The 102,873-nt window shown below is 58.4% G+C and carries 91 protein-coding genes (1 of these 91 running past the window's edge); 36 read left to right on the top strand and 55 right to left on the bottom strand.

Annotated elements, in window-relative coordinates; all coding sequences use genetic code 11:
- Nucleotides 1-111: 111 nt before the first annotated feature.
- From OE750_RS12110 to OE750_RS12055, 12 genes are all read right to left on the bottom strand, one after another.
- The gene (locus OE750_RS12110; protein WP_263764484.1) at nt 112-1,752 is read right to left on the bottom strand and encodes a DUF4139 domain-containing protein; all 1,641 of its coding nucleotides are present in this window, start codon (nt 1,750-1,752) and stop codon (nt 112-114) included.
- A 284-nt stretch (nt 1,753-2,036) separates the two neighbouring features.
- Nucleotides 2,037-3,059, bottom strand: a complete 1,023-nt coding sequence (locus OE750_RS12105; RefSeq protein ID WP_263764483.1) for an aspartate-semialdehyde dehydrogenase — start codon at nt 3,057-3,059, stop codon at nt 2,037-2,039.
- Nucleotides 3,060-3,121: 62 nt separating this feature from the next.
- Nucleotides 3,122-4,300: an MFS transporter gene (locus OE750_RS12100; protein WP_263764482.1), complete on the bottom strand. Its 1,179-nt coding sequence runs from the start codon at nt 4,298-4,300 to the stop codon at nt 3,122-3,124.
- Nucleotides 4,301-4,450: 150 nt separating this feature from the next.
- On the bottom strand, nt 4,451-5,230 hold the full coding sequence (locus OE750_RS12095) for a hypothetical protein (protein ID WP_263764481.1): 780 nt from the start codon (nt 5,228-5,230) through the stop codon (nt 4,451-4,453).
- 80 nt (nt 5,231-5,310) lie between these two features.
- Nucleotides 5,311-6,903 (bottom strand): ABC transporter ATP-binding protein, encoded by a 1,593-nt coding sequence (locus OE750_RS12090; RefSeq protein ID WP_263764480.1) that lies wholly within the window; start codon nt 6,901-6,903, stop codon nt 5,311-5,313.
- Nucleotides 6,900-7,715: an ABC transporter permease gene (locus tag OE750_RS12085; protein ID WP_263764479.1), complete on the bottom strand. Its 816-nt coding sequence runs from the start codon at nt 7,713-7,715 to the stop codon at nt 6,900-6,902. The genes OE750_RS12090 and OE750_RS12085 overlap by 4 nt, the downstream gene beginning before the upstream one ends.
- Complete coding sequence (locus tag OE750_RS12080; RefSeq protein WP_263764478.1) at nt 7,712-8,659, bottom strand: ABC transporter permease; 948 nt, start codon at nt 8,657-8,659, stop codon at nt 7,712-7,714. Before OE750_RS12080 ends, OE750_RS12085 begins: the two co-directional genes overlap by 4 nt.
- A 114-nt stretch (nt 8,660-8,773) precedes the next feature.
- Nucleotides 8,774-10,249 carry an ABC transporter substrate-binding protein gene (locus OE750_RS12075; RefSeq protein ID WP_263764477.1) on the bottom strand — a complete coding sequence of 492 codons (1,476 nt, stop codon included), beginning with the start codon at nt 10,247-10,249 and terminating at the stop codon, nt 8,774-8,776.
- Between the two features lie 271 nt (nt 10,250-10,520).
- The gene (locus OE750_RS12070; RefSeq protein ID WP_263764476.1) at nt 10,521-11,810 is read right to left on the bottom strand and encodes an acetylornithine deacetylase/succinyl-diaminopimelate desuccinylase family protein; all 1,290 of its coding nucleotides are present in this window, start codon (nt 11,808-11,810) and stop codon (nt 10,521-10,523) included.
- A gap of 80 nt (nt 11,811-11,890) precedes the next feature.
- Entirely contained in the window at nt 11,891-12,577 is a 687-nt protein-coding gene (rpe, locus tag OE750_RS12065) for a ribulose-phosphate 3-epimerase (protein WP_263764495.1), read from the bottom strand.
- Nucleotides 12,567-13,622, bottom strand: coding sequence for a class II fructose-bisphosphate aldolase (gene fba, locus OE750_RS12060; protein WP_263764475.1), 1,056 nt, complete (start codon nt 13,620-13,622; stop codon nt 12,567-12,569). Before fba ends, rpe begins: the two co-directional genes overlap by 11 nt.
- A 183-nt stretch (nt 13,623-13,805) precedes the next feature.
- Nucleotides 13,806-14,744: a class 1 fructose-bisphosphatase gene (locus OE750_RS12055; protein ID WP_263764474.1), complete on the bottom strand. Its 939-nt coding sequence runs from the start codon at nt 14,742-14,744 to the stop codon at nt 13,806-13,808.
- 112 nt (nt 14,745-14,856) lie between these two features.
- On the opposite strand from OE750_RS12055, the gene OE750_RS12050 reads away from it, so the two are divergent.
- The 8 genes from OE750_RS12050 (at nt 14,857) to OE750_RS12015 (ending at nt 25,239) form a co-directional block, all read left to right on the top strand.
- Nucleotides 14,857-18,057 (top strand): reductive dehalogenase, encoded by a 3,201-nt coding sequence (locus OE750_RS12050; protein ID WP_263764473.1) that lies wholly within the window; start codon nt 14,857-14,859, stop codon nt 18,055-18,057.
- Nucleotides 18,058-18,161: 104 nt separating this feature from the next.
- A complete protein-coding gene (locus OE750_RS12045) occupies nt 18,162-19,796 on the top strand; it encodes a long-chain-fatty-acid--CoA ligase (RefSeq protein WP_263764472.1) in 1,635 nt (544 codons plus the stop codon).
- Nucleotides 19,796-20,614: an SDR family oxidoreductase gene (locus tag OE750_RS12040; RefSeq protein ID WP_263764494.1), complete on the top strand. Its 819-nt coding sequence runs from the start codon at nt 19,796-19,798 to the stop codon at nt 20,612-20,614. Before OE750_RS12045 ends, OE750_RS12040 begins: the two co-directional genes overlap by 1 nt.
- Nucleotides 20,614-21,084 carry a MaoC family dehydratase gene (locus OE750_RS12035; RefSeq protein WP_318528000.1) on the top strand — a complete coding sequence of 157 codons (471 nt, stop codon included), beginning with the start codon at nt 20,614-20,616 and terminating at the stop codon, nt 21,082-21,084. The genes OE750_RS12040 and OE750_RS12035 overlap by 1 nt, the downstream gene beginning before the upstream one ends.
- Complete coding sequence (locus OE750_RS12030; RefSeq protein WP_263764471.1) at nt 21,081-22,109, top strand: phosphotransferase family protein; 1,029 nt, start codon at nt 21,081-21,083, stop codon at nt 22,107-22,109. The genes OE750_RS12035 and OE750_RS12030 overlap by 4 nt, the downstream gene beginning before the upstream one ends.
- Nucleotides 22,109-22,525 (top strand): PaaI family thioesterase, encoded by a 417-nt coding sequence (locus OE750_RS12025; protein WP_263764470.1) that lies wholly within the window; start codon nt 22,109-22,111, stop codon nt 22,523-22,525. The genes OE750_RS12030 and OE750_RS12025 overlap by 1 nt, the downstream gene beginning before the upstream one ends.
- A complete protein-coding gene (locus tag OE750_RS12020; RefSeq protein WP_263764469.1) occupies nt 22,522-23,559 on the top strand; it encodes an NADP-dependent oxidoreductase in 1,038 nt (345 codons plus the stop codon). The genes OE750_RS12025 and OE750_RS12020 overlap by 4 nt, the downstream gene beginning before the upstream one ends.
- A 291-nt stretch (nt 23,560-23,850) precedes the next feature.
- Nucleotides 23,851-25,239: a D-alanyl-D-alanine carboxypeptidase family protein gene (locus OE750_RS12015; protein ID WP_263764492.1), complete on the top strand. Its 1,389-nt coding sequence runs from the start codon at nt 23,851-23,853 to the stop codon at nt 25,237-25,239.
- An 87-nt stretch (nt 25,240-25,326) separates the two neighbouring features.
- Here OE750_RS12015 and ccoS read toward each other — a convergent pair whose 3' ends face one another.
- The 9 genes from ccoS to ccoN all read right to left on the bottom strand — a co-directional run bounded on the left by ccoS (nt 25,327) and on the right by ccoN (nt 34,678).
- Nucleotides 25,327-25,488, bottom strand: coding sequence for a cbb3-type cytochrome oxidase assembly protein CcoS (gene ccoS / locus OE750_RS12010; RefSeq protein ID WP_263764468.1), 162 nt, complete (start codon nt 25,486-25,488; stop codon nt 25,327-25,329).
- Nucleotides 25,489-25,491: 3 nt separating this feature from the next.
- Nucleotides 25,492-27,669, bottom strand: a complete 2,178-nt coding sequence (locus OE750_RS12005; RefSeq protein ID WP_263764467.1) for a heavy metal translocating P-type ATPase — start codon at nt 27,667-27,669, stop codon at nt 25,492-25,494.
- A gap of 10 nt (nt 27,670-27,679) precedes the next feature.
- Nucleotides 27,680-28,135, bottom strand: coding sequence for a FixH family protein (locus OE750_RS12000; protein WP_263764466.1), 456 nt, complete (start codon nt 28,133-28,135; stop codon nt 27,680-27,682).
- Nucleotides 28,135-29,571 (bottom strand): cytochrome c oxidase accessory protein CcoG, encoded by a 1,437-nt coding sequence (gene ccoG / locus OE750_RS11995; RefSeq protein WP_263764465.1) that lies wholly within the window; start codon nt 29,569-29,571, stop codon nt 28,135-28,137. The genes OE750_RS12000 and ccoG overlap by 1 nt, the downstream gene beginning before the upstream one ends.
- 326 nt (nt 29,572-29,897) lie before the next feature.
- On the bottom strand, nt 29,898-30,800 hold the full coding sequence (locus OE750_RS11990) for a LysR family transcriptional regulator (RefSeq protein WP_263764464.1): 903 nt from the start codon (nt 30,798-30,800) through the stop codon (nt 29,898-29,900).
- Between the two features lie 442 nt (nt 30,801-31,242).
- A complete protein-coding gene (gene ccoP / locus OE750_RS11985; RefSeq protein WP_263764463.1) occupies nt 31,243-32,118 on the bottom strand; it encodes a cytochrome-c oxidase, cbb3-type subunit III in 876 nt (291 codons plus the stop codon).
- Nucleotides 32,119-32,121: 3 nt separating this feature from the next.
- Nucleotides 32,122-32,322: a cbb3-type cytochrome c oxidase subunit 3 gene (locus OE750_RS11980; RefSeq protein ID WP_263764462.1), complete on the bottom strand. Its 201-nt coding sequence runs from the start codon at nt 32,320-32,322 to the stop codon at nt 32,122-32,124.
- Between the two features lie 9 nt (nt 32,323-32,331).
- Nucleotides 32,332-33,060 carry a cytochrome-c oxidase, cbb3-type subunit II gene (ccoO, locus tag OE750_RS11975; RefSeq protein ID WP_263764461.1) on the bottom strand — a complete coding sequence of 243 codons (729 nt, stop codon included), beginning with the start codon at nt 33,058-33,060 and terminating at the stop codon, nt 32,332-32,334.
- A 13-nt stretch (nt 33,061-33,073) separates the two neighbouring features.
- On the bottom strand, nt 33,074-34,678 hold the full coding sequence (gene ccoN, locus OE750_RS11970; protein ID WP_263764460.1) for a cytochrome-c oxidase, cbb3-type subunit I: 1,605 nt from the start codon (nt 34,676-34,678) through the stop codon (nt 33,074-33,076).
- A 196-nt stretch (nt 34,679-34,874) separates the two neighbouring features.
- On the opposite strand from ccoN, the gene OE750_RS11965 reads away from it, so the two are divergent.
- Complete coding sequence (locus OE750_RS11965) at nt 34,875-35,714, top strand: universal stress protein (RefSeq protein WP_263764459.1); 840 nt, start codon at nt 34,875-34,877, stop codon at nt 35,712-35,714.
- A gap of 109 nt (nt 35,715-35,823) precedes the next feature.
- Here OE750_RS11965 and fnrL read toward each other — a convergent pair whose 3' ends face one another.
- Nucleotides 35,824-36,567, bottom strand: coding sequence for a transcriptional regulator FnrL (gene fnrL / locus OE750_RS11960; protein WP_263764458.1), 744 nt, complete (start codon nt 36,565-36,567; stop codon nt 35,824-35,826).
- Between the two features lie 66 nt (nt 36,568-36,633).
- Here fnrL and hemN point away from each other — a divergent pair, with 66 nt between their 5' ends.
- Nucleotides 36,634-37,989, top strand: a complete 1,356-nt coding sequence (hemN, locus tag OE750_RS11955) for an oxygen-independent coproporphyrinogen III oxidase (protein ID WP_263764457.1) — start codon at nt 36,634-36,636, stop codon at nt 37,987-37,989.
- Nucleotides 37,990-38,001: 12 nt separating this feature from the next.
- Here hemN and OE750_RS11950 read toward each other — a convergent pair whose 3' ends face one another.
- The 5 genes from OE750_RS11950 to OE750_RS11930 form a co-directional block, all read right to left on the bottom strand.
- Nucleotides 38,002-39,609, bottom strand: a complete 1,608-nt coding sequence (locus OE750_RS11950) for an ABC transporter ATP-binding protein (RefSeq protein ID WP_263764456.1) — start codon at nt 39,607-39,609, stop codon at nt 38,002-38,004.
- Nucleotides 39,606-40,712 (bottom strand): ABC transporter permease, encoded by a 1,107-nt coding sequence (locus OE750_RS11945; protein WP_263764491.1) that lies wholly within the window; start codon nt 40,710-40,712, stop codon nt 39,606-39,608. Before OE750_RS11945 ends, OE750_RS11950 begins: the two co-directional genes overlap by 4 nt.
- Before the next feature lie 8 nt (nt 40,713-40,720).
- Complete coding sequence (locus OE750_RS11940) at nt 40,721-41,803, bottom strand: microcin C ABC transporter permease YejB (protein ID WP_263764455.1); 1,083 nt, start codon at nt 41,801-41,803, stop codon at nt 40,721-40,723.
- 4 nt (nt 41,804-41,807) lie between these two features.
- Entirely contained in the window at nt 41,808-43,748 is a 1,941-nt protein-coding gene (locus OE750_RS11935; RefSeq protein ID WP_263764454.1) for an extracellular solute-binding protein, read from the bottom strand.
- 185 nt (nt 43,749-43,933) lie between these two features.
- Nucleotides 43,934-44,461 (bottom strand): c-type cytochrome, encoded by a 528-nt coding sequence (locus OE750_RS11930; RefSeq protein ID WP_263764453.1) that lies wholly within the window; start codon nt 44,459-44,461, stop codon nt 43,934-43,936.
- Between the two features lie 122 nt (nt 44,462-44,583).
- Between OE750_RS11930 and OE750_RS11925 the strand changes: the two genes are divergently transcribed.
- From OE750_RS11925 to OE750_RS11885, 9 genes are all read left to right on the top strand, one after another.
- On the top strand, nt 44,584-45,414 hold the full coding sequence (locus OE750_RS11925) for a prephenate dehydratase (RefSeq protein WP_263764452.1): 831 nt from the start codon (nt 44,584-44,586) through the stop codon (nt 45,412-45,414).
- Between the two features lie 13 nt (nt 45,415-45,427).
- Entirely contained in the window at nt 45,428-46,234 is an 807-nt protein-coding gene (blaOXA, locus tag OE750_RS11920; RefSeq protein WP_412176226.1) for a class D beta-lactamase, read from the top strand.
- Nucleotides 46,235-46,371: 137 nt separating this feature from the next.
- Nucleotides 46,372-47,259 (top strand): CPBP family intramembrane glutamic endopeptidase, encoded by an 888-nt coding sequence (locus OE750_RS11915; protein WP_263764450.1) that lies wholly within the window; start codon nt 46,372-46,374, stop codon nt 47,257-47,259.
- A 3-nt stretch (nt 47,260-47,262) separates the two neighbouring features.
- On the top strand, nt 47,263-48,171 hold the full coding sequence (locus OE750_RS11910) for a CPBP family intramembrane glutamic endopeptidase (protein WP_263764448.1): 909 nt from the start codon (nt 47,263-47,265) through the stop codon (nt 48,169-48,171).
- Between the two features lie 63 nt (nt 48,172-48,234).
- A complete protein-coding gene (accD, locus tag OE750_RS11905; RefSeq protein ID WP_263764447.1) occupies nt 48,235-49,173 on the top strand; it encodes an acetyl-CoA carboxylase, carboxyltransferase subunit beta in 939 nt (312 codons plus the stop codon).
- Complete coding sequence (locus OE750_RS11900; protein ID WP_263764446.1) at nt 49,170-50,441, top strand: bifunctional folylpolyglutamate synthase/dihydrofolate synthase; 1,272 nt, start codon at nt 49,170-49,172, stop codon at nt 50,439-50,441. The genes accD and OE750_RS11900 overlap by 4 nt, the downstream gene beginning before the upstream one ends.
- 111 nt (nt 50,442-50,552) lie before the next feature.
- The gene (locus OE750_RS11895; protein WP_263764445.1) at nt 50,553-50,969 is read left to right on the top strand and encodes a hypothetical protein; all 417 of its coding nucleotides are present in this window, start codon (nt 50,553-50,555) and stop codon (nt 50,967-50,969) included.
- Nucleotides 50,970-51,167: 198 nt separating this feature from the next.
- Complete coding sequence (locus OE750_RS11890; RefSeq protein ID WP_263764444.1) at nt 51,168-51,800, top strand: rhodanese-like domain-containing protein; 633 nt, start codon at nt 51,168-51,170, stop codon at nt 51,798-51,800.
- Nucleotides 51,797-52,597: a LysM peptidoglycan-binding domain-containing protein gene (locus OE750_RS11885; RefSeq protein ID WP_263764443.1), complete on the top strand. Its 801-nt coding sequence runs from the start codon at nt 51,797-51,799 to the stop codon at nt 52,595-52,597. The genes OE750_RS11890 and OE750_RS11885 overlap by 4 nt, the downstream gene beginning before the upstream one ends.
- A 71-nt stretch (nt 52,598-52,668) precedes the next feature.
- Here the strand turns inward: OE750_RS11885 and zapE are convergent, their stop codons facing one another.
- Nucleotides 52,669-53,730 carry a cell division protein ZapE gene (zapE, locus tag OE750_RS11880; RefSeq protein WP_263764442.1) on the bottom strand — a complete coding sequence of 354 codons (1,062 nt, stop codon included), beginning with the start codon at nt 53,728-53,730 and terminating at the stop codon, nt 52,669-52,671.
- A 269-nt stretch (nt 53,731-53,999) separates the two neighbouring features.
- On the opposite strand from zapE, the gene OE750_RS11875 reads away from it, so the two are divergent.
- Both OE750_RS11875 and OE750_RS11870 read left to right on the top strand, forming a co-directional pair.
- Nucleotides 54,000-55,235: an MFS transporter gene (locus OE750_RS11875; RefSeq protein ID WP_263764441.1), complete on the top strand. Its 1,236-nt coding sequence runs from the start codon at nt 54,000-54,002 to the stop codon at nt 55,233-55,235.
- Nucleotides 55,236-55,244: 9 nt separating this feature from the next.
- Nucleotides 55,245-55,880 carry a hypothetical protein gene (locus OE750_RS11870; protein ID WP_263764440.1) on the top strand — a complete coding sequence of 212 codons (636 nt, stop codon included), beginning with the start codon at nt 55,245-55,247 and terminating at the stop codon, nt 55,878-55,880.
- Nucleotides 55,881-55,964: 84 nt separating this feature from the next.
- On the opposite strand, the gene OE750_RS11865 is transcribed toward OE750_RS11870, so the two are convergent.
- From OE750_RS11865 to OE750_RS11840, 6 genes are all read right to left on the bottom strand, one after another.
- Nucleotides 55,965-56,879: an ornithine cyclodeaminase family protein gene (locus OE750_RS11865; RefSeq protein WP_263764439.1), complete on the bottom strand. Its 915-nt coding sequence runs from the start codon at nt 56,877-56,879 to the stop codon at nt 55,965-55,967.
- Nucleotides 56,876-57,496 carry an HAD-IA family hydrolase gene (locus OE750_RS11860; protein ID WP_263764438.1) on the bottom strand — a complete coding sequence of 207 codons (621 nt, stop codon included), beginning with the start codon at nt 57,494-57,496 and terminating at the stop codon, nt 56,876-56,878. Before OE750_RS11860 ends, OE750_RS11865 begins: the two co-directional genes overlap by 4 nt.
- Nucleotides 57,493-57,936 carry a YaiI/YqxD family protein gene (locus OE750_RS11855; protein WP_263764437.1) on the bottom strand — a complete coding sequence of 148 codons (444 nt, stop codon included), beginning with the start codon at nt 57,934-57,936 and terminating at the stop codon, nt 57,493-57,495. The genes OE750_RS11860 and OE750_RS11855 overlap by 4 nt, the downstream gene beginning before the upstream one ends.
- Nucleotides 57,933-59,351 carry a Si-specific NAD(P)(+) transhydrogenase gene (gene sthA / locus OE750_RS11850; RefSeq protein WP_263764436.1) on the bottom strand — a complete coding sequence of 473 codons (1,419 nt, stop codon included), beginning with the start codon at nt 59,349-59,351 and terminating at the stop codon, nt 57,933-57,935. Before sthA ends, OE750_RS11855 begins: the two co-directional genes overlap by 4 nt.
- Nucleotides 59,352-59,360: 9 nt before the next feature.
- Nucleotides 59,361-60,191 carry an S-formylglutathione hydrolase gene (gene fghA, locus OE750_RS11845; protein WP_263764435.1) on the bottom strand — a complete coding sequence of 277 codons (831 nt, stop codon included), beginning with the start codon at nt 60,189-60,191 and terminating at the stop codon, nt 59,361-59,363.
- 109 nt (nt 60,192-60,300) lie between these two features.
- The gene (locus OE750_RS11840; protein ID WP_263764434.1) at nt 60,301-61,233 is read right to left on the bottom strand and encodes an AEC family transporter; all 933 of its coding nucleotides are present in this window, start codon (nt 61,231-61,233) and stop codon (nt 60,301-60,303) included.
- A 175-nt stretch (nt 61,234-61,408) separates the two neighbouring features.
- Here OE750_RS11840 and OE750_RS11835 point away from each other — a divergent pair, with 175 nt between their 5' ends.
- Complete coding sequence (locus OE750_RS11835; RefSeq protein WP_263764433.1) at nt 61,409-62,155, top strand: polysaccharide pyruvyl transferase family protein; 747 nt, start codon at nt 61,409-61,411, stop codon at nt 62,153-62,155.
- Here OE750_RS11835 and mbfA read toward each other — a convergent pair.
- A complete protein-coding gene (gene mbfA / locus OE750_RS11830; protein WP_263764432.1) occupies nt 62,152-63,126 on the bottom strand; it encodes an iron exporter MbfA in 975 nt (324 codons plus the stop codon). The two genes, OE750_RS11835 and mbfA, sit on opposite strands and share 4 nt — an antisense overlap.
- 121 nt (nt 63,127-63,247) lie before the next feature.
- Between mbfA and OE750_RS11825 the strand changes: the two genes are divergently transcribed.
- Nucleotides 63,248-63,586 carry a cupin domain-containing protein gene (locus tag OE750_RS11825; protein WP_263764431.1) on the top strand — a complete coding sequence of 113 codons (339 nt, stop codon included), beginning with the start codon at nt 63,248-63,250 and terminating at the stop codon, nt 63,584-63,586.
- Between the two features lie 265 nt (nt 63,587-63,851).
- On the opposite strand, the gene OE750_RS11820 is transcribed toward OE750_RS11825, so the two are convergent.
- A complete protein-coding gene (locus tag OE750_RS11820; RefSeq protein WP_263764430.1) occupies nt 63,852-65,060 on the bottom strand; it encodes an aminopeptidase P family protein in 1,209 nt (402 codons plus the stop codon).
- 152 nt (nt 65,061-65,212) lie between these two features.
- On the opposite strand from OE750_RS11820, the gene OE750_RS11815 reads away from it, so the two are divergent.
- Both OE750_RS11815 and OE750_RS11810 read left to right on the top strand, forming a co-directional pair.
- Nucleotides 65,213-66,202, top strand: a complete 990-nt coding sequence (locus OE750_RS11815; RefSeq protein ID WP_263764429.1) for a P1 family peptidase — start codon at nt 65,213-65,215, stop codon at nt 66,200-66,202.
- Nucleotides 66,203-66,249: 47 nt separating this feature from the next.
- Nucleotides 66,250-68,121, top strand: a complete 1,872-nt coding sequence (locus OE750_RS11810; RefSeq protein ID WP_263764428.1) for a hypothetical protein — start codon at nt 66,250-66,252, stop codon at nt 68,119-68,121.
- Here OE750_RS11810 and OE750_RS11805 read toward each other — a convergent pair.
- On the bottom strand, nt 68,105-68,896 hold the full coding sequence (locus OE750_RS11805) for an alpha/beta hydrolase (RefSeq protein ID WP_263764427.1): 792 nt from the start codon (nt 68,894-68,896) through the stop codon (nt 68,105-68,107). The genes OE750_RS11810 and OE750_RS11805 overlap by 17 nt on opposite strands.
- 85 nt (nt 68,897-68,981) lie before the next feature.
- On the opposite strand from OE750_RS11805, the gene OE750_RS11800 reads away from it, so the two are divergent.
- Nucleotides 68,982-70,454 (top strand): NAD-dependent succinate-semialdehyde dehydrogenase, encoded by a 1,473-nt coding sequence (locus tag OE750_RS11800; protein ID WP_263764426.1) that lies wholly within the window; start codon nt 68,982-68,984, stop codon nt 70,452-70,454.
- A 56-nt stretch (nt 70,455-70,510) separates the two neighbouring features.
- Here OE750_RS11800 and OE750_RS11795 read toward each other — a convergent pair whose 3' ends face one another.
- From OE750_RS11795 to OE750_RS11770, 6 genes are all read right to left on the bottom strand, one after another.
- Nucleotides 70,511-70,978, bottom strand: coding sequence for an Hsp20 family protein (locus OE750_RS11795; RefSeq protein ID WP_263764424.1), 468 nt, complete (start codon nt 70,976-70,978; stop codon nt 70,511-70,513).
- A 140-nt stretch (nt 70,979-71,118) separates the two neighbouring features.
- A complete protein-coding gene (locus OE750_RS11790) occupies nt 71,119-71,934 on the bottom strand; it encodes a trypsin-like serine peptidase (protein WP_263764423.1) in 816 nt (271 codons plus the stop codon).
- Between the two features lie 59 nt (nt 71,935-71,993).
- On the bottom strand, nt 71,994-73,295 hold the full coding sequence (glcF, locus tag OE750_RS11785) for a glycolate oxidase subunit GlcF (protein ID WP_263764489.1): 1,302 nt from the start codon (nt 73,293-73,295) through the stop codon (nt 71,994-71,996).
- The gene (locus tag OE750_RS11780; protein WP_263764422.1) at nt 73,295-73,630 is read right to left on the bottom strand and encodes a hypothetical protein; all 336 of its coding nucleotides are present in this window, start codon (nt 73,628-73,630) and stop codon (nt 73,295-73,297) included. Before OE750_RS11780 ends, glcF begins: the two co-directional genes overlap by 1 nt.
- Nucleotides 73,627-74,745: an FAD-binding protein gene (locus tag OE750_RS11775; protein WP_263764421.1), complete on the bottom strand. Its 1,119-nt coding sequence runs from the start codon at nt 74,743-74,745 to the stop codon at nt 73,627-73,629. The genes OE750_RS11780 and OE750_RS11775 overlap by 4 nt, the downstream gene beginning before the upstream one ends.
- Before the next feature lie 5 nt (nt 74,746-74,750).
- Nucleotides 74,751-76,190, bottom strand: a complete 1,440-nt coding sequence (locus OE750_RS11770; RefSeq protein ID WP_263764420.1) for an FAD-linked oxidase C-terminal domain-containing protein — start codon at nt 76,188-76,190, stop codon at nt 74,751-74,753.
- Between the two features lie 139 nt (nt 76,191-76,329).
- Here OE750_RS11770 and OE750_RS11765 point away from each other — a divergent pair, with 139 nt between their 5' ends.
- Nucleotides 76,330-76,689, top strand: a complete 360-nt coding sequence (locus tag OE750_RS11765) for a hypothetical protein (RefSeq protein WP_263764419.1) — start codon at nt 76,330-76,332, stop codon at nt 76,687-76,689.
- 16 nt (nt 76,690-76,705) lie between these two features.
- On the opposite strand, the gene OE750_RS11760 is transcribed toward OE750_RS11765, so the two are convergent.
- The 6 genes from OE750_RS11760 to OE750_RS11735 all read right to left on the bottom strand — a co-directional run bounded on the left by OE750_RS11760 (nt 76,706) and on the right by OE750_RS11735 (nt 84,388).
- Nucleotides 76,706-77,797: a CaiB/BaiF CoA transferase family protein gene (locus OE750_RS11760; protein WP_263764418.1), complete on the bottom strand. Its 1,092-nt coding sequence runs from the start codon at nt 77,795-77,797 to the stop codon at nt 76,706-76,708.
- Between the two features lie 97 nt (nt 77,798-77,894).
- Complete coding sequence (locus tag OE750_RS11755; RefSeq protein ID WP_263764417.1) at nt 77,895-80,561, bottom strand: TRAP transporter large permease subunit; 2,667 nt, start codon at nt 80,559-80,561, stop codon at nt 77,895-77,897.
- 12 nt (nt 80,562-80,573) lie between these two features.
- The gene (locus tag OE750_RS11750) at nt 80,574-81,566 is read right to left on the bottom strand and encodes a TRAP transporter small permease subunit (protein ID WP_263764416.1); all 993 of its coding nucleotides are present in this window, start codon (nt 81,564-81,566) and stop codon (nt 80,574-80,576) included.
- Nucleotides 81,567-81,697: 131 nt separating this feature from the next.
- Nucleotides 81,698-82,783: a TRAP transporter substrate-binding protein gene (locus OE750_RS11745; protein WP_263764415.1), complete on the bottom strand. Its 1,086-nt coding sequence runs from the start codon at nt 82,781-82,783 to the stop codon at nt 81,698-81,700.
- A 266-nt stretch (nt 82,784-83,049) separates the two neighbouring features.
- Nucleotides 83,050-83,544 (bottom strand): protein-tyrosine phosphatase family protein, encoded by a 495-nt coding sequence (locus tag OE750_RS11740; protein ID WP_263764414.1) that lies wholly within the window; start codon nt 83,542-83,544, stop codon nt 83,050-83,052.
- A gap of 1 nt (nt 83,545) precedes the next feature.
- Complete coding sequence (locus OE750_RS11735) at nt 83,546-84,388, bottom strand: neutral zinc metallopeptidase (protein ID WP_263764412.1); 843 nt, start codon at nt 84,386-84,388, stop codon at nt 83,546-83,548.
- A gap of 216 nt (nt 84,389-84,604) precedes the next feature.
- On the opposite strand from OE750_RS11735, the gene OE750_RS11730 reads away from it, so the two are divergent.
- From OE750_RS11730 to OE750_RS11705, 6 genes are all read left to right on the top strand, one after another.
- Entirely contained in the window at nt 84,605-86,368 is a 1,764-nt protein-coding gene (locus OE750_RS11730) for a DNA polymerase III subunit gamma/tau (RefSeq protein WP_263764411.1), read from the top strand.
- A gap of 54 nt (nt 86,369-86,422) precedes the next feature.
- Nucleotides 86,423-86,857: an NUDIX hydrolase gene (locus OE750_RS11725; RefSeq protein ID WP_263764410.1), complete on the top strand. Its 435-nt coding sequence runs from the start codon at nt 86,423-86,425 to the stop codon at nt 86,855-86,857.
- Nucleotides 86,858-86,917: 60 nt separating this feature from the next.
- The gene (locus OE750_RS11720; protein ID WP_263764409.1) at nt 86,918-87,262 is read left to right on the top strand and encodes a YbaB/EbfC family nucleoid-associated protein; all 345 of its coding nucleotides are present in this window, start codon (nt 86,918-86,920) and stop codon (nt 87,260-87,262) included.
- Between the two features lie 86 nt (nt 87,263-87,348).
- A complete protein-coding gene (gene recR, locus OE750_RS11715) occupies nt 87,349-87,945 on the top strand; it encodes a recombination mediator RecR (RefSeq protein WP_263764408.1) in 597 nt (198 codons plus the stop codon).
- A 162-nt stretch (nt 87,946-88,107) separates the two neighbouring features.
- Nucleotides 88,108-88,542, top strand: a complete 435-nt coding sequence (locus OE750_RS11710) for a universal stress protein (RefSeq protein ID WP_263764406.1) — start codon at nt 88,108-88,110, stop codon at nt 88,540-88,542.
- A gap of 26 nt (nt 88,543-88,568) precedes the next feature.
- A complete protein-coding gene (locus tag OE750_RS11705; protein ID WP_263764488.1) occupies nt 88,569-90,116 on the top strand; it encodes an alanine/glycine:cation symporter family protein in 1,548 nt (515 codons plus the stop codon).
- Between the two features lie 80 nt (nt 90,117-90,196).
- Here OE750_RS11705 and OE750_RS11700 read toward each other — a convergent pair whose 3' ends face one another.
- On the bottom strand, nt 90,197-96,037 hold the full coding sequence (locus OE750_RS11700) for a Hint domain-containing protein (RefSeq protein WP_263764405.1): 5,841 nt from the start codon (nt 96,035-96,037) through the stop codon (nt 90,197-90,199).
- Between the two features lie 339 nt (nt 96,038-96,376).
- Nucleotides 96,377-97,132: a DUF1013 domain-containing protein gene (locus OE750_RS11695; protein WP_263764403.1), complete on the bottom strand. Its 756-nt coding sequence runs from the start codon at nt 97,130-97,132 to the stop codon at nt 96,377-96,379.
- 140 nt (nt 97,133-97,272) lie between these two features.
- On the opposite strand from OE750_RS11695, the gene OE750_RS11690 reads away from it, so the two are divergent.
- Entirely contained in the window at nt 97,273-97,908 is a 636-nt protein-coding gene (locus OE750_RS11690; protein WP_263764402.1) for a ribonuclease T2, read from the top strand.
- An 87-nt stretch (nt 97,909-97,995) separates the two neighbouring features.
- Here the strand turns inward: OE750_RS11690 and OE750_RS11685 are convergent, their stop codons facing one another.
- Together OE750_RS11685 and OE750_RS11680 are read right to left on the bottom strand one after the other, a co-directional pair.
- Nucleotides 97,996-98,967 (bottom strand): NAD(P)H-quinone oxidoreductase, encoded by a 972-nt coding sequence (locus OE750_RS11685; protein ID WP_263764401.1) that lies wholly within the window; start codon nt 98,965-98,967, stop codon nt 97,996-97,998.
- Between the two features lie 11 nt (nt 98,968-98,978).
- Nucleotides 98,979-99,641 carry a COQ9 family protein gene (locus OE750_RS11680; RefSeq protein ID WP_263764400.1) on the bottom strand — a complete coding sequence of 221 codons (663 nt, stop codon included), beginning with the start codon at nt 99,639-99,641 and terminating at the stop codon, nt 98,979-98,981.
- A 103-nt stretch (nt 99,642-99,744) separates the two neighbouring features.
- On the opposite strand from OE750_RS11680, the gene rpsU reads away from it, so the two are divergent.
- Together rpsU and yghU are read left to right on the top strand one after the other, a co-directional pair.
- Nucleotides 99,745-99,951 (top strand): 30S ribosomal protein S21, encoded by a 207-nt coding sequence (gene rpsU / locus OE750_RS11675; protein ID WP_007426337.1) that lies wholly within the window; start codon nt 99,745-99,747, stop codon nt 99,949-99,951.
- Between the two features lie 198 nt (nt 99,952-100,149).
- Entirely contained in the window at nt 100,150-101,022 is an 873-nt protein-coding gene (yghU, locus tag OE750_RS11670) for a glutathione-dependent disulfide-bond oxidoreductase (protein WP_263764397.1), read from the top strand.
- Here the strand turns inward: yghU and OE750_RS11665 are convergent.
- Nucleotides 101,019-101,582, bottom strand: a complete 564-nt coding sequence (locus tag OE750_RS11665; RefSeq protein ID WP_263764396.1) for a flavodoxin family protein — start codon at nt 101,580-101,582, stop codon at nt 101,019-101,021. The genes yghU and OE750_RS11665 overlap by 4 nt on opposite strands.
- A gap of 77 nt (nt 101,583-101,659) precedes the next feature.
- A protein-coding gene (locus OE750_RS11660) for a GMC family oxidoreductase (RefSeq protein WP_263764395.1) crosses the window boundary here: on the bottom strand, nt 101,660-102,873 show its 3' portion. The gene runs 376 nt beyond the window's last position; 1,214 of the gene's 1,590 nt are visible here — the last part of the coding sequence; the start codon falls outside the window, past its right edge; its stop codon occupies nt 101,660-101,662.

The raw sequence follows: 102,873 nt of genomic DNA, 5'->3' as shown, positions 1-102,873 counted from the left end.
TTTGTTTTGTGTTGCTTTTCTATTTTCTCTCCGTGGGCCCGGCGGGGCGCGCCCCCCCCCCCCCCCCCCCCGCTTGGGTCGTTTTTTCGAAATGCTAAAATCCGAACCCCGTCACTGCAGCACTTTGCCCTCAGGCCACTCCAGCTGATACTTGAGCGTCACGGCCTGTTTCGCTCCCGCGCCAACATCCAGGTCCCAAACAAGCACACCCTGACGCTCCTCATAGTTCTCCTCGCTCGGGCGCGGGCTCGCCTGCCAGTCAATCGCAAGCTCCTCCTGCTCCGAATAGGGCACACGGTCAAACAGCTTCACAGGCCATGCTTGCCCCGTCAGGTTTTCCACCTCAATGGCAACGTCTTCGCTCAGCTCGGTCGAGCGGCTGATCATCCCGCGGTCACCTTCATTGCGCGTCACATTCCGCGTCAGCCGCAAACCGTCAATCGCCCCGAAGGCGATATCCGCCTCCGCTCCCGCAGGGATCACCTTGCCCAAGCTGCTGCGGCCCATAAAGCGCCCGTCGAGATAGAGGTTCATAAACGGCGTCGGCAAAATCAACTCACCCGTGTCATTGCTGATATGCGCCATCATAAAGCCCGTCGCGTCGTAAAGCGGCGCAGCCCACGCCAACACCTCGGCATCCGTCTCCACTGTGCCAAGCGTAATCCGCAGGCTGTCGGCACGGTTCGCCACATTCACAGGCTCGGGGTAGTCATAAGTCACAGCCAGCCCGTCATAGCTCGGCGCAGCCACTGCCTCCTCTGCTACAATCATAGGCTCGGGCGCAGCAGCCCCCACCATATCCGCGCGCGACAAACTGTCCATCTCGAGCTGCTTGCTCTGACGCGGCATCGCCTGGGGCGGGTCCATCACACCGCGCTGCCATGCATATACTTCGTTCGGCTCGATCTGCTCGCTCGGCCGCACCGTCGAAAGCGTAAGCGCCACACCCGTCCAGTCTTCGCCCGTGCCCTGACGGATCATCGCACCGCGCTCGATCCCGAGCCGCCCCGCTTGCTTATCAAGCCGCATGTCATACGTCGGAATCCAACCCGCGTCATAATGCGTGTAAGACACGGTGATCACACCCTCCGCCGCACCACCAGACGTTGCCGCAATGCTCAACTGCACTGTGCCCTCGTCTTCGGTCTGAAGCGCCGCCAAAGCCTGCTCGGCCTTGGCCAGTTCATCGCGTGTGTCCTTCAAAGCGCGCTCGGCTTCATCCGCCCTGAACTTTGCCTCAAAAGAAAGCTGGCGCGCCGCCAAAGTCTCGTCGCCAATCATCGCAGCCAAATCGCGCAGACCGGCTGCATCCATACCGGTGGTCTCCTCACCCTCGCCCAGTCCGCGTAAAAAGTTCACTCGCGCCTCCGCCGCCTCGCTCTCAAGGCGGATCATCAGCACCTCTTCCTCACCTTCGCGCAAAAGGCCCTCAAGCCGCTCCACCTCGGCCTTCGCCGCCTCGATCTCGGCGCTCTCGGCTGCATCCCGCGGCGGCACATAATCGCTGCGCCCCGTGATCGCCCCCATCGTCGCCCCTGTCATCCCGACCCGCACCTGGCTCAAATCGGTCGAGCGCGGCAAATCCGTCAAAATCAGCTCGTGACTCCCCGCAGGCATGGAATAAGGCACCTCCCGCACGATCGTTGCTCCTTGCGGATAAAGCGTTACCGCCGAAACATCGCTGGTCAGCGGAATGATATCGGCCACAAGAACCGATGGAAAAAGCGAAAGAATAAGAACTGTAGCGCGCATGAAAGCCTCCTGAGAATACAATCCACACCAAAGGCCAACAGGAAGAGAGGCGCAAGCCCACAGCCGGAACAAGCCCCCAACACAGCACAGATCTAAGCAAACCTCCGCCGACCCACATGTCTTTTTTCTTGCCCGAAATATCCCGGGGGAGGGTTCAAAACCTCTGGTTTTGAACCTTGGGGGCAGCGCCCCCACAGGATCGGACGCGAAGCGTTCGAGCCCACACCTCAAAGAAAAAGGGCCAGCCTCTCGGCCGGCCCTCCCAAATCCTGAAAAAACACGTCTTAGCCCTTTTTCAAAACCTCACGGCCCAACAGCTCGGCAATCTGCACCGCGTTCAGTGCCGCACCCTTGCGCAGGTTGTCGCTCACACACCAAAGGTTCAGCCCGTTATCAATCGTACTGTCCTGACGGATGCGCGAAATAAACGTCGCAAAGTCACCCACACATTCAATAGGGCTCACATAGCCGCCGTCCTCACGCTTATCGATCACCATAACACCGGGCGCCTCGCGCAGAATGTCGCGCGCTTCGTCCTCGTCAAGGTGGTCTTCAAACTCGATATTGATCGCCTCTGAGTGCCCGACAAAAACAGGCACGCGCACACAGGTCGCCGTCACTTTGATGCTCTTGTCGATGATCTTCTTGGTCTCGGCGACCATCTTCCACTCTTCCTTGGTGGAACCGTCTTCCATAAACACATCAATATGCGGGATCACGTTAAACGCGATCTGCTTGGTAAACTTGCGCGGCGGCTTGTTATCCGTAGGGTTGTAGATGCTCTTGGTCTGGTCCCAAAGCTCGTCAATGCCCTCTTTTCCCGCGCCCGAAACAGACTGATAGGTGCTCACCACGACGCGCTTGATACGCGCACGGTCGTGCAAAGGCTTAAGCGCCACAACCATCTGCGCCGTCGAGCAGTTCGGGTTGGCAATGATATTCTTCTTGGCATAGTCGTGGATCGCCTCGGGGTTCACCTCAGGCACAATCAGCGGCACATCCGCATCATAACGATACAGCGATGAGTTATCGATAACTACACAGCCCGCCTTGGCGGCCAGCGGCGCATATTGCTTTGTCGCCTCCGAGCCAACGGCAAACAGCGCCATGTCCCAGCCCGTAAAGTCAAAGGTGTCGAGATCCGTCGTCTTGAGCGTCTTGTCCCCAAAGCTGACTTCCGTTCCAAGCGACTTCCGGCTCGCAAGCACGGCAATCTTGTCCACAGGGAACAGGCGCTCCGCAAGGATGTTCAGCATTTCACGGCCCACATTTCCAGTGGCCCCGACGACAACAACGTTATAGCCCATCAAAAAGACTCCTTATGTCTAGGACGATGCCCAATAGCGCAGCCCGCATCCAGAATAAAGAGCTAGTCGGTCCGCTCGCGCGCAAAGAGGTAAATAACCAGCCCAAGCGCCACAAGTGCGCCATAAAAGACAAAAAGCGCCTGATACGGCTCGGCCGGGCTCACCGCATGAGCGGCCACGCGCCCGTAAAGCCCTCCGGCAAGCATCTGCATGATCCCGACACCCCCGATGGCAAACAGGTTCATAAGCGTCACCCCGCGCCCGACAAGATGAGGCGGATAAAACGCGCGCCCATGCGCCATCATCATCGGGAAAGACGCCCCGAAAAAGCCGATCGCCCCAAACAGCGCCACCGCCAGCCAAAGGCTTTCAACACTCGTCAGTCCAAGCCAGAAACACGCCGCCATCGACAGGATGTTGCCGCCAAAAATCACCCACTTTCGCGTGCCCAGCAGGCGGTCAAGCGGCCCGTAGGCAAACGTCCCGGCAATCATCGCCGCACCCATCAAAAGCGTAATTTGCCCGACAAGCGCATTATCCGCGCCAAAAATATCGCGCAAATACGGCCCGATCCACAGCCCCCGCGCGCCCGCAGCCGGTGCATATTGAAACGCCATCAGCGGAAAGATCAACCAAAGCGCAGGCATCCTGAGCAAGTCCAGAACCGAGCCCTTCACATCACTCACAACCCGCTCTGGATCACGCACAATAAAAAACAGCCCCAACGCCGTAATCACACTCACTCCGGCCGTAAACCAAACCACTGACCGCCAGCCAAAGGCCTCGACAGCCAGTGTCGTCGGCAAAGCCGAGGCAAGGTTCCCAACAGAACCAACCCCCAGAATAACAGCTGCCAATGTGGCAAACACAGCAGCGGAATAGGTTCGCGCAAAAATATAGTAAGACGCCATGAGAACTGGCGAACAGCCCACCCCGATCAGCAACATCGCAATCGAAATATGCGCAGGCACCGTGGCCATAGCAAACACAACCGCACCGCCCCCGCCGCCAACCAACAGCAACACAGAGGCCGTGCGTCGCGGGCCCACCCTGTCCAAAGCTGCGCCCACAGGAATCTGCATCGCCGCAAACGCCAGAAACCAAAGCCCCGAGGCCATTGCAAGGTCTTCAGGTGTCGCGCCCACATCGCGCTCCAGAACCTCGGTCAATACCGCCAGAAATGCGCGATAAAACTGGCTCAAAACATAAGCAAAACACAGCAAAATCAAATCAACGCGCATGTCTCACGCCCTTCCGGCTTTTTCTTGCCAAAAATATCCTGGGGGGAGCGCGAGGGGGGCAAAGCCCCTCTCGCACAGGTCGCCGCAGGCGAAGCCTGCGGCGAAATCAAGTCACCCATGTTTCCCCTCACACCACATGGCAAGCCTCTATCACTGCTCTGACAAAACCAGAAATGTCTCGTGGCGCGCCGCCGCATCCATGTTCATCACCACATCCATAAAAAACAGCCCTGCATCGCAGGCCGCCGGGTTGCCCACGCTCTCAAGGCGGGCAAAAGCCTTCATCGCCGCCCGCCCCTCGGGCGTGGCTTCCGCCGCCTCGTTCAGCGCCACATTCAGCCGTGTCGCCACCCGCTCGCGCAGCGCATCCGAAAGCACCTTGGGCCCCCGCGTCACACCCAGCTTCGCCGCCTTATACTGGATACGGTAATACTCCTTCAGCGCAGGCGCGTTCAGCCGCGCGGCAACTTTTGCTGTCCGCCGCGCAAGTTCGTCCGGCGGCAGACGGTTGCGAAAGGAAAGCCCGCAATCGCGCTTCGTCATAGCCTTCAAAACGGTCGTTTCAACCTGATAAAAATAGCCAAGTTCACGCTCGCTCAAATGGCCCATGCCGCGCGACAGCAACGGCTGGATCAACCCCTGCGCTGCCTGCGCGTTTACAAAATCACCCCGCCCTGCCGCAAGAATGCGCTCTGCAATATGGTTGGCAATCTGGCGATCGCCCAGCATTATTCCGATCTGGCGCACCGCCAGCTCAAGGTTTTCACCCGTGAAACCGTTTCGCTCCAATGAGTCCCGCATCCCGGGAAGCGTGTGAATCTCGCCCAGAATACGCACAATCTCCGCCTTTTCCGGCGCAGCTTGCGCGGGCGGTGCTGGCAACACAGCCAGCCCAAGCATCATAAGTCCGACGAGGAGTAGTTTGCGCATCATTTGTCCTTTTCCATCAAGCGCCAAGCATCACCCGCATCGCACTTAATGAAAAGCACCAAATCGCCGGGCAAGCGTGCTCACGCCTGTCGCTTTTCGGGAAGCTGCGGGACAGCGCCAATCAGCTCCTTGGTATAAGGATGCTGCGGGCGCTCGAATATATCATCGGTTACGCCCTCTTCCACAATCTCTCCCGCCTGCATCACAAGGCAGCGGTCCGTCACGTTTTTCACGACACTGAGATCATGGGAAATAAACAAATAGGTCAGCCCGAAGCGTGTGCCCAAATCGGCCAACAGGTCGAGTATCTGCGCACGAATGCTCACATCCAGCGCAGACACCGCCTCATCGAGAATAATCAACTCCGGCTTGATAATCAGCGCCCGCGCAATCGCAATCCGCTGGCGCTGCCCGCCAGAAAACTCGTGGATATACTTGTCCGCATCTTCAGCGCCCAAGCCCACCTTTTCAAGCGCACCGATAATGGCCGCCTCCCGCTCCCGCCCCTCGGGCGGCGCGTCCAGCAAGTGAAACGGTTCGGCAACCAGTCGGCTCACTTTCCAGCGCGGGTTAAAGCTCCCGTAGGGGTCCTGAAACACCACATGCATCTTGCGCCGCACCGCGCGGTTGGGTCGCTTGCCGCTGAACACAGGTTCGCCATCCAGCAAAATTTCCCCGCCCTGCACCTCTTCCAGCCCCAGAATGGCCCGCGTCAGCGTGCTTTTCCCGCAGCCGCTTTCGCCCACAAGCCCAAGGCTTTCACCACGGCGAATGTCAAAGCTCACGCCCTTTACAGCGCGAAAGTGCTTTGCCCCGCCAAACAGGCTTTCGCGCGGCAAAGCATAGTCCCGCACCACATCCCGCACGCTCAAGAGAGGCGCGTCAAAAACATGCCCGGCCCGTTCGGGCTGGTGGTCCGAGGCTTCCAGCAAAGCCAGCGAATAGGGGTGCTCCATGGTTGAAAAAATCGCAGGGCAAGGCCCGCTTTCCACAACCTCTCCTTTGCGCATAATCACAATCCGGTCGGCCATATCCGCCACCACAGCAAGGTCATGGGTGATCAGCAAAAGCCCCATTCCGTCTTCCTGCGCCAGCCGCTTGAGCAGCCGCAAAACCTCGGCCTGCGTTGTCACATCAAGCGCCGTTGTCGGCTCGTCGGCAATCAGAAGTTTCGGCTGCAAAGCAATCGCCATGGCAATCACAACCCGCTGCCGCTGCCCGCCGGAAAGCTCGTGCGGATAGCGACTGAGCGGAAAACGCTCCTGCGGCAGCTCACAGCGCCTGAGCGCCTCCGCCGCGCGCGCCATAGCCTCGCGGCGGCTCACATTCTCATGAATAAGGATCGTCTCCGCCACCTGACGGCCAATCGTCTGGATCGGGTTCAGCGCCGTCATCGGCTCCTGAAACACCATGCCGACCTCGTTGCCACGCAGCTTGCACAGCGCCTCTTCATCAAGCTCCAGCATCTCGTGGCCGTTCAGACTCACCCGCCCCGTAGCCACAGACCCCACGGGCAAAAGCTGCATCACCGCAAGCGCCGTCATGGATTTTCCGGAGCCGCTCTCGCCAATCACTCCAAGGATCTCGCCCGCTTTCACACCAAACGAAACATTCCGCAAAATCGGAATGCCGTGAATGTTCATATTGAGGTTCTCAACCTGCAAAAGGCTCATCTCTTCGTCCTCCGCAAGCGCGGGTCAAGCCAGTCGCGCAAGCCGTCGCCCATCAGGTTCAACCCCAGAACCGTCAGCAAAATCGCCAGCCCCGGAAAAATCGCCAGATGCGGCTTGAAGCTGAACATCGTCTGGCTCTCCGCCAGCATCCTGCCCCAGCTCGGTGTCGGCGGTTGCGCACCAAGGCCCACATAGCTCAGCCCCGCCTCCGCAAGGATGCCGAGTGAAAACTGGATCGTTCCCTGCACAATCAGCAAGTTTGTCAGGTTCGGCAAAATATGCTCGAAGCTGATCCGCGCCGCCCCCTTGCCCGAGACTCTTGCCGCCAGCACATAATCCCGCGTCCAGAGGCTCAAGCTGGCCCCGCGCACCAGCCGCGCAAAGACAGGGATGTTGAATATCCCGATGGCAATAATCGCATTCACCGCACTCGCCCCGAATACAGCGGTGATCATAATCGCGATCAAAAGACTTGGAAACGCAAACACCAGGTCATTCCCGCGCATGATCACCTCGTCCAGAAGCGTCCCCGTCCGCGCTGCCGCCGCAAGGCCCAGCGGCACACCAAGCAGCATCCCGATGCCCACGGCCACAACAGCCACAGCAATCGAGGTGCGTGCGCCAACCATGACCATGCTGAAAATATCGCGCCCGAAATGGTCGGTCCCGAACAGATGCGCGCCGCCCGGTTCCTTGAGCTTGTTGGGGATATCCAGCCCCAACACGTCATGAGGCGTCCAGACAAAACTCACGAGAGCCGCGATGACAAAAACCGCCGAAAGCAACGCGCCGAGGATGAGCGAACGGTTCATGCCTTCACCCTCAAACGCGGATCGACAACGGCATAAGCCACATCCACCAAAAAGTTCACCAGAATCACGGCAAAAACCAAAAGCATCACCACGCTTTCAACCACAATCAAATCCCGCGCCGCGATGGATTGGAACACCATCCGCCCGAGACCGGGCAGGAAGAACACATTTTCAATGATAATCGCCCCCGCCAGAAGGAAGGAAAACTGCAAGCCGATGATCGTCAGAACAGGGATCAAAGCATTGCGCAACGCATGCCGCCACAATGCCTGCCTGCGGCTCAGCCCCTTGGCCCGTGCCGTGCGGATATAGTCCTCCCCCAACGTATCAAGCAATGACGAGCGCATCACCCGCGCCAGAATACTCGCCTGCGGAAGCGCCAGCGCCACGGCAGGCAGCGTCAGGCTCTTCATCGCGGGCAAAAAACCCGCGTCCCAGCCCGCAAACCCGCCCGCGCTAAACCAGCGCAGGTTGATCGCGAACAGCAGCACCATCAGCATCGCAAACCAGAAGTTCGGAATCGCCACGCCAAGCTGGGTGAACCCCATCACGAGCACATCCGCGAGGCTGCCGCGCTTGCTCGCCGCCCAAATTCCCGCAGGAAAAGCAATCAGCGTTGAAAGCGTCAGAGCATATACAGCCAGCGGCAGAGATATCCATATCCGCTCGCCAATCATCTCGGCCACAGGCGTGCGATAGGTGTAAGACGTCCCGAAGTCGCCCCGCAGCATCCCGCCAATCCAGCTCAGATAGCGCTCAACCAATGTCCCGTTCAGCCCAAGCTGCTCACGCAACGCCGCAAGCGTATCTTCCTGCGCATTCATGCCAAGCATATAAGCCGCAGGGTCGCCGGGCACGACCTCGACAAACAGAAAGATCACAACACTCGCCACAGCCAGCGAGATCACAAGCGAAAGCAAGCGCTTCAGAACAAATCTCAGCATACGCCCCGCCTGCTCATCCGCGTCTCACCCGGTCTTTCTTTTTGCCAAAAATATCCCCGCCGGAGGCATCCGCCGCTTCAAAGCGTGCTGCCGCCGGCGAGACATCAAATCGTTTCACTCAGCCCAATACACGCCTGTCATGTCGTTGGCTTGCGTCGGCGCATTCTCCCAAAGGCCCACAACACCGGCCTTGGCAATCGTCGGCACAGCCAGCTGGAAGAGGTAGCCGTTCACATAATCGCCCGCAATCTTGCGCTGCATCTTGTCCAGAATGGCTGTGCGCTTTGCCGGGTCGGCCTCGGCCTCAAGTTCCGCGTTCATCGCCTGGAAATCCGCGTCATCATACTGGAAGTAATAATCAGGCCGCGCATAAATCCCGATGTCCATCGGTTCGGTATGGCTCACAATCGTCAGGCCAAAGTCCTTGCCCTTGAACACTTCTTCGAGCCACTGCGCCCACTCCAGATTGCTGATCTCGGTCTGGATACCCACATCCCGCAGCTGGGCGGCAATAATCTCTCCGCCACGGCGTGCATAAGAGGGCGGCGGCAGCTTCAGCGTGGTGGTGAACCCGTCCGCAAAACCCGCTTCCGCCAGCAGGGCTTTCGCCTTTTCGGGGTCATAGGCGCTGTCTGCCGTCAGATCGACATAATCAGGGTTATGCGGCGCAAAATGCGTGCCGATCGGCGTGCCGAGGCCAAACATCGCCCCGTCGATAATGGCCTGACGGTCAATCGCATGGCTCACCGCCTCGCGCACGCGCACGTCATCAAACGGCGCAAGCTTGTTGTTCATCGCCAGAATGGTCTCGCCTTCGGTGTTGCCGACAATCACCTGAAAGCGCGGGTCCGCCTCAAACTGCGGCACATTCTCGGGCGCAGGATAGCCCGAAAACACATCCACATCTTCGGCCATCACAGCGGCAAAGCCGGCGGTCGGATCGGCGATAAACTTGAACGTCACCTTATCAAGCTTGGCAGGCGTGCCCCAATAATCGGGGTTGCGCTCCAACACAATATTGTCGCCCTGCACCCAGTTGGTAAACTTGAAAGCGCCAGTGCCAACCGGCATCTGCGTGATGTTCTCAATGCTCTCGGGCGCCACAATAACGGCATCCCCCCAAGCAAGATTGAAAAGAAGCGAGCCGTTCGGCGCACTCAGCGTAATCTTCACGGTGGTGGCGTCCACGGCTTCAACATCGGCAATACTCGCAAACAGCACCTTCTGCGCGTTGGCGCTGTCCTCTGCGCGCGCACGGTCGAGGCTGAATTTCACATCCTCCGCGTCCATCGTGGTCCCGTCATGGAAAGTCACCCCCTCGGCCAGCTTGAAGGTATAGGTCAGCCCGTCCTCGGAAACCTCCCAGCTCTGCGCAAGACCGGGGATGATGGAACCATCCGAAGCAAACCGCGTCAGCCCTTCGAACACGTTGGAATAAAGCACGCTGTCAATCGCGCCCGCAGCCGCGCTCGTCGGGTCAAGATGCGGCGGCTCAAGCTGGAGCGCGAGCGTGATATCGCTCTTCGCCATGGCCCCGCCCGCCACCATCATCGCCAACGCGCTCACAGTCGCAAATTTCATGAGTTTCATACCGTCTCTCCCTTTGGTCAGGCCAACCTTCGACCCGCTTGAAAGAAGTTTGCCCCCGAATGTGGCGAGTATTCAAGCGCATTTTCCAAATCGCCCCGTAGGGTGCACATTCATTGTGCACCTCACATGGCTGTCGCCCGCCACATTAAGTTAATTTCCGTTAACAAACCCCTGTTTTAGGCGGTGCACGGGTTGTGCACGCCCGGTGCACGCATAACACCCCCCTGGAATCAGCTGCTTTTCGCCCCCGTTAACCAAGCGGTTCGCTGGGTTAACTTTCACGCCCGTCGAGCAGCTCCAAAAGGCTGCGCGCCATCACCTGCGCGCTCTCTACCATGTCGTCAATTCCGACATATTCGTCAGGTTTATGGGCCAGATCCAGAATCCCGGGGCCATAGGCAATACAGTTCTTCAGCCGCCCGATACGGTCAATGTGCTTCTGGTCGTAGGTCCCTGGCGAGATTACATAATCCGCCTCTTTCCCCATAATTTCGCTGATCGCTTTCGCCACAGATTGCACCACAGGCGCGCTCTTTTCCGTCATCGTCGGCAAGACCCGCTGCAACTCGCGCACATTAAAGGTGAAGTTCTCCCGCTCCGATTGCACATGCCGCAAAAGCCCGTGAATCTCCTCCTGCACCTCGTCAATATCCTCCTCGATAAGGAAGCGTCTGTCGATAACCATACGGCAGGAGTCAGGCACGCAAGGGCTTGGTAAACCAGTATAATCTTCCTCTTGCTCCTCCTCGCCACCATGGATGGAGTTGATATTCATCGTGCTTTGTTTTGCTCCTTCAGGCACAACAGGCATATCTGTGCGCTTCCGCGCCAAAGCAGGGAAAAGCGAGCGTTCCATCTCGCTCACAACCGCCCCCATATGCCGCACAGCACAATCGCCGAGGAAGGGCATGGAGCCATGGGCAATCTCGCCGTATGTCTCGATCTCGGCCCACCAGACACCCCTGTGGCCAAGGCAAATACGGTCCTTGTTGAGCGGCTCGGGGATGATCACATGCTGCACTTTTTCGGGGTTAAAGAAGCCCTTTTCCGCCAGATACGCCACGCCGCCAAAGCCGCCAGACTCCTCGTCTGCCGTGCCGGATATCTCGATCGCCCCTGCAAAATCAGGGCAAACGGCGATGAATGCCTCTGCCGCGATAATGCTCGCCGCCAGCCCGCCCTTCATATCACAGGCGCCGCGTCCATAGATTTTCCCGTCGATGACTTCACCGCCAAAAGGGTCGGTCGTCCAGCCGCGGCCCACTTCGACCACATCGATATGAGAGTTGAAGTGAACACACTCGCCAGCGCGCTTGCCCTCTTTGCGGGCCACAAGGTTCCAGCGCGGATACTTCTCGGTATCCCCAATCGCCCCCTTCGCGCGGATCAGTTCCGTGTGGAAACCTTTCTTTAACAAACGGCGGTCAAGATAGTCACATATCTCGCGATAGTTCTCTCCCGGCGGATTCAAAGTCGGAATTTTTATGAGGTCCTGACACAAAGAAACAAGGTCATCCCGCCGTGCGGCGATTTCTTCACTCAATCGGTCTGCAAGTGTCATGGTGCACCTCCTGTAAGCGTTTCCCGAAACGACTTAAAGGCGCACTATGCGAAGCCTGTCAGCCATGTTCAAGAGACCGCTTAAAGCGCGCCTTCCGCTGCCGCACGAATAGCGCGAATGTTCTCGCCGTAAACCTCGGGTTTGTTTACCGAGCCACCACGGAATACAGCCGAACCAGCCACAAGCACATCGGCCCCCGCGGCCGCCATCAATGGTGCAGTGTTTGTGTCCATTCCACCGTCGATCTCGATGTGAATCTCGCGGTCGCCGATCATCTCGCGCAAGCTGCGCACTTTGCCCGCCATGTCGATATATTTCTGCCCGCCAAAACCGGGGTTCACTGTCATAACGCAAATTAAGTCAGCCAGATCAAGCAGATGCGCAACCGATTCCGCAGGCGTTCCGGGGTTCAGCGCCACACCGGCTTTCATCCCGGCGGCCTTAATGGCCTGCAATGTGCGGTGAATATGCGGCCCTGCCTCGATATGCGCTGTCAAAACATCGGCCCCCGCATCGGCGTAAGCGTCGATATACCGGTCCACAGGCGAGATCATCAGATGCACGTCCATCACCGTCTTCACATGCGGGCGAAACGCCTTCACAGCCATCGGCCCGAAGGTGAGGTTGGGCACAAAATGCCCGTCCATCACATCCACATGCACCCAATCAGCGCCTTGCGCTTCAATGGCCTGAATTTCCTGCCCGAAGTTGGCAAAATCCGCGCTCAGAATAGACGGCGCAATCTTGATGGAACGATCAAACATCAAGCGATCCACTGTCATAACGTTTCGCCATTTCGTCCATGGAAACAGGCTTCAGCTTGCCCGCTTGCCCTGCCGTTCCAAAGCGTTCGAAACGGTCAAGGCAGACCTTTTCCATTGCCTCCATCGCAGGGATCATAAACTTGCGCGGATCAAATTCCTTCGGCATTTCCTTGGCAATCTTGCGCCATGTGCCAGTGATCGCCATGCGGTTGTCGGTGTCGATATTCACCTTGCGCACACCAGATTTGATGCCGCGTTCAATCTCTTCCACAGGCACGCCGTATGTCTGGGGCATCTCGCCGCCATATTCGTTGATCAGGTCCTGCAAATACTGCGGCACGCTTGAGGAGCCATGCATAACCAGATGCACATTCGGGATCTTCGCATGTATCTCTTCAATCCGCTTGATCGCAAGGGTTTCGCCCGTTGGTTTCTTGGAAAACTTGTAAGCGCCGTGGCTGGTTCCGCACGCAATCGCAAGTGCATCCACCTGCGTCAGCTTAACAAATTCCGCCGCCTCTTCAGGGTCGGTCAGCAGCTGATCTTCGCTCAGTTTCCCGCTCGCACCCGAGCCGTCTTCTTCAGCCGCTTCGCCCGTCTCAAGGCTGCCCAAAACCCCGAGTTCACCCTCAACAGACGCGCCAACCCAATGCGCCATCTGCGCCACCTTCTTGGTTATATCGACGTTATAATCCCAGTCCGCAGGCGTCTTCATATCCGCCTCAAGCGAACCGTCCATCATAACGGAGGTAAAGCCGTGCTTGATCGCCGAAAGGCAGGTCTGCTCGTTGTTGCCGTGGTCCTGATGCATACACAGCGGAATGCTCGGATACATCTCGGCCAAAGCCCGGATCATATGCGCCAGCATCACATCGCCTGCATAGGCCCGCGCGCCGCGGCTCGCCTGCATAATCACGGGCGCGTTGGCCTTCTCGGCGGCCTTCATAATGGCCAGCCCCTGCTCCATATTGTTGATGTTAAACGCCGGAACACCATAATCGTTTTCAGCGGCATGATCGAGCAGTTGGCGGAGCGTGATAAGAGCCATCGGGAACCTCGTGATGATAAAATGCAGATTTGCGCCTGCTCTACCACGCCTCCCCCCGAAAGGGCCAGCCCGTTAGCGAAAACACGACCCCTCAAAGCCCGCTCTTTTTTATTGCCCCAAATATCCCGGGGGTTTGGGGGCAGCGCCCCCAACGGGTCGGATGGCCCGCAGGGCCATTCGAAATCAGACTTCGTAATGCGCCTTCACCCGCGCAACTTCTTCGCTTGAGCCAAAGATCAGCGGCGTGCGCGCGTGCAGCTCGGGCGCGGTCTTGTCCAAAATCCGCGTCACCCCGTCATGCGCCTGTCCGCCGGCCTGCTCGATCAAAAACGCAATCGGCGCACATTCATAGAGCATCCGCAAACGCCCGTTTTCATACCCATTGCGCGCATCTGCAGGATACAGGAACACACCACCCCGCGTCAGAATCCGGTGCGTTTCAGCCACCAAAGAAGCCACCCATCGCATGTTCATATTCTTGCCTTTGGCGCCCGTCTCACCGGCCTCACACTCTTCAATGTAAGCCCGCGCTCCGGAAACCCAGTGGCGGCGGTTGCTCGCATTGATCGCATATTCTTTCGTCGCCGTAGGAATCTGTTTGCCAGTTTCCACAAGCACAAATTCGCCCGTGGCAGGGTCCATCGCATAGATCAGCACGCCTTCGCCAAAAGTCACCGCCATGCCCGTTTGTGGGCCAAACACAACGTAACCCCCGGCAACTTGCTCGCTCGCAGGCCGCAAGAAGCTTTCTTCAGCCCCGTCTTTGGCCTCAAAAATCGAAAAGATCGTGCCGATCGAAACGTTCACGTCAATGTTTGAAGAGCCGTCCAGCGGATCAATCGCCAGCGCATACTTGCCTGCGCCAAGGTCAAGCACGCCCTCCTGCTCCTCAGACGCATAGTAGCGCACCGCCGTCTCGCGCAGCGCCGCCTCGAACATTTCGTCCGCCATCACGTCGAGCGCTTTTTGCCCGTCACCGTCACTGTTTTCGCCCACTTCAACGCTGAGTGAATCGCCAAGCGCGCCGCGCGCAATAATCCCTGCAACTTCGCGGCCAACACGGGTCAGCGCGTCCATAACAGGCAGCAAATCGGCGGGGATATGATCGGGAGAAAGAGACATGGGCTGATTCCTTTGGACTATCTGCGCTCACCTATCACAGATTTCAGCGGGGAATTGAATCCCCCAAGAATTATGCGCATGCTGGCCGCACCAAGAGGGGGAGCACGGCGCAATGGGTCTCAGGTTTTTTTCCGACAAGAAGCGTCCGCTGCATCTCGGCGGCTATCCTTTGGAAAAGCTCTCCCGCCGCGACCTCCTGCCAGACCTGACGCAGCTCCCGCCTCGTGCCGCTCTCAGCTTTCACCGCCCCGGTAAGCCCGAAAGCATCGTCACCGCCATGGGCGAGTTCCAAGCCATGCTCGACGCCATCCGCGATGGCTTCATCAACCCTGCAAAAGCCGGCATCCCCGACAGCCCCGTTGAACGCGCCGATCACCTTAAGGCCTTCGCCTATTTCAATGATATGTCGATGGTCGGCCTCGGTCCGCTGCCTGCTTCCGCATGGCTCAAAGAACCGCGCCACAACCCCGATATCGCGCGGCTCGCGCAAGCACTCAAAACCCGCCAGACCAAGACATTGGCGTCCGGCATTGATCTCATCATGGCTGATTTGCGGGAAAGCATGAGCGCCGCGCCCCGTGATATTTCAAACCACAAAACCTGCCTTGTGTTCCTCGTCGAGATGAATCGTGATCCCAAGCCAGACGAGCCCGGCTCCGACTGGATCATGGATGCACAAGCCCACCGCGCAGCCCTTCTCGGGGCCGAAACGGCAACTGTTCTCGCCAACTACATCCGCCTTCTCGGCTTTGACGCCCGCGCCCATACAGAAACCTCGACAGAGTTTGATCTTGGCCAGCTCGCCGTGGCCGCAGGCCTGTGCAGCGTGGAAGGTGGAGAGCTTCACGCGCCCTGGCTGGGCACTCGCTTCGGCCTTGCCGCCGTGAGCACCGATATGGAGCTTGCCCATGACAAGCCGCTCGCGCCGTGGGCCGAGCAGGCGAAGTTTGCGCCCGGCTGGTGGCTCGGCATGGGCCACGCCAAATCCGCCCTCAACCGCGATCCTTATGCCAAGCGCACCTACGCCATGGGGGCGCATCCTTTCGAGCGGCTCAAGCGCGTGGATGATCCGACAACCTATATCGACGAGGCCCGCGTCGCCCGCGTGCCCAAGCGCACCGACATGTTCGCGCGCGCCCAGTTCGGCGATATGGGCAAAGGGCTGCAAGACGCGGCCAAGGGGGGGTACTATGTGCGCAAGGCCGCGCCCGCCTTTGCCCAGCGCCGCGCGCTTGGCGCGTTTGTGCTCTTGCAAGACGGTGAAAGCGCCGCTGGCCCCAAGCCCACCGATGCCGCCCGCAACGCCGCCAATCTCAAGGCCGCGAGTTATTTTCTAAGTGTGGATGCTGTAGGTCTGTCACGCTGCCCCGACTGGACATGGTATAGCCACGACGCCACAGGCGAGCCAATCGTGCCCCAACACGATCAAGCCGTCTCGATGATCATTGATCAGGGCTACTCCACAACCGATGGTTCTTCGGGCGATGACTGGATCGCCGTCGCCCAATCCATGCGCGCCTACCTGCGCTTTTCGCTCCTTGGCGGGGTCATAGCCCAGCACATCCGCAACCTCGGCTACAAGGCCAAGGCCCACACGGTGATGGATGGCGAGGTGCTTCAACCACCGCTTCTCCTGCTTGCAGGTCTCGGTGAAGTCAGCCGCATCGGCGAGGTGATCCTCAACCCTTACCTTGGGCCAAGGCTCAAGTCGGGTGTGGTCACAACCGACATGCCGATGGAGCATGACAAGCCCATCGACTTTGGCTTGCAAGCCTTCTGCGAAGCCTGCAACAAATGCGCCCGTGAATGTCCCTCAGGGGCCATCACGGCTGGCCCGAAACTCATGTTCAACGGTTATGAAATCTGGAAGTCCGACAGCCAGAAATGCACGACCTACCGCGTGACAACCAAAGGCGGTGCCATGTGTGGCCGCTGTATGAAAACCTGCCCCTGGAACCTTGAAGGCCTCTTCAGTGAGGCTCCCTTCCGTTGGGCCGCGTCGAACATTCCAACGCTTGCCAAGCCGCTGGCCAAGCTTGACGACATGCTCGGCAACGGCAGCCCGAATGACGTGAAAAAGTGGTGGTGGGATATAGAGCTACAAGACGATGGCAGCTATCGCCCCACAACGCACGAGGTCAACCGCCGCCCGCTGCAAAAAGATCTTGATCTGAGGTATGAAGACCAGACACTCGCCGTCTACCCTGCGCCCCTCGCACCGCATCCCTACCCCTATCCCTTCCCGATGGACCGCGAGGAAGGAATTAAAGCCTATGAGGCGCTGGTCACGGCAGGCGAATATAAGAAGCGTATCAACACAGGCGACACAAGTGTCGTGCATCGCTACACCAACGACACCGCCTCCCCCGTCATGCGCCTCAATCTCTCCAAAGCCGAGGCGATGACCGCAGATGTCACCAAATACGAGTTCACCACCGACGATGGCACGCCCTTGCCCGAATGGGCCGCAGGTGCGCATCTCGATATTCTCGTCTCCCCCGAGTTCCTGCGCCAGTATTCCATGTCAGGTGATCCCGCTGATCGCTCCAAATTCCAGATCGGTGTGCTGCGCGAAGACGCTGGCCGCGGCGGCTCGGCGCTTATGCACCGCATCTTTACAGAGGGGCGCAAAGTCTTTGTTTCCTACCCGATCAACCATTTCGAGCTGAATGAAACGGCTACCAAAACCTACCTTATGGGCGGTGGCATCGGCATCACCCCGATGATCGCCTTTGCCCACCGCCTGCACGCTTTGGGCCGCGATTTCGCGCTGCATTATTCTTGCGCGTCGCGCACATCGGCGGGCTATCTGGATGATCTTGCGGCCATGCCTTGGGCAGACCGCGTTTACTACCACTTTTCCGATGAAGGCTCCCGCGCCGATCTGGACACTGTGCTGGCAAATTATACCACAGGACAGCATGTCTACACCTGCGGCCCGACCCGCTACATGGACGGCGTGATAGAAGCGGCTACGCGGCAAGGCTTCCCCGAAGAAGCGCGCCATCTGGAGTATTTCGCTGTCCCCGAGCAGCCTGACTATGTAAACCATCCTTTCACGCTCAAGCTCAAAAACGGCCGCGCGCTGGCCGTGCCAACCGACAAAACCGCGACAGATGTTCTCGCCGAAAACGGTATCCACATTGATGTCAAATGCTCCGACGGAATTTGCGGTGTCTGCAAATGCGGGCTTGTGTCGGGCGCGGTCGAGCACCGCGACTTTGTGCTCTCCGCCAAGCAACGCGAAGGCGAGATCATCCTCTGCCAATCCCGCGCAGCAGAGCCTGACGGGGTGATAGAGATCGATCTCTAACGCCCTGCGCCGCAACGTCATCCCGCCGGGTATCAAGAAACGCCCTTGGAGACTCCCGCCAGCCAAGGTTAGGCTCGTTCAGGGCAAATAGGGAGGACGCCACGATGATGGGAATGATGATGCAACAGGCGCTGCTGGTCAGCGATATTCTCGAGTATGCAGTCGACGCCCATGGCGATAGCGAGATCATCTCGGTGCGCACCGAGGGCGACTTTCACCGCCAGACCTACCGCGAAACAGCCGCCCGCACGGCACAGCTCGCTCACGCCCTCAAAGCCCAAGGCATCGAAACAGGCGACCGCGTAGCAACCCTCGCGTGGAACGGCCACCGCCACTTCGAGCTTTACTATGGCGTCTCCGGCATCGGTGCGGTTGTCCACACAATCAACCCCCGCCTTTCGCCCGAGCAACTCATCTATATCGTCAACCACGCCGCCGATAAGATGCTCTTCACCGATGTCACCTTCGTGCCGCTGCTGGAGGCGGTGAAAGACCATCTCCCCGAAAATATGCGCTACGTCATCATGACAGACCGCGCCCATATGCCCGAAACCACCCTCAAGGCGCTCTGCTACGAAGAGTTGCTTGAAGGCCAGCCAGAACAGATCGACTGGCCGCAAATGGATGAAAACACCGCGACTGCGCTTTGCTATACCTCCGGCACAACAGGCAACCCCAAGGGCGCGCTCTACTCGCACCGCTCTACCGTTCTGCATGCGCTCTATGTCACGCTGGTGCTCGGCGCAGGCTACCCGCCTGCCTCCAAAATACTCCCCGTCGTGCCACAGTTTCACGTTAACGCATGGGGCCTGCCCTATGCCGCGCCGCTTATGGGCCATTCGCTTGTCATGCCCGGCCCGGCGCTTGATGGCCCAAGCCTGTTCAAGCTCATGGACAGCGAGAAAGTCTTCTCCGCTTGGGGCGTGCCCACTGTCTGGCAGGGTCTCGCCAACGAGATCAAGGCACAAGGCCGCAAGCCCGAGAACTTCTCCGAAGTCGTCGTGGGCGGCTCGGCCGCGCCCCGCTCCATGATCGAAGGCTTCGAAAATCTGGGCGTTGATGTTGTCCACGCTTGGGGCATGACCGAGATGAGCCCCCTTGGCACTCACGGCAAAATGCCCCCATGGGTCAAGGCGCAAAGCTTCAAAGACCAGATCGACAAGAAATCACTCCAGGGGCGCCGCATCTTCGGGGTTGATCTCAAGATCAACGATGAAGACGGCAACCGCCTCCCGCATGATGGCCTGGCCACAGGCGAGCTATTCGTGCGCGGCAACGGCATCATCTCCGGTTATTTCGAGAACGAGGAAGCCACAAAAGAAGCGTTTGATGCAGAGGGCTGGTTCGGCACAGGCGACATTGCCAGCATTGATGAACACGGCTTCCTCAATATTCAGGACCGCGCCAAAGATCTCGTGAAATCAGGTGGCGAGTGGATCAGCTCGATTGATCTCGAAAACACCGCGCTGGCGCACCCCGATATCGCCAGTTGCGCAGTCATCGCGATACCACATCCCAAATGGGACGAGCGCCCCGTGCTTGTCGCCGTGCCTGCGGGCGAAGCACGCCCCGGCCTTGAAGAGCTACATGCGCTTATGTCCGAACATTTCGCCAAATGGCAACTGCCCGATGATGTGGTCTGGGTCGAAGCCCTCCCGCTCACCGCCACAGGCAAGGTGAGTAAACTCACCCTGCGCAAACAATTTGAAGACTACACACTGCCGGAGCTGCGCACATGATGACCCCTGACAAACTCTTTGACCTCACAGGCAAGGTTGCCCTCGTCACTGGCGGCGCCACAGGCATTGGCCGCATGGCTGCCGAGGGGCTTATCGCCGCTGGCGCGCGGGTTCTCATCGCCTCACGCAAGGCTGCGGCCTGCGAGGCCGTGGCAAACGAGCTAAACGCCATGGGCTACATAGGGAAAGCCGAGGGTTTCGGAGGTGACGTCGCCTCCGAGGAAGGCATCGCGGCTCTCGTGGCCGAGGTCGAGAGCCGCACAGACAAGCTCCACATCCTCATGAACAACGCTGGCCGCTCTTGGGGGGCGCCCCTGGGCCAACACCCCTACGATGCATGGGACAAGCTTCTCAAGCTCAACGTGCAAGGCATGTTTCACCTCACCCAATCACTCCTGCCCCTGCTTCTGAAAGCCGCAAACGCCGCAGACCCTGCCCGCGTCGTCAATGTCGGCTCGGTGATGGGGGACCTTCCCAAAGGCACAACAACCTATTCCTACGCCGTCTCAAAAGGCGCGGTGCACCACATGACCCGCGTGCTCAGCAACGATCTTGCGCCCGAGTTTATCACCGTCAACGCCCTCGCCCCCGGCCCCTTTCCCTCAAACATGACAGACTTTGCCCTTGGCTCCGAAGAGGGCCGAGCGCAATCAGCCAAAGGCGTGCCTCTAGGCCGCGTCGGAAGCCCCGAAGACATTGCAGGCGCCATGCAGTTTCTCTGCTCACGCGCAGGCGCATATGTCAGCGGAGCCATCCTGCCGCTCTCGGGCGGCATGCAATCCTCGACACAGATTTCGCTCTTCAACGAGGATCTCTAGTGGCCGAGACACAAACCCTTTCCGAGATGCAGGCGCAGCTTGGCCAAGAAGTCGGCACGAGCCGCTGGTATGAGATGAGTGCCGCCCGCATCAAAGCCTTCGCCGATGTGACAGAAGACTGGCAGCCCATCCACATTGACGAAGCCGCAGGCGCTACCAGCCCCTTTGGCAACACCATCGCGCATGGCTTTCTTACGCTCTCGCTGCTTTCGGCCATGGTCTATGAAATGCCGGCGTTGCAAGGCGAGGCGATGGGCATCAACTACGGGTTCGACCGTGTCCGCTTCCTCGCGCCAGTGCCCACAGGCGCGCGCGTTCGAGGCCGCTTCACACTGGCCGAGCTTACCCCGCGCAGCGACGGTGGCTATATGCTCACCTATGATGTCACTGTCGAGATCGAAGGCGTAACAAAACCCGCCCTCGCCGCCCGCTGGCTCGGCGTGCGCTACCTGAATGAGGCCACACATTGACCGATACCCAATCACTCGATACCAAGGCCGTTGGCCAATGGCTCTCCACCCATTTGGAAGGCTTCTCAGGCCCGCTCACGGCGGAGAAGTTCCCGCAGGGCCAGTCCAACCCGACCTACCTGCTCAAAACCCCTGCGCAAAACTATGTGCTTCGCCGCAAGCCTGCGGGCGTTTTGCTCAAATCGGCTCACGCGGTTGAGCGCGAGTTCCGCGTGCAAAAGGCGCTGGCGGGTTCCGATGTGCCTGTCGCGCAAATGCATTTGCTTTGTGAAGATGACAGCGTCATCGGCTCGGCCTTTTATGTGATGGAGGCCATCATAGGCCGCAGCTTTGGCGAACCAACGATGCCAAGCCTCGCGCCGCCCGAGCGCCACGCCGTGATTGACGAGATGAACCGTGTCCTGGCCGCAATCCACGATGTAGACATTACAACAGCGGGCCTCGCCGACTATGGCCCCGAGGGCAACTACTACGCCCGCCAGATCACCCGCTGGGCCAAACAATACGAAGCCAGCCAGACAGCCGACATCCCCGATATGAACGCGCTCATCGATTGGCTGCAAAGCAATATCCCCGCCGATGACGGCCAGCGCACCTTGGTGCATGGCGATTACCGCATCGACAACCTGCTCTTCTCCCCCACCGAGCCGAACATCGCCGCAGTGCTTGATTGGGAGCTAAGCACAATCGGCCACCCCTACGCCGACCTTGCTGCTGTTATCATGCAGTGGTCCATGCCGCAGGGCGCCGAAGGACGTGGGCTTCTAGGGGTTGATCGCGCCGCCCATGGCCTCATGTCGGACGAGGAGTTCATTGCCGCCTATTGCGCGCGCCGTGGCCTTGCGGGTATCGACAGGTTCGGCTTCTATCTCGCCTTTTGTTATTTTCGCATGGGAGCTATCCTGCAAGGCGTTCTCAAACGCGCGCTTGATGGTAACGCTTCTTCCCCCGAGCAAGCCAAGCGCCTCGGCGCATATGTTCCCGCCTTCGCAACAGCGGGCCTCAAAGCCGCAAGGACAGCCTGATGACCTCTCTCATAGAAGCCCCCTATCCCTTTCAGGAAACCCTCGGTTTCACTGTGACCGACTGGACAGACGGGGCCTGCACCCTCATCCAGCCTCTCCATGATCACCTCGGAAACCGCTATCTCATCCTGCATGGCGGCGTGCATGCCACGCTTCTGGATACCGCCATGGGCTTCGCCGTTGCCTACACGGGTGACCCCGAGTTGCGCCAGCTGGTCATGACCCTGTCGCTCAACGTGAGCTATCTTGGCGTCGCCACAGGCGAGTCTGTCACAGTCACAGGGCGCAAAACGGGCGGCGGGCGTTCCACGGCCTTCGCCTCGGGCGAAATCCACGACAGCACAGGCGCGCTCATCGCAACTGCGACAGGCGTGTTCCGCTATCGCGGCACAGAAAAAAGGACCGATACAAAATGACCGACAGCATGCAGCAAATCACCCTCGCCGCCCGCCCCGAAGGCGCGCCCAAAGACAGCGACTTTGCGCTGGTGGAGAAGCCGCTTCCCGAGCCTGCCGAAGGTGAAGTGCTTGTCCGCGTCCAGGCTTTCTCGCTTGACCCTTACATGCGTGGCCGCATGGATGATGCCAAATCCTACGCCGCCCCCGTGCCCATCGACGGGGTTATGGAAGCGGGCGGTGTGGGCGAGGTCATCGCCTCGCGTTCCCCTCATTTCGCCGTGGGCGACAGCGTTTTCGGCATGTTCGGCTGGGCCACCCACGGCTGCCTGCCCGCAAACCAGCTGCGCAAACTCGACAGATCTCTTCCCGCCACAACGGCGCTTGGTGTCCTCGGAATGCCCGGCTTCACGGGCTGGTATGGCCTCACCGAGCTTGGCCGCCCCAAGGCTGGCGAAACCCTCGTTGTCGCGGCAGCCACTGGCCCTGTCGGCTCCATGGTCGGGCAAATCGCCAAGGCCCGTGGCCTGCGCACCGTGGCCATAGCAGGGGGCGCTGAGAAATGCGCACTCGCAATGGAGAAATTCGGTTTTGACGCAGCGATTGATCACCGCGCTTATGAAGATGCGCGCAGCCTGCGCAAAGCGCTGGCCGAAGCCGCGCCCGATGGCATTGACATCTACTTTGAAAATGTCGGCGGCAAGGTTTTCGAGGCTGTGCTTCCGCTCATGAATACCTTTGGCCGCATCCCCCTCTGCGGGATGATCTCGGGCTACAACGCAGGCGCTCTCAGCAGTACCAAAGCCCAAGGCCCCGACAGGCTCCCCATGCTCTGGAGCTCGATCCTCGTAAAGCAAATGTCCGTCAACGGCTTCATTATTTCCAACCACTACGAGCATTACCCAACCTTCCTCAAAGAGGTTGCACCCCTCGTCGCTTCGGGCAAAATCTCCTATCTGGAGGATATCGCAAAGGGGTTGGACAACGCTCCGCAGGCCTTCATGGGGATGCTCGAAGGGCGCAACACAGGCAAGCAAATCGTTCAGCTTACCTAGACAAATCACCCGTTTTCACTGTGAACGAAATCCACCCGTATTTTGCCACTTTCTCGCCACATTGCAGCATGTAGGGGAAGCTCCCCAAGCTTCCACTACATGTGCTGGAAAATGTTTGCGGCATTCCCCAAATGAAAACTTTATTCAATAACCACGATATGTTAGCCTAGTCTCAAATTAAAATTGGCCAGTCGGGCAAATCGGCGGCACTTGAGGCAGAAAAAGGCGAAAGCTGTGAGGCAGTATATATCCGTGGTCCGTTTGGGCCAGATCTTCTTGGCATGTGTATGGATGATTTTCGCGGTTCCGATAGCCGCGTTGGCAGCCCCCTATGCCGCACTGGTTATGGATGCACGCACAGGAGAAGTGCTGCACGCCACCAACGCCGACACCCGCCTGCATCCTGCCTCTCTCACAAAAATGATGACGCTCTACATTGCCTTCGAAGCCATCGAGAAGGGCGAGATCAGCCTCGATACAAACATTCGCGTATCCAAGAATGCGGCAGCCGAGCCACCCTCCAAGCTTGGCCTTAGAGCGGGGCAAACAATCAAGCTGCGCTATTGCGTCCGCGCTGCGGCGGTCAAATCGGCCAACGACTGTGCTACAGCCATCGGCGAGGCCATCGCAGGCTCCGAGGCCAAATTCGCCCGCCGGATGAACCGCACGGCGCAAGCTCTTGGCATGACCCGCACAACCTTCAAAAACGCTCATGGCCTCACAGAAAACGGCCATATGTCGACAGCGCGTGATATGTCCATCCTTGGCCGCCACGTGCTCTATGACTATCCCGAGTATTACAATCTCTTCTCGCGCAGGTCAGCCGATGCCGGCATCGCACAAGTTGCGAATACAAACCGCCGCCTGCTGGCCGCTTACAAAGGTGCCGACGGCATCAAAACCGGCTATACCCGCGCTGCTGGCTTCAACCTTGTATCATCGGCGCAGCGCGGCAACGAACGCATCATCGCCACTGTGTTTGGCGGCCGCTCCACAGCCTCGCGCAATGCAAAAGTGGCCGAGTTGCTCGACCTTGGCTTCCGCCGCGCTCCCAGCAACGCCCGCACAAACAAGCCCGATACGCCCGACTACGGCAGCGAAACAGGGCCGCTCATTGCCGACAACGGCCAAAGCAACAACGGCAAGGCAGGTAAAACCATCCGCCTCGTGACTGCTGTAAAGACAAGTCTCCGCCCTCAATTGCGCCCATCTTCAGAGCCGGCGCCTGTGATCGTCGCCATGAAAGACGACATCAAGGAAGCTCTGAAACAGGCGCAAGCTTTGGAAGTCGCAGCCGCCGCCTCCCCCGTCAGCAATATCCCCGATACCAACCCCGAGGCCCGGCCCACGGATCTGGTGCTCGCCAGTGTTCAGACAGCCGTGCGCGCCAAGCAGGTTCAAGCTCCCACACGCGAAGTTGTGACCCGTGTGTCCACTTCTGGTGGAAAGCACTGGGGGATAAACGTAGGGCGCTACGGCTCGCGGTATGAGGCCGAGCGCGTGTTGCTCAAAACGGCCCTGAACGAGATGGAAACGCTCGACGGCTCTCTGCGCAAAGTCATACAGCGCCCACGCGGCTTTGAGGCCAACTTCAACGGCCTCTCCCGTGAACGGGCCGAACTGGCCTGCCGGCGCCTACAAGCGCGCAATGTCACATGCTTCATGATCGGGCCGAGCTAAGGCGAGGCTACAGCTCACACGCTTCCATTCGAGCGCTGAAACAAAGTCAAAGCCTCCCCTCGTGGAGGCTTTCCTTATTTTCAGGGGTCAGTCTTGCTTCGGCTTGTCGTCGTATTCGTCCGACAGTATCCGCCGTGCATCGCCCTCAGGATCATCATACTGATTGGTGCGCAGCGTATAGAAGAAAAAAGCAAGTCCGGCCCCGCCCAAGACAAGCGAAATAGGGATCAGATAGGACAGAATGTTCAAGGTTTACCCTCTCAAGCGCATCGCGTTGAGGGAGACAGTAATCGAAGAGGACGACATCGCCAAGGCCGCGATCAGCGGGGTTGCAAAACCGGCAATCGCCAGCGGAACCGCGATGATGTTGTAAACCGTGGCGATCTGGAAATTTTCCTTGATCCGCCGCACAGCCGATTGCGCCGTGAGCGTGGCTTCGGCGATGGGTGCAAGGTTACCGCCCAGCAGCACGATATCGCTCGCCACACGCGCCGCATCCAAAGCGCTCGCAGGCGAGATGGAAACATGCGCCGCCGTCAGCGCCGCCGTGTCGTTGAGCCCGTCTCCCACCATCAAAACCTTGTGGCCCTCGGCCTCCAGCTCGACAATGCGCGCGGCTTTTTCGCTTGGCAGCGCTTCCGCCACCCATGTCTCAATGCCGAGGCGTTTCGCCATCGCCTCAACAGCAAGGCGCGTATCGCCAGACATCAGTATCACATCCTTACCAGCCGCCTTGAGCGCGCTCACAGCCTCTTCGGCCCCGGCGCGCAAACTGTCGGTAAATTCCAGAGCAACAGGCGCTGCCTCTCCGCGCTTGAGCCAGGTGCTCGTGACAGCCCCCGCCTCCGCGCCAACCCATGCCGCGCGGCCAAGCCGCACCGTTGCCCCCTTGTATTCAGCCTCGGCCCCGTATCCCGGAACTTCGCGCAGGTTTTCAAGCCGTGCAGGCTGAACCCCCGCTGCCTTGCCCGCAGCCCAGATCGCCCGGGAAAGCGGATGCGACGACCCCTCCGCCAAAGCCGTGGCCAGCGCCATATCATCGGGCTTGACCCCGTCAAAATTGGTCAGCTCGGGTGTGCCTTCCGTCAGCGTTCCGGTTTTGTCAAACACCACAGTGTCCACCTGCGCCAGCCGTTCCATCGCGGTTTCATGTTTGATCAGCATCCCCTTGCGAAACAGCTTGCCGCTCGCCGCCGTTGTCACAGCAGGCACGGCAAGGCCAAGCGCGCAGGGGCAAGTGATAATAAGAACCGCCGCCGCAATATTGAGCGCAACACGCAAATCACCCGAGTAAAAATACCACCCAAGGAAAGCCAAAACCGAAAGAATATGCACACCTGGCGCATAAAGCTTTGCAGCCGCATCAGCCAGTGAAGTATATTTCGAGCGGCCCGATTCAGCGATAGCTACCAGATCAGCCATACGGTGCAGGGAGGTCTCCTCGCCCACAGCCGTGGCGCGGATTTTGAGCGGCCCTGTCAGATTCACTTCGCCCGCCGAAACAGCCTGCCCAACATCAGCGAACACAGGCAAGCTCTCACCCGTCAGAAGCGAGCGGTCCAACTCGCTGCGGCCTTCCACAATCTCACCGTCCACAGGCATCCGCCCGCCGGGGCGCACGAGAATAACATCGCCAATCACCAGTTTGGCTGTTGCAATCTCGCGCTCTTCCCCGTCTTGCACAATCGTCACGCGCGGCACTTCAAGCGCGGCCAGCTCTTCCGCCGCCGAACGCGCAATCGCGCGGGTGCGGTGGTCAAGATAACGGCCCGCAAGCAGGAAAAAGGTCAGCGTGAGCGCGGCATCAAAATAAGCATGCTCGCCCGAAAGCGTTGTTTCCCAAAGCGAGGTGACAAGCGCCAACACAATCGCCAGCACGATCGGCACATCCATGTTAAGCCGCCCCGCCTTGAGCGCGCCCCAAGCACTGCGGAAAAAGGGTTGGCCCGAAAAGGCGATGGTCGGCAGCGTGATTGCTGCGGATATCCAGTGAAACATATCGCGTGTGGCGTCTTCCGCCCCGGACCAGACCGAAACGCTCAAGAGCATAACGTTCATCGAGGCAAAACCTGCCACCGCCAGCCGCATCAAAAGTTCGCGGCCTGCGCGGTCTGTCTCGGTTGCGCTCAATGTGCCTGCGTCAAGTTCGTGCGCCTCATAGCCAATGCCTTCCAGCACCTCGACAAGCTGGCGCGCCGTCACGTCGTTTTCGGCTTCAATCGTTGCGCGCTTGAGCGTCAGGTTCACCCGCGCGCTCTTCACTCCCGGCTCCGCCGCCAACCGCCGCTCCACTGCCGAAATACAGGCGGCGCAGTGAATTGTCGGCAACGACAGGGCAAGCCGCGCATCCTTTTGCGCGGCACGCTCGGCCAAATCTTCCGCAGCTGGCGCCGCAGAACAGGCTGGACAGGCTGATATACCGGTGCTCACGCTTGTGTCCTTACTTCTTCACATGCAGAACAAGCCGCTGTGTGTAAAGCGTGCCATCCTCGGCAACCGCCTCCATGCGAATGTTCCAATTGCCTCGTTCCAGCTGCACAGGCGCAACAAAAGCAGTGCCGTCGTGCGTAAACTCAAGCACCTGATCATCCTTTACTTGCGTGGCACGGCCCAACACAGCCTCCATAGATGTCGGATAGACAGGGTTGCCGTCGGCTCCGTTCATCACAAGGCGCAGCACCCCCGCCTCAGCACTGGCACTCACATCCCAGCCAAGCGCCTCTTGCGCGGCCTTACGCTCGTTAAACTGCTGGCTGGCCACATAGGAGTTTTTCACTTCAAGGCCCGGGAAAGTTTTGACAGCATTGTAAGCCAGAAGCAGATTCACCGAGATGATAATCCCGAAGGCTGCAACAAACCCGAACAAAACATGCCGGCCCGTGAGTTCTTTAGGCATCAGTTGGCCCTTCCGTTAAAGATGGTGTCCTTATAAGCGCGTTCGCCCGAGGTGATATCTTCGGCCCAAAGGCGGATATCAACCCGTTCGCTTTCGGCAGGCTCCGATCCGGGAGGTGCCACAACATAGGTGCGCACAAGCTGGGTGGTGTCTGCGGGAACGATGATCTCGCCTCCCTCAACCCCCTCAATTTCAAGCACAAGCGATGCATCTCCAACAACAGTTACCGCAAAGGCACGCGCCTCGCCCTGTTTGTTGAGCAAGCGCACTTCATAGACATTGCGGATCGAGCCGTCAGACAGGGTCACATAAGTCGGGTTACGCACCGGCGCGACTGTCATTTCAATATCGGAGCGGATGAACAAAGCAACCACAAGCAAGATACCCACAATCGACCACAAGGTGGTGTAAAGTATCGTGCGGGGCCGCAGAACGTGTTTCCAGATAGGTTTAGGGTCCATACCCGCGCGCTCGTTGGTCTCATCTGTCAGGGCAATATAATCGATCAAACCGCGGGGTTTGCCGATCTTGTCCATAACCTCGTCGCAAGCATCAATACAAAGCGCACAAGTGATACACTCCATTTGCTGGCCGTCACGAATATCAATACCCATAGGGCAAACGTTCACACAGGCCATGCAGTCAATGCAATCGCCCTGATCAGGATCAAGCGCGCCCTTGCGCATCTTGCCACGCGGCTCGCCGCGCCAGTCGCGATACGCCACAGTCAGGGTGTCTTCATCAATCATCGCAGCCTGAATACGTGGCCACGGGCAGGCGTAGATACACACCTGCTCACGGGCAATCCCGCCAAAAGCAAATGTGGTTGCCGTCAGAACAAGAATGGTTGTGTATGCAATGGGGTGTGCTGTGCCATTGATCAAATTCACAATAAGCGTTGGCGCATCCGTGAAGTAAAACACCCAAGCCCCACCTGTCGCCAAAGCGATCAGAAGCCAGCTTGCCCATTTTGTGAGCCGCAGCCTGACTTTGGTAATGTCCCACTTTTTCTGGCGGTGAAGGCGCAGGCGCGCGTTGCGGTCGCCTTCAATCCAGCGTTCAACCAGAATAAACAAATCGGTCCAGACAGTCTGGGGGCAGGCATAACCACACCAGACACGCCCCAAAGCCGAGGTAAACAGAAACAGCCCGAGGCCCGCCATAACCAGCAGCCCAGCGACAAAATAAAATTCGTGGGGCCAGATTTCGATCCAGAAAAAATAGAAGCGGCGGCTCGCCAAATCAATCAGCACGGCCTGATCAGGCAAGCTCGGGCCACGATCCCAGCGGATCCAGGGCGTAATATAGTAAATACCCAAAGCAACGATCATGATCAGCCACTTGAGGTTACGAAACCTGCCATAGACCTTTCTAGGAAAAACAGGTTCGCGGGCTGCGTAGAGACTTGGGGGGGTGCTTGGTTGGGAATCTGACACGGACTCACTCCGTTAGAGGGTTTTATTCAAAGTCTTTCTTGCAGCCGTAGCGGCATTCCTCTTTGACCTGTATCAAATTTATATCTTTGAAGCATCTTTTCTGGTGTTTTCTCTAGCAAGTCTCTAATAAAGAAAGCACCGGGCTTCCTGAAACGCGCGAACAGGACGGAAGCACCGGTGTTAGAGGGCTAACAGGCGTTAGCCGACAAGGCCGCCGTATATTTCGGCGGCTTTTTGTCTTTGCGCCCGCCCTTCCGAGGGAAGCGGCCAGCGTAAAAACCATACCCTAGATTAGAGCCCCCACAGCCCTCGCGCTTTAATCTAAATCAAATCAGGTTCTTTTTTAAGCGTGCTTCCGCCCTCAGCCATGCCGCAAAAGCCTTTGCGACAGGCCTCAGCACCGCGCCCTTTCGGGTGACAAGATAGTAACCTCCCGTCATGCTCCGTTCCGGCTCTTCGTAAAGAAGGCTTAAGCGCCCCTCTGCAATATCGTTCTCAACAAACAACCGCGCCATACTGACAATACCTTGCCCACGCCGCGCAGCCTCAAGCGTCATGCTGCCTGAAAGATAGGTCACGCCCTCAACTCGTCCGTTATCAACACCATGCCCCCTCAGCCAGCGGCTGGCTTCGTGCACCCCTTCCTCCAAAAGCCAGTGAAAGGTCGACAAATCTGTCGGATCGGTTGTTTTGCCCCCCTGCACAAGCGATGGGGCTGCGACCACAACAATGTCTGTTGGCAGAATAAGTTCCGCATCCACGCCCTGCCAGTCTCCTTCACCGTGACGAATCGCAAGATCGATGCCGCCCGCCTCAAGCGATGCAAGAGCGGGGGAGGCGTTCATCATCAATTCGATGTTCTTATGGTTGGCACGAAACGAAGGCAAACGCGGCAAAAGCCAGTTCGCAGCAAAGCTCGGCGTGGTGCTGATCTGAAGCGCGCGCCTGGCGTCACGTCCTGTTAGCTCCCCCACCACTTGCTCTATTGCACCAAAACCCAGCTCAAGCGCGCCGGCCAGCCGTGCACCCTCCTCCGTCAGCTCCAGCCGTCGTCCGCCCCGCACCACCAGAGCAAGCCCCATATGCGCCTCAAGCGCCTTGATTTGCTGGCTTACAGCGGCGTGGCTCACATTCAAAAGCGCGCCTGCCGCTTGCGCACTGCCCGCCTCGGCCAAAGCCGCAAAAGCCCTCAGGGCCGTAAGTGGCGGCATGTTCTGCCAAGCCGTCATGTTAGTTTTCCTTACATATGCCAATTATTCCTGATTAGCAGAAACGCGGCGTTTAGTCGATAAACATAGGCATCAACGCGCAATCAGGAGAAACATCATGCTCGGAATACTCGCCAAATCTTTCATGAATGCCGCTCGGCAGCCTGACCAGAAATGGAACGCCCCTGACCAGTGGACTGAAAAAGACCCGCAAAAGGAAAAAGCCCGTGATTGATCCGATTTTCGATCGGCCGCGTCACCTTATACACCGGCAAGACACACGACGCTGGCCCTGGCGCCGTGGCCGCTGGGCTGGCCCGACAGATCACCGCTAGACACAAAAAAGCCGGGGGAAAATCCCCCGGCTTTTTATGAAAAGAGACACCGGACCTCCAGGAAACGCGCGAACAGGACGGAAGCTCCGGTGTCTCAACCAGAGGCGCGAGCGCCTCCGGATCTCTTGTTACTCACCACCACCAAGCTGGTGAACGTAAGTTGCAACGGCGCGGATTTGCGCCTCTGACAAGCGTTCGTTCCAGTCAGGCATCACGCCGAAGCGCGAGTTGTGAACTGTCTCGCTGATGGAGGCATAGTCGCCGCCATAGAGCCAGATGGCATCCGCGAGGTTGGGCGCTCCTTGGAAGCGGTCACCTGTGCCGTCTTCCATGTGGCAAGCGGCGCAGTTCTCTTCAAAGACAACGGCTCCAGCTTCCACCATAGAAGCATCCTGAGGCGGGTTCACATTGGGTGTCAAAGACATCACATAGTTTACCACTTGCGAAATCTGCTCTTCTTCAAGCAGCTCGTCACGGCCAAAGGCCGGCATCTCGGAGTAGCGTGAATCTTCGTCGGTTTCGCTGCGGATACCGTGCAGAAGAGTCAGATGGATGTCTTCCATCGTTCCGCCCCAAAGCCAGTCATCGTCCTGCAGGTTCGGGTAACCTTTGGCGCCCGCACCGTTGGTTTGGTGACACTGGGCACACCATGTCTTGAACACAGCAGCGCCCGCTGACTTGGCATACTGCTCAAGCTCGGGGTCTGTTGCAATCGAGGCCAGCTCGACCGAAGCCAGCTTTTCGTTGATCGCAGCATTCTTGGCTTCAGCCGTTGCAATCTCTTCCGCAACTTGTGCACGTGTCGAGAAGCCAAGGTAACCGGCCGTTGCGCTCTTGATCCCGGGCCAGGCCGGATACGCGATGGAATACCAGATCGCCCAAACGATACAGGCGTAGAGCACCCAGAGCCACCAGCGTGGAAGCGGGTTGTTAAACTCCTCGATACCGTCCCAGCTGTGGCCGGTGGTAGAAGGATCTTGTTTTTGTGTTGGTTTCTTCGCCATGTCTTAGGCCTCCTTTTCGCCGCCAGAACGTTTGGCTGGCGCAGGCTTGTCTTCGTGCCGGAACGGGATGTTTGCGACATCGCGGTAAGTCTTGTTGGCTCCCGGACGGAACATGACCCAAAGGAACATGCCCACAAAGAAGACAAACAAGGTCAGAAGCATCCAGCTATCCGCAAATTCCCGCAAGAGAGAGTAAGTTTCCATATCGCCCCCCTAACGACTTGCATCGGCAGTGAAGGTCGAGAAGTCGACCAGCGTGCCAAGCATTTGAAGATAAGCAATCAACGCATCCGCTTCCGAAATACCGGGCTGCCCGTCAAAGTTACGTACATTGACGTTTTCACCATAGCGTTCCATCAAGCCGTCATAGTCGCTGTCAGGATCAGCTTGTGCGAGGAAGTCTGCTTGCGCCTCGGCAATCATCTCTTCGCTATAAGGCACACCCACAAAGGCATGTGTCTTCAGAAGATCACCCATATACTCGCCCTCGACCATCTTGTTTTCGAGGAAGCCGTATTTGGGCATAACCGATTCAGGCACAACAGACTGCGGATCGCGCAGGTGGTCAACGTGCCAGTCATCCGAGTAGCGGCCGCCGACTCGGGCAAGGTCTGGCCCTGTCCGCTTCGAGCCCCACTGGAACGGGTGGTCATACTGCGACTCCGCTGCCAGTGAATAGTGGCCATAGCGCTCCACTTCGTCGCGCATCGGGCGGATCATCTGCGAGTGGCAGACATAGCAGCCCTCCCGCACATAGATATCCCGGCCTGCCAGCTCGAGAGGGGTGTAGGGGCGCATGCCCTCCACATCCTCAATCGTGTTTTCGAGCCAGAAGAGCGGTGCGATCTGCACCATGCCACCAATACTGACAACAAGGAAAGCGAAGATCGCAAGGAGCGTAACGTTACGCTCGATGGCGCCATGTTTATCAAGAATAGCCATTCTCTAGCCCTCCTTATTCTGCTGGAACTGTGCCGTTCGTGGCTTCAACAGCCGGCGAACGTCTAACAGTCATGTAGAGGTTGTAGCACATGATGATCGCACCGGAGAGGAACATAACCCCACCCAGTCCACGCACCACATACATCGGAAACTTGGCACTGACAGTGTCGGCGAACGAGTTCACAAGGAAACCGTTTGCATCAACTTCACGCCACATAAGGCCTTCCATAATACCCGTCACCCACATGGATGCCGCGTAAAGGATGATGCCGATGGTGGCGAGCCAGAAGTGCCAGCTTACAAGACGCAGGCTATAGAGGCGCTCACGGTTCCACAGCTTCGGCACCAGGAAGTAAAGCGCGCCAAAAGTGATCATGCCGTTCCAGCCCAAAGCACCCGAGTGCACGTGACCGATTGTCCAGTCGGTGTAGTGTGAAAGCGAGTTCACAGCACGGATCGACATCATCGGACCTTCGAATGTGGACATGCCGTAAAAGCCCACCGAAATAACCATCATACGGATGATCGGATCGGTGCGCAGCTTGTCCCATGCGCCCGAAAGCGTCATCAGACCGTTGATCATACCGCCCCATGACGGCATCCAGAGCACGATCGAGAACACCATACCCAGCGTAGAGGCCCAGTCAGGCAAAGCCGTGTAGTGAAGGTGGTGAGGACCAGCCCAGATATAAAGGAAGATCAACGCCCAGAAGTGGATGATCGACAGCTTGTATGAGAAAACAGGGCGTTCAGCCTGCTTCGGAATGAAGTAATACATCATGCCGAGGAAGCCCGCAGTAAGGAAAAAGCCCACGGCGTTGTGACCATACCACCACTGCGTCATCGCATCCTGCACACCCGAGAACAACTGAACCGACTTGCTGCCGAAAACAGAGACCGGAATACTCAGGTTGTTGACGATGTGAAGCATCGCAACCGTGATGATAAACGAAAGGTAGAACCAGTTGGCAACATAGATGTGTGGTTCTTTACGCTTCACCAGCGTGCCGACGAAAACAGCGAGGTAAGCCACCCAAATGATTGTCAGCCACCAGTCTACATACCATTCAGGCTCCGCATATTCTTTCGATTGGGTCGCGCCGAGCAGATAGCCTGTCGCGGCCAAAACGATGAAAAGCTGATACCCGCCGAAAACAAACCACGAAAGGTTGCCGCCCCAAAGGCGTGCCGCACTTGTGCGTTGCACAACATAGAACGATGTCGCGATGAGAGCGTTACCGCCGAATGCAAAAATAACCGCGCTGGTGTGCAGCGGCCGCAGGCGCCCGAAGTTGGCATAGCCTTGCGCCCAATCAAAGTTGAGCGCCGGAAAGGCCAACTGGAACGCAATCACAACCCCGACAAGAAAGCCCACAACGCCCCAAAGCGCCGTAGCAATCACGCCGGCGCGCACGACGCCGTCCATATATTCACCGGAAAGATCGACATTCGATGTCGGCTCGCCCGTATTGCGCAGTGTCCAGATGAAAAGTCCACCTGCCACAAGCGCTACCGTCAACGCGTTGACCATATAAGCCAGGTCACGCGCATAGTTGGTCGCGATCAACGCAAAAAGCGCGATGACCCCGAGCACAACCAGCTTTATATAATTACCCATGTTTCGTCCCTTCGTCTTCCCCGCGCACGATTCCTTCGCGCATCAGAGGGATTTTACTATCATGCTTTTGTTCCGCACGGCGGATTCTTGCTTTGATCTGCATCAAGAACCCATCTCAAACTTTTTGATCTGGTTCAATGCGCGGACGCAAGCTCCAGTTTAGTTTCGTCTGGAAATATCAACCTTGGAGGCACGAATGTCTTACAAAACGATCTTTACAGCACTCACACAAGCCAGCCTCGCAAAACCGATTCTAGAGCACGCGAGCGCTTTGAGCCAGAATAATGATGCCCACCTCGATGCACTCTGCCTCGGCGTAGACCGCAGCCAGACGGGCTACTACTATGCGGGCGCAAACGCTCTCGTCCTTCAGGAAGTGATCGAAAAAGCCAATGAAGAGGCGCAAACCCTCGAAAAGATGGCGCAGGCCGAGCTCGGGAAAACCGATCTGCGCTGGAGTTGCGATCATGGCATGGCGCAACTGCCCGACATCGGCCGCCACGCAGCCGCCCGCGCCCGCTTTGCCGACATTGCCGTGCTTCCAACCCCCTACGGCGATGATCGTGGCCCGGAACAGGAAGCGCTGGTCGAGGCTTGCCTCTTTGAAGCCCGCGTCCCTGTGCTTGTCGTGCCCGAAAAGCGCGCGCCCATAACAGCGCCCAAAACAATCGTCATTGGCTGGAACGAAAGCGACGAAGCACTTGGCGCCGTGCGCGCAGCCATGCCGCTGCTCAAACAGGCCGAGAAAGTGCATGTGGTGGTGATTGATCCCCCCAAACACGGGCCAAATCGCTCCGATCCCGGCGGTCTTCTCTCGGTCTGGCTGGCGCGCCACAACGTGCACGCCGAAATCGACGTATTGTCAAAAACCATGCCGCGCATTTCCGATGTGCTCTTGCGGCACGCAGATGATCTTGCTGCGGATCTGGTTGTGATGGGCGCCTATGGCCATTCACGCTTCCGCGAAGCCATTCTGGGTGGCGCAACACGCTACATGCTGGAGCAATCCAAGCTCCCTGTCTTTATGGCACACTGAGAAAGGGCTCGAATTTCGCTGCGCGAAATCCGACCAAGCGGGGGACCAGTCCCCCGCACCCCCTGGGATATTTAGAGCAAGAAAAAGGCTAATCAGGCTTTTTAGCGGGTCAGCTCGGCATCCCGCCATCAGAATCATCACCGGCTTCTTCGGCAAGACGGTCAAAATCAGGCACAATGACATGGCGCTTGCCTGTCAAATCGATGACGCCATCACGTTTGAGAGCGTTGATCTGACGGCTGACCGTTTCCAGCGTCAGACCAAGGTAGTCGGCCATTGCCTCGCGTGTGAGCGGCAAATCAAACTCCAGTGGCCCACCGCCGGTACGCAAATTGAGCGTTGCATCACGGCGCGCGATAATGCTCAGCAGGCTGGCGATTTTTTCGCGGGCGGTCTTGCGCCCCAATACCAGCATCCACTCGCGCGCGGCGTCGAGCTCATCCAATGTCATTTCAAGCAGACGCTGCGCGATGTGCGGCGTTTGAAGCATCAGGTTTTCAAAAGGTTTCTTTCGGAAACAACACATCACAAGATCGGTCGTCGCAACCACATCATAGGCCGCTGCATCACGGCCGGGACGGCCGACAAAATCAGACGGCAACAACAGGCCCACCATCTGCGTGCGCCCGTCTTCCATTGTCTGGGTCAGCGAGGCGACACCTTTGACAACGGAGCCGACAAATTCCATGCGATCACCTGACCACACAACAGTCTGGCCGGCCTCATACGTCCGGTAATACTTAACTTCTTCAAGCCGTTCGAGCTCATCGCTTTCACAGCGCGCGCAAACAGCCCTATGGCGAATCGGACAATCGCCACACTCCCGCATCATGTCGGTTGTAAAATTCTTCATTTGGTCACTTCGCGCGTTTGATCTGTATCAATGACGATACCACATCCTCTAAATAAACCTAATCGGATGATGACAAAAACTCAACTCGCAGACTTGGGGCTATTTGACGCAAAGGTGCCGCGTTATACGAGCTACCCGACGTCACCTCAGTTCACCCCTTCCATCACGGGCGACATGTTCGCCAAGTGGATCTCGGTTATTCCCGAGGGTAGCGAGATTTCGCTTTATATTCATGTCCCGTTTTGCCGCCGGCTCTGCTGGTTTTGCGCCTGCCGCACGCAGGGCACGCAAAAGGAAGAGCCCGTGCGCGCCTATCTTCAGGTGCTCAAACACGAGCTGGCCCTCCTCAAAAGCACCCTGCCCCGTGGCGTCACTCTTGCGCGGTTGCACTGGGGCGGTGGCACACCCACACTCCTCAACGCCGATATGATGCGCGAACTCGCCGAAGAGATCGCCGCCGTTGCGCCCTTTGCACCAAATTACGAGTTCTCTGTCGAGATCGACCCGAACGAGATCGACAGCACACGCCTTGATGCGCTCGCCGCCGCGGGTATGAACCGCGCCTCCATCGGTGTTCAGGATTTTGACGATGAAATCCAGAAAACCATCGGCCGCATCCAAAGCTACGAATCCACCCGCAACGCGATCGACATGATCCGCGCGCATGGGGTGGAAAGCCTCAATGCCGATATTCTCTTCGGCCTGCCGCACCAGTCCCCGCAGCGCATCACCGAAAGCGTTCAAAAGCTGCTCGCGCTCTCGCCCGACCGTGTGGCGCTTTATGGCTACGCGCATGTGCCGTGGATGGCCAAGCGCCAGCAGCTTATCCCCTCCGATGCCCTGCCCACACCTGCAGAACGCCTCGAACTCTTTGAAGCCGCGCGCAAGCTTTTTGTCTGGGACGGTTACGCCGAAATCGGAATTGACCATTTCGCCCGCCCCGAAGACGGGCTCACCCGCGCCCTCAAGGCCGGCAAACTGCGCCGCAATTTCCAAGGTTATACCGACGATACAAGCGAGGCTCTCATCGGGCTTGGCGCCTCGTCTATCTCGCGTTTTCCGCAGGGCTACGCGCAAAATGCCCCTGCCACTTCGGCGCACGCCAAGAAAATAGAGGAAGGCCGCTTCTCCACGTCCCGTGGTCATGCCTTCTCTGCCGATGACAAGCTGCGCGGGCGCCTGATCGAGATGGTCATGTGCGATTTCCGCATCAAATCCGATGAAATCCTGCGCGATCATGCTATTGATGCCGCGACACTTGGCGCAATGCTTGCCGAGGTCAACGCGCGCTTTGATAACGGCCTCACGGTCAATTCCGACGGTCTCTTCATTCCCGAAGATATGCGCCCGCTCACACGCCTTATCGCTCGCGGGTTTGATGCTTATGATCTCAGCAAAGCAGGCCACAGCTCGGCCATCTGACGCCTTGGCAAGCTAGTCGTGAACGGGGCCGCCTGCCTTCAGTTCGAGTGCGGCTGTCAGCAGCGTCCTGGCGTAGTCCGTCTGCGGATTTTCAAACAGATCGCTCGCCGCGCCCGCTTCCACAATATCGCCTTGCTTCATCACAATCATCTTGTGGCTCATTGCGCGCACCACGTTGAGGTCGTGGCTGATAAACAGATAGGCCAACCCGTATTTGCGCTGCAGTTCGCGCAAGAGATCAACGATCTGGACCTGCACGGTCATGTCCAAGGCACTTGTCGGCTCATCAAGCACAACAAGCTTGGGCCGCAAAATCATCGCCCGCGCAATCGCGATCCGCTGACGCTGCCCGCCTGAAAATTCGTGGGGGTAGCGGTCCATCGTGGCAGGGTCCAGCCCGACCTCTGCCATCACCTCGGCAACAAGCTCACGCTCGCTCTTGCCTGCAGGCTTGCCATGCACACCCAGCCCCTCGGCAATGATCTCGGCACAGCTCATCCGTGGGCTGAGCGAGCCGTAGGGGTCTTGAAATACAATCTGCATCTCGCGGCGCAGGCTGCGCAGCTTCTTGGTGCTCCAGCTACGCACATCCTCGCCCTGATAGGTGATGCCACCCTCAGAGCCGATGAGCCGCATGATCCCCAGCGCCAGCGTGGTCTTGCCTGATCCGCTTTCGCCGACAATACCAAGTGTCTCGCCCGCCCGCACAGAGATGCTCGCCTCGTTCACCGCCTTCACATGGCCCGTGACCCGCTTCATCAGCCCCGTCTTGATCGGGAACCAGACGCGCAGCTTGTCTGTGCTGACAATCTCTTTTGCCCCTTCGGGCACAGGCGCAGGCACGCCAACAGCACGCGCTGCCAGGAGCTTCTTGGTGTAGTCATGCTGCGGCGCGTCAAACAGCGCTTTCGCTGGCCCGGTTTCCACAATCTCGCCGCTCTTCATCACGCAGACTTTGTCGGCAAAGCGCTGCACCACGCCAAGATCATGGGTGATAAACAACAGGCCCATGTTTTCGGTGGCCTTCAGCTCGTTGAGCAACTCCAGAATCTGCGCCTGAATGGTCACATCAAGCGCCGTGGTCGGCTCGTCGGCAATCAGAATGTCGGGCTTGTTGGCCAAAGCCATCGCAATCATCACGCGCTGGCGTTGGCCGCCTGAAAGCTCGTGAGGATAGGCACTCAGCCGCTCGGCCGCGTTTCGGATACCGACCTTTTCCAAGAGCTCCAAAATCTGCTCGCGCGCCTCGGCACGGCCCACACCCTGATGCAGCGCAAGGCTCTCGCCAAGCTGCTTTTCAATCGTGTGAAGCGGGTTGAGCGAGGTCATCGGCTCCTGAAAAATGAAGCTGATGTCGTTGCCCCGCACACGGCGCAACACTTTGTCGCTGGCCCCGATCATCTCCTGCCCGTCATAGGTCACCGAGCCGCTCACCTCGGCGCTATCGCCCAGCAAAGCCACAGTGCAAAGTGCGCTCACCGATTTACCGGAGCCGCTCTCACCCACAAGCGCAACAGTCTCGCCACGGTCCACACTAAAGGACACATCCTTCACTGCATGGTTGGCCTTGCCGTCCTGCCGGAAGGTCACATTGAGGCCTTTTACGTTCAGCAAGCTCATCGGAAAGTCTTTCTCGGGTCAAAGGCATCGCGCACACCCTCGAAGATAAACACAAGCAGCGAGAGCATCACTGCAAAGGTGAAAAACGCGGTAAAGGCCAGCCACGGCGCTTCAAGGTTCTGCTTGGCTTGCAGCGTCAGCTCCCCAAGGCTCGGCGCGCTCGAAGGCAGGCCAAAGCCGAGATAATCCAGCGCCGCGAGCGAAGAGATCGTTCCCGTCACGATAAACGGCAACATGGTGAGCGTCGCCACCATCGCATTGGGCAGCATATGGCGGAACATGATCACGCCGTTGCTCACGCCAAGCGCCTTGGCCGCGCGCACATATTCAAGGTTGCGCGCGCGCAAAAACTCGGCGCGCACCACGCCCACAAGCGACATCCAGCCAAACAGCACCATGAGGAACACAAGCAGCCAGAAACTTCGCCCCAGAATGGCAAACATAATAATGATCACATAAAGCTGAGGCGTCGAGGTCCAGATCTCGATGATCCGCTGGAACACAAGGTCAAGCCAGCCGCCAAAATACCCCTGCACCGCCCCCGCCGCGATCCCGATGATCGAGGCGAGCCCCGTGACAATAAAGGTAAACAGGATGGAAAGTCGGAAGCCGTGAATGACCCGCGCCATCACATCGCGCTTGGTGGCGTCCGTGCCAAGCCAGTTCTCCCCGTTGGGCGGCAGCGGGGCCGCGCCGGGCCGCTCCACAGCCGTGTCGTATGAATAAGGAATGAGCGGCCAAAGCGCCCAGCCCTTCTGAAAGCCCTCCGCCGCAAATGTGCCGGCCGCGATCTCCTCAACAATGCCCGCGGGGTCATCAAAGCAGGCATCCAGGCCGCCAGAGGCAATGAGGCAGCGCACCTCGGGGTCACGGTAAACAGCCTCGGTTTGAAAATCTCCGCCAAATTCCGTCTCGGGGTAAAACTTCCAGATCGGGGTGTAATATGCCCCCCGATAGTTCACCAATATGGGTTTGTCATAAGCCAGAAACTCGGCAAACAGGCTCAGCACGAACAAAACGCCGAATATCCACATGCTCCAGAACGCGCGCCTGTTGGCCTTGAAGTTGCGCCAGCGCCGCGCATTGATCGGGGAGAGTGTCATCAAAGCCATCAGCCTTCCCTCCGCTCGAAGTCAATCCGCGGATCGACAAACACATACATGAGGTCCGATATGATGCCGACAACAAGGCTGATCAGCCCGAAAATGAAGAGCGTGCCAAAGACGATAGGATAATCCCGCGCCACAGCCGCCTCAAAGCCGAGCCGCCCCAGCCCATCAAGCGAGAAAATAGTCTCGATGATCAGTGAGGCGCCAAAGAAAACCCCGATAAACACGGCGGGAAACCCCGCAATCACAATCAGCATCGCGTTGCGAAAGACGTGGCCATAAAGCACGGCCCGCTCGGACAACCCCTTGGCCCGTGCCGTCATCACATATTGCTTTTTCATCTCGTCCAGAAAGCTGTTCTTGGTCAAAAGCGTCAGCGTGGCAAACCCCGCAATGGAGGAGGCCAGCACAGGCAGCGTAATGTGCCACGCATAATCCTTCACCTTGCCCCAAGCGCTCAGGCTCTCGAAGTTGTCGCCCGTGAGCCCCCGCAGCGGGAAAACCTGCCAGTAAGAGCCACCGGCAAACAGCGTCAGCAGCAAAATCGCAAACAAGAACCCGGGGATAGCATAGCCCGCAATAATCGCGCCGCTGGTCCATGTGTCAAAGGGTGTTCCATCCTTCACAGCCTTGCGGATGCCCAGCGGAATCGAGATCATATAAGCAATCAAAGTTGACCAAAGCCCAAGCGTGATCGAAACAGGCAGCTTCTCCTTGATCAGGTCAATCACAGTCGCGGAGCGGAAATAGCTCTCGCCAAAATCAAAGCGCATGTAATTGCCGAGCATCAGGAAAAACCGCTCGACAGGCGGCTTGTCAAAGCCGAACTCTCGCTCAAGCTCCTTGATAAACTCCTCCGGCAACCCCCGCGCGCCCACATACTCGCTCGTGCCGCTACCAAGCGTGCTCTCCGAGCCGTCCTGCCCCGCAAAGCTGCCAAAGACATTGCCTTCGCCCTGCGCGCGGGCAATCGCCTGCTCAACAGGCCCCCCCGGAACAAACTGGGTGAGCGCAAAGTTGATCAGCATAATGCCGAAAAGGGTGGGGATGATCAGCAGCAAGCGCCGCAGGATATAGGCTCCCATGCGGTTACCTCAACGCCCCCTGCTCTTTCAGATTGGCTGCCTTCTCCGCATCAAACCACCAGAAATCAAGTGTGCCCAAAGCAAACGGCGGGATGGTTTCAGGCCGTCCGTATTGGTCCCAATAGGCAACCCAGTGATCGGCCACATAGCCTGTCGGGATAAGGAAAAACTCGTGGCGCAACACACGGTCAAGCGCGCTCAGCATCATGTCTTCTTCTTCCTGTGTCTCGCTCAAAAGAGCCTTCTCGATGATCTCGTCCACAACAGGGCTTGCCAGCGAGGCCGGGTTAAACAAAAGTGCCGCCGCTTCCGAGCCAAAGCGCTGTTGCAACCCCGTGCCCACACCAAACAAGGCAGGGTAGCCATCCAGCACAAGGTCATAATCATGGTCGCGCTCACGCAGCGTATATTGTGAGGGGTCAACCGATTCAAACTTCGCATCAACCCCCATCACCTGTAGGTTGCTCACAAAGTTCTCCGCCAATGCCTTGTTGGTCGGCGTGTCCGACGAGTTGAACAAAAAGTTGAGCGTAAGCAAATCGCCACCCGCATTCCTGCGCTTGCCGTCACTGCCAACAGCCCAGCCCGCTTCGTCAAGCAGCTTCATTGCCTTGCGCAAATTGCGGCGGTCGTTCAGGCGCTCTTTCTGCGAGCTGTGCGGCACACGCGGCTCGGTGCTTAAAACGTCGGCATCCGGCTGCGCCGCCAGCCCCTGCAACAGCGCAAGCTCAGCGGCTTCCGGCACGCCTTTGGCCTCATATTTTGTGCCTGTGCTGAAAGAATGCTGCTGGCTTTGCAGCCCATAAAGCAGCGAAGCATTGGTCCACTCGAAGTTAAAACCAAGTGCCACAGCATCCCGCACGCGCTTGTCGGAAAGCACCTCACGGCTCAGGTTCATGATGATCCCTGTGTTCGCAGGCGGCATCCCGTCGGGGATTTCTTCCAGCTTCACATAACCGCTGCTCACAGCAGGAAAGTCATAAGACGTGGCCCAGCGCTTCGGGTCGCTCTCGCTACGGTAAGTCACTTCACCCGCCTTGAACGCCTCGAAAGCCGCCGTAGCATCGGCAAAATACTCGATGCGGATGGTGTCAAAGTTGTGCCGCCCCTTGTTGATTGGCAGGTCCGCGCCCCAGTAGTCGGGGTTGCGCTTGTAAGTCACCGAGCGGTTCACATCGACAGCGTCGATCACATAAGGCCCCGAGCCGGGCGAAACCTCAAGGCGGCTCTCGTCAAGCCGTGCGCCGCTCTCTTCATACCATTTCTTTGACCACGCAGGCACAAACCCCACCTGGTCAATCAGCGAGCGGCGTGAAATGCCGTCGGCAAAATAGAACTTGATGGTGTGGTCGTCGATAACCTCAACCTTCGGAATCCGCTTGCGCACCGCATCGGCATAAGATTTCAGCCCCTGATCCAGCAAAAGGTTGTGGCTAAACGCAATGTCATGCGCCGTCACAGGCGTGCCATCTGAGAACTTCGCCTCGGGCCGCATGTGGAACGTCACCCAGGACTTGTCTTTGGGGTATTCAATCGTATGTGCAAGCAGCCCGTAATACTCCCCGTCCACATCCGCAGGCAAAGCGCCCGAGCCCGCCAGAACGCTGCCCAAAAGCGATTCATATCCAACTGTCGCAAGCGCCGCAGCCCGGCCCTTTCGGGTGTAGGGGTTCATCGAATCAAACGTGCCCGCCACCGCAATGGAAATTTCCCCGCCTTTGGGAGCCTCGGGGTTCACGTAGTTGAAATGCGTGTAATCCGCAGGGTAGCTCAGCTCGCCAAAATAGGAATAGCCGTGGCTCTTGATGATTTCGTCTTGTGCGCGCGCCGCAAAGGCCGAGGCCGCGAGAATAACAAAACTCACAAGCAGGAGGGGGCGCCAATCGGGCAAAACCTTCGCGCGCGCCGCCGTTCTAGCCTGTGTCCTGGCCTGTTTCATGGTCATCATCGCCTCCTGCCCGACAAAACTTCCGAGCTTATTTATAATTAGCACACCCTAGTTTCCAAGCCCTCAGACATTCAAGTTGAGAATTCGTGAACAGCGCGACAAGGCGCTTCTGGAACCCGCCCAAAACAAAACCGCCAGTGCGTGAAACACTGGCGGCTCTGTGTCAAAATCGAATGTCCCGATCAGTCGTCGAGGCTGTCAAGATAAGCAATCAGATCAACACGATCTGTTTCTTTTTTCAGGCCAGCAAAGCTCATGCTTGTTCCGGGCGCAGCCTTGCGTGGGCTTTCAAGGAAAGTAAACAGCGCCTCGGGCGTCCATGTGTCGCCCACCTGAAGCAGTGCTTCGGAGTAGCCAAAGCCCTCAACCGCATCAATCGGACGGCCAACAACACCGTAAAGATATGGGCCTGTTGCGTTCGCGCCTTCTTCAACCTTGTGGCAAGCCGCGCATTTTTTGAAAACTTTTGCGCCAGAGGCAACATCAGCCGACGCCATAAGTGTTGCAAAGTCGGGGCCTTCTTCCTCAACCTCGGCTTCGCCGCTGTCTTCCACTTCAATAACATAGCCGGCAACATGTTCTTCACCATGCGCGCCATGTCCGCCGCCAACAGCGTAAAGCGAGTCAGCGCCCCACTTGGCGAAAAGGAAAAGCAGCAGCGCGCCGCAGAATGCGCCGAGAGTTTTTGTAAATGTCATCGTATCAAACATGTGTCAGATTCCGTTTGGTAGCTTTTGGCGGTTATCTATCCGCTTCCACTCCCTTTACGCAAGGTGTAGTTTGCGCGGCTAAATGCCCCGATCATGCGGGGAAGCACAAAAAAGGTTAAAAAATGACCCAGAGGATCGCATTTCAAGGCGAGCTTGGCGCCTATAGCCACGAAGCCTGCACCACAGCCCGCCCTCAGGCTATGCCCGTGCCCTGCGCCTCCTTTGAAGACGTGATAGAGGCGGTGAAATCAGACAAAGCCGATCTCGCCATGCTCCCGGTCGAGAACACAACCTATGGCCGCGTTGCCGATAATCACCGCCTGATCCCCGATTGCGGGCTGTTCATCGTCGATGAAGCCTTCGTGCGGGTGCGTATTGCGCTCATGGCCAATGCAGGTGTGCCGCTTGAAGCGGTCAAAAGCGTGCGCGCGCATCCCGTGCTGTTGCCCCAGTCCGCCACATTCCTCAAAGCTCACAACATTTCGGGCATCTCCGCCGCCGACAGCGCGGGTGCGGCTGCCGAGCTTGCCGCCTCCGGCGCGCAGGATGAAGGCGTGCTCGCCTCCGAGCTGGCCGCCGAAATTCACGGTCTCAACGTGCTTGCCAGCGATATCGAAGATCACGGCCACAACACCACCCGCTTTGTGATCATGGGCCGCGAGGCCGATCATTCCCGCCGCGGCAAACTCGGTATGATGACAACCTTTGTGTTCGAGGTCCGCAACATCCCGGCCGCGCTCTACAAAGCCATGGGCGGTTTCGCCACCAACGGGGTGAACATGACCAAGCTCGAAAGCTACATGGTCGACGGCTCCTTCACAGCCACGCGGTTCTATGCCGATATCGACGGCCATCCCGACGATGCCAATGTCAAACTGGCGCTGGAAGAACTGGATTATTTCACATCCTACGTGCGGGTGATTGGCGTTTATCCGGCTGATCGCGAGCGCTGAGGCAGGCCTCCCATTGCGCGCCTTCATACTCGCTTTCGCCCTCACCCTCACAACAGCCTCACAGGGGCAGGCAAAAAACGTCTGCACCCTCCTGCTGGATGCCGCCTCAGATGAAATACTGCTTGAAGAGGGCGATTGCACCTCGCGGGTGACACCCGCCTCCACCTTCAAGATCCCGCTCGCGGTCATGGCCTATGATGCAGGCCTCCTGAAAGACGCGAGCACCCCCGTCATGGCCTTCCGGACAGGTGATCCCGACTGGGGCGGAGCCAACTGGACGCGCGATACCGGCCCCGCAAGCTGGATGCGCTTCTCGGTGCTCTGGTATTCCCAGCGCATCACCGCCCGAATGGGGGCCAAAACCCTCACCCGCTACGCACAGGCCTTCGGCTATGGTAACGCCGATTTCTCGGGCGATACCGGTTATAACAACGGGCTAGAGCGTGCATGGATCGCCTCGTCGCTCAAAATCTCGCCGCACGAGCAAGCCGCCTTCCTGCGTGCGCTGGCTCTCGATGCCCTGCCCGTTACTTCGCAGGCGATGAAGCTCACCCGCAACATCGTCGCGCGGGAGCAAGTCGCGGGCTGGACAATCCACGGCAAAACAGGCGCCGCCTACCCCCGCCGCGCCGACCGCAGCTTTGAGTATGCCCGCGGTTGGGGCTGGTATGTCGGATGGGCCACCAAGGGCAACAGAACGCTGGTTTTCGTCAAACTCACCCAAGCAAGCCAGCGCACAACAGGCTCCCCCGGAAACCTCACACGCGAAGCTTTCCTGCGCGATTGGCCCGCCCTCGCCAAATCACTGGCGCGCCCGTAAGAAGCCCTACGCAAAGCCCCCCCTGACAGTTTGTGCAAAAACGCTGCTCACGCCCGATCGCCACATTTGCGCAAAAAACAGCCGCGCCTGCAGGGTAAGGCTATGCGCAACGCCTGTTTGCGGGTAAAGCCTCACAAATGCGTTATCAGGCTCAGGAATATCTCACCGCTCACGCCCGCAAAAGCGGCGAGCTTTGGCGCTTTGCCTTGGGGCTGGTGCTTGTTGCGGTCTGCTATCTCGCACTCGGGTATACCTACTTCACCCTGATCGCAGAGCTGGTCACACCCCAGGACTGGCCCGCGCTCGTCTCCGAGATAGACAATGGCTCCAGCAGCCGTGGCATGCTCGCCGTTCTGGCCTCCTTCGGATTCATCATCATTGCGCTGGCCTTCGTGACCAATGTTCTCCACGGGCGCACTCTCGCCACGCTCTTTGGCTATGGCCGCCCCTTCACCATGCAGTTTCTGCGTGTCGCAACGGCGCTTGGCGGGCTTGCGGCTATCTTGTGGTTCCTCCCCGAGCCCAAAATACTCAAGCCGTTCCACAACATTGATTATCTGCGCTGGCTGGCGCTTCTGCCGCTCTCGCTGCCTCTGCTTCTGGTGCAGGTCACCTCCGAGGAGCTTCTCTTCCGGGGCTATATCCAGAGCCAGCTTGCCGCACGGTTCAAGAGCCCGCTGATCTGGCTGGTGCTTCCCTCACTCGTCTTTGGCGCGCTCCATTATGACCCAGCCTCCGCAGGCCAGAACGCTTGGGCACTTGCCTTCAGTGCTGCGCTCTTCGGCCTTGTCGCCGCCGATCTGACCGCCCGCTCAGGGACGCTGGCCGCCGCCATCGCCTTGCACCTTTTTTTCAACTTGGACTCAATTCTTTATGTTGCACCGGGCGACAGGCTCCATGGCCTCGCGCTCTATACCTACCCGTTCGAGCTGTCCGATCCGGCCTTGCTGCCGGTCTGGCTGCCTTATGATATCATGATCCTGCTCTGCGCATGGCTCGCCGCACGGCTCTCCATGAGGCGCTAGGCAATGCAGCATTCTCCCTATACGGCACACCGCGCTTTCATCTCGCCGGCTTTCAAGCGCAGCGGTCTCATGCTGGCGGCCTTCGGCTTCGGCATCATCGAGTTTGGCTATATGCTCGGCTACGATCTGCTCGACGAGGCCTTTCAGGCCGTGCCCCCCGCCTGGGCCGATGCCTTTTACACGGGCGCAACCCCGCTCGGCCTTGCAGCACAACTCCTGTCCTTCATCATCCTCGCCGCACCGGTCATGCTGGTCACACGGTTCCTGCACCATCGCTCCCCGCTCACGCTTATCGGCCCGCTCGGGCTGACATGGCGGCAATTTCTCGCCGTTTTCGTGCCGCTCATGCTGCTCTTGCTCGCGCTCGAGCTGGTCCCCCCGTGGTGGAGCAGCGAAGCCCTCGACAGCACGCGCAGCCTGCCGGTCTGGCTCATGCTCCTGCCGCCCGCTCTGCTGGCCATTTTCGTGCAGATCGGAGCCGAAGAGCTGCTCTATCGCGGCTACCTGCAGCAGCAGCTCGCCACCGTGTTCAAACACCCCGCAAGCTGGCTCATCCTCACAAACCTCGCCTTCGGCCTTGCCCATTGGGATACCGGTGCAGGCGGCACGGCCAGCGCACAATATGTGATCTGGGCGTTTTTCTTCGGCCTCTGCGCCTCCGATCTCACGGCCCGCTCCGGCACACTTGGCCCCGCCCTCGCCCTACATCTGGCCAACAACGCCTTCGCCTTCCTGCTCTATGGCGAGACCGATGGCCCCTCGTCGGGCTTTGCGCTCTTTCTCTTTGCCCCCGAAACAATGGGGGCCGCCTTTGATACGGGCGAACCCTCACTCTTCAGCTGGCCCCTTGCGCTCGAACTTGGCATCCTGCTTGTCATGTGGCTCACAGCCCGCATCGGCCTCAAGCGCTGATTGCATTTCCCGCCCGTCCTGATTATCTGACACTCAGACAAGCGAAACGGCAAAGGCTCTCTTATGAACTGGATCACAAACTACGTCCGCCCGCGCATCAACTCGATCTTCTCGCGCCGCGACACGCCCGAGAACCTCTGGAGCAAATGCGACGCATGCGGCACGATGCTGTTTCACCGCGAACTCGCCAACAATCTCAACGTTTGCACCTCCTGTGGCCACCACATGGCCATTTCCCCGCGTGACCGCTTCACAGCGCTCTTTGACGGCGGCATCTTCACCGAGGTCAGCGTCCCGCAGCCCATCGAAGATCCGCTCAAATTCCGCGATCAGAAAAAATACCCCGACCGCATGAAAGCAGCCCAGAAAGCCACGGGCGAAAAAGAGGCCATGCTTGTGGCCGAAGGCGAAATGGGCCGCACGCCCATCGTCGCCGCGGCGCAGGACTTTTCATTCATGGGCGGCTCCATGGGCATGTATGTCGGCAACGCAATCATCGCTGCCGCCGAACGTGCGGTAAAGCTCAAGCGCCCGCTCGTGCTCTTCTCCGCCGCCGGCGGCGCGCGGATGCAAGAGGGGATTCTCTCGCTCATGCAAATGCCGCGCACCACAGTCGCCGTGCAAATGCTCAAAGAAGCGAACCTGCCCTATATCGTCGTGCTCACCCATCCGACAACTGGCGGCGTCACCGCATCCTACGCCATGCTGGGCGATGTCCAGATCGCCGAGCCAAACGCACTCATCTGCTTCGCCGGCCCCCGCGTTATCCAGCAAACCATCGGCGAGCAACTCCCCGAAGGCTTCCAGCGCGCCGAATATCTGCTTGATCACGGTATGCTCGACCGCGTGACACCGCGCACCGAAATGCGCGAGGAGCTGGTCAAAATCATCCGAATGCTCATGGCCATGCCGCCGCCCGTCGCTGGGGATTTGCCCGCGCCCGAGGCGCTGGAGCCCGAAAAACCCGAGGCCCCTGCCCAAAAAGCAGACGCCAAAAAATGAGCGGTGGATCAGATATCATCCTTGAAAGGATGATGGCGCTTCACCCCAAGATCATCGACCTGACGCTTGACCGTATGTGGAAGCTGCTCGACGCTTTGGGCAACCCGCAAGACAGCCTCCCCCCCGTGATCCACATCGCAGGGACCAACGGAAAAGGCAGCACGCAAGCCATGCTGCGCGCAGGCATCGAGGGCGCAGGCCTCACCGCACACGCCTATACCTCGCCGCATCTTGCCCGCTTTCACGAGCGTATCCGCCTTGCGGGCGAGTTGATATCCGAGCCCCACCTCACCGAGGTGCTCGATGAATGCCTCGCCGCCAACAAAGGCGCGCCGATCACCTATTTCGAAATCACGACCTGCGCGGGCATCCTCGCCATGTCGCGCACCCCTGCCGATTATACCCTGCTTGAAGTCGGCCTTGGCGGGCGGCTCGACGCCACCAATGTTGTCGCACGCCCCGCACTCACCATCATCACACCTGTGTCCTATGATCACCCGCAATTCCTTGGCGAAACTGTCGCCGAAATCGCGGGGGAAAAAGCAGGCATCATCAAACGCGGCGTGCCGCTCGTCATGTCAGCCCAGACCGAAGACGCCGCCGAAGTGATCGAGGCCCGCGCCGCAAAGCTTGGCGCGCCGCTTCTCGCACAAGGCCAGCACTGGCACGTTTCCGAGGAGCGCGGCCGCCTCGTTTACCAAGATGAAACAGGCCTGCTTGACCTGCCCCCGCCCGCGCTTATGGGCGCACACCAGTTCCAGAACGCAGGCGCAGCCCTTGCGGCCCTGCGTCACCTCGGCCTGCCCGAAGCCTCTTATGAAGCCGCTGTCACCCAAGCCAAATGGCCCGCACGGATGCAAAAACTCGCCCGTGGCCCGCTGCTCAATGCCGCGCCAGATGCCGAGCTCTGGCTCGATGGCGGCCACAATGCCGCCTGCGGTGCAACCCTGGCCGAAACGCTCACCCGCCTGCCCAAGCGCCCCACCTATATGATCTGCGGTATGCTCAATACCAAAGACATCGCGGGCTACCTCGCCCCCGTTGTGCCGCATATCAATGCGCTGCACGCCGTTTCAATCCCGGGAGAAGCCAGCACGCTGCCCGCCGAAGTCACGGCCCAAGCCGCGACAGACGCAGGCATACAGGCCGAAGCCGCCGAAAGCGTCATAGCCGCGCTGAACAGGATCACGGCCAGCGAGCCAAACGCACGCATCCTCATCTGCGGCTCGCTCTATCTCGCAGGCTACATCCTGCGCGAACACGAATGAGCCTCTAACATCCTGTTTCCAAGTGCAATTCTACCCCTTTTGCTCCGCAGTATATTGACCCGCCGCCCGCGGGGCTGATAGCTGAAGCCCAAACGGGTGTCAGGTTTCACAATGGTTCGTATTTACACAGTTCTCGCCGCCTTTCTCACAGTCACACTCGCCTTGGTGCTGCTTCAGCCCTCACTGGACGAGCCGCAAACGCGCAGCCCCGATGTCACAACCCGCGACACAGTAAACCTGCTCGACACAGTGGAAAGCGCCCCGATTGATGCTCTCGTCGCCCGGGCTCTCGCCGAAAGCGCTCAGGCCCCCGCCTTTGCCGCGCCCGTTGCCGCCGCTCCCTCGAACGATCTGCAAACACTTACATTTGCCACCCTTGGCAACCTTGATCGCGCCACAGGCCGCAATACCCTTGAAGGCGCCGAAGGCAGCCTGCTCTATCATCTGGTGCAGCGTTCTGTTGCGGCGACAAGCTTGGAAAATGACCCCTATACAGCCAGACTGCGGGCCGAAGCGGCTTTATATTAAGGCTTTCCGCCCCGCTTTCCCGCCCCGCGCCAAAAAAATGCGACTCACTTCCAAAGGCTTAGCCCAATGCCCCCCGTGAATCGCAGAAAAACGAATCACAGCTTATTGACCGATTCGCTCCGATTCGCCTATATATTGTGTCAGCAGTCTAAGCGCGCCCAAGCCATATAAGGCGCGCAAGGATCTCGGGGGATAGTTATGAAACGCCATTTTGGCCTTATTGCCGCTGGTTTGCTCTGCGCACCGGTCGCCACAGTCGCACAAGATGCGCGTATCACACCTGAAATCGCGTCAAAATCGATCACTCTCGGCAATGGTGAAGAACTCCGGATCGAGCGCATTCAAGACCCAGATCACCAGCTCACAGGCGAGTTCACAAAAACCTCCCGCGCCTGTCCACCGTTCTGCATCACTCCGATGACTGTTTCCGCAGGCGTCGAAACAGTCGGCGAGCTTGAAGTGGTCGCCTATCTGGAAAACGCTGTTGCAGCAGGCACAAGCCTGCTGCTTGACAGCCGTATGCCCGAATGGTTCGTCAAAGGAACAATTCCCGGCGCGGTCAACGTCCCCTTCGCCACGCTCGATGAAACAAACCCCTTCCGCGATGAAATCCTCAAGGCCCTCGGCGCCCGGCAAAGCGGCGGCGCATGGGATTTTTCAGTGGCGAAAGACCTTCTGCTCTTCAGCAACGGCCCGTGGTCCGATCAGGCTCCCCGCGCCATCCGCTCCCTGCGCAGCGCAGGCTACCCAGCCGAAAAAATCAAATATTACCGCGGCGGCATGCAAGTCTGGATGCTTCTCGGCCTCACCGTAAAGCAACCCACCTCATGAAATTCGACCTCGCCACCCTCAACCCCAATCTTGTTCGCATGACGGGTATCGGCGCGGCCTTTTTCACAGTCACCCTTGCGCTGATCCTGCTGCAACCCTCTGCGCCAAAACCTGCGCCGCAGCCGGACATGTCCGCAAGCCTGCCCGATAGCAATGATGAAAATACAGTCGCCCGCGGCGACACAAGCCTTCTCGGCCTCACCGAGGCAGAGCCAACCGACCCGCTGTCCGCAACAGTGCTCGCAAGCCTCGCAAGCAATGCGCCGCCACCCGCCGCCGCAAGCGATGATCCCCTGCGCAGCCTCACCTCGGGTGTGCTCGCCAGCCTCTCGGGCAATGCCTCCGTGTCAGATGCGCCCCGCTCTATGGAGCAACTCGTCGTTCAGGCGCTCCGGCAGGGCCAGTCCGATGCCTACATCGACGCACTCGTCAACGAGGCCGCCTCCACAGGCCGGATCGACGTGCCGGAGGCCCTGCGCACCAATCAGGGCCGCGTTGATACACACACCCTGCTTGCCGATCTTGTCTCCAAATCCAGCCCCGCCACGACCGGCCATGTCACCGACACAAACGCAAAAGGCGTCGAAGTGCGCGTGGTCCAGCGGGCGGGCGAAACCAGGAAATACAATTTCTACACCGTGCAACCCGGCGACAGCCTCGGTGCCATCGCGCACCGCTTCTACGGCGATGCACTCTTTTACCGTTCCATCTACGACGCAAACCGTCAGGTTCTGTCCAGCCCCGACCGCGTCCGCGCGGGCCAGCGGCTGAGCATCCCAGAGATCACATCAGGATAAGGCAAACACACCAGTTTCGGGCAGGGGGAATTGAGGGGCCGAACCAACGGCCCCCTTTTCTTTTCTAACGCCTAGTCCTCGCCCCAGCCGTCCGCCTGCATCTCGCGCAAGCGGCTCGCCGTGCGCTCGAACTCGAAGGTTCCCTCACCTTCAACATACAGCATCTCGGGCTCCGCCGCCGCGCTGGCAATCAAGCGCACCTTGGCCTCATACAAAGCATCAACCAGCGTCACAAAGCGCTTGGCTTCGTTAAAGTTGTTGCGCGACAGGCGCGGGATATCTTCCAAAATCAAAACCCGCACCGCCTCGGCAATGGCAAGATAATCCGCAGGCCCGAGCATCTTGCCGCAGAGGTCATGAAACCGCGCTCGCCCGACCCCGTTCTGGAAGGCAGGCAAAACAACCTCGCGCTTGTTCACGCTCAGGCGCAAAGGCTTGGCATCCGCCCCGCCCATATCCGCCCAGATCGCAGCAATCGCCGCGCGCGAGGCCTCATTCGCAGGGGCAAAATACGTTTCTTCCCCCGCAAGCCTGTCTTGGCGGTAATCCGTCGCACTCACCAGCTCATGCACCACGAGCCGCTCTGTGATCAGCTCGATAAACGGCACAAAAAGCTGGCGGTTCAGCCCGTTCTTATAAAGATCATCCGGCACACGGTTGGATGTGGTCACCACAACAACACCCGCCTCGAACAGCGCCTCAAACAAGCGCCCGACAATCATCGCATCGGTAATATCGGTGATCTGCATCTCGTCAAACGCAAGGCAGCGCACCTCCTTGATCACCTTCGCCGCCACGGGCGCAAGCGCATCGGCCACATTGTCCTGCCGCGCCTCATGCATACCCTTGTGGATTTCCTGCATGAACGCATGAAAATGCACCCGCCGCACAGGCACATCGAGACACTCGACAAACAGGTCCATCAACATCGACTTCCCGCGCCCGACACCGCCCCACATATAAAGCCCTTTGATCGGCGCGGGCTTCTTGGCAAACCAGCCGCTCTTCACAGGCTCCGCCAGCTCGCGTCGAATGCGCTCAAGCTCGGGCAAGACTGCCTCCTGAGCCGCATCCGCCCGCAGTGTTCCATCAGCCACACGGGCCGCATAAGCTTTGAGTATATCGCGCGTCATGGGACACTTCCTAAAGCCATTCCCCCCCAAGGCGCAATCCCCCGCAGGGCGTGGCAAACCCGCCATAACCGCCCCCACCGAACGCCGCGTTTACCGAATTCCCTTAACGAAAATTAACAAACAGGCGGTGCACGCAGGGTGCACGGGTTGTGCACGGGTTTCACCCCCCTGGAAGCAGCGCAAATCGCGGTTCTTAATCAAGGTTAACAAATGAATAATTGACCTTCTCGCGATGCCCCGCCAATCTATCCTGCGAGCAGGAGTCACCCATGCAAAAACAAGCCTCTCTTTTCACCCCCGTGTTGCTCACGGGTTGCCTGATTATCCTTGTGTCCTTTGCCATTCGGGCAAGCTTCGGGGTCTTCCAGATTCCCATCGCCACAGAGTTCAACTGGCCCCGCGCCGAGTTCTCTCTGGCCGTCGCTATACAGAATCTCGCATGGGGTATCGGCCAGCCGTTTTTCGGCGCTATTGCGGAGAAAATAGGCGATAGAAAGGCCGTCATCATCGGCGCACTCATCTATGCGGCGGGGCTTGTCCTCTCGTCTTTCGCTGTCAGCCCACTGGAGCACCAACTCTATGAAATCCTTGTCGGATTCGGCGTAGCGGGCACAGGCTTCGGCGTTATTCTCGCGGTCGTCGGGCGGGCAAGCTCGGATGAAAACCGCTCCATGTCACTGGCCATTGTCACGGCAGCGGCCAGCGGCGGCCAGATCCTCGGCGCGCCTGTTGCCGAGTATCTTTTGGGCTTCATGTCATGGCAGGATGTCTTCCTCGTCTTCGCCGCCTCCGTGCTGGCGCTCATCCTGCTTTTGCCCTTCATGCGCGCGCCCGTGGCGGCCACCAAGCAAGAGCTTGAAGAAAGTATGGGAACTATCCTCAAACGCGCCGCGCGCGACCCGTCTTTCACTTTGATTTTCTTAGGGTTTTTCTCCTGCGGCTATCAACTTGCCTTCGTCACGGCGCACTTCCCCGCCTTTGTAACCGAGATGTGCAGCCCCATCGTGTCCGGCTCCCTGCTCTCCAACATCGGCGTCACCTCAACCTCGGCTTTGGGAGCCATCGCCATCTCCCTCATCGGCCTTGCAAACATCGGCGGAACACTCACCGCAGGCTACCTCGGCAAGCGCTACTCCAAGAAATATCTGCTGGCCTCGATCTACCTCGCGCGTACCTTCGTTGCTGCGGGTTTTATCCTCACCCCGATGACCCCCGGGACCGTCCTGCTGTTCTCGGTTCTCATGGGCTCTCTCTGGCTTGCCACCGTGCCGCTTACCTCGGGCCTCATCGCCCATATCTACGGGCTGCGCTACATGGGCACGCTCTATGGCATCGTCTTCTTTTCCCACCAGCTCGGCAGCTTCCTCGGCGTCTGGCTCGGCGGGCGGATGTATGATATTTACGGAAGCTATACAGCGGTCTGGTGGTTCGGCGTTGGCGTAGGGCTGTTCTCCGCCATTGTTCATTTGCCCGTGCGTGAAAAGCCACTGACCGCACCTGCTTAAGAGATTATTATGCTTAGATTTTTTCTCAGTCTTGCGCTTACGCTTTCACTCAGCAGCATTGGTCCGGCAGAGGCCGATCCGGTGACTGATGCCATCGCAAAAGCGCCCTACCAGTATCGGGCGGCGATCCGCAATGTGCTCAATTCTCCCGTGCATGCGAAGGCACTGGCCACATGCCCCGCCGATGTTTTCCCCCGCAAGGGCCGCTATGCAAACGGCATGACAGAATGCGGAAAGAACCCCGACAAGTGCTATAAAGCCTGTATTTCAGGGGATGGAAACGCTTGCTTCGGGCTTGCTCATGCCTTCGAGAAATCACGCACCGACAACAGCCGCCGCGCCAACTATTCCGACTTCACCTACACGCTGTTTCTGGCCTCCTGCCAGCAGGGCAATGCAAACGGCTGCACAAACGCAGCCGCCACATCAAAGAACGGCACATGGATCAAAGAGCCGCCCGCAAAGTCGCGCAGCATACCCTGCCAATACCGCACCTATAAAGCGTCTTGCGATGCCAACGCATACTGGGGGTGCAGCATGCTCGGCGGGCTTCACATGCGCGCCGATGCTGGCCAATACCGCTCGGCGGCCAAATCAAAAGCAGCCTATGAAAAGGCACGCAGACTCAGGAAGTCCGGCAGCTGAGGCTTCGAATTTCGCTTCGCTAAATTCGACCGGCTGGGGGCTTTGCCCCCAGACCCCCAGGATACTTAGAGCAATAAGAAAGACCTAGCGTCGGCGCCAAGCCTCGAGGATATAGCGGCTTGTCATAAGATCTAGATGAGCACCGCCACCGTTCTTGAACAGGGTGATTTCGCTGTCTGATGTCCGCTGCATTTTCTCGGCGCTATAGTAGTCTGCAAGGATATCCTCGCGGCTGATCACCCCCGTTTGCAACGGAATTTCGATCTCGCCAATGTGGCCAACTGTGGTGTTGAAGCTGTCCACAAAAATGCTTGATCGTGTCAGCGCTTCGTCATTGGCCTCGCGCATATCGGGGCGGTAAGCGCCAATCAAATCAACGTGTTGCCCGTCCTGAAGCCATGCGCCCATAAGGTTTGGCTCGGTCACCATTGTGGCTGATGTGATGATATCCGCCTCTTTCACAGCAGCTTCAAGGCTATCAGCCACCTTCATGCCGGGATACTCCGCCGCCATCTTCTCGGCATTGGCGCGCGTGCGATTCCAGACGGTAAACTCCGCTTCGGGGAAGCCCGCGCCATAAGCCTGCCGCAGAGAGCGCCCGACCGTGCCGGCTCCGATGATCAGAATCTTGCGGCTGTCCTTGCGCGCAAGTTTCAGCGCACCAAGCAGCGAGTCTCCCGCTGTCTTCCACTTTGTCACAAGGTGAAAATCAACAATTGCTTCAAGGCTGCCATCGGCATCTGAGTAAAGGCTCACCCCACCACCCACGACAGGCTTGCCAGCTTGCGGATTATTCGGAAAAATCGTCGCCGATTTCACGGCAATCCCCATGCCGTCAATCCAGGCCGCGCGGCTCAAAAGCGTGTCTTTGCCGCGGTAGAGAAAGGTATCGCCGATCTCCGCCTTGGGCAGCTTGTGCCCCGCCTCGAAAGCCTGCGTGAGCCCGACCCAATCAAGCAGCTTCTCTCCCTCGTGAAACGGGACCATCTCAATGCTCATCTCGCAGCCTCCTCGCTTAGCAATCCGTGTGACACCAGAGCTTGCGCCCAGCTTTCCTCACTGTCAACGCGATGGGTCTGCCAGCCGCGCGCGCGCGCCGTGGCAAGGTTGTCATCGCGGTCATCGCCAAACAAAAGCCGCTCCGGGGCTATCCCGCAATCGGCTTCGACGGCGGCGTAAATGTCGGCGAAGGGCTTGCGCATGTTCATATCCCCCGAGATGTAAGCGCGGTCGAACTCCTGCAAAAAGGGATGAGCCTCAGCACTCCAGCGGAAGTTCTCGGAGCCGAAGTTTGACAGCGCAAAAACAGGCACACCCGCCGCCTTCAAGGCCCGCAACAGCCGCACAGAGCGGTGCATCACAGTGCTGGCAATCAACAGCCATTCATCACGCAAGATCAGCAGTTCTTCGGCAAACTCGGGGTGCTTCCCGGCCGCCTCCGCAATGCTCTCGCCAAAGGGCGCGCCTGCGTCGATATCATTCATCAACCCGTGCAAATCATAACCGGCAAAAAAGGCTTCTTGCCGCGCTTGGCCCAGGCGCTTGGTATAATAGCGCTCGGGCTTCCATTCGATCAGCACATTGCCGATGTCAAAAATCACAGCCTCAACACTCATTTTGCAGCCTTTCGCAACTCGCGTTCCAATGCCTCAAGAAAGCGCGAGCGGTCGGTTTTGGAAAACGCCTTGCCTCCGCCCTGCCGAAACGGGTCCGCCGCGCGCAAATCATACATAAGGTCGCGGGTGGCCAGCACATTGCCGATATTCGCCGCTGTAAGAGCCTCGCCATTATGCTTAAGCACCTGCGCCCCCGCCTCCACACATTTCGCCGCCAAGGGAATGTCGGAGGTGATCACCACATCGCCTTTGCCCGCACGCTCGGCAATCCACATATCGGCAATGTCAGGCCCGTCCGGGACAATCTCGTGGCTCACATAGGGGTTGGCCGAGGGGCGCAGCCCGCCATTGCTCACCATCACAGCCATGACCTTGTGGCGCGTCGCCACGCGCTCCACTTCTGCCTTCACAGGGCAGGCATCGGCATCAACATAAATCACGTTTTCTTCTTCACCTTGAACTCTTCGGGAATGGGCATCCGGTTGAACGCATCAAGCCCTGCTATTTTGTAGGCCTCCGCCAAAGTCGGGTAGTTAAACGTGTTCTTCACGAAGTAATCCACAGTCCCTTTCAGATTGAGAACCGCCTGCGCGATGTGAATGAGCTCGGTCGCCCCCTCGCCCACAATCTGCACCCCAAGAACACGCCGCGTCTTGAGGCTCACCAGCATTTTCAGCATACCGTGCTCCAGCCCCATGATATGCCCCCGCGATGTCTCGCGAAAGCGCGCAACGCCGATCTCGTAAGGAATCTCGCGCTCCTGCATCTCTTCTTCCGACATGCCGCAGGTGCTGATCTCGGGGACAGAATATATCCCGTAAGGAAACCACGGACTCTCAGGCAAAGTCGGCGTTTCAAGCGCATGGCAGGCTGCCACACGTCCCTGCTGCAAAGAGGTCGACGCCAGCGAAGGGTGCCCGATCACATCACCCGCTGCATAGATATGCTTCACTTTGGTCTGATAGCCCTTGCGGTCCACTTCAAGCCGCCCGCGGTGGTCTGTTTCCAGGCCAACAGCCTCAAGCCCCAGCTTCTCTGTTGCACCCATACGCCCCGCCGCAAACAGCAGCATATCGGCGCGCACATGGCGGCCGTTCTCAAGGCTCACTTCCACATGGGTTTCCGCATCCTCGATCTTGGAAATAGCCGAACCAAGGCGCAGGTCCACGCCGTTTTCCTTGATCTGGTGAGTGAAATCCTGAATGAGCGCCGTGTCGATGAAATCAAGGAAGCTGTCGCGCGGCTCAATGAGCGTGACCGTGACATCAAGCGCTGAGAACATCGTGGCATACTCAACCCCGATCACCCCGGCCCCGACAACAACAAGCGAGCGGGGAATCTCGGCCATCTCGAGGAACTCGTCACTGTCCACAATCGTGCGGCCATTGAACGGCACATAATCGGGGCGGTAGGTCTTTGTGCCCGTCGCGATCAGAAATTTGTCACCCGTCATGCGCGAGGTGTCACCCGCCTCGGTGGCCACCTCGATCTCGTTTGGCCCGACAAACTTCGCCATGCCCAAAAGCGTATCCACATGGTTGCGGTTGAACTGATGCTCCAGCACATCCACCTCGTGATCCAGCGTCATATGCAGGCGCGCCTTAAGGTCGCCCGCGTCGATATCGTCTTTCACACGGTAAGAACGGCCATAAAAGCTGCGCTCGCGCCAGCCCGAAAGGTTCAGCACCGTTTCGCGCAAAGTCTTCGAGGGGATCGTGCCGGTGTGCACAGAAACGCCGCCCAAACGGTCCTTGCGGTCCACAACGAGAACGCGGCGCTTGAGCTTGCCCGCCTGAATGGCCGCCGCCCGCCCCGCAGGGCCGGAGCCGATGATGATCAGGTCATAATGCGCCATGAAAAGTCCTTATGCGTAGAGAGCTTCGGCATGAAAGGCGATGTGGTCTTCCATGAACGTCGAGACGAAGAAATAGGAGTGGTCATAGCCCTTCTGAAGCCTGAGTGTTGCCTCCTGACGGCGTGCATTTACAGCCTCGGCCAGCGCCTCGGGCTTGAGCAGGTCGATAAACTGGTCACTCGTGCCTGTATCCACCAAAACAGGTCCGCCAAAACCCGTCTCGCGCATCATAAACGCCGCATCGTGGCGCGCCCATGCGGCCTCGTCCGTGCCAAGATAGGCCTTAAGCTGCTTTCTGCCCCACTCGCTCGCTGTCGGATGACAGATCGGGGAGAAGGCCGAAACAGAACGATACTGCCCCTTGCGCCCCATAGCGAGCGTAAGCGCGCCATGTCCGCCCATGGAGTGCCCCGTGATGGCCTGACGATCAGGATCAATGGCAAACTCGCTTGTGACCAGCGCAGGAAGCTCCTCGGCCACATAATCCCACATCTGGAAATGCGGCTTCCAGGGGTCTTGCGTCGCGTTCACATAAAATCCGGCCCCTTGGCCAAGGTCGTAGGCTTCGTCATCGGCCACAACCTCACCACGTGGGGAGGTGTCGGGAAAGACAAGCGCAATGCCCTGCTCGGCGGCCCAGCCCTGCGCCCCCGCCTTCACCATGGCGTTCTCATGTGTGCAAGTCAGCCCTGAAAGATACCACAGCACAGGCACTGGTCCGTCGCGTGCCTCTTCCGGCATAAAAAGCCCGAATGTCATATCGCCGCCCGTGGCCTTGGAAGCGTGGGAATAGACCCCCTGCACTCCGCCAAAACATCTGTTTTCCGCAATCTTTTCCATAGGCCATGCCTCCGCTGATACTCAAATTCACGCACAGCCATAACAAGGCACACGCGCGGGGCATATCCCCAAACCGTCAATCTTCGCTTAATTGAGACCTCAGGGCCGCTCAATACATCTTGGTAACCCAAGCGATCACGGCGGAAACCGTCACAATACTGGCTCCGGTCGAAATCAGAATCGCGGCAGATACCCTATGCGGCGCAACGCCATAATGCTGCGCAAGAATATAAACATTCCCCGCCACGGGCAGCGAGGCCGCGGCAATCATCACAGCCGCAGGATACGGATCAACCTCGAACAGAAAGATTGCCGCAAACGCCACAAAGAGAGGGTGCAACACCAGCTTGCAAAAGCTCAGCCAGCTCGGGACAATAAAGCGCTCGGCAGACTTTGAGGCCAGAGAAGCGCCAATGGCAAACAAGGCGCCGGGCGTGGCAGCCGCGCCCAGAATGCTGACAAACTCGTTCACAGGTGTCGGCAGCGGCACACGGCTGGCCGACCAGAGAAGCCCCAGCACGATCGACACAATCATAGGGTTTTTCAGCAAGCCAAGCCCGACCGTTTTCAATATCCCTATGCTCATCCGCCCGTCCCGCGCGCCCGTGACCAAAATCACAATCAGCGAGCCAAAGACGATGAGATCAATCGCCAGCAACAGCATGATCGACTTAACCGCATCTTCACCCATCAGAAGCGCGAGCATGGGAAGCCCGAGAAAACCCACATTGCCGATCGCGGCACATTGCGCCTCAACGGCGGCCTCCTCAACGCTGCGCCCAAGATAAAACGAAATACCCGTCGCAACCCCGTAAACAAAGGCCGTGCCCCATAGGTAGGCCGCAATAAAGCGCCAGTCGATCAACTCGGCAAAGCTCAGGTTGGCCGCAAAGCGGAACAGCATCGCCGAAAGCGCGAAATAGAACACGAATTTGGTGATATAGGCTGTGGCTTCTTCGGTAAAAAAGCGTGTCTTACCTGCGCCGTAGCCCAGCCCGATAATGGCAAAAAACGGCAGTGTTTTCAGAAAAATCTCGACCATGTCTTTTCCTAAAGCGTTTCGAGACAAACTTAAATCACCAGTTTTTCTCGAAGCGCCCACAACATTGATCTGTTGTGCCGCGTTTCCACATAACCCTGTTTCAGGTTTAAGTAGGAACGCTTTAGGTTCAGATTGGGAGAACATCAATCACAATTGCACCCGCGAAAGCCCCGATATGCTCGACGCCTTCCTGCTTCATCATCGAAACACAGACAATGTCGGTGATCTCTCCTGCTCGCCGCACGACTATTTTGATTTCGGTAAGGCCGCGGTGGCCGATTTCGGCTCTCCTGTTCCACCCACCCACCGCCTGATCATGGGCGGCGGACAGATCTGGAAGTCCTGCGTCCGCACGCAGCGCCGCGGCGGTCACCGCGCCAAACACTCTGTCATCTGGGGTGTCGGTATCGGCCCGCAGGCTGTGCGCTCGCCCGAATATACCGAAATGCGCGAAAGCTGCGCGCTCATCGGCACGCGCTGTGCGGGGCTTGAAAGCCTCGGCGCACGCTATGTCCCGTGCGCCTCGGCTATGTCAGCGCATTTTGAGTCAGCCCCCGCGCCAAGCCACGAACTCGTCATGTTCGCCCATGCCAAATACTCCGACGACATCCCCCGCCTAGCCGGCACCCCCGAAATGAACAACACCAATGTCTCGCTCAAAGACGCGATCCATTTCATCGCTTCGGGCGAAACGGTGCTGACAAACTCCTATCACGGCACATACTGGGCGCTGCTTCTGGGCCGGCGGGTGATCTGCATCCCCTTCTCCCAAAAGATGCGCTTCTTCCCCGATCCGCCCACACTGGCCAAGCCTCACAACTGGCAAAAACACATCGGCAAAGCGCAACGCGCAGAAGGGGCACTGGAAAAAGCCCGCGCCCTCAGCCGCGCCTTTTACGACGATGTGATGAACCTGTCCTAGCCGCCGCCGATGATCACACCCGCTGCAAAAACAAGCGCGCCCCCCAACACAACCTGAAAGGTCGCCCGAAAGAACGGCGTGTCCATAAAGCGGTTCTGTATCCAGACAATCGCCCAAAGCTCGATAAAGACAACGATGATGGCAAGGGACGTTGCCGTCCAGAAATCGGTGATAAGATAGGGCATCGCATGGCCCAAGCCACCCAGCGTTGTCATGATCCCGCTGGCAAACCCGCGCTTCCAAGGGCTGCCACGCCCCGAAAGCTCACCATCATCCGAGGCCGCCTCGGTAAAGCCCATGGAGATCCCCGCGCCCACACTCGCCGCAAGACCAACCAGAAAGGTCGTCCATGTATTCTGCGTGGCAAAAGCCGTGGCAAAAATCGGCGCAAGCGTGCTCACCGAACCGTCCATCAGCCCCGCGAGGCCGGGCTGCACCCATGTCAGCAAAAACTGCCGCCTTGATTGCGCCTCTTCACTTTGCAGCGCGTTTTCGTCGAGGTGCTCTTCTGCCAGCTCGCCCGCGCGCTTCTGGTGGCCCGCTTCCGCCGCCGCCAGATCACCGAGCAGCATGCGCGTGTCTGCATCCTGCGTGCGTTTGGCCGCATTCAGATAAAACCGTTCCGCATCACGCTCCATGCCTTCCGCTTCCTCGCGGATTCGTTCAATCCCGAGGTTCTCGATCAGCCAGACAGGCTTGCGCGTATAATAGCCGGCCACATGCTCTCGCCGCAAAAGCGGAATGACATCCCCGAAGCGCTTGCGGTGCAACTCAATCAGCGCCTGCCTGTGGCCGTCTTCTTCCTCGGCCATACCCTCGAATATCTTCGCCGTATCGGGAAACTCGTCGCGTAGCTGCTCCCCGTAGCTACGGTAAATGCGCGCATCATCTTCTTCCGAAGATATCGCCAGCGCCAGAATTTCCTGTTCGTTCAAATCCGCAAATCTGCGGCGTTGCGGGAGAAATCGCATCACAAACTCCAGTTTAGAATTATTCTAATTTATGCCTTACCTTGCACCGTGCTTCAAGTGAAATTCCTTGCTGTCCCCAGACAGCTGGGGCTAACCTGTCGAAATATCCAAAGGACACATCATGCCAAACCTCATCAAAGTCTCCCCCGATGTAGAGCCCGAAACCGAGCGTCCCGATCCCGCCAAGCTCATCACAGGTGATCCTGTCTTCACAACTTGGAACCTTGAGGAAAAAGACGGACTCTTTGCAGGCATCTGGCAATCCACCGTCGGCAAATGGCATGTCTCTTACGATGAATGGGAATACTTCCGCATCCTTGAAGGCGTTTCCGTCATCACCGATGCAGACGGGCATTCAACCCGCCTTACAGCCGGCGACAGCTACATCCTCCGCCCGGGCTTTTCCGGCACATGGGAGGTGCTCGAAACCACCCGCAAGGATTACGTCATCCGCCTCTGACTTCTGACCAGCGCACGCTGCATTATGTTAATTTCCGTTAACATGTTCCCGTTTTGGCGGTGCACGGGGTGTGCACGCAATGTGCACGTTTTTCACCCCCTGAAAGCAGCCCGTTTTGTGGGCCTTAACCAATCCGAACGCAGCCCGAAAATCCGTTTTTTCTTGCTAAAAATATCCCGAGGGGGGCTTCATAAGCCGCAAGGCTTATGAAGCGGGGGAGCAGCGCTCCCCCGGACGGTCGGATTTGCAAAGCAAATCCGAAAACCTATCCAACCACGTTAAAGTCAGGCCCGTAAGGATAGCCCGTGATGTTCTCGTTGCCGTCTTCGGTAATGATCAGAATATCATGCTCCCGATACCCGCCAGCGCCGGCTTCGCCCTCGGCAACCGTCAGCATCGGCTCCATGGAAATCACCATTCCCGGCTCCAGCACCGTGTCGATATCTTCCCGAAGTTCCAGCCCCGCCTCGCGGCCATAATAGTGGCTCAAAACCCCGAAAGAATGACCGTACCCAAAGGTGCGGTGCTGCAAAAGTTGACGCTCTTCAAAGAACGCGTTGATCTCGTGAGTCACCTCCGAACAGCGCGCCCCGGGCTTCAAAAGCGAAATTCCGAGCTCGTGGGCCGCCACATTGGCCTCCCAGATTTTCAGGCTCGCCGCATCCACTTCGCCCACAAACATGGTGCGCTCCAAAGCGGTGTAATAACCTGAAATCATGGGGAAAGTATTGAGACTCAGAATATCTCCCCGTTCAAGCCTGCGGGCCGTCACAGGGTTGTGCGCGCCATCGGTGTTGATGCCCGACTGGAACCAGACCCAGCTGTCACGATACTCCGCGTCAGGGAAGCGTTTGGCAATCTCAAGTTCCATCGCGTCCCGTCCGGCCATCGCCACATCAATCTCGCGCGCACCTTCCTTCACGGCATCTCGAATGGCATAGCCGCCCACATCGGCAACCGCCGCGCCCGCGCGGATCATGACAAGCTCGTCAGCCGACTTGTGCATCCGCTGCACCATGGTCGCGCCCGCAATGTCGACAGTCTTGGAGGGCGTGAGAAAATCCCCGAGCTTGGCCATCTGCACCATGCTGATGTGGTCACCCTCATAGCCGACAACGCGGCCCGCACCCGACACGGAGAGAACCGCGCGCCAGTAGTTGTCACGCTGCCAGTCGGTATAGGTAATGTTGTCACAAAACGAGCGTCGCCAAGGCTGGCCTGCGTCAATTCCCGCCGAAATCGTCACACACTCATCCGCCGTAACAACAAGCCCATAAGGGCGGCCAAACGAACAGTAGGTGAACCCCGAATAGTAAGAAACATTGTGCATGGACGTGAAGACAATCGCCTCAACTCCCATGTCTGCCATGATCTTGCGAAGCTTCGCAATCCGCGCTTCATATTCGCTCACCGCAAATTGCAGCGGCGCTTTTTCACCGTTGTGAAAACGGTACATTTCTGGGCGTGCAGTCATAATGACCCTCCTTTGCACAAGAAAGGTCCCGGCGTTCAGGACTGGATGATAATGCGCGTGTCGTCAGGCGGCGCCACCGCCCTCGCGTGGTTTCACATTGCTGATTCCGCACAATCTGGCAAGATAAATCGAAACACCCAAGGAGACGCCCCATGCCAAAAGCCGGCCCGCTCAACCTCATCACCGATGTCGCAGGCCTGCGCGTGGGCAATGCCTCTGATCTGCATATCAAAACAGGCTGCACTGTTTTGCTGGCCGATGCACCCTTCACTGCAGGAGTGCACGTCATGGGCGGCGCGCCGGGAACCCGCGAAACCGATCTGCTCGCCGCCGACAAGACCGTTGAGCAGGTCGATGCACTCGTACTGTCGGGGGGCTCGGCTTTCGGGCTTGATGCAGCCTCTGGCGTAGCCGATGCCCTGCGTGCACAGGGCCGCGGCTTTGCTGTCGGTGATCAAACCGTGCCCATTGTCCCTTCCGCGATCCTCTTTGACCTCATCAATGGAGGCAACAAGAACTGGGAAGAAAACCCCTACAAACGCCTTGGCCACGAAGCCCTCGCCAATGCCGCCGTGTCATTCGAGCTTGGCCGCACAGGCGCTGGCACAGGGGCCACAACGGCCACGCTCATGGGCGGCCTCGGCTCGGCCTCTGTTATCCTTCCCTCGGGTCACACAATCGGCGCGCTCGTGGCTGTGAACGCGCTCGGCTCGGCCACAGTGGGCGAGGGCAAGCATTTCTGGGCCGCGCCTTTCGAGCTTAATCACGAGTTCGGCGGTCTCGGCCTGCCCACCGCGTTTCCCGAGCCGCACATGCCCCCCACCAAGCTCGCCTCCCACGCCAACACAACCGTCGGCATCGTCGCGACAGATGCCACCCTTACACAGGCCCAATGCACCCGTCTCGCCACAGCAGCCCATGACGGCTACGCCCGCGCGCTCGTGCCCTCGCACACACCGATGGACGGAGACCTGATCTTCGCCGCAGCCACAGGCGCAAAGCCGCTTGAAAACCCCCTTGCCGACACGCTTTATCTGGGTCACGCCGCCGCCACAGTCATGGCCCGCGCCATTGCTCGCGCGGTCTATGCCGCAACCCCGATGGAGGGCGATCCCTTGCCCGTCTGGCAGAACACCCATTAGAAAGAAGTGATCGAGGCCAGTCAATTTTGAACAAGAGAGTAGACAGAATGCAGAGTTTTTTGAAGCGAACGGGCGTCACCTGCGCCATGATAGTGGCGCTTGTCAGCGCTGTTTCGGCGCAATCCCTCGATAAAGTCAAAAGCGATGTGCTTTCGGCCCTGTCCACGCCCCTCCCAATCACCATTGTCGGGCCGATGCTGGCACAGGATGTTGAAATCACCGAGCAAGCCGAAGGCTTTCGCGCCACACTCAAAGGCGCGTCCCTGATGGGTTTTTTTCCGATAGGTGATGTCTCGATGACGCTGGTTGCGCTTGATGAACAGACCTATCGCATCAGCGATATGGTGTTTCCCACCACGCTTGATTTCCCCGGAATGGCCACAATCACTCATTCAGCCATGTCGCTTGAAGGCACATGGTCAGCCCAAAATCGCTCGTATTCTGATCTGAAATGGGTGATCGACGGGTTGCGCGTAGCGCCCGCCAATACGCCAACTGGTGCCTTTTCCCTGGGTGAACTTTCATTTGATGTCACCAAAGCACCCGATGCATCCAACACGGAGAGCCGCTTTGCAATCAGCGCCAAAGAGGTTTCCATGCGCGGACTCACCCCCGATGATGTGAGCCTCGCGCGTGTCGAGGCGCGACTGCTGGCCAATGGTGATGAACCCGTCGATCTTTACTCAGTCGTCCGTGAGGTCGCCATTCGCAGCACCATGCGCGATAGCGGCGCAAGTATTCAGGCGCTTGCCGCCAGCCTTTTGGGCAATACATATGAAACCGTTTCACTCGAGCTTGAGGCAGACGGGCTAAACATCGAAGGAACAGCCACAAACGACCCAAGCTATCTGCGCGCCGATACAATGGCGATCAGCGCGTCGCTAAACGGTGTTGCCCCGCGTAACTGGGAGGCCGCCGACATCACCCTGAAGCTCGGTGGAGTGCGCCAGAAAGACACCGCCATGGACGGGCAATATTCCGTTGGCGAGGCGCTGCTCAGCTTCCGCGCGGCCGAGTTGCCCGTGGCCGCTATGTTCAACGCTTACAAACGCCTTAAAGCGGCTGGCTCGGGCCGCCCGGTTATGGCGAGCGAGCTTCTGGACGGGCTGGCCAAATTCGGCAAAGTCGAGATTGTCACCAATGGTAAAGCGCTAAACGCCGAAACGCTGAAGCGCTTTTACCCAAGCGATTCCTCACAACCGTCAGAGCTGAAGCCATATTTCGATGTCGCTTATGATCGTTGGGACATGCAGCTTGCCCTCGCCGGTTTCAACCGCAATCAAGGCAAAATCCTGCTGAGCGCTGCACTCGACGGCGGAACGTTCCTTCCTCAAGAGACCTTCCCTGAAGACACCCTGCGCGATGTTGAGGCTTGGTTCCCGATCACGTTCAACCAGTCGGGTAGCGTAAGCGAAATTAATGAAGGCTTTCTCAAAACCATGCTTGAGGATGTCTCGATCCAAGACCTGAGCGAGCCTGTCGAACTGATCATGCCACTGGTGCTTTATGCCAGCGCCACGGTTTTCGAGGTGACATCGGGCGAAGATGTCTACGAAACCGCGCTCTTCCGCCTGTCACACAATGGCAACTTCAAATTCTACCCCACCGAGCTGTTCAATCTCTTGCCATATGAGGGCGAGGCCACAGTGCGCTTTTCGGGCTTCAGCAAGCTCATAAACTACTTTGAAGCAATGCCCGAACGCGGCACGATGTCCCCCGACGAAATGTCTGCGGTCCGTGCCGGAATGATGGTCATGCGCAACCTTGGGCGCAAGGCGGGAGATGATACCTATGAGTGGGATATCAAGCGCCCTGACGTGACGAAGATGGAACTCTTGGTCAACGGCGTGACCTTCCGCTACCCGAGCATCGCCGCCATAATGCCGCTCATGTTCGGGGCGGTTATGGGGCGCTATTAAGCAGGGTGCCGAGCAAGTCGCTGTCCTTGCTCTCTAACGGCTCCAACACATCAAAATGGTGCCTGCCCTCCTCAACGTGGAGAGGGCAACCCCAGGCCTCACTGAGCCAGCGCGCCTGATCGAGAAACGCAGGCCGTTCAGCGGACCCGACACAAACCGTCACAGCACAGTCCACACGATCCGTCATAAAGATAGGGCTTTCCGCCACGGCCTCGGCTTCATCCAGCTTGAAATCAGCGTTCATCGACGTGCGCATGAGAGGGCGCAAATCCGACAGGGGCGAAATCGGCATCACATGCCGAAGTCGCGACGCCACAGCCACAGGCAGCATCCCCCGCGCCATCATCCGCGCCACCAAATGCCCGCCCGCCGAATGCCCCGCCATCACGATTGGCCCCTCGACAGCACCCGCGGCTAGGCTCACTGCAGCGGCCACTTCACGGGTGATCCCCGTAATCGACGTTTCGGGGCAAAGCGTGTAACTCGGCATCACCACAGCCCAGCCCTTGGCCAAAGCTCCCGACGCCAGATGCGACCAATAGCTTTTATCCAGCATCCGCCAGAAGCCGCCGTGCACAAAAATCATGAGGCCTTTGGGCGTGCCTTCAGGCCTGAAAATATCCAGCCTCTGACGCGCCGCTGGCCCATAGCCCAGATCAAGCTCTGCTGCCTTCGCACCGGCCCGGAAAGCCGCCGCAGCGGCCTCCCATCGCGGCGGATAGCTCTCGCCTTCTGGTATGTAGGCCGCGTTGGCGTAGGCGTCGTCCAGCTCCATAGCTTGCTCCAATTTGATCAAATCATCTGGACAAATCTAAGCGCAAATGGTTTCCCTTGGCGAGATATATTCTCGGGAGGCCGCCATGCTTGACACAATCACAAACCTCAAATCTCTTCTCAACGACCCTTCGCTTCTGGCCCAAAAGGCTTACGTGAACGGCCAGTGGGTCGATGGTGAGGGCACATTTGATGTAACCAACCCCGCCCGTGGCGATGTGATCGCGCAGGTGGCTGACCTGTCGCGCAGCCAAGTGGCCGAGGCCATCTCCGCGGCCGAGAAGGCGCAAAAAGACTGGGCCAAATGGACAGGCAAAGAGCGTGCAAATGTTTTGCGCCGCTGGTTCGATCTGATGGTCGAGCACACCGATGATCTCGCAACAATCCTCACCGCCGAAATGGGCAAACCTCTAGCCGAAGCCAAAGGCGAGATCGGCTATGGCGCGTCGTTCATCGAATTCTTCGCAGAAGAAGCCAAGCGCATCTACGGCGAGACAATTCCGGGTCACCAGCGCGACAAACGCATCACCGTCATCAAACAGCCGATCGGCGTTGCAGCCTCGATCACGCCGTGGAACTTCCCCAACGCGATGATCACACGCAAGGCAGCACCTGCCCTCGCCGCTGGCTGCGCCTTCGTTGGGCGCCCCGCCGCCGAAACGCCGCTGTCCGCCACCGCCATGGGCGTTCTCGCCGAGCGCGCGGGCATTCCTGCCGGCGTGTTCAACATCGTAACAAGCTCGCGCAGCTCGGATATCGGCAAGGAATTCTGCGAAAACCCTGCCGTGCGCAAACTCACCTTCACAGGCTCAACCGAAGTAGGCCGCATCCTTTTGCGCCAGGCCGCTGACCAAGTGATGAAATGCTCCATGGAACTGGGCGGCAACGCACCCTTTATCGTGTTTGATGATGCCGATCTCGACGCCGCCGTCGAAGGTGCGATCCTTTGCAAATTCCGCAACAACGGCCAGACATGTGTGTGCGCCAACCGGATTTATGTGCAAGCGGGCGTCTATGACGCTTTCGCCGAAAAGCTCACCGCCAAACTCAAGGAAATGAAGGTTGGTGACGGCCTTGAAGAGGGCACAAGCTTTGGCCCGCTGATCAACTCCGAAGCCGTCGAGAAAGTCCGCGAACATATCGAAGATGCACTTTCCAAAGGCGGCAAAGTCGCTTTTGGCGGCTCACAGCACAACTTGGGCGGCACATTCTTCCAGCCCACAATCGTCACGGGCGTGACCCAGGACATGCAAGTTGCCCAAGACGAAACCTTCGGCCCGATGGCGCCGCTGTTCAAATTTGAAGATGAAGACGAAGTGATCGCCATGGCCAACGACACGATTTTCGGGCTGGCCAGCTACTTCTACGCCAAAGACCTGAGCCGCGTTTATAAAGTCGCCGAGGCGCTTGAATACGGTATTGTCGGCGTCAACACGGGCATCATCTCGACAGAAGTTGCGCCCTTCGGCGGTGTCAAACAATCTGGTCTGGGTCGCGAAGGCAGCCACCACGGAATCGAGGATTACCTCGAAATGAAATACATCTGCATGTCGGTCTAAACCGCACAAAAAGGGCGCCAGCTTTCCAACTGGCGCCCTTTCTCTATTCAGATCAATCAGTTTACAGCTTTTGCATCCACCACATCGGCCTCACTGGCCGGCGCCGACGCAATCTCGATGCGCCGTGGCTTGAGCGCCTCGGGCACTTCCTGTACGAGATCAATGTGCAGCATTCCGTCAGCATGGCTTGCACCTGTCACGCGCACATGCTGCGCAAGCTGGAAGCGGCGCTCAAAAGCGCGTGTGGCAATCCCGCGGTGCAGGAATGTGCGCTCGCCCTCGTCTTCGGCTTTGCTGGCCGACACAACAAGTGCGTTCTCTTTCACTTCTACAGACAGGTCAGAATCCGCAAACCCTGCCACCGCAATAGAAATACGGTAGCCGTCATCGGCTGTCTTTTCGATGTTATAGGGCGGGTATGTCGTCTGTCCGACATCTTTTGCCATTGCGCGGTCCATCATGTCGGCGATCTGGTCAAATCCGACAGTGGCGCGGTAAAGCGGGGTCAAATCAAAGTTACGCATGGGTCATCCTCCATTGAGCGATACCAAAGTTTCAAGCCTTCCGATCTGGACAGGCCGTTTAGCGCAAAGCCCACCATTGGCACTTTGCATAAGTAAAATGGGAACGGTTTTTCAGAGTTTCAAGAGGGGCGGAGCAGTGCTCAGTTCTTGATAAATTTTGCGCCCGTGTCACGACGAATCTGGCCAACAGTGATGCGGTTCACGTTTGGCCCCTCGTGTTGAAAGACGCCGCCACCAGCAGCAAGCTCGGCACGGAGCAGCGCCAAAGGTGTCTCAAGCTGCGTGCCAAGCGACACTGGCAGCCCCTCCACTTCGGCCTTTGCCGACACCACAGAGACAATCCTCGGTGTGCCATTGCGGAAGCTGAAAATTGGTGCGCCTGACGAGCCGAAATCAACATTGCACGAAGTCACAAGCACGCCTTGTTGCCGCGCCAGAACACCGCAAACCTCCTGCAAACTCGGTGCTTCGGCGCGATCAAGCGCATAGGAAACCACACCGATTTCATCACCCTTGGCAGGGCGCGCATCGGTTGCAAAAGGAATGATGGTTGTATTGCGAATGGGGTGATGCAGCTCCAAAAGCGCCACATCATTGCGCACGCGGTCGGCCGTAACATTGCTTGAAAAATCGTAATCGGGGTGCACAACCGCGCGACGCACCATACGATAAGCCGAGGCGCGGCCATTGCGCCAGCCTGCCAGAAACTCGATCTGCGCATGGTCGATCCGCTGCTTGGTGCTTGAGCTGTAAAGACAATGCGCCGCTGTCAGCACAAGGTTAGGCGCAATCAATGCGCCCGTGCAAAAGCCCTTGCCATCAATATTGAGCCGCCCGACAGCTTCCCACCCGCGGCTGTCATCGCCCGTATCGAGCCGTTTGAGGCCCGTGGCATCCGCCGAGGCAGGAGAGGCCACCAGCGCCGCCAAAGCAGCAAGAAAAATAGCACGCAGCATAGAGTTGGAAGCCCTTGTTCAGGTCAGGTCACCCGAACTAGCGAAAACTTGTGTCAAAATTAGGGCACAGGCGACCAGTTTTGCAAGGCGCGTGGCTTTGGCCCGCCTGTTGCCCAGTCGAGTAGCTCGACAGTATGCAACACGGGTACGCCCGTCGCCCCGCCGATCTGCATCATGCAGCCAATGTTGCCCGCCGCTATCACATCGGGCGCTTTAGCCTCCAGTGTATCTACCTTACGGCGCTTCAGCTCCTTGGATATCTCGGGCTGCATCAAGTTATATGTTCCTGCCGATCCACAGCAGAGATGGCTGTCTGCTGGCTCGACAACCTCAAACCCGACGCGCTTCAGCAAGTCCTTCGGGAAGGTCTTGATCTGCTGGCCATGTTGCAAGCTACAAGCCGCATGATAAGCCACACGAATGCCCTTGGCCGCGCCTTCCGGCAGATCAAGCTGCATCAATAGCTCACTCACATCCTGCGCCAGATCGGCGACGTGCGCCGCCTCGGCTGCCTTACCGCTTTCGCGGAACATATGGCCATAGTCCTTCACAGTTGTGCCGCACCCCGAGGTGTTGATGACGATGCTGTCGAGCCCACCCACCTTTGCCTCGGCCATCCATGCGTTAATGTTCTTCTCCGCCGTCGCATGGCTCTCGCGGGCCTTGCCCATATGGTGCGTCAACGCTCCGCAGCAGCCCGCCCCCTCGGCAATCACAACTTCACAGCCAAAGCGGCGCAGCAGGCGGATGGTTGCGTCGTTGATATCGGTGTTAAGCGCCTTCTGCGCACAGCCGGTCATGAGCGCAACGCGCAACTTCTTTTCGCCCGCAGGTACAAAAACCTGCGGGTCATCATTGCGGCTCACAGGGGGGATAACCTTCGGCGCCATCTCAAGCATCGCCCGAAGCCGCGCATCCGGCACAAGCGCCTTGAACGGCTTGGCGATTTTCGCGCCGAGAAGAGCAACCCGAAAGCGCATGGGGTAAGGCAAAATCTGCGCCAGAATCCAACGCAAGGCCCGGTCCGTCAACGGGCGCTTATAATGGTTCTCGATATACTCGCGCGCATGGTCGACAAGATGCATGTAGTGCACACCGCTAGGACAGGTCGTCATGCACGCAAGGCAGCTCAAACAGCGGTCAATGTGCATCACCGTCTTTTTGTCAGGCACACGCTCGTTCTCAATCATGTCTTTGATCTGGTAGATCCGCCCGCGCGGGCTATCGAGCTCGTCACCCAAAATCTGATAGGTCGGGCAAGTCGCTGTGCAAAAACCGCAATGCACACAGTTGCGCAAAATCTCGTTCGCACGGGCCGTGCCTGCGTCCTTGAGTTGCTCGGGGGTAAAGTTCGTCTGCATCAGCCAACCATCCATTCTGCTGCCGCCAGCCCGATCCAGGGGATCACGCAGGCCATAGCACCTATCGCTTTTGTCAGGGCTAAGCCCCTCTTTGTCTCAATCCGCCGCATCACCGCACGCACACAAAGCGCAACCGTGCCAACCCAGGCAAGCCAAAGCATCCCCAGTGTTTCAAGCCCGGGTGCGGCATTTGAAAACAAGGCGGCCGCGATCAGCGCGGTTACAATGCCAGCGCCCAAAAGAAACGCCATCTGCGTTGCCTCGCGCCGCGTGAGTAACAGCATCAAGAGCGGCCCGCCCAGAAAGACTATTACATATGCCCCGCCATAATTCATCCGCGCGCCATGAGCTCCGGGTTAAACAACCCCTTCGGGTCAAACCGCTGCCGCAGCCCATAGCTCAACCTTGCAACACCCGCTGCTTCTGGCTGAAAGGCACAGGCCTCAAACGCGCCTTTCACACGAGTCGCATGCCCGCCATTCGCGGCGCAAAAACTTTGGGCAAAACCGCCAAGGCTCTCCTTATCCGTCGCAAGCCATGCCAACCCCCCGCCCCAATCAAGCATCGCATCAAAGCTGTGTTCCGCCTGAGCCGCTGCTAGAAACGCAGACATATCCGAAGGGCGCAGCGACACGCGGGTCACAAAATCCTGCTCGGCAAACGCGCGCACATCACGGATATCGGTCCAAACCTTTGCAGAGGCCGCCGCCACCAGCCGTTCCATCTCGCCAAAGCGACCCAGCAGGTTTTCCAGCTCCTCCAAGCGGTAGGCAACCGAGGGCGCAAAACCCTCAAGGCGCAAGTATACCGCACCACTTTGCGCCGCCCCGGTTACCTCATAGGGTGAGCCTAGGGCCGCCGACATGGCCTCAACAGCTTGCGCCGCATCAGTCACATGCAAAACCAAAGTCGTTTCAACTTCCGGCACAGGCATCACCTTCAGGCTCACTTCGCTCATCGCGCCCAACGTGCCCCGGCTTCCGGCCATGAGTTTGACAAGGTCATAGCCCGTCACGTTCTTCATCACTCGGCCGCCGTTTTTCACCACACGGCCCATCCCGTCAACAAACCGCACGCCAAGCGCAAAGTCGCGGCAGGCGCCCACAGAAATCCGCCGTGGCCCACTTACATTCGCCGCCACAACACCGCCAATCGTCGGTTCGCCCTTCGTGCCCAAAAGCACACGATGGTCCATCGGCTCAAAAGACAGCCGCTGCTTTTCCGCCGCCAGCATCGCCTCGATCTCGACCAAAGGCGTGCCAGCCTTCGCCACAAGCGTCAGCGCGCCGGGTTCATAATCCACCACGCCAGCAATGCCGCCGAGATGCAGCACATCGTTCGCCACCACACTCCCAACAGCCCGCGTGCCGCCGCTCTGCACCCTGACAGGCGCTTGCAAGCCAGCCACAACTTCGGCCAGCTCGGCCTCACTCTTTGGATGAAATTCCATGCGCCCTACTCCGCCGCAATCCGCCGCGCCTCGGATGAGGCAAGCGGGAAGACTTTGGCAGGGTTCAAAAGCCACTTTGGATCAAACACATCTTTAACGGCCATCTGCATGTCCAAATCTTCAGGCGCAAACTGGTCAAGCATCAGGTCGCGTTTTTCTATGCCGACTCCGTGTTCACCCGTCAGGCATCCGCCCACTTCGACACAGAGCTTCAGCACTTCCGCGCCAAATGCTTCGCAGATTTCCAAGTCCCCGGGCTTATTCGCATCATATAAAATCAGCGGGTGCATGTTCCCGTCACCCGCATGAAAGACGTTGCCCACAGCAAGCCCATATGTCTGACTCAACTCACCAATCCGCTTCAAAACAAAAGGGAGCTGGCTCACAGGAATCGTGCCATCAAGGCACATATAATCGCTCACCTTGCCAATCGCCGAGAAAGCCGCCTTGCGACCGGCCCAGATGCGCCCGGCTTCTTCGGCACTCGTCGCCTTGCGAAATTCCACAGGATTATGCCCTTTGGCAATCTCGTGAATAAGCCCGAGCTGATGTTCAATCTCGGCCTCGCTGCCTTCCACTTCCACAATCAGAAGCGCCTCACAGTCAGGATAGCCCGCGCCGGAATAGTCATCGCAAACGCCGATTAGCATACGGTCCATAAACTCGATTGCCACAGGCAAAATCCCCGCGCGGATAATATCGGACACACAAGCGCCAGCCACCTCGTTACTGTCAAATCCGATGAGCACCGGCCGCGCTCCTTCGGGCTTGTGAAGGATACGCAATGTCGCCTCTGTCACCACACCGAGTTGCCCCTCGCTGCCGCAGATCAGGCCAAGCAGGTCCAGCCCGCCCGAATCCAGATGCGCACCGCCGATTTCGACAATCTCGCCGTCCATCATCACCATGGTCACGCCCATGAGATTATTGGTCGTCACGCCATATTTGAGGCAATGCGCCCCGCCCGAGTTCATCGCGATGTTGCCCGCAATCGCGCAGGCAAGCTGGCTCGACGGGTCCGGCGCATAGAAAAAACCCTCCCCCTCAATAGCACCCGTGACAGACAGGTTGGTCCGCCCCGTTTGCACACGGATAATGCGGTCTGCATAATCGGTTTCAAGCACCTCGCTCATACGGCTCACACCCAAAATCACGCTGTCGGCTGTGGGCATCGCTCCGCCCGCCAGAGATGTCCCCGAGCCACGCGGCACGACAGGCACATCCATCTCGTGACAAATCCTAAGCGCCGCCGCGACCTCTTTGGTGGTCCGCGGCAGTAGCGCAAGCATCGGCGGACAGCGATATGCGGTAAGCGCGTCACACTCGTAAGCTTTCAGCGCAATCTCTTCCGATATCACTCCGTCTTTGCCCAGAACAGCCCGCAACCGCTCGGTCAACTTGGCCTTTTTCGCAAGCGTTACAGGGTTTGGTACGGGCATTTGCATGGGCTTCTCCTTAATTGGTAAGTTATTATTACCAATTCACCTCAAACTCAATCGATTCCTTCAATCCTGCGGCATTTCCTCGTGCATTCACACAAAAATGTGTCGTGAACTTCGTCCTCCTCAGTGTTACTTCAGTCTCATGTTCAAAACCTTAACTCTCCTCGCCGCGCTTATAGTAACCTCAGGCGCTCACGCCGATGCTCCGATCATCACCAAGGTCGAAGCCTCCCGCGCGGGCATGGGCTGGCGCTTTGATGTGACCCTCCAGCACCCAGACACAGGCTGGGAGCATTACGCCGATGGTTGGGAGCTTATCGACGCAGCAGGCAACCAGATTGCCTATCGCGAACTGATGCACCCGCATGTCGAGGAACAGCCCTTCACCCGCTCTTTGCGCAACGTGATGCTGCCCGACGGGATGACCAAAATCTGGGTGCGCGCCCGCTGCTCCGAAAACGGCTGGAGTGAAAAGGCTTTCGAAGTGAGTCTCCCCTACTAAGCCGTTTTGACCCTCCTCAGTCTTCCAGCTCTTTCAGTATCGCCGCTGTATCAGCCCCACGCGCCGGCGGCTCAACCGGCTCCCAACCGCCCTGCCCCTCAAAACGTGGCGCAGGGGCGGCTTGCAGCACACCGTTGACTTTGGCCCAAGTGCTGCGCGCCCCGTTCATCTCGTGGCGCGCGGCCTCATCCGGCGAAAGCACAGGTGCCGCACAGGCATCCGTTCCAAGGAAAAGCGCCGCCCAGTCATCACGGCTCCTGGTCTTGAATATTGCGGCCAAGCGCCCGGTCAACTCAGGCCAAAGCGCTTTGTCATACTGGCGCTGGAAGTCCTCGTCGCCTTCAAGCTTTAACAGGCGCAAAAACTCGGCATAAAACTGTGGCTCAAGGCTCTGCACCGACAGGTAGCCGCCGCAGGCGCACTCATACGTGCGGCTCCAATGCGGCCCGTCAAGCAGCCCTTGTCCGCGCGCCTCAGGCATCCCCCCACTCTGGCGCAGCGCCATAACAAGGTTCATCATATGCGCAGAACCGTCATAAATTGCTGCGTCAACAACCGTGCCTTGCCCCGAGGCCCTTGCCTGCAAAATTCCCGCAAGCACACCGCTCACCAGATACATCGCGCCACCGCCGATATCCCCCACAAGCGTTGCAGGCGTCAGCGGCGCAGCCTCGGGCGCACCTGCGTACCAGAGTGCGCCCGACATCGCGATGTAGTTCAGATCATGCCCCGCCGCATGGGCCAGCGGCCCGCTCTGCCCCCAGCCGGTCATACGGCCAAATACCAGCTTAGGGTTCACCGCATGGCAGGCTTCAGGCCCAAGCCCCAGCCGCTCCATCACACCGGGGCGAAACCCTTCGATCAGCGCATCAACCCGCCCAACAAGCTTTAAGAATACTGCCTTGTCGCCCTCATCCTTCAGGTTAAGCTCAATCGAGCGCTTGCCACGGTCCAGCACCGATCGCTGGGGCATCCCGGGGGCAGGCGTGCCTCCCTTTCGGTGCACCACAATCACATCAGCTCCCATATCGGCCAGCAGCATCCCCGCAAAAGGCGCAGGGCCAAGCCCCTCAACTTCAACAATTCGCACACCACTCAACGCGCCCATGGCTGTCTCCTTCTGCTTGGCCAATCCTAGCGCAACCCGCGCAAAAGAAAACCGCCGCCTCGTCTCCGGGGCGGCGGTTTGTTTGTTTTCCTGCAGATCAGAAGTTCAGCGAGATATCGCGGTGCGTCGAGCTACACGACGCCATGAAAAGCGCCGCTTCACGGTCCAGTCGGGGCTGGCTGCGCAGCCCCAAAGTGCCGCGAATACCATCGAGGTAAGCTTGAAGCTCCGGCTTGAGCCCCTCAGCATTTGCACGCCACACCTTCTGCGCCTCAAACTCCGCAACCGCATCGTTATAGTCTTCCAAAGCCGTCTCGCGGTTGAACTTGCCCACACGCAAATCACGGCGCGCCTTGCCAAGCGCCGACTTCACATCACCTGCGCCCTCAACTTCACCGAACTTATCCTCAAGCGCTTTCACTGTGTCTTCACCCGCAGGGTCCGTCTCGGAAACCGTTTCGATGAAGCCGCGCAAATCACGCAACTCACCTTCGAGCGCGGCAAAAGCCTCGTTGTCTTCCAGAGTTGCCAATGCTTCGGCAGCGGCTTCCCAAGACTTGTCTGCATTGCGCTGATAGCTCGTGCGCGCCTTTTGCTCGGCTGTTGTCAGCTTCGCAAACTCGTCGTGCACCGGCTCCCATGTCTCGGGGATTTCCCCTTTCAACTGCTCGGCCTCGGCCAACATCGCATCGCGACGTGCCTCCATGCGCGCACGGCGTGGGGCCTGTTCCTCGTCTCTCATACGGTTTGCAATCGTCGTGATATCCGCCGCTTCCTCTTCAAGCTTTCGGATCTCTTTCTCGATCCTGCGCACCAAAATCTGCTTGGGGCGATAAATAACAGCCGCTTCCTCAACCGCATCTTCCATCGCAAAAGCCTCTTTCAAGCTGGCAATCGCTTCCGGACCTGCCGCAAAGCCTTCTGCCAGATCTTTTGCCATACGATCGGGCAAACCGGACAGATCAACGCCCTGCATCCGTGCAATCGCCTGCTCGAATCCGGCTGTTCCGTCCGTCAAATCACGGCCAACAAACTCTTCCATGCAGTATTGCAGCCTCGGGTTCCGCGGAGGCGGAGCCGTTTCCGAAAGAAAGGCTGCGCGGTTTGGCAGATAATTCACCAGCGGCGGGTAAAACCCGACAACACCAAGCGCAAGAAGCTGCAAGCTGATAAAGGCCACAACGCCCTTATACATCTGCATCGTTTTCACTGTGGCAGGCGCGACCCCCCGTAAATAGAACAGCGCAAAGCCGAACGGCGGGGTCAGGAAGCTGGTCTGAATGTTCAGCCCGATCATAACGCCCAGCCAGACTGCCGTAATATTAGCACTCGGATCCGCCAGAAGAATAGGCGCAACGATCGGCACAACAACCACGGCAATCTCGATGAAATCAAGGAAGAAACCGAGAATAAAGATTACCAGCATTACGATCAGGAATTGCGTCCAGAAACCACCTGGAAGCGAGTTAAGAAACTCTCGCACAAGCTCTTCACCACCAAAGGCACGGAAAGCCGATGTCAGCATGGCTGCGCCCAGAAGGATGATAAAGACAAGCGATGTTGTCTTTGCAGTTTCCATCATCACACCATCAAGCGTGCCATGCGTGCGGAACACCCGCCAGCCACTCCAGACGACCGAAACAATCAGCATCCCCGAAGCGATCATACCAAGCGAAATACCCATCTGGTCTTGCGCCGTATCGACCGACTTCAGGTTCATTTCAAAGTTCTTGATGAGAAATGCCAGACCGACAAGTGCAACCAGACCAATAATAGCCGGCACATAAGTCAGCTTTTTGTTCGGCCCTTCATAAAGCCTGTAACCCGCCATAACCATCGCACCGGCAGCGCCAATCGCGCCCGCCTGATTCACCGTGGCAACCCCCGTGATGATCGAGCCAAGCACAAGAAAGATAAGCGTCAGCGGCGGAATAAGCGTCAGCGCAACCGAGCCCCAGAAGGCGCGGTCAAACTTGCCCTCGACTTTCACCGCAGGTGCGGCGGAAGGCTTGAAAAACGCGTAAATCAGAATGTAGGCCATGTAGATCAACACAAGCAGAATGCCGGGCACAAGCGCCCCCAGAAACATTTCGCCCGCCGAAGTGGACGACACATCAAAACTCGATGGCATGGAAAGCTCGCCTGTCGAGGCTTTGTGCAGCGCCTTACGTGTTGTGCTGGCTTGGTCTGTTGCGCTCGCAAGCTGGTCTGCCAGAATGATCAAAACAATCGAAGGCGGAATGATCTGCCCCAAAGTGCCCGAAGCCGCAATCGTGCCTGTGGCAAGCGAAGGCGAGTAATTGTTGCGCAGCATCGCGGGCAAGCTGATAAGGCCCATGGCCACAACAGTCGCGCCAACAATACCCGTGGTCGCCGCCAGAAGCGCGCCCACAAACACAACCGAAATCCCGAGGCCGCCCGGCACAGGGCCGAAAAGCTGCGCCATCGTCACAAGCAAATCTTCCGCGATCTTTGAACGCTGAAGCATGATCCCCATGAAAATAAACAGCGGAATCGCAATCAGCGTATCTCGCTCGACTTCCCAGAAAACCCCCCTGAGGTTGGTCACCCCCGCCGAGAGCCATTGCTGCGGATCACCCGAGTGAAAATAGGCGCTGGCATCGCCGGCAAAAACAAGGCCTGAAAGGCCCGCAAGTAGGATGGTAATAATTGCAGCTCCTGGAAGCGCAAAAGCCACTGGATAGCCCGAGCCCAAAGCCGTCGCCATGCTCAGTACCAGAACAGCTAGAAAAAATAGTTCCATTATGGGTGCTCCTCAGTGGCCGGTTGGTGTGACGGTGCGGTGTCCCGGCTCGTCGCGCTTGTCAGCCACCGATTCAAGAAAATAGCTCACAAACTGAATGAGCATGGTGATAGCGAAAACCCCGAGAAAGGCCGCCATCTGGTATTTTACATAAAGCCCCGTGGGGCCGGACTGTGTGATCTCGAGGTTCATCACAGGCGAGTTGATGATCGAGGTTTTGCTGCCAAGGCCGATCCAGATGATCACCCAGGCCGTCGCCATCCCCAACAAGATCGAGCCCCATGCGTTCACAAAGCCCTTCTTGGTTTTTCCGAAGCCCGCATAAAACACATCAACGCGCACATGCCCGTCGTCAAACAGCGTGTAGGCGCTCGCGAAAAGAAACAGCGCTGCATACCAGTAGCGCACAAGGTCGCCCATCAGCGCTTGCTCGTAAGAGAAAACAAAACGCGAAATCACGATCGCAAGCTCAGCTCCAACGATCAAAAGCGCCAGCCAGTGAAAACCAAGGCCACGATGCCAAAATGCAATCAACGCCCCCAAAACGATAAGCGGTGCATGCACCATCGGCCCGATAAACCGCGAGCGCCCCAAACTGCCCATCAGTTCGGCACTCACTACGCCGTTGAGAAAGCCTTCAACCCGCGACATCGCTATGAAAGCATCAACAAAGCCGATCAGGACAACACTCCAGAAGCAAGCGCGTATCAGATAAGTGTTGAATCCGTGGATTTTCATCGCATCCCATCGCAGGGCGTTGTGAGGCGTGCTCAGCGCAAAGCCGATACCTCCGCCAATGCCGAGCAAGCCGATGAGAAGCGGCACCCAAATCAGGCCGCCCGCTCGCCCCGCAAACGCATCCGCCAAATTGGGAATACCCCATCCGAGGTTGAGAACATTAATAATGAGGAAAGCAGCCAGAAAGCCGAGCATCCCCCATGCAAAAGCGCGTGGCAGGAGCGCAGGGGCTCCCCCCGTGCGCGATAGATCAGCAGTGTAGGACATGCGCTTGGTTGCCTCCCCTAAACGGCTTAGGCCTCAAGAGCGCGTGGCCCGAGGCATCTTGTGCCGCTATAGTTGTTGTTCGTTCAAAAAGAGCGGGGCCCAGAAGGCCCCGCTCGTCTTGTTCCTGCCGCTTAGACCAGACCCAACACACGGTTGCGCTGGTTGACGAAAGCTCCGTCAAAGTTCGCAAGATATGTGCCGTAGCTGCGCAGCGCCGCTTGGAAGCTGTCGTCAATCTTCGCAGCCATTGCCGAGTGGTTGCGTGTCTCTTCGAACACTTCTGCTGATGCTTCACCGAAGGCATCCCAGATGTCGTCGCTGAACGAACGCACTTCTACGCCGTGCTCATTCACGAGTTTGGAAAGGTATTCGCCGTTCTTCGCGATTGCTTCTTGGTGTGCAACGCCGTGCTCTTCGGCACAGGCAACTTCAATGAGAAGCTTTTCATGGTCTGTAAGACCGTCGAACCATGCTTTATTCATGCCAAAGGCAATGCTTGCGCTCGGCTCGTGCATACCGCCAGTATAGTAATACTTGGCTGCTTCGTAGAACTTCATGAAGTAGTCGTTGTAAGGACCAACCCACTCGGTCGCTTCGATAGAACCTGACACGAGGTTTTCATAAATCTGGCTGCCAGGAAGCGATACAGTCGATGCCCCCAGCTTGGTCAGAACCTGCGCACCCATGCCTGGCATACGCATTTTGAGGCCTTTGAAATCGTCGGCGCTTTCCATCTCTTTGTTGAACCAACCGCCCGCTTGCGTGCCTGTTGGACCACACTGGAATGCTTTGACGCCATATTCGGCTGACAGCTCGTCCCAAAGCTCCTGGCCACCACCAAAGGCGATCCATGCGTTGCGCTCAGCCACGTTCATTCCGAAAGGAACCGCCGTGAAATAGGCGAAAGCCGGGTGCTTGCCTGTCCAGTAGTAATCCGGGCCGATGTAGGCTTGGCTGTTGCCAGATGACACTTCGTCAAATGCGTCAAACGCACCGACGCGTTCACCCGCGGCAAAATACTCAACGTTAAACGCACCGTCTCCGATTTCGGCGATACGGGCTGCGAGACGCTGGGCCGACATACCAAGGCCCGGGAAGTCCCGTGGCCATGTTGATACGATTGTCAGCTGCTTGCCTCCTTGAGCAAGAGCCGGTGCGGCCAGAGCCGTTGCACCTGCGCCAATAGCAGCGCCTTTCAGAAATTTACGACGATCCATATTCATCCTCCACGTTCGATATGGTTATATTTTTGAACAGTCCCGATCTTTGCCGGTCCCCCTCCGTAGGTAATTACTAAGCATGTCGATGTAGAATACAACGAAAATTTCCGCAGATTGGTAACATAAACTTACCAAAGCGCCGCAAATTTAGGCAACTGGTTCCAATTTAGCAGATTTGAGGCAAAAAAATGGTAAAGGCCTTGGAAAAAATAGATAATTAACTTTTGAAGTATCAAGCCGGCCTTGCAGGCCACGCTGCCGAATCAACGGTTGCCAGAGTGCTCTGTTGCCCAGCTCAACTGCTGCGCCGTCTCCACAGCACAGGGCCGCACAGCGCGTAATCGCTTGAGGGCCGCATCGGGCGCTTCGCCCGCCTCGATCATCAGCCTCAGCGCTGCCATTCCCGAGCGCCCGCAGCCACCTTTGCAATGGACAATCACCCGTCCGCCCCCCGCAAGGGCCGCACGCGCGCGCTGGCTTGCTTCCGGCCATTTCGCAATCGTCTCGGGCGTCGGCGTGCCATAGTCATCCACAGGTAAATGCGCCCAACGGCTACCGAGCGCCTGAATGTCCGTGCCAAAATGCAGAGCGCCCACATGATGCAGCTCTGCCTCGGTGACCATGGTCAACACAAGACTTGGCTTAAACTCGCCAAACTGCGCCAGATCCCCCTTCAGATCGCCTCCCCTCCCCGGAAGCGAAGCCAGCGCCAATGTGCCCTTTGCCACAGTCAAAGCCGCAAGTTCCAGCCCACTCATGTTACAACCTTGCTGCGCCAAAAGTGTCGCACTGGTTTGCATCACCCGATTCAAAACCCAGCGCAAACCAGCGTTGGCGCTGCGCGCTCGTTCCATGCGTAAAAGTATGCGGTTGCGGCACGCGCCCCGCACGACGCTGGAGCGTGTCATCGCCAATCTGCTTGGCTGCATTCAGCGCTTCTTCAAGATCACCCGGTTCAAGCGCTCCCTCAACGGCTCGCGCCCAAACGCCGCTCAGGCAATCCGCCTGTAGCTCAAGCCGGACTGTCAGCTCGTTGGCCTCTGTCTGGCCGACAGCTTGGCGGCGCTGGTTCACCTGCGGCAAAATCCCGAGTTCATTCTGCACATGATGCGCCACCTCATGCGCAATCACATAGGCCGCAGCAAAGTCGCCCTTGGCGCCAAGCTGCTGGCTCATCGTCACGAAAAACTCGGTGTCGAGATAGGCCTTCTTATCCGCAGGGCAATAAAACGGCCCTGTCGCGCCGCTCGCGTCCCCGCAAGGGCTCCTTGTAACACCTGCATAAAGCACCATCACGGGCGGCTCGTAAGCGCGGCCTGTCAACTCGGGGAAAATCTCGCCCCAAACATCTTCGGTTGTCGCCAGAACCCGCGAGGCAAATTCGCCCGCCTGCTGTTCTTGCGGAGTCAGCTCCCGCGCCTCACCGCTCTGGCTGTATCCGCCCTGGTCTTGCAAAAGCGGCGTTACATCTATCCCTGCAAAATAACCGATCGCCAACACAACAAGCAATCCGACACCGCCAATGCCGGCGCCCTTGCCCACGCCACCACTGCGCCGCCTGTCTTCCACATTGCGGCTCCCCCGCTGGCCTCTCAGTCGCATCTCTTGTCCTCCAGCCCCTAAAGCTGAACACAGATTGGCGTATTTGTTCACGCCTGCCAAGCTTTCGCTTCGGGTAAATTGCAAACCAATCAAGCTGAAACGGCACAGCAATCGTCGCAACAGGCGCAGCCATCTGGCTGATTTAGCCCGCAAGCGCTAGACCTCCCTCCAAGGGACAGCTACCTTGGGCGAGCTTCGAATCTGACAAGGCACACAATGAGCGATACTCCATCCACCGGCGATCAAAAAACAGGCTATCAGGTTCTCGCGCGCAAATACCGCCCCGAGACTTTTGTCGATCTCGTCGGCCAGGAAGCCATGGTGCGCACCCTCAAAAACGCATTTGCGGCCGATCGCATCGCGCAGGCCTTCATCATGACAGGCATCCGCGGCACGGGCAAAACAACAACAGCCCGCATCATCGCAAAAGGCATGAACTGCATTGGCCCCGATGGAACAGGCACGCCCACAACCGAGCCTTGCGGTGTCTGCGAGCATTGCGTGGCCATCATGGAAGGCCGCCACGTCGACGTAATGGAAATGGACGCCGCCTCTCGCACCGGCGTCAATGACATCCGCGAAATCATCGACTCCGTCGCCTATCGCGCCGCCTCTGCGCGCTACAAGATCTACATCATCGATGAGGTGCACATGCTGTCCACCTCGGCCTTCAACGCACTCCTCAAGACGCTAGAAGAGCCGCCCGCCCATGTGAAATTCATCTTCGCGACAACCGAAATCCGCAAAGTCCCCGTGACTGTGCTGTCGCGCTGCCAGCGCTTCGATCTGCGCCGCATCGAGCCCGAAGACATGATCGGCATGCTCCGTCGCATTGCCGACTCAGAGCAAGCCGAGATAGCCGATGACGCCCTCGCACTCATCACCCGTGCCGCCGAAGGCTCCGCCCGTGATGCCACCTCGCTGCTAGATCAGGCCATCTCTCACGGCGCAGGTGAAACAACCGCCGACCAGGTCCGCGCCATGCTCGGCCTCGCCGACCGCGGCCGCGTCATGGACCTGTTCGAGATGGTCATGAAGGGTGATGCCGCAGGCGCGCTCACCGAGCTTTCCGCGCAATATGCCGACGGAGCCGATCCGATGGCCGTTCTGCGCGATCTGGCCGAGCTTACGCACTGGGTCAGCGTGGTCAAAATTACGCCAGATGCCGCGAATGACCCAACGATTGGCCCCGACGAGCGCGCCCGTGGCCAAGGCTACGCTGAAGGCCTCAGCCTGCGCGTTCTCGCACGCATGTGGCAAATGTTGCTCAAATCACTTGAGGAAGTTGCGCACGCGCCCAACACCATGATGGCCGCCGAAATGGCGATCATCCGCATGACCCATGTCGCCGACCTGCCCACACCCGACGAGCTGGTGAAAAAGCTCGCCGATGCGACCCCGCCTCCTGGCGGCCCGCCCTCAGGCGGCGGTGGTTCAGGTGGCGGCACAAGCGCTGGCGCGCAAGCCGTGGCCCGTGCAAGCTCGGGCGGCACAGGCTCCGCTGGTGGTGTCACCGCACTTGCGCAAGACCCTGCCGAGGCGCTCTCGCGCTATCCCACCTTTGAATATGTGGTCGAGCTGATCCGCGCCAACCGCGATGGCAAACTCCTCATGGATGTCGAGGCCGGCGTGCGCCTCGTCTCCTATCAGCCGGGCCGTATTACATTCGAGCCAAGCCCCAAGGCGCCGTCCGATCTGGCCAACCGCCTCGGCCAACGCCTCCAAGGCTGGACAGGCAACCGCTGGGCCATCACGTTGGTAAATGAAGACGGCGCAGAAACCATTGAAGAGCGCCGCACCGCAGGCAAACGCGCCCAAGAAGCCGAGGCCCTCGCACATCCGCTCGTCTCCGCCGTGTTCGCCGCCTTCCCAACGGCCAAAATCGTGAGCATCCGCACCGAAGATGATATCGCCGCCGCCGCGCAGGTCGAGGCACTTCCGGAAGTAGAAGACGAGTGGGACCCCTTCGAGGAAGACTGAGAGCAACACACGCCGTTGCGCCCCCCCAAAAAAGCCCCAGGAAAAGGCCTTAAAGTGAACGAAACACGTGACAGGTTTTTTGTCGAAGCCCACCTCGTGCTCATGCGCGAGGATCAGGTGCTCATGCTCCTGCGCCAGAACACCGGCTATATGGACAACCATTGGGGCCTCGTCGCAGGCCATGTCGATGCAGGCGAAACCTTTCGCGAAGCCATGGCGCGCGAAGCGCAGGAAGAAGCAGGCCTAACACTTGGGCCTGAAGAGCTACACCTCGCCCACATCATGCATCGCAATTCCGATACCGAGCGCGTTTCACTGTTCTTCACCACAAACGCGCGGATAACCGAACCACAGAATATGGAGCCTGACAAATGCGCCGCCCTCACATGGCATCCGCAGACGGCGCTCCCCGACACCACAATCCCCTACATCCGCTCCGCCCTCGGGCATGTCGCCGCAGGCACGCAGTATTCCGAATTCGGCTGGTAGCTTGCCCCGCAGCTCAATGCCGCCTATCTAAAGACAACAATGACCCTGAAGGAGACAGCAATGCTTAAAGGACTTGGCCAGCTCGGCGATATGGCGGGCATGATGAAAAAAGCGCAAGCGATGCAAAAACAGATGGAAGAGTTGCAAGAAGAGCTACACAATCTCATGGTCTCAGGCGAAAGCGGCGCGGGTCTCGTCAAGGCCACCTGCTCTGCCAAGGGCGAGCTCAAAGGCCTCGATATCGACCCGTCGATCTTCAACCCTGATGAAAAAGAAGTCGTCGAAGATCTGATCCTCGCCGCCATCAAAGATGCTCAAGCCAAAGCCAGTGAAAAAGCCCAATCCGAAATGGCCCGTATCACCGAAAGCCTCGGCCTGCCCAAAGACATGAAGCTGCCTTTCTAAACGTCACCCTTTTTTCTTGCTGCAAATATCCCGGGGGGTGCGGGGGGCTGGCCCCCCGCCTCTGCCCCGGCCACAGAAAGCCCCGCATGAGCAACTCCACCCGCGATATCGACGCGCTCATCGAGCTGATGGCGAAGCTACCGGGCCTTGGCCCGCGCTCTGCGCGCCGCGCCGTGCTGCACCTCATCCGCAAGCGCGCGCTCCTGCTCACGCCTCTGGCCGATCTTATGCACACCGTTGCCGTCACCGCGCGCGAATGTCTGCGCTGCGGTAATATCGGCACAACCGACATCTGCGATATCTGCACCTCCAACAAACGCGCAACAGGCGAAATTTGTGTGGTCGAGGATGTGGCCGACCTCTGGGCCATGGAGCGCTCGGGCGTCTTCAAGGGCCGCTACCATGTTCTCGGCGGCACTCTTTCGGCACTTGATAGCATCGGTCCCGAGGACCTGCGCATCCCGCAGCTCGTCACCCGCCTTGAAAGCGAAAACATCACCGAAGTGATCCTTGCTGTCGGCGCAACGATTGATGGCCAGACCACAGCGCATTACATCGCCGACCAGCTTCAGGGCCGCGTAAAACTCACATCACTGGCCCAAGGCGTGCCCATCGGCGGCGAGCTTGATTACCTTGACGACGGCACAATCACCGCCGCCCTCAACGCCCGAAAAGAAATGTGAACGCGCATATTCTCGCGCCACAATTCGTTTATTTTTTCTTCACAAAACTTTCAGATTTTCGAAAAATACTGCGCTTTACTTAAAAATTCAGAAGTTTTCGCACACCAAAAAGTTACCCTGAGTGTGTCCGCGACAGGACAAACACAAAACAGGGAGGGCACAATGTCCCAAAAAATAGTCGTCGGTTACGATGGAAGCAGTGACTCAGACAAGGCTCTGGCATTCGCTGTGAAACAAGCCAAAGCAGGAAGTAATGCGATCATAATAGCGCATGTTCTGGAATGGTCGCCGTACTCGTTTCTTACCCCGCAAGAGATCGAAGAGCGCAGCAAACGTCGCAAGGAAGAGCTCAAACGCGCCGAGGAAGCGGTGCTCACTCCCGTCGTGAAAAAGCTCTCCGACAGCGGCCTCACCGTCACCACTGCGCTCAAATACGGTAACATCGCCGAGGTGCTCATCGACATCGCCAAAGCAGAAAACGCCGAGATGGTCGTTATCGGGCGCACAGGTCACTCGGGCCTGTCCACCCGCATTTTCGGATCGGTTGCAGGCACACTGGCTCAGGCCGCGCCTGTGCCCGTCGTCATCGTGCCATAATGAAAACAAGGGACAGTAAAATGAAAATGCGAACAAATTTTGCGGCCTCTGTTGCCGCCTCCGGCGCAGCGCTGACACTCTTGCCCGCCGCCGCCACGGCCCAAAGCTTTGACCAGAAGGTCAATGACATTTTTGCCAGCTCAACAGGCTGGTTCGTCAACCTCATCTTCAGCCCGCTCCCGGGCACCTCTTTTCCATGGATCGTCATGTGGCTTGTCGTCGCCGCGACAGTCTTCACAATCTACTTCGGCTTCGTGCAGTTCACGGCCTTCCGTCACTCCATCTCGCTGGTAAAGGGTGATTATTCCGATCCTGACGATGCAGGCGAAGTCAGCCACTTTCAGGCACTCGCAACAGCGCTGTCCGGCACGGTCGGCCTCGGCAACATCGCCGGTGTGGCCGTAGCTGTCGGCATCGGCGGGCCGGGGGCAACCTTCTGGATGATCTTCGCAGGCCTGCTCGGCATGGCCTCAAAGTTCACTGAATGTACCTTGGGCGTGAAGTATCGCAACGAATATGCCGATGGCACCGTTTCGGGCGGCCCGATGTATTACCTCACCAAAGGCTTCGCCGAGCGCGGCCTGCCGGGCGGCAAGTTCCTCGCTGTGATGTTCTCTATCTTCTGTATCCTCGGCGCACTTGGTGGCGGCAATATGTTCCAGGCCAATCAGGCCCATGCCCAGATAGCCAATGTCGTCGGCGATTTTCCGGGTGTCATCACAGGCGTAATCTTCGCTGTTATCGTCGGTCTGGTGATTTTGGGAGGCTTGCAGTCCATCGCCAAGGTCACAGAGAAAATCGTCCCCTTCATGGGCGTTCTTTACGTGGTCACAGCGCTGGTTATCATTGCCATCAACTATGACAAAATTGGCTGGGCTTTCGGCCAGATCTTTGAAGGCGCCTTCACAGGCCTCGGTGTTGCCGGTGGCTTTGTCGGCGCTCTCATTCAGGGCTTCAAACGGGCCGCTTTCTCCAACGAAGCGGGTGTTGGTTCTGCAGCCATCGCCCACTCCGCGGTTAAAACCAAAGAGCCGATCACCGAAGGTTACGTTTCATTGCTCGAGCCGTTCATCGACACAGTGGTAATCTGTACCATGACCGCTCTCGTAATCATCATCTCGGGCCAGCTCGTCTCCGATCCGAACACAGGCCTCTACCTGCTGGATGAAGGCGCGGGCACAATCCAGACAGTTGGTGACAACAAAGGTGTGGCCCTCACATCGGCAGCCTTCTCCTCGGCGTTCGGCGGCTTCAAATATGTGCTGGCACTCGCGGTGGTTCTCTTTGCTTTCTCAACCATGATCAGCTGGTCCTACTACGGCCTCAAAGCCTGGACCTACCTCTTCGGTGAGGGCAAAGGCAAAGAAATGACCTTCAAGGCCATCTTCTGCATCTTCATCGTCATCGGCGCATCGGCCAGCCTCGGCCCTGTCATCGACTTCTCCGATGCAGCAATCTTCGCCATGGCCGTGGTCAATATTCTGGGCCTCTACTTCCTGATGCCAATCGTGAAACGCGAGCTTAACAGCTACGTGTCACGCCTCAGATCAGGCGAGATCAAGCGCTTCAAGTAAGCCTTTGCTCCTATGAAAAATGGAAAGGCCGCCCCGGATACAAAGGGCGGCCTTTTTGCTGATCTGCTTTGGCAGTCAGATCAACCGAGCCGGAGCAGGCGGCTCTCGTGGGCTTTCAGGCAAAGGCGCGCAGTGTCACCATAAGCGCCGTCATGGCTGCGTAGCTCAGGAAAAAGCGAGAAGAGTTCTTCGCGCGCTTCTTCCTCCACAGCGTTCAAGCCCGTTCCTCCGGGGAAGAAGCTCTCGCTTGCTGCCCCTTCGGCATAGATAATTTCATGCTCGTCGAACATGATGTGCACATAGGTAACATCACCGCCCTGTGCCTCGGTCACAGTCGAACCGTTTACAAGATGCTTGGCACTCACCAACACTTCACTTTCACCAAAGAGCAGTGACGCTTCCGGCCCCTGCATCAGCATCCGGTGCTGCGGCGAAACATAGAGCGCACGCTCGTTGCCAATGACATTCGCCTCAAAACGAATTGGCGCAAGCGAGCCGCGTGCAGGCACGGTGCGTTTTCCGATCCAGCGAATAGGCTGCAAACCATGGTCGCGCGTCACTACCAGATCACCGATCTCAAGCGCCGCCACATCGCGCGCGCCGCGTGGTGTCGCAATCCGCGTGCCCTCCGTGAAGCAGATGATGATGTTTTCGATCTCGGTGAAGTTCACAACCGTTCCGTCACCAAGTGTCGCGAAGCCCGTCAGCCCACCGCCCACACCGGGGTCGGTGTTGGTATAGGTGATGTCACCCCAGTGGATCTGGCCCTCGAAATCGAGCGTGTCACCCAGCGTTTCGTCGCCTTCTCCGCCAATAATGCTGATGCTTCCTGTGCCGGTTTCACCTGTCGGGTCGATGGTAAAGTGGTCGTCACCATCGCCGCCTTCGGCCGTATCGTTTTCACCGACGGTGAGCATGTCATCGCCCGCGCCGCCCAGAAGGCTGTCTGCCCCTGCGCCGCCGTCAAGCGTGTCATTGCCTGTGCCACCGGAGATAAGATCGTCACCGCCGCCGCCTGCGAGGCTGTCGTTTCCTGCGTCACCAATGACCGAGTCGTTACCAGCGCCGGCCAATACGGTGTCATCACCAGCGCCCGCTTCGATGGAATCATCATTGTTCTGGGCAAGGTTGTCGCCCGCGTCCACCATGTCGCCATCCGGATCGCCGGTATAAGAGCCGTCGATCAAATCACCCGCTGCCGTGCCGCTGACAATCTCGTCAGTCCCGGGGATACCGAGGGCTTCAAGCGCGCCATAGCTGTCGACTTCACTGGGCAGCACACCCGTCAAAGTGATGCTCTCGCCGTTGGGGAAGCTCAGGATCGCATCGCCCGTGCCGTCACCGTTGGTGTCGGTTACTGTCACGTCGAGCACATTCACAGGGTTGCCGTCGGCGTCGGTCATGCCGCTCACGTCAAGCTGGTCATTGCCGGTGAAGTTGCCGCCGCCCAGATCTGTCGGTGCTTCAAAGCCGTCCACCGTGTCGCTGCCCGAGCCATCGGCAAGAACAACTGTGTCAGTTCCCGCACCCAGAACGATATTTTCAATGTCGATGAATGTCGCTGTATCACCGCCCGAAGTCACGCTGCCGTTTTCCGGGTTGGCACTGGTCAGATCAACTGTTGTGTCCGTTGTCACCGCGCTCATGTCGAGCGTGTCATAATCGGTCACACCGCCGTCGCCACCGTCGATCGTGTCGTTACCGAAGCCGTCTTCTAGGATGATCAGGTCCTGATCATCACCGCCTTCGATACTGTCAGCACCCGTGCCGCCAGCAATCGTGTCATCACCCGTCCAGCCAATGAGGCTATCATCGCCCGCACCGCCCTCGAGAGCGTCATCGCCAAACCAGCCTTGCAACGTATCGTTACCGGTGTCTCCGGCAAGTGTGTCGTCACCGTCACCACCATCAAGGCTGTCATTGCCTGCGCCACCGTCGATGGTGTCATTGCCTGCGTAGCTGAACACGGTATCATCACCCGCGCCCGCAACAACGCTGTCATCATTCGTGCCGGCAGCGTTATCGAGCCCGTCAATCACATCCCCCTCAGGATCAGCGATATAGCCCCCGTCGATCAGATCACCGCCGGCCGTGCCCTCAACAATATAGTTCGGCTGCGGAATACCCATGGCTTCCAGCACATCGGGATCAGTAATGCTTGCTTCCGTCACGCCAACAAGCGTGAGGCTTTCACCGCTCGGGAAGGTCAGAACAGCATCGCCGTTCGCATCCGTGCTGAGGGTCACATCATCGGTGTTGACAGGTGCACCGTTGGTATCAACCAAAGTGCTCACATCCAGAAGATCAACGCCTGTATAAACACCGCCGCTCTCTGTCGGGATGCTGAACCCTTCCACACGGTCCTGGCCTGACCCTGTGCCAAGCACAAGCGTATCCGCACCGCCACCGAGAATGATATTCTCGATCTCGACAAAGTTCACAGTGCCTGTGCCGTTGGTGAAGGTTCCGTTCTCGGGGTTGGCCGAGGTCAGATCAATCGTCAGATCAGACGTGACGCCGCTCAGATCAATCGTGTCGCCGTCTGTCTCAAAGGCTTCTTCACCCTCGACAGTGTCATTGCCGAAGTTGTCAGCAAAAATGAGGGTGTCATCGCCATAACCGCCCCAAAGGAAATCATCCCCTTCACCGCCGTGCAGCTCGTCGTTGCCGTAGCTACCGCGCACCCAGTCATCACCAGCGCCGCCTACAAGCGTGTCGTCACCTTCGTTACCTTCGATGTGGTCATCACCATCACCACCAGCAACATAATCGTTGCCGAACTCACCATAGATGGAGTCGTTGCCAGCATCACCGGTAATGCTGTCGTCACCCTCGTTGCCGTACATAGAATCGTTGCCATCGCCGCCGTCAATCGTGTCGTTGCCGATCCCGCCGCGGGCTGTGTCGTCACCTGCGTCGCCCGAAATGACATCATTTCCAAGGCCGCCATGAATGCTGTCCTGGTCGTCGCCGCCATAGAGAGTGTCTTGACCTGCACCGCCATCAAGGCTGTCATCCCCCGTGCCCCCGACAACCACATCATCGCCGGTCATCCCGTTGATTGTGTCGTTGCCCGCGCCGCCGTCGAGAGAGTCATCGCCTGATGGAACAATCTCAAAGTTCAGATCACCAATGCCCGCGAGGCCCGTGTTACCCACATCGGAACCGGGTTCATAGATGATCTCGATGCTGACGACTTCAAACGGAATGTTCACAGTCACCGCATCTTGAGTACCGGTATGGCCGCTATCAAGATCGGCTTCGCCTTCGATTGTGTTTCCTGTAACCGTGTGATGGGTCACGCCTGTGAAGGTGACCGGCACCTCGTTGCCATCCGCGTCCAGCGCGATGATGGTGAACTGGTCGTCAAACGTCGTGCCGTTGGAATCGACATCAAAAAGCTCGAAGCTCACATTTTCAACGGCCCCGTCAAACTCGATCAAAGTCGAGTTGGCCTCGGTGATCTGGACGTTCGTCGGCCGGTAATACTCATCGACGCCATAGCCCGTGTTGATCAAGCCGCTGCCAGTGACGGTCACACCGACAGTATCCGTGCCGTCAGAGACTGTGGCCACGCCATCGCCATTGGTGAGCGGAACATTGGTCCAGTCCAGTGTCGCGGGCGCCCCTGTCCCTGTTCCGCCATCCCCCATGATGCTGTCGTCACCGGTCCCGCCCTGGATGGTGTCATTGCCACCATCGCCCCAGACGGTGTCATTGCCAGCGCCTGCAACAACGCTGTCGTCGCCATCTCCGGCAGTTACGCTATCGTCATTCGAGCCGTCTGAATGGTCGTTCGCGTCGATCATGTCGCCTTCGGGGTCACCCGCATAGGCCGCGTCAATCGTATCGTCACCGCCGGTGCCCTCGACAATATAGTTTGGCGCGGGAGGCGGGAGGATGAGGCTCTCGATTTCGGTGAAGTTGAAGGTGATCAGGTTGCCCGAGGCATCCTGCACGGTCACGCTGCCCGAGGTGCTGTCGCCGTCGGCGTCAGGCGTTTCGCTGAGCGCGGTGTAGTATGTAAAATCCGAGAGGTTCAGCGTGTCATTGTCGACACCACCTGTGCCGCCATCTACCGTGACGGTGGTGCCGTCGGCGTAGTTCGTGGCGTCCACGACGATGTTGTCGGCATCATCACCCGCGTTGACGATGTCCGCGCCACCGCTCAGCGAGATGAAGTCTCCGCCCGCGCCGCCGAGGATACTGTCATCACCAGCGCCGCCATAGAGCGCGTCGGCCTCCGAGCCGCCATCTATTGTGTCATTACCGGTGCCACCCCAGATGCTGTCGCTTCCGGTGCCGCCGTAGAGCATGTCGTCGCCGGCGTCGCCGTCGATGTTGTCCCCGCCCGCATCGCCGAAGACGGTGTCGTTGCCGTTGCCGCCGTCGACATTGTCGCTGCCATCGCCCGCGACAATGTTGTCGTTGCCGTCGCCGCCGCTGATATAGTCGTTTCCGGCCTCACCATAAAGGCTATCATCGCCCGCACCGCCGTAGACGAGGTCGTCGTCGTCGCCTGCGTAGATGGTATCCCTGCCCGTGCCGCCATAGAGGCTGTCATTGCCCACATCACCGATGATCTGGTCATTGCCCGCACCGCCGTCGATGTAGTCAGCCGCGCCCGTGGCGAAGGCGTCATCACCGTCAAGGTTGTCATCACCGTCGCCGCCGAAGATCGTATCGGAGCCGTCTGCGCCGAAAACGGTATCATTGCCCGCACCGGAAACAACGCTGTCGTTGCCCGCACCCGCTTCAACGTAGTCAGCATTCGAAGCATCTGAGTGGTCCGTGTTGTCGATCATGTCGCCTTCGGGGTCACCCGTGTAGGCCACGTCGATCACATCAGCGCCTGTCGTGCCTTCGACAATGAAGTCCGGAGGATTAGCTGAGGTCTCGATCGTGGCAAGGCCCGTTGAAACATTCCCTGCGGAATCGATGGTGGAATAGGTGAAGTTGTTGGTCCCGATGTCGCCGTCAGTCAGAATATCGACCGTCATATCCGCGTTGAGCGTTATCTGCTCGCCAGAAGGCAGCGTTACCGTGTCGCCCACGTTCACAGCCACGTTGTTGATGTGGGTGATGGTCAGCTGGTTATTGTCAATGTTGATATCATTCGACAGAAGGTCATGCGACTGCGTGACATTCGCGCCCTGCACAAGCTCGTCCCTCTCGGCAATCGAGACGGTCTGGATCGAGTTACCCATAATCAGCAGGTTGGAATCATAGGACGAGTCGCCCCCGTCACCAATCCCGATACGAATGGTATTGGACTCGCCCGCATTCACAGGCGCCGTGAGCGAAAGCACAACAGTGCCCCCGTCCATCTCCGTGTTGTAGGTGTCTAGTGCTGAAGGGTTGTCGACATACAGGTTTGAATTGGTGCCGTCGTTGATCGTGTCAATCGTCACGTTCTGGGTCGACCCGTCGGCCAGCGTCAGCGGAATATATGTTCCGTTGACCCAAACGCCCATAGCATCATTCACACCGCCATTCACATACTCAAGATACTCTTCCGAGGTGAAAACAAACTGCATCGTGAGCAAGTCACCGGCGGCAACAAACTCGGCCTCGAAAAAGGCACCGTCAAAGGTGTCCTGCCCCGAAACAGCGTTAAGATCAGTATCTCCAACGATTCCGCCCGCGCCGGTATGATCCGTGCTTGTGCCATCCGAAACATTGGTGTCGCTTGTGCCGGAACTGTTGGTAAAATCAGCGGCATTACCGGTCGACAAAATAACGCCCGTGTCAGACTGCGTCAGCGAACCAAGCGTCGAAAGGCCGCCAGTATAAGTGCCAGATGCCGAAGCAGCCCCCGTATAAGTGGCGTTTGTTATGGTGACGCCATCTCCGAACATCGCCTCCGCCATGTCCATTGCGGTTGCATTAGTGTTTAAGTTCAGCTCGTTGGCGGTAGGCATAACTCGAGACCTCAATATATTACCAACGCGGTTTCCGCGCTCATTTGTATTGGGGGTATGCCTTTAGAAAGGGTCAAATTTCCGAGCGAAATAAATCGATTTTGTGGTAATATCCGACGCTCAGCGCCACATTTTTTTGAAATAAGGCGCCATGAAGGAAACGTTAATTTCGCCCGTATGCCCTTATCAATAAAGCTGCAAGGGCTTGTCTCGCCGGGCGCATCGGCGACAAATCAGACTAAATCCGCCATAAAATAAGGCGTAGCCGCGACCCTTTATCACAAAAGCCATGGCTACGCCTTATTGTCTCAACAGGCCCGCACGCAGCAGGCCCAATGATCAATTCTCGTCGTCGTCTTCGTCGTCGCCATCGGGCAGATTGAAAAAGCTGTCCGCATCGCGCGAGCTGTCGTGCTTGTCTTCCTCATCGTCGTCATTCCCGCCCAGAGTGAAGGTCTCAAGCCCTTCAATCGCCGTCGGAATCTTCGGCTCGGAATCCATGCCGAGGCTTTGCTCGGTGCTCACCAGCTTGCGGCGCTCGTCATCTGTCATCACTTCGCCATTGGCGGCTTTCTTGGCTGCAGCCTTCTGCACGGCTCCGTCCAGCTCGGACTGTTTGCACAGGCCCAGCGCCACAGGGTCGATCGGATCAATGTTGGAAATGTTCCAATGCGTGCGCTCGCGGATTGCCTGGATGGTCGGCTTGGTTGTGCCGACAAGCTTGCTGATCTGACCATCTGACAACTCGGGGTGAAACTTCACCAACCAGAGAATCGAGGCAGGACGGTCCTGACGTTTGCTGAGCGGCGTGTAGCGTGGCCCGCGGCGTTTTTCCTCACCCACAGCCGAGGCGTAGAACTTGAGCTTCAGCTTGTGTGCGGGGTTTTCCTGCGCCGCGTCAATTTCTTCCTGAGTCAGCTGGTTGTTGGTGATCGGGTCAAAACCCTTCACGCCCGCCGCCACATCACCATCGGCAATGCCCTGAACTTCAAGCTCGTGCATGCCAACAAAGTCAGCAATCTGCTTGAAGCTGATTGTTGTGTTGTCCACCAGCCAAACGGCGGTGGCCTTTGCCATAATCGGTTTCTCAGACATATTCGCCTCCATCAAAAAACTCTCTTCCCATACAACTTTCCCGTGCCCTTGAAGGGGCGAGCCTTTGGAGGGGCTCAGGTTGCCGTTGTCGGGGAACTCAAGCGCTATATACTGGCCCATGAAACATAAGGAAAGAGTGAATGTTACTGCGTGCTTTTGTCGGTTTCCTTCTGCTTACAGGCGCAGCTTTCGCCAAAGGCGAGCGCGCGGGGGAGTTTGACTATTATGTCATGTCGCTCTCGTGGTCGCCCAACTGGTGCGCTCTGGAGGGCGATGCCAAAGGCTCACCGCAATGCAACGCAGACAAAGAGCACGGCTGGGTGCTACACGGCCTCTGGCCACAGTATCACCAAGGCTGGCCCTCGTTCTGCCCGACAATCGAGCCCCAACCGCCCCGCAGCCTGACAAACACCATGGCCGATATCATGGGCACATCAGGGCTCGCCTGGTATCAGTGGAAAAAACACGGCGTCTGCTCGGGGCTGTCTGCACCTGCCTATTACGACCTGTCCCGCAAAGCCTTTGAGAGCATCATGCGCCCACCCGTCTTTCGCAAACTTGACAAGACCATCAAGCTCCCCGCCTCTGTGGTTGAAGATGCGTTCATCAAAGCCAACCCGAGCCTGCGCCGCGACATGATCACCATCACCTGCCGCGCGGGCCATATTCAGGAAGCGCGGATTTGCCTTGGTAAAGACCTGTCCCCTGTCCCCTGCGGGCGCGATGTGTCGCGGGACTGTTCTTTGAATGATGCGCTGTTCGAGCCTGTGGATTGAGAAGGTTTTGCGCCGCGGCTTCGCCGCGTCGCTCCGCTGGGGGCTTTGCCCCCAGACCCCCAGGATATTTTTGGCAATAAGAAAGGGCTAGGAGACTTTCAGCACGATCTTTCCGATATGGGTGCTGCCTTCCATTCGCATGTGGGCCTGCGCGGCATCTTTGAGCGCGAACTCCTGATCCATCACGGGCAGCACACGGCCTGCTTCAAGGAGCGGCCAGACGTGGTCGCGCAGTTCTGCAGCGATCCGCGCTTTGGCGAGGTCCGATTGCGGGCGCAAAGTGCTCCCTGTCACGGTGAGGCGGCGCGCCATAATCTGCGCGAAGTTAAGCTCCACTTTCGGCCCTGTCAGGAAAGCGATCTGCACCAGGCGCCCGTCATCCGCCAACGCACGGATGTTGCGCGGAATATAATCGCCCCCGACCATATCAAGAATGAGGTTCGCGCCGCCCTCGCCCTTGAGCACCTCAACGAAATCTTCCTCACGGTAGTTCATCACCCGCTCCGCCCCGAGCGCGCGGCAAGCCGCTGCTTTCTCGGCATTGCCCACAGTCGTGAACACCCGCGCGCCAAAAACATTTGCCAACTGGATCGCCGTTGTCCCGATACCCGATGAGCCACCATGCACCAGAAAGCGCTCACCCGCCTTAAGGCCCCCGCGCTGGAATACATTGGTCCAGACCGTGAAAAACGTCTCGGGCAAACAGGCCGCTTGCTTCAGGCTCATGCCCTCGGGCACGGGCAGCGCATGCGCCGCTGGCGTGGTGACATACTCGGCGTAGCCCCCGCCCGGCAAAAGCGCGCAAACCTTGTCTCCCACCGCCCATTCGCTCACGCCTTCGCCCAGAGCGGCAACCTCGCCACTGGCCTCAAGGCCAGGCAAATCGCTCGCGCCCTTTGGCGGCGCATAGGCCCCGGCGCGCTGCAAAGCATCAGGGCGGTTCACCCCTGCATAGGCCACCTTGATCAGGATCTCACCATAAGCCGGCTCGGGGCGCACACGCTCTGCCAGCCTCAACACATCGGGCGCACCTGCTTCGGCAATCTCGATCACACGCATCAACGTCTTCCTTATTTCTTTGCTGTTCCGGGCATATCCGTCACAGTCTTCGGCGCGCGCACAGCGCCTGTTACGCGCCCCAGAATATCACCAAAAATCTTGTTTCGCCCCAGCGTATGCTTCGCTTTTTCAATCCGCATCACATCGTCAATGCGCCGCTCGAGAAACGCCCATGTCGCCTCGTGGCCCTCGCTCGTATCACCGAGCCAATATAGCACAGTCGAGGAATACACCCCCGATAAAGTCATACGCTTTGTGTACCAATTCAGGTCGTCCGAGGTGTCACCCAGCGCCCCCCAAATGGCGTCACATGTCTCCCAGATCAGCCGCGCCCCATCGGGCGCATAGGCAGGTAAAGCAAACAGAGTCATTCCACGGCGCACCAGTTCTTTGTCTTCCACCGCTTCAAGGCGGTACCGCACCGCTGCCGCCACACGCGCGGAATAGCGCATCTCCTCAAGCTCGGGTTGCGCCAACCGCGCAAGCATCCGCTCGTCGCCGCGCTTGTGGTAAGCCACAGCAAGGTCCACCGCCCCGCGCGGGCAAAGCCCGTGTGCCAATGCAGGCTCCATACCCGACTCAGCAATAGCCGCTTCAAAACTCGCCGCGCTCCAGCCGTCAAACGGCACATGGTCAAGCGCGGCATCCAGCAATCTGTCTTTTAAATCAGCCATATTCGCCTCCTGCTCTCATACTAGACAAAACCACAGAGGTTTGCTATACGCCAACTTCCTGCAAATCCTTGCAACTTCAAACTAGAAAGGTGGTGAAAACCACATGCAGGTTAGTGTTCGCGACAACAATGTCGATCAGGCGCTCCGCGCCCTGAAGAAAAAGCTACAGCGTGAAGGCGTTTTTCGTGAAATGAAGCTCAAGCAACATTTCGAGAAACCGTCCGAGAAAAAAGCACGCGAGAAAGCTGAAGCTATCCGCCGTCAGCGCAAGCTGGCGCGTAAGAAAGCACAGCGCGAAGGTATGATGTAAATCAAGCCTCTCACAGAGCTTCTCTCTGACACGTAAAAGACAATTTCCCCCGTAGCCTCGCTGCGGGGGTTTTTTATAGCCCCTCGCGCTTTTGTGCATCAACGCAGCCCCACCCTGCGCATTTTCCGCACGTTTCACCCTGTCATTCGCGCCCAAAAGCATTACCTTCGCCTTCAAGAAACCCGAAAGGCACACAACATGACCGACACATATACCCCCCCGAAAGTCTGGACATGGGAGCAGGAAAGCGGCGGCACATTCGCCTCGATCAACCGCCCCATCGCCGGTGCGACCCATGACAAAGAGCTGCCCGTGGGCAAGCACCCTTTGCAGCTTTATTCTCTGGCCACCCCCAATGGCGTCAAAGTCACGGTGCTTCTGGAAGAGTTGCTCGCAGCGGGCCACACCGGAGCAGAATATGACGCATGGCTGATCAACATCGGCGAAGGTGACCAGTTCGGCTCGGGCTTCGTCGAGATCAACCCGAACTCCAAGATACCCGCGATGATGGATCACTCCGTCACGCCCCCCCGTCGCATGTTCGAAAGCGGCAGCATCATGCTGCAACTGGCCGAAAAGTTCGGTGCATTCATCCCGAAAGACGCCACAGCGCGCGGCGAATGCCTCAACTGGCTGTTCTGGCAAATGGGCAGCGCGCCCTATCTCGGCGGCGGCTTCGGACACTTCTACGCCTACGCCCCTGAAAAATACGAATACCCGATCAACCGCTTCGCCATGGAAGTCAAACGCCAGCTCGATGTGCTTGATCGCCGCCTGTCCGAGCACGAATTCCTCTCAGGTTCAGACTACACCATCGCCGATATGGCCAACTGGGCATGGTATGGCCAGCTCGTGCTCGGCCGGCAATATGACGCCGCCGAGTTCCTCGATGTAGCGTCTTACAAAAACGTCCTCCGCTGGGCCAAAGCGATTGATGCGCGCGCGCCCGTGCAGCGCGGCCGCATGGTCAACCGCGCCATGGGCGAGCTCTCAAGCCAGCTGCGCGAGCGTCACGATGCCTCGGATTTCGAAACCAAGACCCAGGACAAAATCGAAGCCACCCAAAGTTAAGCACCACGGCGCCAGCGCGCCGTAGCCTCATAAAGCCGCTCAGCAAAGCGGCGGGCGGTGGTCACATCGCCCGCCCGTATCATCTCGGTCTTGTCGCGCACCGAGCACGCCCCAAGCCCAAGGCAATATCCGTCCTCGTTGATGCCGGCCTTGTCGGGGTCCACGGGCGCGCCAATGTCATCAAGCCCCACCCAGACCATCCCGTGCTGCGCCGCAAACACCGCCATCTGCATCAAGCTGCTCTGCTTGTCCCCGCTCGGATAAGTGGCCACGGTCATGCCTGCCGCGATCTTGTTCTGCCAACTGTCAGGCCCGCCCCAGATGTCACTGCTCGCATCCATAAATGCCTTATAGGGCGCTGACACACTTCCCATATAGGTCGGCGCGGCAAAGACATGCGCATCCGCTCCCCGCATCGCCTCCCAGTCACCTGCCCCGAGCGCCTCCACATCAGCGATATGCACCTGCGCCCCGAGCCGCTCAAGCTCTGCACCGAGCACATCGACAAGCCGCCGCGTATGCCCGTTCCCGGAATGATAACTCACAACAACTTCAATCATCCCTGCACCTTTCTTTTTGCCTCAAATATCCTGGGGGAGCGCGAGGGGGCAAAGCCCCCTCGCAACGGTCGCGTGCGTCAGCACGCGAAATCCCTCAGCATCATCTCCGCCACCTTCTCTGCAATCATGATGGTCGGCGCATTGGTATTGCCGCTCACAATCTTCGGCATCACACTCGCATCCACAACCCGCAGGTTGCCCACGGCCTTCATGCGGCACGCCCCGTCCAGCGGCGCGCTATCCTCCTGCCCCATCCGCACAGTGCACGTCGGGTGAAAAATCGTCGTGCCGATCTCCCCCGCCGCCATCACAAGCTCACCGTCACTGCTCAAATGTGCGCCGGGTTTCATCTCTTCGGGCGCGTAACGCGCCATCGCAGGGGCGCTCATAATCTCGCGTGCCTGCCTGATCGCAGCAACAGCCACCGCGCGGTCGCCCTCCGTGCTCAGATAGTTCGGTGCAATCCTCGGGGCCGCCTTCGCATCCGCGCTGGCAATCTCGACAAACCCGCGGCTCTCTGGCCTGAGGTTACACACACTCGCCGTCATCGCCGGGAAAGTATGCAACCCCTCCCCGAAGGCCTCAAGGCTCAGGGGCTGCACATGGTATTCCAGATCAGCCGTCGCGAGGTCAGGGCGGCTCTTCGCAAACGCCCCAAGCTGGCTCGGGGCCATGCTCATCGGCCCGCTGCGCTTGAGCGCATATTCCAGCCCGATCTTCGCCTTGCCCAAAACCGAGTTCGCCAGCGTGTTCAGCGTCTTGGCCCCCGTCAGCTTCCAAGCACAGCGCAGTTGCAAATGGTCCTGCAAGTTCGCGCCAACGTCCGGCACATCGGCCAGAACCTCAACGCCATGCTTGTCCAAAAGCGCCGCTGGCCCCAACCCTGAAAGCTGCAAAATCTGCGGGCTGCCAATCGCCCCTGCACTCAGCACAACCTCGCCACCGCTGCGCACAACGCTCACAACACCGCCACGCTCGTATTCCACGCCCACACAGCGGCCGTCTTCCACAATCAGCCGCCGCACATGCGCATCCGTCATCGTCTCGATCCGCCCCTTGGGCGCGCCGCGCAAAAACGCCTTTGAGGCGTTCACCCGCCAGCCGCCTTTCTGGCTCACGCGGAAATAGCCCACACCCTCGTTGTCACCGCGGTTAAAGTCGTCCACCGCCGGCAAGCCATAGCTCACCGCCGCATCGCGCCAGTCGTCGAGCACATCCCAGTGCAACCGCTGCGCATCCACGCGCCATTCCCCGCCCGCACCGTGCATCTCGTCGGCTCCGGCAAAGTAAT

Origin of the sequence: Lentibacter sp. XHP0401 (genome assembly GCF_025751535.1) — a bacterium.
Taxonomy (GTDB): Bacteria; Pseudomonadota; Alphaproteobacteria; order Rhodobacterales; family Rhodobacteraceae; genus Lentibacter.
Note: the sequence above shows the minus strand (reverse complement) of the source record. Positions and strands in the feature narration are given on the sequence as shown.

Excerpts from the sequence above, each read along its gene's own strand:
- OE750_RS12110 (WP_263764484.1), bottom strand. The coding sequence starts at position 1,752 with ATGCGCGCTACAGTTCTTATTCTTTCGCTTTTTCCATCGGTTCTTGTG.
- OE750_RS12105 (WP_263764483.1), bottom strand. The coding sequence starts at position 3,059 with ATGGGCTATAACGTTGTTGTCGTCGGGGCCACTGGAAATGTGGGCCGT.
- OE750_RS12100 (WP_263764482.1), bottom strand. The coding sequence starts at position 4,300 with ATGCGCGTTGATTTGATTTTGCTGTGTTTTGCTTATGTTTTGAGCCAG.
- OE750_RS12095 (WP_263764481.1), bottom strand. The coding sequence starts at position 5,230 with ATGCGCAAACTACTCCTCGTCGGACTTATGATGCTTGGGCTGGCTGTG.
- OE750_RS12090 (WP_263764480.1), bottom strand. The coding sequence starts at position 6,903 with ATGAGCCTTTTGCAGGTTGAGAACCTCAATATGAACATTCACGGCATT.
- OE750_RS12085 (WP_263764479.1), bottom strand. The coding sequence starts at position 7,715 with ATGAACCGTTCGCTCATCCTCGGCGCGTTGCTTTCGGCGGTTTTTGTC.
- OE750_RS12080 (WP_263764478.1), bottom strand. The coding sequence starts at position 8,659 with ATGCTGAGATTTGTTCTGAAGCGCTTGCTTTCGCTTGTGATCTCGCTG.
- OE750_RS12075 (WP_263764477.1), bottom strand. The coding sequence starts at position 10,249 with ATGAAACTCATGAAATTTGCGACTGTGAGCGCGTTGGCGATGATGGTG.
- OE750_RS12070 (WP_263764476.1), bottom strand. The coding sequence starts at position 11,810 with ATGACACTTGCAGACCGATTGAGTGAAGAAATCGCCGCACGGCGGGAT.
- fba (WP_263764475.1), bottom strand. The coding sequence starts at position 13,622 with ATGGCTCTTATCACGCTCCGCCAACTGCTCGATCATGCCGCTGAAAAC.
- OE750_RS12055 (WP_263764474.1), bottom strand. The coding sequence starts at position 14,744 with ATGTCTCTTTCTCCCGATCATATCCCCGCCGATTTGCTGCCTGTTATG.
- OE750_RS12050 (WP_263764473.1), top strand. The coding sequence starts at position 14,857 with ATGGGTCTCAGGTTTTTTTCCGACAAGAAGCGTCCGCTGCATCTCGGC.
- OE750_RS12045 (WP_263764472.1), top strand. The coding sequence starts at position 18,162 with ATGATGGGAATGATGATGCAACAGGCGCTGCTGGTCAGCGATATTCTC.
- OE750_RS12040 (WP_263764494.1), top strand. The coding sequence starts at position 19,796 with ATGACCCCTGACAAACTCTTTGACCTCACAGGCAAGGTTGCCCTCGTC.
- OE750_RS12025 (WP_263764470.1), top strand. The coding sequence starts at position 22,109 with ATGACCTCTCTCATAGAAGCCCCCTATCCCTTTCAGGAAACCCTCGGT.
- OE750_RS12020 (WP_263764469.1), top strand. The coding sequence starts at position 22,522 with ATGACCGACAGCATGCAGCAAATCACCCTCGCCGCCCGCCCCGAAGGC.
- OE750_RS12015 (WP_263764492.1), top strand. The coding sequence starts at position 23,851 with ATGATTTTCGCGGTTCCGATAGCCGCGTTGGCAGCCCCCTATGCCGCA.
- OE750_RS12000 (WP_263764466.1), bottom strand. The coding sequence starts at position 28,135 with ATGCCTAAAGAACTCACGGGCCGGCATGTTTTGTTCGGGTTTGTTGCA.
- OE750_RS11990 (WP_263764464.1), bottom strand. The coding sequence starts at position 30,800 with ATGACGGCTTGGCAGAACATGCCGCCACTTACGGCCCTGAGGGCTTTT.
- ccoP (WP_263764463.1), bottom strand. The coding sequence starts at position 32,118 with ATGGCGAAGAAACCAACACAAAAACAAGATCCTTCTACCACCGGCCAC.
- OE750_RS11980 (WP_263764462.1), bottom strand. The coding sequence starts at position 32,322 with ATGGAAACTTACTCTCTCTTGCGGGAATTTGCGGATAGCTGGATGCTT.
- ccoO (WP_263764461.1), bottom strand. The coding sequence starts at position 33,060 with ATGGCTATTCTTGATAAACATGGCGCCATCGAGCGTAACGTTACGCTC.
- ccoN (WP_263764460.1), bottom strand. The coding sequence starts at position 34,678 with ATGGGTAATTATATAAAGCTGGTTGTGCTCGGGGTCATCGCGCTTTTT.
- OE750_RS11965 (WP_263764459.1), top strand. The coding sequence starts at position 34,875 with ATGTCTTACAAAACGATCTTTACAGCACTCACACAAGCCAGCCTCGCA.
- fnrL (WP_263764458.1), bottom strand. The coding sequence starts at position 36,567 with ATGAAGAATTTTACAACCGACATGATGCGGGAGTGTGGCGATTGTCCG.
- hemN (WP_263764457.1), top strand. The coding sequence starts at position 36,634 with ATGATGACAAAAACTCAACTCGCAGACTTGGGGCTATTTGACGCAAAG.
- OE750_RS11950 (WP_263764456.1), bottom strand. The coding sequence starts at position 39,609 with ATGAGCTTGCTGAACGTAAAAGGCCTCAATGTGACCTTCCGGCAGGAC.
- OE750_RS11945 (WP_263764491.1), bottom strand. The coding sequence starts at position 40,712 with ATGACACTCTCCCCGATCAATGCGCGGCGCTGGCGCAACTTCAAGGCC.
- OE750_RS11940 (WP_263764455.1), bottom strand. The coding sequence starts at position 41,803 with ATGGGAGCCTATATCCTGCGGCGCTTGCTGCTGATCATCCCCACCCTT.
- OE750_RS11935 (WP_263764454.1), bottom strand. The coding sequence starts at position 43,748 with ATGACCATGAAACAGGCCAGGACACAGGCTAGAACGGCGGCGCGCGCG.
- OE750_RS11930 (WP_263764453.1), bottom strand. The coding sequence starts at position 44,461 with ATGTTTGATACGATGACATTTACAAAAACTCTCGGCGCATTCTGCGGC.
- OE750_RS11925 (WP_263764452.1), top strand. The coding sequence starts at position 44,584 with ATGACCCAGAGGATCGCATTTCAAGGCGAGCTTGGCGCCTATAGCCAC.
- OE750_RS11915 (WP_263764450.1), top strand. The coding sequence starts at position 46,372 with ATGCGTTATCAGGCTCAGGAATATCTCACCGCTCACGCCCGCAAAAGC.
- OE750_RS11910 (WP_263764448.1), top strand. The coding sequence starts at position 47,263 with ATGCAGCATTCTCCCTATACGGCACACCGCGCTTTCATCTCGCCGGCT.
- accD (WP_263764447.1), top strand. The coding sequence starts at position 48,235 with ATGAACTGGATCACAAACTACGTCCGCCCGCGCATCAACTCGATCTTC.
- OE750_RS11900 (WP_263764446.1), top strand. The coding sequence starts at position 49,170 with ATGAGCGGTGGATCAGATATCATCCTTGAAAGGATGATGGCGCTTCAC.
- OE750_RS11895 (WP_263764445.1), top strand. The coding sequence starts at position 50,553 with ATGGTTCGTATTTACACAGTTCTCGCCGCCTTTCTCACAGTCACACTC.
- OE750_RS11890 (WP_263764444.1), top strand. The coding sequence starts at position 51,168 with ATGAAACGCCATTTTGGCCTTATTGCCGCTGGTTTGCTCTGCGCACCG.
- OE750_RS11885 (WP_263764443.1), top strand. The coding sequence starts at position 51,797 with ATGAAATTCGACCTCGCCACCCTCAACCCCAATCTTGTTCGCATGACG.
- zapE (WP_263764442.1), bottom strand. The coding sequence starts at position 53,730 with ATGACGCGCGATATACTCAAAGCTTATGCGGCCCGTGTGGCTGATGGA.
- OE750_RS11875 (WP_263764441.1), top strand. The coding sequence starts at position 54,000 with ATGCAAAAACAAGCCTCTCTTTTCACCCCCGTGTTGCTCACGGGTTGC.
- OE750_RS11870 (WP_263764440.1), top strand. The coding sequence starts at position 55,245 with ATGCTTAGATTTTTTCTCAGTCTTGCGCTTACGCTTTCACTCAGCAGC.
- OE750_RS11865 (WP_263764439.1), bottom strand. The coding sequence starts at position 56,879 with ATGAGCATTGAGATGGTCCCGTTTCACGAGGGAGAGAAGCTGCTTGAT.
- OE750_RS11860 (WP_263764438.1), bottom strand. The coding sequence starts at position 57,496 with ATGAGTGTTGAGGCTGTGATTTTTGACATCGGCAATGTGCTGATCGAA.
- sthA (WP_263764436.1), bottom strand. The coding sequence starts at position 59,351 with ATGGCGCATTATGACCTGATCATCATCGGCTCCGGCCCTGCGGGGCGG.
- fghA (WP_263764435.1), bottom strand. The coding sequence starts at position 60,191 with ATGGAAAAGATTGCGGAAAACAGATGTTTTGGCGGAGTGCAGGGGGTC.
- OE750_RS11840 (WP_263764434.1), bottom strand. The coding sequence starts at position 61,233 with ATGGTCGAGATTTTTCTGAAAACACTGCCGTTTTTTGCCATTATCGGG.
- OE750_RS11835 (WP_263764433.1), top strand. The coding sequence starts at position 61,409 with ATGCTCGACGCCTTCCTGCTTCATCATCGAAACACAGACAATGTCGGT.
- mbfA (WP_263764432.1), bottom strand. The coding sequence starts at position 63,126 with ATGCGATTTCTCCCGCAACGCCGCAGATTTGCGGATTTGAACGAACAG.
- OE750_RS11825 (WP_263764431.1), top strand. The coding sequence starts at position 63,248 with ATGCCAAACCTCATCAAAGTCTCCCCCGATGTAGAGCCCGAAACCGAG.
- OE750_RS11820 (WP_263764430.1), bottom strand. The coding sequence starts at position 65,060 with ATGACTGCACGCCCAGAAATGTACCGTTTTCACAACGGTGAAAAAGCG.
- OE750_RS11815 (WP_263764429.1), top strand. The coding sequence starts at position 65,213 with ATGCCAAAAGCCGGCCCGCTCAACCTCATCACCGATGTCGCAGGCCTG.
- OE750_RS11810 (WP_263764428.1), top strand. The coding sequence starts at position 66,250 with ATGCAGAGTTTTTTGAAGCGAACGGGCGTCACCTGCGCCATGATAGTG.
- OE750_RS11805 (WP_263764427.1), bottom strand. The coding sequence starts at position 68,896 with ATGGAGCTGGACGACGCCTACGCCAACGCGGCCTACATACCAGAAGGC.
- OE750_RS11800 (WP_263764426.1), top strand. The coding sequence starts at position 68,982 with ATGCTTGACACAATCACAAACCTCAAATCTCTTCTCAACGACCCTTCG.
- OE750_RS11795 (WP_263764424.1), bottom strand. The coding sequence starts at position 70,978 with ATGCGTAACTTTGATTTGACCCCGCTTTACCGCGCCACTGTCGGATTT.
- OE750_RS11790 (WP_263764423.1), bottom strand. The coding sequence starts at position 71,934 with ATGCTGCGTGCTATTTTTCTTGCTGCTTTGGCGGCGCTGGTGGCCTCT.
- glcF (WP_263764489.1), bottom strand. The coding sequence starts at position 73,295 with ATGCAGACGAACTTTACCCCCGAGCAACTCAAGGACGCAGGCACGGCC.
- OE750_RS11780 (WP_263764422.1), bottom strand. The coding sequence starts at position 73,630 with ATGAATTATGGCGGGGCATATGTAATAGTCTTTCTGGGCGGGCCGCTC.
- OE750_RS11775 (WP_263764421.1), bottom strand. The coding sequence starts at position 74,745 with ATGGAATTTCATCCAAAGAGTGAGGCCGAGCTGGCCGAAGTTGTGGCT.
- OE750_RS11770 (WP_263764420.1), bottom strand. The coding sequence starts at position 76,190 with ATGCAAATGCCCGTACCAAACCCTGTAACGCTTGCGAAAAAGGCCAAG.
- OE750_RS11765 (WP_263764419.1), top strand. The coding sequence starts at position 76,330 with ATGTTCAAAACCTTAACTCTCCTCGCCGCGCTTATAGTAACCTCAGGC.
- OE750_RS11760 (WP_263764418.1), bottom strand. The coding sequence starts at position 77,797 with ATGGGCGCGTTGAGTGGTGTGCGAATTGTTGAAGTTGAGGGGCTTGGC.
- OE750_RS11755 (WP_263764417.1), bottom strand. The coding sequence starts at position 80,561 with ATGGAACTATTTTTTCTAGCTGTTCTGGTACTGAGCATGGCGACGGCT.
- OE750_RS11750 (WP_263764416.1), bottom strand. The coding sequence starts at position 81,566 with ATGTCCTACACTGCTGATCTATCGCGCACGGGGGGAGCCCCTGCGCTC.
- OE750_RS11745 (WP_263764415.1), bottom strand. The coding sequence starts at position 82,783 with ATGGATCGTCGTAAATTTCTGAAAGGCGCTGCTATTGGCGCAGGTGCA.
- OE750_RS11740 (WP_263764414.1), bottom strand. The coding sequence starts at position 83,544 with ATGAGTGGGCTGGAACTTGCGGCTTTGACTGTGGCAAAGGGCACATTG.
- OE750_RS11735 (WP_263764412.1), bottom strand. The coding sequence starts at position 84,388 with ATGCGACTGAGAGGCCAGCGGGGGAGCCGCAATGTGGAAGACAGGCGG.
- OE750_RS11730 (WP_263764411.1), top strand. The coding sequence starts at position 84,605 with ATGAGCGATACTCCATCCACCGGCGATCAAAAAACAGGCTATCAGGTT.
- OE750_RS11720 (WP_263764409.1), top strand. The coding sequence starts at position 86,918 with ATGCTTAAAGGACTTGGCCAGCTCGGCGATATGGCGGGCATGATGAAA.
- recR (WP_263764408.1), top strand. The coding sequence starts at position 87,349 with ATGAGCAACTCCACCCGCGATATCGACGCGCTCATCGAGCTGATGGCG.
- OE750_RS11710 (WP_263764406.1), top strand. The coding sequence starts at position 88,108 with ATGTCCCAAAAAATAGTCGTCGGTTACGATGGAAGCAGTGACTCAGAC.
- OE750_RS11705 (WP_263764488.1), top strand. The coding sequence starts at position 88,569 with ATGCGAACAAATTTTGCGGCCTCTGTTGCCGCCTCCGGCGCAGCGCTG.
- OE750_RS11700 (WP_263764405.1), bottom strand. The coding sequence starts at position 96,037 with ATGCCTACCGCCAACGAGCTGAACTTAAACACTAATGCAACCGCAATG.
- OE750_RS11695 (WP_263764403.1), bottom strand. The coding sequence starts at position 97,132 with ATGTCTGAGAAACCGATTATGGCAAAGGCCACCGCCGTTTGGCTGGTG.
- OE750_RS11690 (WP_263764402.1), top strand. The coding sequence starts at position 97,273 with ATGTTACTGCGTGCTTTTGTCGGTTTCCTTCTGCTTACAGGCGCAGCT.
- OE750_RS11685 (WP_263764401.1), bottom strand. The coding sequence starts at position 98,967 with ATGCGTGTGATCGAGATTGCCGAAGCAGGTGCGCCCGATGTGTTGAGG.
- OE750_RS11680 (WP_263764400.1), bottom strand. The coding sequence starts at position 99,641 with ATGGCTGATTTAAAAGACAGATTGCTGGATGCCGCGCTTGACCATGTG.
- rpsU (WP_007426337.1), top strand. The coding sequence starts at position 99,745 with ATGCAGGTTAGTGTTCGCGACAACAATGTCGATCAGGCGCTCCGCGCC.
- yghU (WP_263764397.1), top strand. The coding sequence starts at position 100,150 with ATGACCGACACATATACCCCCCCGAAAGTCTGGACATGGGAGCAGGAA.
- OE750_RS11665 (WP_263764396.1), bottom strand. The coding sequence starts at position 101,582 with ATGATTGAAGTTGTTGTGAGTTATCATTCCGGGAACGGGCATACGCGG.